The organism is Clostridium guangxiense (assembly GCF_021043395.1).
Taxonomy (GTDB): Bacteria; Bacillota; Clostridia; order Clostridiales; family Clostridiaceae; genus Clostridium_S; species Clostridium_S guangxiense.
In genome coordinates this window covers 1-99377 of sequence record NZ_JAJNKE010000010.1, presented here as the reverse complement: position 1 = coordinate 99377, position 99377 = coordinate 1, and the positions used below count along the sequence as shown (strand labels likewise).

Annotated in this window: 100 protein-coding genes, 3 pseudogenes, 2 riboswitches and 1 other annotated feature; of the genes and pseudogenes, 27 read left to right on the top strand and 76 right to left on the bottom strand. The window is 29.4% G+C overall.

Annotated features, from left to right (window positions below):
* Nucleotides 1-455: 455 nt before the first annotated feature.
* Nucleotides 456-668: a 50S ribosomal protein L31 gene (gene rpmE, locus LQK79_RS08545; protein WP_053241846.1), complete on the top strand. Its 213-nt coding sequence runs from the start codon at nucleotides 456-458 to the stop codon at nucleotides 666-668.
* A 308-nt stretch (nucleotides 669-976) separates the two neighbouring features.
* Here rpmE and rho read toward each other — a convergent pair whose 3' ends face one another.
* From rho to LQK79_RS08500, 9 genes and pseudogenes are all read right to left on the bottom strand, one after another.
* Nucleotides 977-2428, bottom strand: a complete 1452-nt coding sequence (gene rho / locus LQK79_RS08540; protein ID WP_231016212.1) for a transcription termination factor Rho — start codon at nucleotides 2426-2428, stop codon at nucleotides 977-979.
* A gap of 274 nt (nucleotides 2429-2702) precedes the next feature.
* On the bottom strand, nucleotides 2703-3047 hold the full coding sequence (locus LQK79_RS08535; RefSeq protein ID WP_053241847.1) for a hypothetical protein: 345 nt from the start codon (nucleotides 3045-3047) through the stop codon (nucleotides 2703-2705).
* 161 nt (nucleotides 3048-3208) lie between these two features.
* Nucleotides 3209-4816, bottom strand: coding sequence for a CTP synthase (locus tag LQK79_RS08530; RefSeq protein ID WP_231016211.1), 1608 nt, complete (start codon nucleotides 4814-4816; stop codon nucleotides 3209-3211).
* Nucleotides 4817-5017: 201 nt separating this feature from the next.
* On the bottom strand, nucleotides 5018-5302 hold the full coding sequence (locus LQK79_RS08525; RefSeq protein ID WP_053241848.1) for a hypothetical protein: 285 nt from the start codon (nucleotides 5300-5302) through the stop codon (nucleotides 5018-5020).
* Nucleotides 5303-5565: 263 nt separating this feature from the next.
* Nucleotides 5566-5982 carry a DUF1934 domain-containing protein gene (locus tag LQK79_RS08520; protein WP_053241849.1) on the bottom strand — a complete coding sequence of 139 codons (417 nt, stop codon included), beginning with the start codon at nucleotides 5980-5982 and terminating at the stop codon, nucleotides 5566-5568.
* A gap of 14 nt (nucleotides 5983-5996) precedes the next feature.
* Entirely contained in the window at nucleotides 5997-7028 is a 1032-nt protein-coding gene (locus LQK79_RS08515) for a D-alanine--D-alanine ligase family protein (protein WP_231016210.1), read from the bottom strand.
* A 107-nt stretch (nucleotides 7029-7135) separates the two neighbouring features.
* Nucleotides 7136-8137 (bottom strand): hypothetical protein, encoded by a 1002-nt coding sequence (locus tag LQK79_RS08510; RefSeq protein WP_231016209.1) that lies wholly within the window; start codon nucleotides 8135-8137, stop codon nucleotides 7136-7138.
* 121 nt (nucleotides 8138-8258) lie between these two features.
* Nucleotides 8259-9440, bottom strand: coding sequence for a GNAT family N-acetyltransferase (locus tag LQK79_RS08505; protein WP_231016208.1), 1182 nt, complete (start codon nucleotides 9438-9440; stop codon nucleotides 8259-8261).
* Between the two features lie 123 nt (nucleotides 9441-9563).
* A pseudogene (locus LQK79_RS08500) lies at nucleotides 9564-9854 on the bottom strand (GNAT family N-acetyltransferase); the annotation flags it as partial.
* Between the two features lie 456 nt (nucleotides 9855-10310).
* Here LQK79_RS08500 and LQK79_RS08495 point away from each other — a divergent pair.
* Together LQK79_RS08495 and LQK79_RS08490 are read left to right on the top strand one after the other, a co-directional pair.
* Nucleotides 10311-10523, top strand: a complete 213-nt coding sequence (locus LQK79_RS08495) for a helix-turn-helix transcriptional regulator (protein ID WP_053241852.1) — start codon at nucleotides 10311-10313, stop codon at nucleotides 10521-10523.
* Entirely contained in the window at nucleotides 10513-10908 is a 396-nt protein-coding gene (locus LQK79_RS08490) for a DUF2178 domain-containing protein (protein ID WP_053241853.1), read from the top strand. The genes LQK79_RS08495 and LQK79_RS08490 overlap by 11 nt, the downstream gene beginning before the upstream one ends.
* A gap of 395 nt (nucleotides 10909-11303) precedes the next feature.
* On the opposite strand, the gene ypeB is transcribed toward LQK79_RS08490, so the two are convergent.
* Complete coding sequence (gene ypeB, locus LQK79_RS08485; protein ID WP_053241854.1) at nucleotides 11304-12668, bottom strand: germination protein YpeB; 1365 nt, start codon at nucleotides 12666-12668, stop codon at nucleotides 11304-11306.
* 274 nt (nucleotides 12669-12942) lie between these two features.
* Here ypeB and LQK79_RS08480 point away from each other — a divergent pair, with 274 nt between their 5' ends.
* Nucleotides 12943-14103, top strand: coding sequence for an MGDG synthase family glycosyltransferase (locus LQK79_RS08480; RefSeq protein WP_231016207.1), 1161 nt, complete (start codon nucleotides 12943-12945; stop codon nucleotides 14101-14103).
* Here LQK79_RS08480 and spoIIR read toward each other — a convergent pair.
* Entirely contained in the window at nucleotides 14096-14776 is a 681-nt protein-coding gene (spoIIR, locus tag LQK79_RS08475) for a stage II sporulation protein R (RefSeq protein WP_053241856.1), read from the bottom strand. The genes LQK79_RS08480 and spoIIR overlap by 8 nt on opposite strands.
* Before the next feature lie 127 nt (nucleotides 14777-14903).
* Between spoIIR and LQK79_RS08470 the strand changes: the two genes are divergently transcribed.
* On the top strand, nucleotides 14904-15413 hold the full coding sequence (locus LQK79_RS08470; protein ID WP_053241857.1) for a hypothetical protein: 510 nt from the start codon (nucleotides 14904-14906) through the stop codon (nucleotides 15411-15413).
* Here LQK79_RS08470 and LQK79_RS08465 read toward each other — a convergent pair.
* From LQK79_RS08465 to LQK79_RS08445, 5 genes are all read right to left on the bottom strand, one after another.
* Nucleotides 15376-16410, bottom strand: a complete 1035-nt coding sequence (locus LQK79_RS08465) for an SPL family radical SAM protein (RefSeq protein ID WP_231016206.1) — start codon at nucleotides 16408-16410, stop codon at nucleotides 15376-15378. The two genes, LQK79_RS08470 and LQK79_RS08465, sit on opposite strands and share 38 nt — an antisense overlap.
* On the bottom strand, nucleotides 16358-17170 hold the full coding sequence (locus LQK79_RS08460) for a 5'-methylthioadenosine/S-adenosylhomocysteine nucleosidase family protein (RefSeq protein ID WP_053241858.1): 813 nt from the start codon (nucleotides 17168-17170) through the stop codon (nucleotides 16358-16360). Before LQK79_RS08460 ends, LQK79_RS08465 begins: the two co-directional genes overlap by 53 nt.
* A gap of 1 nt (nucleotide 17171) precedes the next feature.
* Nucleotides 17172-18014, bottom strand: coding sequence for a 4-(cytidine 5'-diphospho)-2-C-methyl-D-erythritol kinase (gene ispE / locus LQK79_RS08455; RefSeq protein ID WP_231016205.1), 843 nt, complete (start codon nucleotides 18012-18014; stop codon nucleotides 17172-17174).
* A gap of 320 nt (nucleotides 18015-18334) precedes the next feature.
* Nucleotides 18335-19897 (bottom strand): DUF3794 and LysM peptidoglycan-binding domain-containing protein, encoded by a 1563-nt coding sequence (locus tag LQK79_RS08450; protein ID WP_053241859.1) that lies wholly within the window; start codon nucleotides 19895-19897, stop codon nucleotides 18335-18337.
* Nucleotides 19898-20266: 369 nt separating this feature from the next.
* Nucleotides 20267-20503, bottom strand: coding sequence for a Veg family protein (locus tag LQK79_RS08445; protein WP_053241860.1), 237 nt, complete (start codon nucleotides 20501-20503; stop codon nucleotides 20267-20269).
* A 353-nt stretch (nucleotides 20504-20856) separates the two neighbouring features.
* On the opposite strand from LQK79_RS08445, the gene LQK79_RS08440 reads away from it, so the two are divergent.
* Nucleotides 20857-21309 carry a GNAT family N-acetyltransferase gene (locus LQK79_RS08440; RefSeq protein ID WP_231016204.1) on the top strand — a complete coding sequence of 151 codons (453 nt, stop codon included), beginning with the start codon at nucleotides 20857-20859 and terminating at the stop codon, nucleotides 21307-21309.
* Between the two features lie 140 nt (nucleotides 21310-21449).
* Here the strand turns inward: LQK79_RS08440 and brnQ are convergent, their stop codons facing one another.
* From brnQ to LQK79_RS08425, 3 genes are all read right to left on the bottom strand, one after another.
* Complete coding sequence (gene brnQ / locus LQK79_RS08435; protein WP_053241861.1) at nucleotides 21450-22781, bottom strand: branched-chain amino acid transport system II carrier protein; 1332 nt, start codon at nucleotides 22779-22781, stop codon at nucleotides 21450-21452.
* A gap of 118 nt (nucleotides 22782-22899) precedes the next feature.
* Nucleotides 22900-23182: a binding site (T-box leader), on the bottom strand.
* 60 nt (nucleotides 23183-23242) lie between these two features.
* The gene (mscL, locus tag LQK79_RS08430; RefSeq protein ID WP_053241862.1) at nucleotides 23243-23647 is read right to left on the bottom strand and encodes a large-conductance mechanosensitive channel protein MscL; all 405 of its coding nucleotides are present in this window, start codon (nucleotides 23645-23647) and stop codon (nucleotides 23243-23245) included.
* A gap of 90 nt (nucleotides 23648-23737) precedes the next feature.
* Nucleotides 23738-24529: an HAD family hydrolase gene (locus tag LQK79_RS08425; RefSeq protein WP_231016203.1), complete on the bottom strand. Its 792-nt coding sequence runs from the start codon at nucleotides 24527-24529 to the stop codon at nucleotides 23738-23740.
* 198 nt (nucleotides 24530-24727) lie between these two features.
* Here LQK79_RS08425 and LQK79_RS08420 point away from each other — a divergent pair, with 198 nt between their 5' ends.
* Both LQK79_RS08420 and LQK79_RS08415 read left to right on the top strand, forming a co-directional pair.
* Nucleotides 24728-25822 carry an ArsR/SmtB family transcription factor gene (locus LQK79_RS08420; protein WP_231016202.1) on the top strand — a complete coding sequence of 365 codons (1095 nt, stop codon included), beginning with the start codon at nucleotides 24728-24730 and terminating at the stop codon, nucleotides 25820-25822.
* 274 nt (nucleotides 25823-26096) lie between these two features.
* The gene (locus tag LQK79_RS08415; RefSeq protein ID WP_231016201.1) at nucleotides 26097-27386 is read left to right on the top strand and encodes an MFS transporter; all 1290 of its coding nucleotides are present in this window, start codon (nucleotides 26097-26099) and stop codon (nucleotides 27384-27386) included.
* A gap of 89 nt (nucleotides 27387-27475) precedes the next feature.
* On the opposite strand, the gene bioA is transcribed toward LQK79_RS08415, so the two are convergent.
* The 4 genes and pseudogenes from bioA to LQK79_RS08395 all read right to left on the bottom strand — a co-directional run.
* Complete coding sequence (bioA, locus tag LQK79_RS08410) at nucleotides 27476-28816, bottom strand: adenosylmethionine--8-amino-7-oxononanoate transaminase (protein WP_053243299.1); 1341 nt, start codon at nucleotides 28814-28816, stop codon at nucleotides 27476-27478.
* A 19-nt stretch (nucleotides 28817-28835) separates the two neighbouring features.
* Complete coding sequence (bioD, locus tag LQK79_RS08405) at nucleotides 28836-29516, bottom strand: dethiobiotin synthase (RefSeq protein ID WP_053241867.1); 681 nt, start codon at nucleotides 29514-29516, stop codon at nucleotides 28836-28838.
* 68 nt (nucleotides 29517-29584) lie between these two features.
* Nucleotides 29585-30163 carry a biotin transporter BioY gene (locus LQK79_RS08400; RefSeq protein ID WP_053241868.1) on the bottom strand — a complete coding sequence of 193 codons (579 nt, stop codon included), beginning with the start codon at nucleotides 30161-30163 and terminating at the stop codon, nucleotides 29585-29587.
* A gap of 657 nt (nucleotides 30164-30820) precedes the next feature.
* Nucleotides 30821-31033 (bottom strand): annotated as a pseudogene (locus tag LQK79_RS08395) (sporulation peptidase YabG); the annotation flags it as partial.
* Here LQK79_RS08395 and LQK79_RS08390 point away from each other — a divergent pair.
* On the top strand, nucleotides 31015-31488 hold the full coding sequence (locus LQK79_RS08390; RefSeq protein ID WP_231016200.1) for a helix-turn-helix transcriptional regulator: 474 nt from the start codon (nucleotides 31015-31017) through the stop codon (nucleotides 31486-31488). The pseudogene LQK79_RS08395 and the gene LQK79_RS08390 overlap by 19 nt on opposite strands.
* Before the next feature lie 406 nt (nucleotides 31489-31894).
* Here the strand turns inward: LQK79_RS08390 and LQK79_RS08385 are convergent, their stop codons facing one another.
* The 12 genes from LQK79_RS08385 to LQK79_RS08330 all read right to left on the bottom strand — a co-directional run bounded on the left by LQK79_RS08385 (nucleotide 31895) and on the right by LQK79_RS08330 (nucleotide 43044).
* Nucleotides 31895-32638 carry an ABC transporter permease gene (locus LQK79_RS08385; RefSeq protein WP_231016199.1) on the bottom strand — a complete coding sequence of 248 codons (744 nt, stop codon included), beginning with the start codon at nucleotides 32636-32638 and terminating at the stop codon, nucleotides 31895-31897.
* Nucleotides 32639-33541 carry an ABC transporter ATP-binding protein gene (locus LQK79_RS08380; RefSeq protein WP_053241870.1) on the bottom strand — a complete coding sequence of 301 codons (903 nt, stop codon included), beginning with the start codon at nucleotides 33539-33541 and terminating at the stop codon, nucleotides 32639-32641. It abuts the gene before it with no gap.
* Nucleotides 33542-33568: 27 nt separating this feature from the next.
* Complete coding sequence (locus LQK79_RS08375) at nucleotides 33569-34804, bottom strand: hypothetical protein (RefSeq protein WP_231016198.1); 1236 nt, start codon at nucleotides 34802-34804, stop codon at nucleotides 33569-33571.
* Between the two features lie 14 nt (nucleotides 34805-34818).
* Nucleotides 34819-36045: a B12-binding domain-containing radical SAM protein gene (locus LQK79_RS08370; protein ID WP_053241873.1), complete on the bottom strand. Its 1227-nt coding sequence runs from the start codon at nucleotides 36043-36045 to the stop codon at nucleotides 34819-34821.
* 12 nt (nucleotides 36046-36057) lie between these two features.
* Nucleotides 36058-36996, bottom strand: coding sequence for a SagB family peptide dehydrogenase (locus LQK79_RS08365; RefSeq protein ID WP_231016197.1), 939 nt, complete (start codon nucleotides 36994-36996; stop codon nucleotides 36058-36060).
* Between the two features lie 71 nt (nucleotides 36997-37067).
* Complete coding sequence (locus LQK79_RS08360) at nucleotides 37068-38402, bottom strand: YcaO-like family protein (RefSeq protein WP_053241876.1); 1335 nt, start codon at nucleotides 38400-38402, stop codon at nucleotides 37068-37070.
* 15 nt (nucleotides 38403-38417) lie between these two features.
* Nucleotides 38418-39545: a TOMM precursor leader peptide-binding protein gene (locus LQK79_RS08355; protein WP_231016196.1), complete on the bottom strand. Its 1128-nt coding sequence runs from the start codon at nucleotides 39543-39545 to the stop codon at nucleotides 38418-38420.
* A gap of 12 nt (nucleotides 39546-39557) precedes the next feature.
* The gene (locus LQK79_RS08350) at nucleotides 39558-39950 is read right to left on the bottom strand and encodes a hypothetical protein (protein ID WP_053241878.1); all 393 of its coding nucleotides are present in this window, start codon (nucleotides 39948-39950) and stop codon (nucleotides 39558-39560) included.
* A 15-nt stretch (nucleotides 39951-39965) separates the two neighbouring features.
* Nucleotides 39966-40412, bottom strand: coding sequence for a pyridoxamine 5'-phosphate oxidase family protein (locus LQK79_RS08345; RefSeq protein ID WP_053241879.1), 447 nt, complete (start codon nucleotides 40410-40412; stop codon nucleotides 39966-39968).
* Nucleotides 40413-40496: 84 nt separating this feature from the next.
* A complete protein-coding gene (locus tag LQK79_RS08340) occupies nucleotides 40497-40637 on the bottom strand; it encodes a hypothetical protein (protein ID WP_231016195.1) in 141 nt (46 codons plus the stop codon).
* Between the two features lie 395 nt (nucleotides 40638-41032).
* Nucleotides 41033-41935 carry a sporulation peptidase YabG gene (gene yabG, locus LQK79_RS08335; protein ID WP_053241937.1) on the bottom strand — a complete coding sequence of 301 codons (903 nt, stop codon included), beginning with the start codon at nucleotides 41933-41935 and terminating at the stop codon, nucleotides 41033-41035.
* Nucleotides 41936-42042: 107 nt separating this feature from the next.
* Entirely contained in the window at nucleotides 42043-43044 is a 1002-nt protein-coding gene (locus LQK79_RS08330; RefSeq protein ID WP_053241938.1) for a CotS family spore coat protein, read from the bottom strand.
* A gap of 133 nt (nucleotides 43045-43177) precedes the next feature.
* Here LQK79_RS08330 and LQK79_RS08325 point away from each other — a divergent pair, with 133 nt between their 5' ends.
* Complete coding sequence (locus LQK79_RS08325) at nucleotides 43178-44302, top strand: glycosyltransferase family 4 protein (RefSeq protein WP_053241939.1); 1125 nt, start codon at nucleotides 43178-43180, stop codon at nucleotides 44300-44302.
* 43 nt (nucleotides 44303-44345) lie between these two features.
* Here LQK79_RS08325 and LQK79_RS08320 read toward each other — a convergent pair whose 3' ends face one another.
* The 3 genes from LQK79_RS08320 to LQK79_RS08310 are packed head-to-tail and all read right to left on the bottom strand — an operon-like array spanning nucleotide 44346 to nucleotide 47176.
* On the bottom strand, nucleotides 44346-45368 hold the full coding sequence (locus tag LQK79_RS08320; RefSeq protein WP_231016194.1) for a CotS family spore coat protein: 1023 nt from the start codon (nucleotides 45366-45368) through the stop codon (nucleotides 44346-44348).
* A gap of 11 nt (nucleotides 45369-45379) precedes the next feature.
* A complete protein-coding gene (locus LQK79_RS08315; protein WP_053241940.1) occupies nucleotides 45380-46120 on the bottom strand; it encodes a hypothetical protein in 741 nt (246 codons plus the stop codon).
* Nucleotides 46121-46165: 45 nt separating this feature from the next.
* Entirely contained in the window at nucleotides 46166-47176 is a 1011-nt protein-coding gene (locus LQK79_RS08310) for a CotS family spore coat protein (protein ID WP_231016213.1), read from the bottom strand.
* 157 nt (nucleotides 47177-47333) lie between these two features.
* On the opposite strand from LQK79_RS08310, the gene LQK79_RS08305 reads away from it, so the two are divergent.
* Complete coding sequence (locus tag LQK79_RS08305; RefSeq protein WP_231016193.1) at nucleotides 47334-48467, top strand: glycosyltransferase family 4 protein; 1134 nt, start codon at nucleotides 47334-47336, stop codon at nucleotides 48465-48467.
* A gap of 173 nt (nucleotides 48468-48640) precedes the next feature.
* Here LQK79_RS08305 and LQK79_RS08300 read toward each other — a convergent pair whose 3' ends face one another.
* The 15 genes and pseudogenes from LQK79_RS08300 to thiS all read right to left on the bottom strand — a co-directional run bounded on the left by LQK79_RS08300 (nucleotide 48641) and on the right by thiS (nucleotide 61418).
* Nucleotides 48641-49945: a sugar ABC transporter substrate-binding protein gene (locus tag LQK79_RS08300; RefSeq protein ID WP_231016192.1), complete on the bottom strand. Its 1305-nt coding sequence runs from the start codon at nucleotides 49943-49945 to the stop codon at nucleotides 48641-48643.
* Between the two features lie 91 nt (nucleotides 49946-50036).
* Entirely contained in the window at nucleotides 50037-50879 is an 843-nt protein-coding gene (panC, locus tag LQK79_RS08295; RefSeq protein ID WP_053241941.1) for a pantoate--beta-alanine ligase, read from the bottom strand.
* A gap of 34 nt (nucleotides 50880-50913) precedes the next feature.
* Nucleotides 50914-51132 (bottom strand): annotated as a pseudogene (locus tag LQK79_RS08290) (3-methyl-2-oxobutanoate hydroxymethyltransferase); the annotation flags it as partial.
* A 27-nt stretch (nucleotides 51133-51159) separates the two neighbouring features.
* Nucleotides 51160-51744: a DUF2520 domain-containing protein gene (locus LQK79_RS08285; protein ID WP_231016191.1), complete on the bottom strand. Its 585-nt coding sequence runs from the start codon at nucleotides 51742-51744 to the stop codon at nucleotides 51160-51162.
* Nucleotides 51745-52154: 410 nt separating this feature from the next.
* Nucleotides 52155-52787, bottom strand: coding sequence for a thiamine phosphate synthase (gene thiE / locus LQK79_RS08280; RefSeq protein ID WP_053241944.1), 633 nt, complete (start codon nucleotides 52785-52787; stop codon nucleotides 52155-52157).
* Entirely contained in the window at nucleotides 52774-53592 is an 819-nt protein-coding gene (gene thiM, locus LQK79_RS08275) for a hydroxyethylthiazole kinase (protein ID WP_053241945.1), read from the bottom strand. The genes thiE and thiM overlap by 14 nt, the downstream gene beginning before the upstream one ends.
* Nucleotides 53550-54785 (bottom strand): putative hydroxymethylpyrimidine transporter CytX, encoded by a 1236-nt coding sequence (cytX, locus tag LQK79_RS08270; protein ID WP_053241946.1) that lies wholly within the window; start codon nucleotides 54783-54785, stop codon nucleotides 53550-53552. The genes thiM and cytX overlap by 43 nt, the downstream gene beginning before the upstream one ends.
* Complete coding sequence (thiD, locus tag LQK79_RS08265; protein ID WP_053241947.1) at nucleotides 54778-55584, bottom strand: bifunctional hydroxymethylpyrimidine kinase/phosphomethylpyrimidine kinase; 807 nt, start codon at nucleotides 55582-55584, stop codon at nucleotides 54778-54780. Before thiD ends, cytX begins: the two co-directional genes overlap by 8 nt.
* 151 nt (nucleotides 55585-55735) lie before the next feature.
* A riboswitch (TPP riboswitch) is annotated at nucleotides 55736-55834 on the bottom strand.
* Between the two features lie 117 nt (nucleotides 55835-55951).
* Nucleotides 55952-56941, bottom strand: coding sequence for a type I phosphomannose isomerase catalytic subunit (locus tag LQK79_RS08260; RefSeq protein ID WP_053241948.1), 990 nt, complete (start codon nucleotides 56939-56941; stop codon nucleotides 55952-55954).
* Nucleotides 56942-57040: 99 nt separating this feature from the next.
* Nucleotides 57041-57805 (bottom strand): DUF2971 domain-containing protein, encoded by a 765-nt coding sequence (locus LQK79_RS08255; RefSeq protein WP_231016190.1) that lies wholly within the window; start codon nucleotides 57803-57805, stop codon nucleotides 57041-57043.
* A gap of 137 nt (nucleotides 57806-57942) precedes the next feature.
* Nucleotides 57943-58518 (bottom strand): thiamine phosphate synthase, encoded by a 576-nt coding sequence (locus LQK79_RS08250; protein ID WP_231016189.1) that lies wholly within the window; start codon nucleotides 58516-58518, stop codon nucleotides 57943-57945.
* Nucleotides 58515-59621 carry a 2-iminoacetate synthase ThiH gene (gene thiH, locus LQK79_RS08245; protein ID WP_231016188.1) on the bottom strand — a complete coding sequence of 369 codons (1107 nt, stop codon included), beginning with the start codon at nucleotides 59619-59621 and terminating at the stop codon, nucleotides 58515-58517. The genes LQK79_RS08250 and thiH overlap by 4 nt, the downstream gene beginning before the upstream one ends.
* 11 nt (nucleotides 59622-59632) lie before the next feature.
* Entirely contained in the window at nucleotides 59633-60403 is a 771-nt protein-coding gene (locus LQK79_RS08240; protein ID WP_231016187.1) for a thiazole synthase, read from the bottom strand.
* Nucleotides 60404-60422: 19 nt separating this feature from the next.
* A complete protein-coding gene (gene thiF, locus LQK79_RS08235; RefSeq protein WP_231016186.1) occupies nucleotides 60423-61223 on the bottom strand; it encodes a sulfur carrier protein ThiS adenylyltransferase ThiF in 801 nt (266 codons plus the stop codon).
* Entirely contained in the window at nucleotides 61224-61418 is a 195-nt protein-coding gene (thiS, locus tag LQK79_RS08230; protein ID WP_231016185.1) for a sulfur carrier protein ThiS, read from the bottom strand.
* Between the two features lie 112 nt (nucleotides 61419-61530).
* A riboswitch (TPP riboswitch) is annotated at nucleotides 61531-61638 on the bottom strand.
* Between the two features lie 189 nt (nucleotides 61639-61827).
* Here thiS and LQK79_RS08225 point away from each other — a divergent pair.
* Nucleotides 61828-64155, top strand: coding sequence for a PEP/pyruvate-binding domain-containing protein (locus LQK79_RS08225; protein ID WP_231016184.1), 2328 nt, complete (start codon nucleotides 61828-61830; stop codon nucleotides 64153-64155).
* A gap of 256 nt (nucleotides 64156-64411) precedes the next feature.
* Here the strand turns inward: LQK79_RS08225 and LQK79_RS08220 are convergent, their stop codons facing one another.
* Nucleotides 64412-64948 carry an HAD-IIIA family hydrolase gene (locus LQK79_RS08220; RefSeq protein WP_053241954.1) on the bottom strand — a complete coding sequence of 179 codons (537 nt, stop codon included), beginning with the start codon at nucleotides 64946-64948 and terminating at the stop codon, nucleotides 64412-64414.
* 317 nt (nucleotides 64949-65265) lie between these two features.
* Here LQK79_RS08220 and LQK79_RS08215 point away from each other — a divergent pair, with 317 nt between their 5' ends.
* From LQK79_RS08215 to LQK79_RS08200, 4 genes are all read left to right on the top strand, one after another.
* A complete protein-coding gene (locus LQK79_RS08215) occupies nucleotides 65266-65751 on the top strand; it encodes an HD domain-containing protein (protein ID WP_053241955.1) in 486 nt (161 codons plus the stop codon).
* 9 nt (nucleotides 65752-65760) lie between these two features.
* The gene (gene folP, locus LQK79_RS08210) at nucleotides 65761-66567 is read left to right on the top strand and encodes a dihydropteroate synthase (RefSeq protein ID WP_231016183.1); all 807 of its coding nucleotides are present in this window, start codon (nucleotides 65761-65763) and stop codon (nucleotides 66565-66567) included.
* A 4-nt stretch (nucleotides 66568-66571) separates the two neighbouring features.
* A complete protein-coding gene (gene folK / locus LQK79_RS08205; RefSeq protein ID WP_231016182.1) occupies nucleotides 66572-67399 on the top strand; it encodes a 2-amino-4-hydroxy-6-hydroxymethyldihydropteridine diphosphokinase in 828 nt (275 codons plus the stop codon).
* A gap of 65 nt (nucleotides 67400-67464) precedes the next feature.
* The gene (locus LQK79_RS08200) at nucleotides 67465-67551 is read left to right on the top strand and encodes a winged helix-turn-helix transcriptional regulator (protein ID WP_157055814.1); all 87 of its coding nucleotides are present in this window, start codon (nucleotides 67465-67467) and stop codon (nucleotides 67549-67551) included.
* Nucleotides 67552-67664: 113 nt separating this feature from the next.
* Here LQK79_RS08200 and LQK79_RS08195 read toward each other — a convergent pair whose 3' ends face one another.
* Nucleotides 67665-68285, bottom strand: a complete 621-nt coding sequence (locus tag LQK79_RS08195; protein WP_231016181.1) for a glycoside hydrolase family 73 protein — start codon at nucleotides 68283-68285, stop codon at nucleotides 67665-67667.
* 509 nt (nucleotides 68286-68794) lie between these two features.
* Here LQK79_RS08195 and LQK79_RS08190 point away from each other — a divergent pair.
* Nucleotides 68795-68962 carry a hypothetical protein gene (locus LQK79_RS08190; RefSeq protein WP_157055716.1) on the top strand — a complete coding sequence of 56 codons (168 nt, stop codon included), beginning with the start codon at nucleotides 68795-68797 and terminating at the stop codon, nucleotides 68960-68962.
* A gap of 36 nt (nucleotides 68963-68998) precedes the next feature.
* On the opposite strand, the gene LQK79_RS08185 is transcribed toward LQK79_RS08190, so the two are convergent.
* Nucleotides 68999-69469, bottom strand: coding sequence for a GNAT family N-acetyltransferase (locus LQK79_RS08185; protein WP_053241959.1), 471 nt, complete (start codon nucleotides 69467-69469; stop codon nucleotides 68999-69001).
* A 319-nt stretch (nucleotides 69470-69788) separates the two neighbouring features.
* Here LQK79_RS08185 and LQK79_RS08180 point away from each other — a divergent pair, with 319 nt between their 5' ends.
* Genes LQK79_RS08180 through LQK79_RS08170 form a run of 3 tightly spaced genes read left to right on the top strand, consistent with a single transcriptional unit; the run spans nucleotide 69789 to nucleotide 71056 of the window.
* Nucleotides 69789-70358 carry a TetR/AcrR family transcriptional regulator gene (locus LQK79_RS08180; protein ID WP_053241960.1) on the top strand — a complete coding sequence of 190 codons (570 nt, stop codon included), beginning with the start codon at nucleotides 69789-69791 and terminating at the stop codon, nucleotides 70356-70358.
* 13 nt (nucleotides 70359-70371) lie between these two features.
* Nucleotides 70372-70572, top strand: a complete 201-nt coding sequence (locus tag LQK79_RS08175) for a hypothetical protein (protein ID WP_053241961.1) — start codon at nucleotides 70372-70374, stop codon at nucleotides 70570-70572.
* 22 nt (nucleotides 70573-70594) lie between these two features.
* The gene (locus LQK79_RS08170; RefSeq protein ID WP_053241962.1) at nucleotides 70595-71056 is read left to right on the top strand and encodes a flavodoxin family protein; all 462 of its coding nucleotides are present in this window, start codon (nucleotides 70595-70597) and stop codon (nucleotides 71054-71056) included.
* 5 nt (nucleotides 71057-71061) lie between these two features.
* Here LQK79_RS08170 and LQK79_RS08165 read toward each other — a convergent pair whose 3' ends face one another.
* The 4 genes from LQK79_RS08165 to LQK79_RS08150 all read right to left on the bottom strand — a co-directional run bounded on the left by LQK79_RS08165 (nucleotide 71062) and on the right by LQK79_RS08150 (nucleotide 74582).
* Nucleotides 71062-71967, bottom strand: a complete 906-nt coding sequence (locus tag LQK79_RS08165) for a carbon-nitrogen hydrolase family protein (protein WP_053241963.1) — start codon at nucleotides 71965-71967, stop codon at nucleotides 71062-71064.
* Nucleotides 71968-72122: 155 nt separating this feature from the next.
* A complete protein-coding gene (locus LQK79_RS08160; RefSeq protein ID WP_231016180.1) occupies nucleotides 72123-73001 on the bottom strand; it encodes a hypothetical protein in 879 nt (292 codons plus the stop codon).
* 13 nt (nucleotides 73002-73014) lie between these two features.
* The gene (locus LQK79_RS08155; RefSeq protein WP_231016179.1) at nucleotides 73015-73497 is read right to left on the bottom strand and encodes a flavodoxin domain-containing protein; all 483 of its coding nucleotides are present in this window, start codon (nucleotides 73495-73497) and stop codon (nucleotides 73015-73017) included.
* 266 nt (nucleotides 73498-73763) lie between these two features.
* On the bottom strand, nucleotides 73764-74582 hold the full coding sequence (locus tag LQK79_RS08150; RefSeq protein ID WP_053241965.1) for an alpha/beta fold hydrolase: 819 nt from the start codon (nucleotides 74580-74582) through the stop codon (nucleotides 73764-73766).
* 700 nt (nucleotides 74583-75282) lie between these two features.
* Here LQK79_RS08150 and LQK79_RS08145 point away from each other — a divergent pair.
* Both LQK79_RS08145 and LQK79_RS08140 read left to right on the top strand, forming a co-directional pair.
* On the top strand, nucleotides 75283-75906 hold the full coding sequence (locus tag LQK79_RS08145) for a flavodoxin family protein (protein WP_053241966.1): 624 nt from the start codon (nucleotides 75283-75285) through the stop codon (nucleotides 75904-75906).
* Between the two features lie 149 nt (nucleotides 75907-76055).
* Nucleotides 76056-76895: a flagellin N-terminal helical domain-containing protein gene (locus LQK79_RS08140; RefSeq protein ID WP_231016178.1), complete on the top strand. Its 840-nt coding sequence runs from the start codon at nucleotides 76056-76058 to the stop codon at nucleotides 76893-76895.
* A 72-nt stretch (nucleotides 76896-76967) separates the two neighbouring features.
* Here the strand turns inward: LQK79_RS08140 and LQK79_RS21200 are convergent, their stop codons facing one another.
* The 9 genes from LQK79_RS21200 to LQK79_RS08105 form a co-directional block, all read right to left on the bottom strand.
* A complete protein-coding gene (locus LQK79_RS21200; RefSeq protein ID WP_207642171.1) occupies nucleotides 76968-77117 on the bottom strand; it encodes a class I tRNA ligase family protein in 150 nt (49 codons plus the stop codon).
* 8 nt (nucleotides 77118-77125) lie between these two features.
* On the bottom strand, nucleotides 77126-78004 hold the full coding sequence (locus tag LQK79_RS08135; RefSeq protein WP_231016177.1) for a PHP domain-containing protein: 879 nt from the start codon (nucleotides 78002-78004) through the stop codon (nucleotides 77126-77128).
* A gap of 724 nt (nucleotides 78005-78728) precedes the next feature.
* Entirely contained in the window at nucleotides 78729-78851 is a 123-nt protein-coding gene (locus LQK79_RS20860) for a hypothetical protein (protein ID WP_269144091.1), read from the bottom strand.
* A gap of 165 nt (nucleotides 78852-79016) precedes the next feature.
* Nucleotides 79017-80936 carry a serine hydrolase domain-containing protein gene (locus LQK79_RS08130; protein WP_231016176.1) on the bottom strand — a complete coding sequence of 640 codons (1920 nt, stop codon included), beginning with the start codon at nucleotides 80934-80936 and terminating at the stop codon, nucleotides 79017-79019.
* 88 nt (nucleotides 80937-81024) lie between these two features.
* Nucleotides 81025-82128: a sensor histidine kinase gene (locus LQK79_RS08125; RefSeq protein WP_157055626.1), complete on the bottom strand. Its 1104-nt coding sequence runs from the start codon at nucleotides 82126-82128 to the stop codon at nucleotides 81025-81027.
* Nucleotides 82118-82819, bottom strand: coding sequence for a response regulator transcription factor (locus LQK79_RS08120; RefSeq protein WP_053240708.1), 702 nt, complete (start codon nucleotides 82817-82819; stop codon nucleotides 82118-82120). The genes LQK79_RS08125 and LQK79_RS08120 overlap by 11 nt, the downstream gene beginning before the upstream one ends.
* A 148-nt stretch (nucleotides 82820-82967) precedes the next feature.
* The gene (locus LQK79_RS08115; protein ID WP_053240709.1) at nucleotides 82968-84392 is read right to left on the bottom strand and encodes a DUF6179 domain-containing protein; all 1425 of its coding nucleotides are present in this window, start codon (nucleotides 84390-84392) and stop codon (nucleotides 82968-82970) included.
* A 12-nt stretch (nucleotides 84393-84404) separates the two neighbouring features.
* A complete protein-coding gene (locus tag LQK79_RS08110) occupies nucleotides 84405-84842 on the bottom strand; it encodes a DUF6323 family protein (RefSeq protein WP_231016175.1) in 438 nt (145 codons plus the stop codon).
* A 277-nt stretch (nucleotides 84843-85119) separates the two neighbouring features.
* Nucleotides 85120-86496, bottom strand: a complete 1377-nt coding sequence (locus LQK79_RS08105; protein ID WP_231016174.1) for an aminotransferase-like domain-containing protein — start codon at nucleotides 86494-86496, stop codon at nucleotides 85120-85122.
* 118 nt (nucleotides 86497-86614) lie between these two features.
* Here LQK79_RS08105 and LQK79_RS08100 point away from each other — a divergent pair, with 118 nt between their 5' ends.
* The gene (locus LQK79_RS08100) at nucleotides 86615-87538 is read left to right on the top strand and encodes a carbon-nitrogen hydrolase family protein (protein ID WP_053240711.1); all 924 of its coding nucleotides are present in this window, start codon (nucleotides 86615-86617) and stop codon (nucleotides 87536-87538) included.
* A gap of 260 nt (nucleotides 87539-87798) precedes the next feature.
* On the opposite strand, the gene LQK79_RS08095 is transcribed toward LQK79_RS08100, so the two are convergent.
* Nucleotides 87799-89067, bottom strand: coding sequence for a ferredoxin reductase family protein (locus tag LQK79_RS08095; RefSeq protein WP_231016173.1), 1269 nt, complete (start codon nucleotides 89065-89067; stop codon nucleotides 87799-87801).
* Between the two features lie 273 nt (nucleotides 89068-89340).
* Between LQK79_RS08095 and LQK79_RS08090 the strand changes: the two genes are divergently transcribed.
* From LQK79_RS08090 to LQK79_RS08075, 4 genes are all read left to right on the top strand, one after another.
* Entirely contained in the window at nucleotides 89341-89871 is a 531-nt protein-coding gene (locus LQK79_RS08090; protein ID WP_231016172.1) for a PadR family transcriptional regulator, read from the top strand.
* Between the two features lie 107 nt (nucleotides 89872-89978).
* Nucleotides 89979-91646: an MFS transporter gene (locus tag LQK79_RS08085; protein ID WP_231016171.1), complete on the top strand. Its 1668-nt coding sequence runs from the start codon at nucleotides 89979-89981 to the stop codon at nucleotides 91644-91646.
* Nucleotides 91647-91752: 106 nt separating this feature from the next.
* Nucleotides 91753-92868, top strand: coding sequence for a DEAD/DEAH box helicase (locus LQK79_RS08080; RefSeq protein ID WP_053240713.1), 1116 nt, complete (start codon nucleotides 91753-91755; stop codon nucleotides 92866-92868).
* Nucleotides 92869-92870: 2 nt separating this feature from the next.
* The gene (locus tag LQK79_RS08075) at nucleotides 92871-94013 is read left to right on the top strand and encodes a DEAD/DEAH box helicase (protein ID WP_231016170.1); all 1143 of its coding nucleotides are present in this window, start codon (nucleotides 92871-92873) and stop codon (nucleotides 94011-94013) included.
* Between the two features lie 323 nt (nucleotides 94014-94336).
* On the opposite strand, the gene LQK79_RS08070 is transcribed toward LQK79_RS08075, so the two are convergent.
* The 6 genes from LQK79_RS08070 to LQK79_RS08045 all read right to left on the bottom strand — a co-directional run bounded on the left by LQK79_RS08070 (nucleotide 94337) and on the right by LQK79_RS08045 (nucleotide 99154).
* A complete protein-coding gene (locus LQK79_RS08070; RefSeq protein ID WP_231016169.1) occupies nucleotides 94337-95143 on the bottom strand; it encodes an HAD family hydrolase in 807 nt (268 codons plus the stop codon).
* 115 nt (nucleotides 95144-95258) lie between these two features.
* Complete coding sequence (locus tag LQK79_RS08065; protein ID WP_053240714.1) at nucleotides 95259-95906, bottom strand: hypothetical protein; 648 nt, start codon at nucleotides 95904-95906, stop codon at nucleotides 95259-95261.
* Complete coding sequence (locus LQK79_RS08060; RefSeq protein ID WP_157055627.1) at nucleotides 95896-96480, bottom strand: sigma-70 family RNA polymerase sigma factor; 585 nt, start codon at nucleotides 96478-96480, stop codon at nucleotides 95896-95898. The genes LQK79_RS08065 and LQK79_RS08060 overlap by 11 nt, the downstream gene beginning before the upstream one ends.
* A 115-nt stretch (nucleotides 96481-96595) precedes the next feature.
* Nucleotides 96596-97570 (bottom strand): D-2-hydroxyacid dehydrogenase, encoded by a 975-nt coding sequence (locus LQK79_RS08055; RefSeq protein WP_231016168.1) that lies wholly within the window; start codon nucleotides 97568-97570, stop codon nucleotides 96596-96598.
* Nucleotides 97571-97584: 14 nt separating this feature from the next.
* Nucleotides 97585-98496 (bottom strand): sugar phosphate isomerase/epimerase family protein, encoded by a 912-nt coding sequence (locus LQK79_RS08050; RefSeq protein ID WP_053240716.1) that lies wholly within the window; start codon nucleotides 98494-98496, stop codon nucleotides 97585-97587.
* A 121-nt stretch (nucleotides 98497-98617) separates the two neighbouring features.
* Nucleotides 98618-99154 carry a hypothetical protein gene (locus LQK79_RS08045; protein WP_157055628.1) on the bottom strand — a complete coding sequence of 179 codons (537 nt, stop codon included), beginning with the start codon at nucleotides 99152-99154 and terminating at the stop codon, nucleotides 98618-98620.
* Nucleotides 99155-99377: the final 223 nt, after the last annotated feature.

Sequence of the window (99377 nt, the reverse complement as noted above, 5' to 3'; positions counted from 1 at the left end):
TTTGCTATACACTTTTTTATTTTAAAAATATTTCTAACTTTTTTTCTTTAAACTATTGACTATTACTAGCTGGTCTTAGCTTTTTCGCCTTCTTTTTAGGCGAAAAAAATTAGTTATTGCTTCACAATTTTTACAAATTATAACTTAATATATTTGGTGCGACAGCCCTATAAAATAAATTATAAAAATTTATATAGTGGATTGCACGAGTTTACATCTAAAATTCCGTAGGTACGGAGGAATTTTTTCACCTTAGATTTATAGAATTTATTATTGAAAATGCTTTTATCTTATTCTAGAAGGATAATGGACTTACGCCCAAACCCCGCATATGTGTATGAGACAAAACATTATTCCTTCGCTATAAATTTTATAGCTAATTTATTGACTAAAATTGTTTAATTATGATATAATGGCGTAGTTAATACTGTGGATATTTGAGAGAGGTGAATATAATGCAAAAAGAAATACAACCAGAATACCATGAAGATGCTGTTGTAACATGTGCATGCGGAAATACCTTTACTACAGGTTCTACTAAAAAAGAACTTAAAGTAGATATTTGTTCAAAATGCCATCCATTTTATACAGGTCATCAAAAAATTGTTGATGTTGGTGGTAGAGTTGAAAAATTCAGAAAGAAATACAATTTACCAGCAGATAAATAATTTTTTAATTATTAACAATGGAAAGGGCAAGAAGTCCTTTCCTTTTTCGTTTTAAAAAACATCTTTAACTTCCTAAACTTTCATATCCTTTCATAGCTTATCAGCCTTATCAAATTGATATCAGTAGGTTCATCTCTTACTTCTTTATATATGTCATATACTATATTTACAAAAATAATACTTCAATTACTTTTTACAATCGCATAAAAAAGCATACACGAACTTGTTTTATTCAAATTCATATACGCTCTCATACAATTATTTCCAATATTAATTTTATTCTTTAGCTTTATTTTATATCATAGATTTTATTTAGAAAGTTTACCCTTATTAATGAACCCTACAAGTTCCTTATTATTTTTTGTTTCGTTAAGCATATTAATAAGCCTTTCAGTAATTTCCTGAACGTTATTCTCATTATACAATATCTTTCTAACCTTAAATTCAGCTTCTAATTCCTCTGGTGAAAGAAGTTCATTTTCTTTTCTAGTTCCTGACTTATATATGTCTACCGCAGGGAATATTCTTCTCTCTTGAAGTTTTCTATCAAGATGAACCTCCATATTTCCCGTTCCTTTAAATTCCTCAAATATCATGTCATCCATCCTGCTGCCTGTATCAACAAGTGCTGTAGCAAGTATAGTAAGGCTTCCTCCTTCTTCTATATTCCTTGCTGCGCCAAAAAATTTCTTTGGCATTATAAGAGCTCCAGGATCTAATCCTCCTGACAAAGTTCTACCCGTTGGGGTAATTGTAAGATTATACGCTCTCGCAAGTCTTGTTATACTATCCATAAGTATAACAACATCCTGACCTTGTTCTACCATTCTCTTAGCTCTTTCCAAAACCATATATGCAACTTTAGTGTGATGTTCAGGTTCCTCATCAAATGTAGAATATATTACCTCTCCATTTATACTTCTCTGCATATCTGTTACTTCTTCTGGTCTTTCATCTATTAGAACAACTATAAGTTTTATTTCCTTATGATTAGCAGTTAAACTCTGTGCAACCGTTTTTAGCAATGTGGTTTTTCCTGCTTTAGGTGGAGCTACAATAATTCCTCTTTGTCCTTTACCTATAGGGCATATTAAATCCATCAATCTAGTTGATAACTCATTACTGTTTTTTTCGAGTATCAATCTACTATTAGGATAAATTGGTGTCAATTTTTCAAATGGAGTTCTTCCTACGGCTTTTTCCGGATTTTCACCGTTTACTTTTTGAACATACAAAAGTGCTTTAAATTTTTCTCCTTCTTTCGGAATTCTAACCTTTCCCTGAACTTCATCTCCAGTTTTTAAATTAAATCTTCTTATTTGTGATGGAGAAACATATATATCATCTTGGCTAGTTAGATAATTTTTTCCTCTCAAAAATCCAAAGTTGTTATTTTCAACAAGCTCTAAAACTCCCTTTGCAGAATCTGACTCATCAACCATCTCTTTGAATTTCTCATTTTTCTCTTCTCTAGAAACATTATTTTTAGAATTAGCTTTCACTTCATTTTTTTGTAAATTTGATTTCTCATCATTATTTATATTTTCTTCTCTATCTTTTTCCTCAACTACCATATTTTTTTTAGGACTTATTTTCTCTCTTAATATGACACCATCTTTTTGTATGCTTATACTTCTTTTTTCTTTTATTAAATTAATCAGCTCACTCTTTTTGTACTTGTAAGCGTTCTTAATTTCCAGTTTTTTTGCAATTTCTTTTAAAACAACAAGAGTCATACTTTCTAACTCATCATTAATCAAAAAGTCAACACCTCCGCAAATACTAATTTTAATTTTTAACTTGTAAAATGAGAATTTTATGAAGTCAAATCAGATTTTCAACAAAAATAATATTTAAAAGTATTTTAGAATTTTTTAGAAAAGAGATAATCGAAACTACATTTAAAATTCAAAACTACTAAATGTACGTACTTAAAATGTTTTTTAAATAATATTTTAAACCATATTTATATATATTAAACTTAAAATGCTGAAAAATCAAGTATTTTTAAAAATCACCGCATTAAAAGTGGCATTAGAAAATAGCATAAGTTTCCTTAATCACCCTATTATACTGCTTTACCCTATCACTTACTCTGTCATTTTCACCAATAAACAGTACTGGTGTACCAAGCGTCTTACACCCACATACAATTAACTCTTGATTTATCATATCATTAATGCAATAGTTAAAGCTGTGCCATTTTTCGCATAACGGGCACTTTAAACTTACCATTACTGTATTTTTATTTTTTAATTTTATTTTCATAAGTTTAAAAATATTATTAGCTTCTTCAATTTTAAAAAGATTTATATTTCCGATGTTATATCTTCCAAGCTCATCCTTTAAAGCTATACTGAGCGAAGTATCCAATATCATACTTTCACCTCCATACTTTTCTTAAAGTATAAAGTTAATAACTTAATAAAGTAATATTCTATATCCACTCTAAAAATCCTTTAATACTTTTCTATTTTAAATACATTTTTCAAATCACTCAAAAAAATATACAGGGTAGTTGTCCCTGCATATTGAACATATTATTTTTCTTCATAATCACAAGCTGCTTTTATAAAATCTCTAAAAAGAGGATGTGGTCTATTAGGTCTTGATTTAAATTCAGGATGGAATTGAACACCAACAAACCAAGGATGATCTTTCACTTCTACTATTTCAACTAATCTCTCATCTGGACTTGTTCCCGCAAGAATCATTCCCTTTTCAACAATATTCTTTCTATACTCATTATTAAATTCATACCTATGTCTGTGTCTCTCATATATTACTTGCTCATTATAAGCTTTTGAAGCATTAGTTTCATTATAAAGCTTACATGCATATAAACCAAGTCTCATAGTACCGCCCTTATCATCTATATCCTTTTGTTCTGGCATTAAATCAATTACAGGATATTTTGTCTCAGGATTTATTTCCGAACTATGTGCTCCTTCATATCCAAGTACATCTCTAGCAAATTCTATTACCGCACACTGCATTCCAAGACATATTCCAAAGAAAGGAACTTTATTCTCTCTTGCCCATTTTGTAGCTTCTATCTTTCCTTCTATTCCTCTATCTCCAAATCCTCCTGGCACAAGAACTCCATCTACTCCGTCTAATATTTCATTAACGTTTTCTCTTGTAACATCAACCGAATTCACCCATTTTATGTTTATTGAGGCATTATTAGCATATCCACCGTGATTTAAAGCTTCAACAACAGATATATATGCATCGTGAAGTTCAACATATTTTCCAACAAGTGCTATGGTAACTTCTTTTGATAAACTTTTTAAGTTTTCAACCATCTTTATCCACTCAGAATTATCAGCATCCTTGCATTTTAAGCTTAATTTTTCACATACAATGCTATCTAATCCCTCTTCATGCATCATTAATGGCACTTCATATAAATTCTCTGCATCAAGATTTTGTATTACAGAATTTCCGTCTACATTACAGAAAAGCCCTATTTTGTTTCTTAAATCTTTTGAAAGTTCCTTTTCAGAACGACAAACTATAATATCAGGTTGGATTCCTATACTTCTAAGCTCTTTTACTGAATGTTGAGTTGGTTTTGTTTTAAGTTCACCTGCTTTGTGTAAATAAGGAACCAATGTAACGTGGATGTAACATGTATTTTCCGATCCAACTTCACCTTTGATCTGTCTTATAGCTTCAAGAAAAGGAAGTGATTCTATATCTCCTACAGTTCCTCCAATTTCAGTTATAACAACATCAACATCTTTTTCTTTAGCAACTCTATATACTCTATCTTTTAATTCATTAGTTATATGAGGGATTACTTGAACAGTACCTCCAAGAAAATCTCCTCTTCTCTCTTTTGTAAGAACTGACCAATATACTTTTCCAGTAGTTACATTGCTATTCTTGCTTAAGTTTTCATCTATAAATCTTTCATAATGTCCAAGATCCAAATCAGTTTCTGCACCATCATCAGTTACAAATACTTCACCATGTTGATAAGGGCTCATAGTTCCTGGATCCACATTTATATAAGGATCAAACTTTTGGATAGATACCTTAAGTCCTCTATTTTTAAGCAACCTTCCAAGAGAAGCTGCTGTAATTCCTTTTCCAAGAGATGATACAACTCCTCCAGTTACAAATATATACTTTGTTTTCATTAAATTACCTCCCATATAATTTATATTTAAAATTTTCTAAAAATTTAAGTATTTTTTCGTTTTTGTATTGACAATATTGCCTTGAGGGCATATAATAGAAATTACCCTATCATGTATGATAGGTTTCTTATTGCCTTTCAGCACATACATATTATTTTAACACATAAATATACTTTTTTCTACTATTTTATTTTTTATATATTAAATTTTTTCAATCTCATCTTCAAATTCAAAGTACATATCTCTAAATTCCTTGTTTATCAAAAACATCTTTTCAGCTCTTTTGAAGTTGCAATTTATAGTTCTTTTACTAAATGTGGGCATATCCTTTTTTATGAATTCATACCCAACTCCATATTTTCTTAGGAGGAGAAAAAGCATATATTTGCAATTTTTATCTTTTAATAGTTTGCATAGTTCTTTTCTACTTATTCCTTTATATTCACACATTAGTTCTATTATTTTGTCATATCTTCTTTTAATCATTTAAATCACTCCACCACAATAATTGGATATTTTTATTACCAACAAACCATTTATTATGATTATTGACAAAATTTTAGCAATCAAAACAATGGAGTAATGGTATTTTTAAAGTTTAACTACCATTACTCCATTTGAACATAGCATAAGGTACCGAATCAACTATTAAATTATGCATATCTCATAATACCCTAAACATAGCATTTTGAAACATGTATAACTTAAGTTTTCGCACGATAACAATTTATAAACATCAATTACAAAAATTAGATTACTTTAATTTCTATTTGAAGATTAGTTAATTGCTTACTTTGCTTTGATATATTAAGCTCATACTTAACAGAAACTTTACCGCCTTCATCATTTATGTCTATTTGCAATTGTTTTGTGTTTATCTCAAGTTCTAATGTTCCATAAGGAGTATCATATAGCGAAAAAGTTTTCTTATCTTTTTGAAATTCCATTTTAGTTGATGTAGTGCCCATTCTTAAAATAGAAAACTTATCTGGTTTTATTTTAAGCGTAGTTGTAGTACCTTCCATGCCAGATATTTCTGTCTCTTTATAAACAGCATAGTAACAATCATTTCTCTTATAAAATTCTCCTGGAGTTGTTACAGATATGGGCTCGTCATTATTTTCATTTTCTCCACTAAAAACACTTATTATTGCCTTTTTTGCCATATGCTAATATCTCCTTAAGCATTATTTCTTTCAATAGCAAGTTCTATAAGTTCATTTATTAAATCTTTATATCCTTTATTGGTAGCTTCCCATAATTTAGGATACATACTTATACTTGTGAAACCTGGAATAGTATTTATTTCGTTAAGATATATATCTAAAGTATCCTTATCAACAAGAAAATCAACTCTTGCCATTCCTGCACAATCAAGAGCCTTATACACTTCTACCGCAGTTTTTCTAACCTCTTCAAGCTTATCATCACTTAAATTTGCAGGAATTAAAAGTCTGGATGCTGCATTTTGATATTTTGCTTCATAATCATAAAATTCCTTGGCAGGTAATATTTCACCTGGAATAGACGCTTTAGGCTCATCATTTCCAAGAACTGCAACTTCAACTTCTCTTGCATTAATTGCATTTTCTACAAGAACCTTTCTATCATATTTAAGTGCTTCTTCTAATCCTTTTTCTAATTCTTCTCTGTTATGAGCTTTTGTTATACCAACAGATGATCCACTATTAGATGGTTTTATAAACACAGCATAACTTAATTTTTTTTCAATATTTTTTATTATCTCTTCTTTTTGCTTTTTATATTCGCTTAAATTTACAATTACATAATCAGCCTGTTTTATATTAAAATGCTCAAGTACATACTTAGTATAAACCTTGTCCATACCTATTGATGAAGACAATACTCCAGGTCCTACACATGGCACTCCAGCAAGTTTACACAGACCTTGAACAGTTCCATCCTCTCCAAAAAGCCCATGTAATACAGGAAAAACAACATCTACTTCTTTATTAAATAACACATCCTGTGCCTTTGGGCTTTTATAAAACTCATTATTCTCCCACTTACCATTTTCTATATCATCTATACTTCCACTATATTCAAACCATTCGCCTTTTTTAGTTATCCCTATTGGATATACTTCATATTTGGTGGGATCAATATTTCTTAAAACGGATGCTGCTGATACTCTTGAAACTTCATGTTCTGTTGATTGTCCACCAAATAATATAGCTATTTTCTTTTTCATGTTATCGCTCCTTTAAATTTATCTTATACGTTATAGTTTAGTTATTTATTTCAATTTTAGCAACTGTTATTTTAAATAGCAAGAAAGAAACTATCTGAATACAATATTTAGTAGTATCCTTTTTCATTATCAAAGAAAAGAATTGCTTCACATTCTTTGTATTGCTTGTTCATTGACTCCGTTTCCAAATATGTCATAAATATATTTTCAATAGGTACTGTCCTTTTAATCACATACCCATTTTTATATTTATTATTTTTATCTAAATCAGCAAAGGATAGAGCTACCTCTAAACTAAATGTCCATGATGTAAGAGATTTTTCATAGCAATTTATCCATTCACGCTCAGTAGACATTCCCCTATATAATATTACCTCATCAATATTTAACATCTTAAAGTAGGATCGTACATACGCAATACGATTAATTATATATTCTATTATCCTTTTCTCTCCACCCATATTATCAAATATTTTTTCATCTCTTAATATCTTATTTTTATAGTTCACAATTCCTAATTTAGCGAGAATTATCTTTATTCCTTTAAGCCATTCTGAGTTTGGATTTAATACAATTTCACTTGATGTCTTTTCTTCTATGCAATCCATTTCTATTGACTTCATATATCGTTTTATATCTTTGATAAGCTCCTTATTTCCCTCCTCGGAATTTAAATTCATAGCTTGTTCAATTAATAATTTATTTGAATTATCTTTAAACCAATTAAGAATATTTCTTTCAACAATATTTATCTTTTCTTCTACCATTTCTTTTTTTATTATATCTGCTTGTATAACTATTGATTTATTAAAAAAATTAATTTTTTCAGTTATTCTATCTACAGCTTCCATATCTAGCTCTTCAGAATTCTTTAAAATTTGAAATGACTTTATATCTTCAACAGGTAAGTCCCAGTAATTTCCTTTATCCTCAAAATCAATAATTCTCCATCTAAACATTGCTGTATCTTCAAAATAATCCTCTATATATCCTGGAGTTCTTCTTCCATCTAATAATCTACATTGATTTTTTTTCACAATATATTTAACTTCTCCATTTACAAATTCATCATCTGATAAAGAATTTATATTAAATTGATGAATACCCATGTAATCATCTCCCCCTTTATATGATCTGCAATAAACTTATTGCCTATTTAAAACAACATATAAATTCTAATGTTATTCTTTATTTGACCACGAGTCAGTAAGCAAATTGTAATTTTTACTTTTAATTCCATTGTCCTGGGAATCTTAATTTTTGTAGTTGAGGAAACTTTTTATTATAATGTTCCACTTCTTTCTCCGAAAGATTATCAAAAACTTGGGATTCAAAAAATTTTCCTTTTATGTGTTTCATACTACCCTTTGCTAATTCAAATCCCATAAATGCATCAAAGTTTTTACCATCAGCAGTTGTAATATTAAAATTATCACATGTTTTAAATCCTATTCTAGGATAATAATCTGGTTCTCCAAAAATCACAATTCCTTTATACCCTTTATTTACAGCTAACTTCATCGTTTTTCTTAATAACAGTTCACCAACTCCGCATCCCTGCCATTTAGGAGCTACACAAAGAGGTCCAAAGGTTATAATTTTATGTATATCTGTCCCATCAGCAACTTGTGCTTTTGAATACATTATACATCCTATTACCTCTCCATCCTTCACTGCTATTCTGCTTAGCTCTGGAAGATAGTCTTTATCTTGACGTAATTTATGTACAAGGTAATGTTCATCACATCCAAGATGATGCTTATTCCAAAATGCATGCTGTACCATTAACTCTACATTATACCAATCCTCCGTTGTTTCCATTCTAACTTCTATTTCTTCATCATTTAATCTTTTCTTTTTTTCTGGAAACCATCCAAATTCTAACCTTACTTCTTTTCTTTGTAAATCATCATTACTGTAGCAGCAAGTATCCATACCAATTAAGCTAAAGCCTTCATGCTGATAAAAATCTACTGCATTAACGTTACAAGATTGTGTTTCTAGCATAATAGCACGACGACGTTCCCTTCTTGCTTGTTCCTTTGCCATTTTAATTAATGCATGACCTATTCCTTGCTTTTGATATTTTTCTGCCACCCAAAGTTCTGTAATTCTTAAACGATTAGACCATACTTCTTGATCAGTTTCAATTGCAGCAACTAATTCATCATTAACTAAAACTCCCCAAGCATAAGCCTTCTCCCAGTGATCTTCATATAACTTATCTGAAAAATCATATTCTTCTGGTGTATGAGTTACTGGCTCTATAAAGTCTTTCTTTTCTATCTCAATAGTAAATCCTTTATCCATTCTATTTACTATAACATCATAATATTTATCTGTTTTATACTTTATTGGAATTATAGTTCCCTTCCATTTATCTTTTGGTAAATGTATAATTTCATATTCCATAGCTTTTATCCTTTCTTCTTATGGCGCTTATTTTATCAATTGTAAATTTATTATATTCTATTAAATTTTAACCACTTTGTATATAACATTGATATTACAGCAAAATTGAAATTTGCCTATATTCTATAGTATCTTTGAAAAAAGGTATGCTCTTTTTTCAAATCCAATTGATTCATAGAATTTATGAGCACCTTCTCTTTGAAAACCTAAGTCTAATTCAAATCTTTTACAGCCTAATTCTTTGGATATTGGGCAAGCCTTATCAATTAAACTTTTGCCTATTCCTTGTCCTCTATTTTTCTCATCTACAATCATTCCATAATCATATGCAATAATCCCTTCTTGCCAAAAGTTATTTGCGATATAAAATGCTGAAAATTCAATTACTTTTCCATTTTCAACTGCAGATAAGTAATAATCAGTATCTGTAGCTAACCCTCGTTCAAATACTTACAATAACGCTTGTTTATGCAATTCTTTATTTGGCCATAATTGAGTAAATAAATTATAAATTTCATTTCCAATTTATCCTATTATATAAAATTATAACCATTTTGTATATAACTAATATATAACTTCCAGCTTATTCTTTAACCTTAACTGAATTTAATACAATAAAAATAAGCAACTGATATGCTAAAAAAAATTAGTACATCAGCCAGATTTATTTGAATTTTAGAAACTATTATTTTAAATGATAAAAAAAAATGTATTTAATTAACATGTTACCAATATCCTCAAATTTACGGAAAGCTTACTTGACATTATACTTTATATGGACTACTATAAGTGTAAAGTTAGCTTTCCATTTTTATAAATTCTTAAATAAAAAACACTTTATAAATATTAATTCCACTAAGAGGTGAAAATTTGAAAAACAAGCTTAAAGAAATACGAAAACAAAGGAACCTAAGCCAAGAAGATCTTGCAAAGGCACTTGAAGTATCGAGACAAACAATAGGTTCACTTGAAAATGGTAGATACAATCCATCAATTATTCTTGCATTTAAAATCGCAAAATATTTCAACATGAATATTGAAGATATTTTTATTTATGAGGAGGATGATTTAAATGAAAAATAATAAGGAACTCGATTCAATATTTCTAAGTTCGATTATGTTCACTTTATTTTTTTCGGTCATTGGAATTTTTGATTTGTTGACTATGAAAAATGGATATTGGGTATGTTTTATCATAGCTCTTGTATCCTTTTTATTGTTCGCATATTTATTAAAAAAATCTAAAAACAATACAAGTGAAAGATTTAGCGATGAAAGAAAAGAACTTATAAGCTATAAATCTAAAGGTGCAAGTTTTGATATACTTTGGGGACTTATCGCTGTACTAAGTTTTCTAGTTAGTAGTAACAAAGTAAGCCTAAACTCTACTTCTATACTTTTAATTTTATGTGTTTCAGGATTACTAATACAGCTGTGTAATTATTTTATTTATAGATCAAAATATTAAAATGCAGCTAACTATACTGATTTAAGTAACTTCCATGTCTTACAATCATTTTCTATAGTAAAAAAATCATTAACTTCTCCTAATTCTTCTATAATAAATAAGTGACCATTGCACTAAAAAATTAATACAGTGGTCATATTATTTATCATTTCAAAGATTAAGGTTATAACATCATTTAAATGCTTTTTCGTTCAGCCAGCTGAACATCATAGTACATTTTTATATAAATTCAAAATTATATTATAGCGGGGACTAGTTTTGGGTTCTCAAATCACATGGGCTTCGCCCAAACCCCCAGAGCTTAATAAGACTAATTTTTAAGTTTTCACTTTAATATAAAAAGTAATATTTTATTGTTCTCAAATCACATGGGCTTCGCCCAAACCCCCAGATGTTTACATTGTTAATTTTCCATTTGGGGTATTTCTAATTTGGAGAATTCTTGTTTCATAGCCGGTTTGAGCATTTATATATACTATAAAATCATCGCCTTTATAGCTTCCGGAGAATTCGTAACATAGAACCTCTTTATTTGTTTCAGTAGGAACTATTGCTGTCCTTACACTTTTAATGCTTAATCTCTTACCAACTCTTTCTCTAGCCTTTGCTTCGGTTATTTTTGGTGATGGAATAGTTCTATTATAATTTGATTTAAGATATTTATCAGCTTCAAGACCAACTACATTTCCATCATCCATGGATACTTTTAGCTTTATCATATCAGGATATATAAGCATATTGTCAGTGCTGTTTACGTAGCTTATAACGGCTACATTATTATAATTAAGCACATAAGTTGGGAACATATTTTTATATCCTATTTTATTTAGATATTTTCTTCCTATTTGAGAAGCAGTGTTTATATCCATAGTTGCCTTTCCTGCAACCCTATTATCAATAATAGACAGCATTTTTCCACCATTTTGACTAACTTCACAGGTTATCTTTTCCGTACCTTTATTTCTTCCAACCATATACACATCAAACATGTATGTAGGTATTGTTCCATTTCCATCACTTTTTCTTTCTATCCTTTTTATTCGTTTAGCACCAATCGCTTCTTTAATAACAGTTTGAGCCTGGGCTGATGATACCTTTTTTTGTGAAAGTACTCTCGGTTTAACATTCATATTATTATCTGAAAACGGACCATCATAAACCAATGAAGGATATTGCGCTGCCTGTTTTTGTATTCCTTTAAATTCATCAGAGACACTTGGTGTACTAGTAGATGCTAAAACGCCACTAGCTTTTTGTCTAATTTCTCCCCATTTTACCCTTCCAGCATTTATATCATTTTGAACAGACTTAAGTTGATTCTCAAGATTATATGATTGAAGCTTAAGGTTTTCAACTTGAGCCACATCACTATTGCTGAGTTCTCCACCTCTTGAAATTTTATTTCCTAGAACATAAGAAAAATCCCCAAGCTGTGATAGAAATTTACTTGTAGCTCCAAGTTTATCTTGCGATACTGGAAGAGAGTGAAGCTTATCATTCGCGACAGCGGAATATCTAAATATTTCATCAAAAACCACTATATCCTGTTCCCTCGAACCAAGCACAGGTACCTTAGCTAAATTATTCCCCACATTTTCAACAGAATTTATAAGTTGATACATATTTTTATTATATTCTGCTTGAAGATAATTTCTATAATCCATTCTTTCAAGTGTCATTAAGATTGCAAACGTAGTCGAAAAAACAACTATAATTGCTGTAGCTGCAGTGTATAAAATTCTTTTTGTACTATCCTTCATATCAATTCACTCCTATAAATTAATATAGATATACTGCCTAAAATCAGCTATAAATTACACTAATACTAATTTGAATTTCTTAAGCAATACATCTTATAATAGTTATAGTTTTCATTTTTATTGAAATAATATACCTATATAAGTTAAAATAATTAGGAAAAGTGTTTATAATTTATGTCATATTATATATAATTGAAGTACAGCAAAATAAGTATGGATAAACATTAAATATTATTTTTATCCAAAGACTAATATTTAAAGGGTGAATTTTATAATGAAAGTTTTAATTCTTTCTGTTTCAGCTGGTGGTGGTCATAGACACGCTGCATTTGCGTTAAAAAACTATATAATGCAGTATGAACCAGACTCGGAAGTTAACATATTAGATACTATAAAATATATAAATCCATTTTTAGACAAAGTAATTATTGGTGGCTATCTTAAAACCATAAAAGTTTCTCCATCACTTTTCGGTAAGCTTTACAATTACACGGAAAAAGATGATAATTTAGCATCTTTAAGCAATAAATTAAATGAATTTTTAGCATATAAACTTCTTCCAAAAATTGAAGAACTTAATCCAGAGATAATTGTTTGTACGCATCCTTTCCCAATGGAGATGGTTTCTATATTAAAATCTAAAGAAGTACTTGAAATCCCTATGGTATGCATGCTTACAGACTATGCTCCCCACAGTTTCTGGATACGACCTAAAGTTGATTCATATATAGTTTCAAATTCAGATATGGTAGAAGAAATGGTTAAAAGAGGAGTAAAAAGAGAATGTATTCATGATATTGGAATACCTGTTGATCCTGATTTCATGAAAAAATTTGATAGAAGTACTACTCTCAAAGAATTAGGTTTAGATCCAAATAAAAAAACTTTAATGATAATGGGTGGAAGCCTTGGAATGGGAAAAATAAGTGCAATTTATGAACAGCTTTCTGTATCAAATATAAATATACAACTTATAGTGATTGCTGGTAATAATAAAAAACTTTACTCTAAACTAATAGAATTAAAGGAAAATGCAAAGATAGAAACAAGAATACTTGGATATACAAAAGATGTTAATAAATATATGCAAGCTTGCGATTTGCTGCTTACTAAACCAGGCGGTTTAACCATAACAGAAGCACTATTTTGCCATATCCCAATAGCATTGTTTTCTCCTATACCGGGACAAGAAGAAAAGAATGAAAGCTTTTTGCTTAAGCACAATCTTGCCGTACGCCTTGAAGATGGTTCAAACTGTACGGAAATAATAAGAAATATAATATCTTATCCTTCAATACTTGAAGCAATGAAAACCAATTGTGCTAAGTTTTCAAAGCCTTCAAGTGGTAGAGATATATATAACTTACTTTCATTATTAATACACGAAAAAAAAAATAAAGAAAGCGCTTGTAGTGCAGATTTAAAATTTAATTAATATCTGCACTTATTTTCTTAGCTATTGATTTTAATTCTTCAAGTATTTTAAATTTAACTTTTATATTATTATCTTTTTTAGAGTTATTAATGGTATCGAATTCTTTTTTAGTAAGAACCTTTTTCATCTCATTAAGCGTCTTTTCCTCTTCAACCTCGCCTTTTGTAATATCTGTAAAACACAGTGGAGGAAACATAACGCACCACCAATTATGCCCATCTGCTTTGCCAATAAGCACCCTATAAGCTTCATACTTCCCCTCTGGAAGTATAACATCACCATAACTTTTAACCGGGAACTCAACTTGAGCCAATTCCGTCCTAACACCATAATTATAATTATTTTCTTTTATAACCTTTTCTGCAATATTTTTAATGTTGTCATCATTTTCAATAAGAACCTTCCTTGCCTCATCAATGTTTTTGCAATTCTTAAGCTTAGAAGACATATATCCTATAACTTTATCCTTAACTTTAATTTTTAGTTCCTGATCCTTATCAGAATCACTATTAGCAAGAACATGAAATCTTATTAATTTTTTTGCAATATCTCTTTGAACATCACTTGACTTTTGATACGTTCCAGCCGATGCATTAATGCTTGTACCAAAACATTCATTTAAAACACAAAACAATAATACAAAGCTTAAAAACATAAAAAATACTTTTTTCATTTTATTTTCCTCCACACCTTATAGATACTTATACCTTTATTGTTGTCCAATTTGTATCTTTTTATACATTGTAATTATAAAAAGGTTAATTGTGTCAATAATATTAATATTGAACGGAGGTTTTATAATGAAAAAATTTTTGTTATTTAATCTTTTTAATTACGATATACATATAATTAAAACTTACGTATGCAGCATTAAATTCTTAAAACCACTATTTTTAAATAAATCTGAGGATGAAAAAAGCAGCGTTATAGCTTGTATATTTTCAATTACACTTTTTGAAGTATCCGTAATATTTGAAATTATAAAATTAAGAAAACTATTGATACCTTACATCTTATTGTCAATTTCTATGTTACTTTTTCCAACCCTTTTCTATATTTTGATTAAAGTCTATGAAGTTGTGCTTCTTAAAAACCCCGAATTCATATTATATCAAATGAGAGAAGGCGACAATATTCGTATGCTATCAGAGGAGTTTTTTCCGGAATGTACCTGTGAAAAGGTTTGTAAAATTATTATAGCAAAAAATAAATTATCGAAACCGCCTATGACAGGAGACTTAATATTAATTCCTATAAAAAAAGAAAGAAAAGCTATAAAAATACCTTTCTTTCATCAACGTAATTTTTAAAAAGTTTTGCAACATATTTTTCAATTTCATCACAATTTTCATAGGTTGAATAGTCATTTATTTTTACAAACCTGTGAGCAAATATATTAGAATATGGATCAAGTTTTCTCATTCTTTTTAAATGCTCATTTTTAACCCTAAAGGCACCTATATTTATATCTCTTATTTTGTTGCTATCTAAAGCTGTAAAAATATTATCAACAAATTTTCTATATACGTCTTTAAAGTTAGCTATTTTCATTATAGGTTCAATTGAAAGCCTAACTTGAACTCCTTTTTGAGTTGCCAACTTTATGCTGTTAAGCCTTGCATTCAAACTAGGAACTTTCAATTCATATTTTTTTATAACCTCATCAGGTAAAATAGTCCATGCGAATATAACATTATTGGGTATGCACATATCTTTTACAGCTTTAAAATTTGTACTTTTAGTTCTTACTTCTATAAGAAGATTTTTATTTTTCACTGCTGCTTCTATCCACCTTCTAACAAATCCCGTTACATTTTCAAATGCTAACAAATCTGAATCATAGGATATACACAGATAAACTTTTTTATCTTTACTTTCTTCAACGGCTTTATTTATAAAATCATCTATATTTGCAAATATAACTATATTTCCAGACTGATACATTCCTTTAAGATAACAATATTCACAACCATATGCACAATTAAGTATACTTGATGAATAGTAAAAATTTTCTTGTCCAAAGTCCTCACACATATCAGAGCCTTTATATAGAAAATTATTATGCTCAACAGCAAGTATTAAATTTTGAGTTCTTTTTTGAATATTATAATCCTGCCTTGCTCTATTAAATACATCTTTATAATTTTCTATGTACACTATAGTGCTATTTTTAAACTTGTCCAATATATTTCTTGTGACATTAAAATTAACTGCTGATTTTTCAACATATATATGAGAAAATGAATTTAAGCGACTAACTTTCCCACATTGCTGATATGAGTTCATTAAAATATTTTCTTGACTCACTTTTCACCGTCACCCTCACATTTAAAAATTTTTGAAAATCAAATTTATCAAAAGCTCCTCTAAGCTTTAAAGCAATGTAAGCTTTTCTAAATTCTATATTTTGACTTTCAGTGAGCTTTAAATTTTCATCTATACATGACATTACAGCTTTATCTTTTTCACTAAAAAACTGATTTTTAGTCATTGATGCTAAGTAACAATCTATAAAAAGCTTTATATTTCCCAAGTTTTTACTAATAATGTTTTTTATATAATCTCCGCTTATAAGCTTATTATCTGCTGTATCAGATACTATTTTAATAATAGCTATTTGATGATGATACATAAACTTCAATGCACTTTTAAAGAAAGCACTTCCCTCCATATCGCACAAATCACGTATATCTCCATGCTTCACAACCTTAGAGTGTGTTTCAAGATATGCCTCTTTAAATGGATGTTTTATTATTATATCTGGATAATATTCCTCACCACTATCCACATCCTTTATTTTATTTATGAAAAAAGCTTCTCCTTCACTTCTCTCATCGCTCCCGCATATTCCTACATTGATAAATATATCGCTCTTTTCATGGTTATTCTGTGATAAAATACACCCTACTGCACAAGCAGCATTAATCTTACCTGTACCGCTAATTATAAGTTTTATACCATCGCCTTCAAACTCTTGAAAACTAGATATGCTTGAAATTTTTTTAAGATGAAAATAAGAGATTATCCCTTCTGCCTCTTTATATAAACTGCATAAAAAATATACCATTTTAAATTGTCCTTGTAATAAACGTTTCTGGATAATTTTCTTTCATCTTTTCAAAACATCTTTGAGCACTTAAACTATCCTCAAAAAAAGCAAATACAGACGGTCCGCTTCCACTCATCATGGCTCCTAACGCACCAAACTTAAGCATATCTTTCTTTATTCCATCAATAATCCCATATTTATTTATAGTAACCTCTTCAAGTACATTTGCCATTTTTGAACTTACTAATTTAAGATCATCATTCTTTACTGCATTTAATATTTTTTCAGTTTCAGGCTTTTTTACGCTGTTAAGATTGTCATATTCACTGTACACCCATTTAGTCGATACACCAAATTTAGGCTTAACAACTACCAATATTTTATTTTGAAATTTACTCATAGGAGTTATAATCTCTCCAATTCCTTCACATAATGCAGTACCTCCACTTACACAAAATGGAACATCTGCTCCTATTTTAACCCCAAGTTCTTCAAGCTCTTTATTACTTATATCTACATTAAATATTTTTCTCATAGCCTTCAGTACTGCCGCACCATCAGCACTTCCCCCACCAAGTCCAGCAGAAGTTGGTATATTCTTATAAATATTAATACTGACGCCTTCATTTATTCCATATGTTTTCATAAAAAGTTCTGCAGCCTTATATGCTATATTTTTGTTGTTAACAGGTATGTAACTTTTATTGCATTTTATTTTAATGCCTTTTTCTATCTTATTTATGTCTATAACATCGTATAAATCTATACTTTGCATTATCATTTCAAGAAGATGATACCCATTTTCCTTTATTCCTACAATATCAAGCAATATATTTATCTTTGCATAAGCCTTTATTTTCATGTTAATCCTCCTTATATACTGCTGCAATACCTTTTTATAGAGTTTCTAACTTAACTTTGTTTTTCCCTTTAGTACATTATACCATTTTATACATTCACGTAAATAATATTCATCTAAAAATTGCGAAGTAATAATGCTGAAGTAACGATTAAAAAAACTCTAATAAAGCGTGGTGGAAAAATCATAAAATACTAATAACATCCAATTCATTTGAGGGTAGCGAGTTATTGAAAGTAAACATACATGAGGCATGGGCTTACGTCCAAACCCCATGCCTCATGTATGTTTATGTGGCGAAGCATTTTTACTTTGCAATATTTTTACATGACTGCCCTTCCTGGTATTAACAATTTTTCACCTTCTAAAACCTCATCTGTATTTTCCATGCTGTTAGCTTTTATAATATTTTCAACAGTTGTGCAATACCTTTTAGCTATCTTCCAAAGGGAATCCCCTTTTTGAACTACATATATAGTAATACTTGCCTTTTTTTCTGGAGTTACTCCTTCTACTGGAATTACATTTACTATAAAATCTTTATGTTCTGTGTAAAAAACTCTAGATTCTAATGAAATAACTGCTTTAACTAGTATTGTATTTGCCTCAACAGCAGCTTCAATATTTTCAATATACGCTTTTGAATTGCACATCATATCTATTTTAGAACCAGGTATATCAACACTACAGCTAAAAGGTATTTCCTCATTAAGTGCATAAACATATTTATCTGGATCGGACGTCCTATAAACAATAGATGAATTTACAACCCCTTCTAGTGCAACTTTGTCTTCAACCAGTTTTTGATCTGTAATATTAACGCTGCCATTGCACATTACAATTTCTGATGGCATTGGAGAATCCTCTTCAAGCTCTAAATTCTCTTTTACTATAGTTTCAGAAAGGCCACGCCCATAAACCATATTGACATCATAATTTTGTCTTTCCAGCTTTAAATTACTTTGAGGTGAATATGCATCATCTATTATGCTAGCATCTTCTTTTTTAATAAGTTCAACATCACATTTAACAAGTATGTCTGAATTTATTGTTCTTTTTTCTCCTAAATCGTCCTCCTTTAAATTAAATTCCGAAGCTGCAACTTCAAAATCAACATTATAATCCATAGAAGGATCCGCTTCTTCAATATTTTCTTCTCCTGTAACTATTATATCGTCACTTACAAAATTAATTTCTCTTGAGTCCTTATCCCTATATAAAACTCCTATATTTACAAATGCTTCAACTTGAACTTTACCCTCAAGTATTTTTATCTGTCTTTTATGAATATTCGTATCATACTTAAGCACTTCATCTATTTGTGCCTTATCCATCGGTATTGTAATAGCGGATTTACCCACCAAATCCATAGACGATTTGTTTATTAATTTATCTAGTTTACTCTGTTTTCTTAAAAATTGAATTTCTCCTGTACCTAAAACATCATTTACCATTTGTATTTTGCAAGGCTTCTCAATTTCCGCTGATACCTCAACAATACCTTCTACACTTATTTTTCTTTCATTTACAATATTACAATTCATGTGTTCTACGTAAGTATTAGAAAAGCATGTCATATCATGTTCAGAGCCTAGTATATCAACATAATTTGAAAATTTAGATGTATATTCAACTCCACATACTTGACTACTCTCATCTCCGACTCCTAAATAAAGCACATTGAATTTTATATTACCTTCAACATATACTTTATCCTGCATAATATCTGTATTTGTAACACTAGGCTTAGCATCAACCATAAGTATTTTTCTTACATCAGGCTGAGTATCAGGAATTATATATTCTTCTTTAACCACAGTATCTGATGTATTTTGTCCAATAACTTGATTATAATCTATATTTTCCTTCAAAAGTTCAATGCCCATAACTATCCCTCCTCCAAAATACCTAATATATGTATATAGATTGCAATCTAAAATTATGATAATTTTTTGTAATTATTATAGGTACTTGAATTCAACATATTATAATACATTTTTTTCCATTTTTATTTTTATTTTTTTTAAAAATTTGCTATTTTTGTATATAAATCAGATTAATTGACTTGACAATTATCCTAATTTAATATAATATTATAATTGGTTATTGACCATATAACCTCTCATAAATTCTCAATACCCTTTTATACCATAGTTGAAAGATGGACGTTAGCCATCTTTCTTTTTTTGCTGATATTTATTAAATTCTTGTTTATATTACAAAAAAAGCGATACTAATTTATAGTATCGCTTCAATTATGCTCCAAAAACTATTTGCACAGTCTTAGTTAATACATCTGAATAACTATATGTCACTGTCCTCTGGTCATCATTTTCTAATCTTACAACAAAAATGCTAGGGTATGTTTTTTCAATTACTCCACTATTAACGACAACTTTTTTTCTGCCGCCATTTGCTTTAAGCATCACCTTTTCGCCAATATGGTTCTCTATATCAGCTTTTATGGATGCCAAACCATTTCCTTTTAACATAATTAAAACACCCTCTTTCCATGTTAATAATTATAACTCAATATATAAATTTTGTCAACTAAACTTATTATTTTATCAGTGATTATAGAGGTTGTCAACATTAATTTTTTGTGAACATTTGTAAGCATGTATGAATTAATTCAATTACAACTAATAAATTCTTACTTTTATATGTATATATTAGCTTTAAATAACTTTTCTTCAATTTCGTCCTATATACATAAAAATCACTTAAATTATATGCAATTAATGATTAATTCTTTTAAACATAAATGAATTTTTTCAACTTTACCTCATTATATTCAAGGTGGTATAATTATTCATAATTTATATTTAATTTGGAGGTGCTCATAATGGAATATATAATACTCGAAACCAATAGCGACAATGCTGATTTTTCATATCTTACAAATTTGCTAGACAACGACCTGTCTTTAAGATATGGAGAAATGCAAAAAAAGTATGATACATATAACAAGGTAAACTTTATAAACGATGTAGTAATCATCTATAAAGACTCTATTCCAGTTGCTTGCGGTGCTATTAAGGAATATAGCAGTGCTTCAGTGGAACTAAAACGCATATTCGTAAAAAAAGAATATAGAGGCAACGGACTAGCAAAACTATTGATACATAGGTTAGAAGAAATTTCAAAAAAAAGAAACTACAAATACTTAATACTTCAAACAGGTTCAAAACAGTTAGAAGCAGTAAGCTTATATAAAAAATTGAATTATAAAATTACAGACAACTATCCTCCCTACATAGGTGACTCTAATAGTATATGTATGGAAAAATCACTATAATACTTATCCTTTATATTATTCCAAAAAACATTTAAAATAATTCATAATATTTTTATTTAAGAATATTATGAATTATTTTAAATTGTTACTTTATAATATAAATTTTAATCAAAAACCCCTTATGATAATATAATTAAATCTTATGCTTCATTTTGTACCGTCATTTTCTGCCTTGAAAGAGAAACAATGTACCCAACAATCATCCCAAATGCTGCTGGAACTATCCATCCCATACCTTTTGAGTAAAGAGGTATGTAATTAAATGTATTTGTGATAGAAGCTATTTTTAGTACTGCTCCATTAAGCGAATCTATAATACTAAATACTGATGTAAACAACATGCCTAAAGCATAGACATATTTGGACCCGTTAAATAAATTGTTGAGCAAAAACATGATCATAAGTATAATTGCCATAGGATATATTGCATTTAATATTGGAACTGATATTGACAAAATTTTTGTAAGACCTACATTCGAAAAAATAAGGCTCGAAGCTGATAATATAAAAACCCAAGTTTTATATTTAATTTTAGTAGTCAATGTAGCAAAATATTCACTACATGATGTTACAAGACCAACAGCAGTGGTTAAACATGCCAATGAAAATATAATTCCAAGTATCACTGCACCATAATCACCAAATAGAAAATTTGAAACAGCAGTTAAAATTTCTCCTCCATTTTGAGCATTTAATGATATCCCCCTACTTGATGCTCCAACATAAGCAAGCATTGCATAGATAATAATAAGGAAAGCTCCTGCAATTAGTCCAGCTTTACTAGAATATGATATGAGCGATTTTTCATTCTTAATGCCCATTAATTTTAATGTAGAAGCGATAACTATTCCAAAATTTAAAGCTGCAATGGCATCCATTGTCATATATCCTTCTGAAAAACCTTTAAAAAACGGAAATAATGCATAGTCTCCTTTAGGTGCAGCAAAACTACCTATTGGTTTAATTAAACTGCAAACAAATACACCTGCAATCAAAATAAGCAATATAGGTGTTAGCACCTTTCCAAGACGATCTACAAGTTTAGTTGGATTAAGACTAAGCCAAAATGCAATTCCAAAATAAACTAATGTGTATAGGAAAAGCGGTAATGGGCTTACACCAGCCCTCTTAGATAAAAAAGGTGCCAATGCCATTTGATATGCTAAGCTTCCTGTTCTTGGTATACCCAAAAAAGGTCCTATTGAAAGATAAATTAAAATTGTAAAAACAATAGCAAAAACAGGATGCACATGGCTTGCAAGAGCATTTAGCCCTTTTGACTTAGCTACAATTACAACTGCTAAAACTGGAAGTCCAACTGCAGAAATAATAAATCCACTAAATGCTATTACAACATACTTTCCAGACTGCTGCCCTAAAAATGGTGGAAATATTAAATTTCCAGCACCAAAAAACATACAGAACAACATAAGCCCAACGAAAAACAAATTCTTTTTAGATAATTCCTTCATCTTTTTTCCTCCAATTAATAAAAATTTTGAATATTAAAAATATTGCAAATATATTTAATAGTAAATTTGCTCCCAGAGCAGTAAAATTATATATAAATACAAAAAACCCGCCCCCAAATAAAGGGACGAGTTATAATCGCGTTACCACCCTGATTCCATGAATCACTAAACATCTATGATTCATGACAGCTCAATACGTACATCATGATACGTTCTCCTTTTAACGGTAGAGTTCCGTTAAAGCTTACTAAAAACTTCAGCTTTACTTCTCCGGGATGATTTTCAGCTAGAATCTGAACATTAACTTTCACCAAATGTTAACTCTCTTATATTTCCTTGATTTAATAATTAAGGCATTTAGAACAGATATATAACTTACTTTTTTCCTTCATCAAATTTATTTACAATATACATATTTTATATCACAATATTTATTTCATGTCAAATACTTGTACTAATTTTTAATCTCTATTTTTTAGTATGTCCCTGATTTCTTTCATAACTAATACTTCTTCCGATTGAATTTTCACTTCTTTTTCTGAACTTTTATCTTCATTTTGCACCTTAAATCTATTTATTAATTTAACAAACAAAAATATAGAAAAAGATATTATTAAAAAGTTAATTATATTTTGAATAAAACTTCCATAGTTAATTGTAATAGCTGGTACATTTCCATGTTTCTCTTTTATAACAGCTTTTAGATATGTAAAATTTATTCCGCCAGTTAAAACACCCATTAATGGCATTACTATATCATTTACAAGTGAAGTAACTATTTTGCTAAAAGCATTTCCAATAATGACTCCAACAGCTAAATCTATTATATTTCCTTTTACTGCAAACTCTTTAAATTCCTTTATCATATAAATGCACTCTCCATTACCAATAGTTTCACTGTAGTTTTTCCATTATCGCCATTAATAATTCAAAGAAAAGATTACGCATTAATTAAATCAAATAATATTGTAATATGCTAAAGCGTGTTCAATACCATCATTCATTATATCTTTTGTAACAAAAGACACTAAATCAAATAATATAGAAGTACTATTTCCCATAGCAATGCTATTTGGCACATACTCAAGCATTGGCAAATCGTTAGTACTATCCCCAATTGCATAACAATCTTCTAGAGGAATATTGAAATAATCTTGTAAAAATTTAATTCCAGTTGCTTTTGAATATCCTTTAATAACTATTTCTCCAAAATTTCCTCCTCTATCAATATAATCAAAGTCTTTTGTAATAAATGAATAAAAGTCTTCAAAATCACTGTTTTCATTCTTCCAAATAACAAATTTATCGAAAACAATATCAGGCTCATCCCAAGATTTTACTATGTTAGCTCCTCGTTTTTGGAATCTACTTTTTAATCTAGCTAATTCTACAAATATTTCCTTAGTTTCATCAAAAAAAGCGCCGTCTGAGCCCTCTAAAAGTGCCTGAATATTACATTGACGAAGCTTTTTTACAATTTCAACACACTTTTCATGAGAAATAGATTTTTTCAAAAGTTGCTGTCCATTAAGATAGATGCATGTTCCACATCCACAAATATATCCGTCGAATCCAATTTCACGAACTTCTTTTGTAACATTAAATAATGTTCTACCTGTATTTATAAAAACTAAATGCCCATTTTCACGTGCTTTTCTTATAGCCGTTATTGTTGTCTTAGGAATCACATGAGTATCTTCATCAATTATGGTTCCATCAATATCAAAAAAAATCATTTTTCTATTCACTTTAATTTTTCTCCACCCTTCTTTTGTAAAGCCATCTTTTTTCACCAATATAAATTATATAGTGAACCTAGCTCAACTACAACTATATGTCAAATATCAAATACAAAAATAAGCATTGACTATTAAACTTTGTTAAAATAGAATAAGGTTAGATGAATTTCTAATATAAAATTCAAAATATATATTGAGGTGTATCATATGGATAACACAAATAAAAGAATGAGACAAAATACTCGATTTATTATAAATCCGTGTTTAGAATTTGCTTGTGCAATTAGGTGGATTGGTGAAGAACACAAATTGCTTAGTTACGCTAAAGAAATGAATTATAAGATTGAACCTAAAGATGAGCAGTTAATAAATAAAATTAAAGCTAATATGTCTAGATATGTAAAACAAGAGCTGGAATATTTCTATAATATTGCACCAATTTGTACATATCCAGTTGCCTTCATAGCGGATAATCAAGAAATACAAACAGTAGATGAACTACTTAAAAAAATGGAACAGGCAGACTTAACAGTCGTTTTCAAATACTTAGGCGGTATTTTTATTTATGAATATGCTCAAGGTCTTAATGAAGAATGGTCAAAAGTTATCGATAGTCTTGACAAAATGTATAACTATATTGAAAAAACAGTTATTTGTACAAATGAAAAAAAGCAACAACTTTTAGAATGTTTTAGAAATCCTGAAGAAACAAAACTAAGATTATGTTTTATGTTCAAACAATTTTACGAAAAAGCTTATGCTCCTTTTGAAAAAGAAATTTTAGATATGCTAGCAATAGAAAAAGAAAAATATACATCCATATTTAATGCCAATCCAGAAATTTTTTATAAAAATTATATATTAGATTTTTCTAAAAAAACTAAAGGCATATGGAATTTTAAAATTGATATTCATGTAAGCATACTATATCAGATACAATTTTGGGTTTTAAATCTCCATGATTATATAAAAAATCGAGGAATCATAATACTAGGAGCAAGAAATGACAAGTATAATAATAACCTATTAATAAAAGATGAAGTTGAAAAATTTTTAAAAGTTTTAGCAGATAAAAGAAGAGTTGATATTATCAAATTGCTAGCAGAAAAAATTTGCTATGGCTATGAAATTGCAAATATATTAAAGCTTACACCTGCCACAGTAAATTATCATATGACTTTTATTATGGATGCCGGGTTAATTACGTTAGAACGTGAAAATAACAAAGTATTATATAAGCTTGATAAAGAAAAGGTTAAGCTGTTATTTAGGCAAGCTGAAAGAATTATACTTAAAGAGTAAATTTATTGATTCATTGCATAACATCTAAACTGAGCAGATGCTCAAGTTAAAAGGATTTTGAGACCTCCATTTGTAAAAATTGAGGTCTTTTAATTTTCTATTAATATCTCCTTACTAAGAAATATATATTGACTATTAAAAAATATTAAAATATAATGATATTAGATAAAATTCTAACGTATAATATTTTATATAAATATAACGTTAAATGTCATATAATATTCAAATGTTATAGCCTTAATTTTAGTTACCTTTAGAAAGGAGATATCAATTAATGTGTGAGGATAATACCAATGAATTTGCACAAAAACCCAAAAATATTTTTTATAACAAAAATTTTTTACTTTTATTTATAGGAAGAATGGTTTCTGACATGGGCGATGCTATATTTAATGTAGCTGTAGGCTGGTATATTTTAAGTATTACTCAATCTGGTATTCAAATGTCTATATATATGGCAACTGGCACAATCGTTTATATGATAGCAGGACCTTTTGGTGGAGTGATTGCAGATAGATTTAACCGTCAGCACATGATAATTTGGACGGATTTGCTTAGGGCAATATTGCTTACTATAGTTTCAGCATTACTTTTTATGAATATTTCATCAATATTAATTTTCTATTTATCCGCATCTCTTCTCAGTATATTCGGTGCATTTTTTGTACCTGCTTCTAATGCTATTATTCCTAAAATAGTTAGAAAAGATCAACTATCCAAAGCAAATTCCACTACAAGTCTTTCAAGCAGCATTTCAAATTTAATTGGAGTTTCAGCAGCTGGAATGCTTTATGCCATTATTGGAATAAAAGGAATTTCTTTAGTAAATGCTTTATCTTTTTTTATCTGCGCTGTACTTATGATACTTATTAAAACTGTTAAAGAAAGCTTCCCTAAAAATAACATTATAGATAAGAATTTTAGAAAACACATTTTTATTGAAATGAAAGAGGGATTTTTATATCTTAAAAATATCAAGTCAATATTTTTACTAATTTGTTTTTTTGCATTAAATAATTTAATAACTATTCCAATGTTTACAGTCTACATTCCATATATTTTTAATGTAATTTTAAAAGCCAGCGTAAGCAGCTATGCTATGTTTCAAGTTGCTATGACTTTAGGTTCAATGGGAGGAGCATTATTATTTGGAATTCTTCCTCAGCAAAAAAAGTTCTATAGTACATTTAAAATAATTTTCTTTGCCGGAAGTATGCTTTTTCTTTGTGCATCAGCATTCTTTTATTTTTATACAACAGGCTTTATTACAAAATCAATACTAATAGGTACATTTATTTTTCTAGGATTCTTCGGAGGAATAATATTTACAACAATTAACATTCCACTCAATGTTGTTGTGCAAAAATCAATTTCAAATGAATTTTTAGGAAGAGTTAGCTCATTAGTGAGTACAATTTCTATGATAGCAATGCCTATTGGAATGATCATAGGAGGAGGCACAGCTGATTTAATTCCAATGAAATATTTAGTATTTTCCATTGGAATAATATATTTAATCACTGCAATAGTATTTACAAAAATCAAAATTCTTCGTGAAGTATAATGACACTATTCATAATGTATATAAGGATTTGGGATATCCTTCCCTACACTTGCCTCTAGTTTGAAGTCCTCCTATGCCCTTAAATCCTGTTACAATATTATTTCTTCTATAGATTGTTTGCATAATGCAACTGCCTTATTTATTTCCTCCTCGTTAATAGTTAATGGAGGATTAAAATATAAAACATTACAAATTGGCCTTAATATAAGCCCCTTTTTTAAAGCGATTTTATAAACTTCATAACCCATTCTGAGCTTTTGATCATAGCCTTGTTTTGTCTTTTTATCCGTTACAAGCTCCATTGCATTAATAAGCCCAATATTTCTTATTTCACCTATATGTGGATTTTCTAATAGAGCATTCTTTAATTTATCATTTAAATACTTTGCCCTTACCTTTGCTTTTTCTAAAATATTTTGTTCTCTTAAAACTTTTTGAACTGCTAAAGCCGCTGAACATCCAAGTGGATTTCCACTATAGGTATGGCTATGCATAAATGCTTTTCCATTATTATAATCATCATAAAATGCACTATAAATTTCATCTGTTGTAATAGTTATTGACATAGGCATATATCCGCCTGTTAAGCCTTTTGACACACACATTATATCAGGACTTACACCTGCATGTTCAAAAGCAAACATTTTGCCTGTTCTTCCAAAGCCAGTAGCAATTTCATCTGCAATGAGAATAACATTGTATTCATCACATAGTTTTCTTAATTTTTTCAAATATAGTGGAGGATATATTTTCATACCTGCACTTCCTTGAAGTAGTGGCTCAACAATTATTGCACAAAGCTCATCACCATGCTCTTCAAAAGTCTTTTGTGCATGCTCAAAGCATTCTACATTGCAGCAATCTCTAGTTTTTTCATATGGACATCTATAACAATCTGGAGCCTCTACATGAATTGTATCCATAAGCATAGGCTTATATATTTTTGCATATAAATCAATACTTCCAACAGACAATGCACCAATAGTTTCCCCATGATAACCTTCTGTAAGACATGCAAATTTCTGCTTTTTCTTGTTTCCTGTTTGATATTGATACTGGAAACTCATTTTTAAAGCACATTCAACAGATGCAGAACCATTGTCTGCAAAATTAAATTTTTTAAGACCTTTTGGAATAACCTTAATTAACTCCTCACAAAGTTTTATTGCTGGTTCATGTGAAAAATTAGCAAAAATAACATGTTCCAATTTATCAAGCTGCTCCTTAATGCACTGGTTTATTGCTGAGTTACAGTGTCCAAGTAAATTACACCACCAAGAACTTACTATATCTATATATTCTTTGCCATCTTTATCGTATAAATAAACACCCTTGCCATGATCAATTATAATAGGCCTCAATTTTTCATAATCCTTCATCTGTGAGCATGGATGCCATATATATTTTAAATCTTCTTCAACTAAGTTCATATTTAGTACCCTTTCTTTTTTACTCATATACTTTAAGTAATTCATTTATATCAATATTTAATTTCTTATCACCTTTTTTTACTAAGGCTATTATTGGAACTTCAGTAATTTCTTCTATCATCTTTTTATTATCTTCATGCAAAAAATCACCATCACTGTAATGATTTAAAATTATTCCCTTTACCTTTATATTTCTTCTCTTTAAATACTCAACAGTAAGAACTACATTGTTAATTGTTCCAAGACCTGCATCTGCAATAACTAAGGTTGAAAGATCTAATTTCTTTATTATATCTTCAAGCATGATTTTTTTATCATCATATCTGATAGGACATACTATTCCGCCACTTCCTTCCATAGTTACATAATCATATTTTACTGCAGCATTATTAAAAGCTTCTATAACCTTTTCCATTTCAACAGGATGTCCTTCTATTTGAGACGCTAAATGTGGTGACACTGCTTCTTTATAAACATAGGACACAAGGTTATCCATAGTCTCATTAATATTAGCAGTTTTATTTACATAATAGGCATCACCTGGTATAAGTCCATTTTCTGTCACTTCTGCTCCACTTAATGCTGCTTTATAATACCCTGCATTGTAACCTTCATCTCTTAATTTTTTTACTATAAGCGCCGTCACAAAAGTTTTTCCCACATCTGTTCCTGTTGCTGTAATAAAGATATTCTTATTCATTTCAAATCTTCACCTCATATCCTAATTCTTTAAGTGTTTTCATAACTTTCCTTTTGATTTTAAAAATTTTATTCCAAATGTTTAATTACTGGATTAAGACGTTTATAAAGAAACGCACTTATTATACAAAGTGAAATATCTCCTGGAACTGCTAAAACAAAACAATATAAAAATAGTGGCCATAAACCTAGTGGAGTGTTAATTACGAAATTGCAAATTACATAATAATAAATCATACCTAAACTATAAACTATAACTAATCCTACAAAATTAGCTGCTAAAATTGTTTTATATGTTGGGTTATGTACTTTATTTGCAATTTTTCCTGTAACATAGGTTGCAACAAGAAATCCAATTATATAGCCAAAAGTTGGCTTAAATATGTAACCTAGTCCACCTCCATCAGTAAATACAGGTACTCCTATAAATCCAATTAAAATATAAATAAATACACTTAAAGTACCTAGTCTAGGTCCAAGCAAAAGTCCTGCTAACATAGTAAATAAAAACTGAAGAGTAAATGGCAATACAGGTATTGGAATCCTAATAAACGTCCCCGCTATAATAAGTGCTGTAAATATTGAACATAAAATCATTTGCTTTGTTGTTATTTTGCTTTGAATTACACTTGTTTGTTTGCTTTGCATTATTTTTCCTCCCCTTTTTTAATTTAATATATACTTTTCTTTCACTATTGTCAACTTCATTTTATAATTTAGTTTACAATAAATTTTTAAAGCAATACACCTGCAATAGAAAATGTTACAGGCATTCTTTTCCTCTAATCTGGTGCAATAACAGCATCCGTGTTGTCATGATTAAAGTAGTAAATGTAATTATATAACTTACATAATTTGAAGATTGTCAAGTAGCACCAGCTAAACTCAGCATCATAAGCTTAATACTTTACTAATATTCCCAGCAAACATTTTGGTATCATATATCCACGATTACCATATTTCAAACTAAAAAAAGAGCATATAAATCCATTAACTAAGAAGTGGATTTTTTTGCTCTTTTAAAAACTACTTTTTTGATTGTTCTTATATTTATTAGAATGAATTGCTACAAAATCTTTAATGCTTGTCTTATTTTTTATATTTAATTTATGTTTTATAAATAGCAATGAAACCTATAGATGTCACTTCCAAAGCTGTAGCACAAATCATAGCTACAAATACAAATTTTATCACTCATGAGTATCACCTTCTGCTTGTGTCAAGATTGCCTAATGACTTTCTTTTGGTTTTAGAAAAATTACTGAGGTGATACTAATATCTTACATTATTCATAATATAATTATATCATATATAAGACGATTTAGGATATCCCTCTCTGCACTTCCCCCTAGTTTGAAGTCCTCCTATGCCCTTAAATCCCGTTACAGTATTTTTCACAACGTCCTGGATGCTTACCATTTCACTAACATTTGTATATGCCACTTTTTCACAAACAAAAACAGGATCAAGGCAGTGAATTAAGACCCTTCCTGGAGAACTTGCATAGTTTGCACCAGCTCATTGAACCAAATTGCGCTTTTGAAAAGGTATTTTACAAGGAGAAATTTTGCCTACACAAAGAGCTTTACAAGGAACTTCCTGAAAATACTATAGGCGAGAAAATTATAAAACTTAGATTAAGTCATGATATGGATAGAGAAGCTTTAGCTAAAACTTTGCATTTTCATGTTGATACTATTGAAGGATGGGAAATACATAACGTTATGCCTCAGCCTTTGAATATAAAAAAACTTTGCAACTTTTTTAAGGTTAAGCCTAAATATTTTCATGAATATTACCAATTTTATTTTAATAATCCTGAAGGTAAAATTAAAGAGTGGATGGTAAAAAATAAGTTCACCTATGATAAGGTGGCGGAAACTTTGGGGATAAGTCGATCGGGAGTTGGGAGCTTACTGAATGGGAAGTTGAAAGCTTCCTTTTATATGTATGAGAAATTAAAGAATCTATAGAATACCTTTTGATTTTTTCTTAAATCACACATCAAGATTACAATCTCTTGAAATCCTGAAAATAAAAAAAATACTAATTATAATTAAATATTTTAACTTTCCATAAAAAAAATATGTTATACTATAGAATCAAACTTAAATTTACATGGAATACATATACAATATTTATATTGACACCTTTCTTTCCGTTATCTCTATATGGATGGATTCCAGCGCTTATGAGCCACAAGAAAGGATGTTGTAAAATCCGAACTACTCCATTTAAGATAATATATAAAAATTGATACTATTAGATCCAAGTATTAAAAAAAAGCCTTACTATTGAATCAACACTACTCTCTGCTCCTAATATTGCTAAAAAGATTATACCCAAATACATACTATATTAATAAATTTGTATTATATATTATTGCCATTTAAATTTCTTTATCGATATAGTAATACAAATCACAAATATAACAGCTAAGATCAACAAATCTTTTATATAATTATCAATTGCTGTTCCAATCCAAATTCCCTTTAGCACTTTAACTACATATGTTAAAGGTAAAATTTTTGATACCGCATCAATCTTGCTAGGAAAAAGTTCAGCTGGAATTGTTGCACCTGACAAAAATAACATCGGAAAATAAACGGTATTAGAAATAGCATTTGCATTTTTAGTACTTGATGCCAAACTTCCAATTAATAAGCCAATTGAGAATATAACCAATATACAAAATAATAATATTATAGCAAAAGCAAGTATACTTCCTCGAATATGAATATTATATATAACCTTTCCTATAATCAACAAAATTAATATACCAATTATAGTCATAACCAAATTCACAACAAATTCTGCAATTAAAATATTACTTACTCTAACTGGTGTTACCATATACCTTTTCAATACTTTTGTTTCTCTATAATTTACTATAGATAACGGAATACTCATAATTCCTGTCACAGCAATAATCATAGCACAATATGCTGGTGTTGAAATATCTATTGTACCATATCCATTAAATAATTTAGATGGAGCATTACCATAAATTTCTCCAAAAAGAACAAGCATTAGACCTGGAAATACAATGGTAAAAAAAAGATTTACATAATTCCTAAAAAATAGTTTAAACTCTGTAATTATTAACTGAATAGATCCTTTCATTTATACATCCTCCATTCTATATCCAACTAATTTTAGAAACACATCTTCTAAATTTGGTGATTTACATTCAAGATTTTCATACTTAATTTTACTATCTTTTAAATCAGTGAAAATATCTTCTAATGCTGTTTCACCTTTTTTCACCCAAACAGAAACTAATGTTCCTTCTCTTTTTACATTGCTTGCATGAACAAAATTTAATTCTTTATTTTCATTAGTATGAAATGTTATCTTTTGCTCCATTTCATACTTTTCAAAAATCTCATTCAATGTCCCTACTACCTGTAACTTTCCTTCAACTAAAATCGCAATTCTATCACTTAAATACTCCGCTTCATCCATAAAATGAGTTGATAATACAATAGTTTTATTTTGTTTCTTTTGCTTACGAATAATACCCCATATCATCCTCCTTGACTTTGGATCTAGCCCTGTAGTAAGCTCATCCAAGAATATAATCTTTGGATTTGGAATCAAAGCTATAATTATTGATAAGCGTTGTTTTTGTCCTCCTGATAATTCCCTAATGTATGAATTTTTTTTTGACTCCAGATCAAATTCCTTCAGTAAGATACTATAATCAATAGGATTATAATATAGTTTAGAAAACATTTTACACACTTCACTCACTTTTAATCTGTCCGGAAATGATGCCTCTTGTAATTGAACTCCAATTTCATTATACAAGCTTTTGTTTATATCTTTAGCTTCAGTTCCAAGAATAGAAATACTTCCATTATACTTTTTATTTAATCCAACTAAACTTTCAATTGTAGAAGTTTTTCCTGCCCCATTAGGACCTATAATTGTAAATATTTCTCCTTCATTTATATTGAATGAAATATCATTAACTGCTTTTAAATCCTTATATTTTACACTAAGATGATTTACTTTTAAAATCATTTATTTCACCTCTTTCTATAAGCAATCTTAGAACTCTGTCAGTTCTTTCTTGACTAGTATATATTCTTCTTTGTTAAGAAGCTCATATATATTTTTAAACTTTATTTTCAATTTACTATAAGCATCTTGAGATATATCTTCCATAATATTTTCATACTGCTTCATTATAATCTGAGCATATAATTCATTATACTCTCTAACATTAATCTCCTCCATTAAAGATTCTTGCAATATAGTCCAAAATTTTTCAAACCCATTAAATGTGTTAGTAATAACTTCCTTCAAAGTTTTATTTTTTCTTATTCTATTTAATAATCCATCTAAGCCTATCTGATTTATAATCATCTTTACAATATATGGAACAATATTATATGTAACTAAACTATACGTATCGCTATTTTTCTTAATATTGTCCAATTCCTTTAATAGAATATTACATGTATTAATATTTAATACATCAAAAGCAATTGCACATTTTTTCCTCAAACTAATAGTTCCTTCTTCTAAAATAAACTGTTCCGAAATACACTCACATACACCTTCTACTAATTTAATATCTATAAGTGATTTTCCTTTTATCTGATTATTAATAAAGATATGACAGAGTTCATGACAAATCTTTGATTTTTTTATTTTTCCAAACTCCGAAATAATAAATATACAATTATCATTTGCAAAAGCATCTGCCCCTGGTGCCGGAAGCTTATTTAAAATGTCATACATAATGTCATAAGATGATGAAATATATACTTTTATACTTGGAATTTTCCTTTGAAAAATTCCATCTAACCTTTTCTTTACAATCGTATATGTAGGCACTACTCTGCATAGTAATTGTTTATCTGAACATATAAAAAAGTCACCATTTTCTTTTCTTTTTTGTACCCAACTTTCTTCATTTACAATACATTTAGTTTGAATTTGAAATATGGATTTTTCTTTCCTATCCCTACACTTTATTTCAATTGCAAAATCCTCAATCGTATGCTTTTTTAAATTCAATTTAATATTTTCATAATAAGTATTAATATTCTTTAAACAGCATCTTCCTTTATACGAATACTTTAGTACATCTGCATCAACAACTTTATTAAATAAAGTTTTCTTTTTAAATTTATAAACATTAACATTATTTTTCAAGATAAATTCAAGTGAATATGGTGATAAATCATTTTCTAATTTATTACCTGAAATATACACCCCAATAATATATACATGTTCTTTATACAAATTATCTTTTCTAATTTTAATATTAATACCCATATGAATTCATCCACCTAATATCCATAATTATTTATTTTACCAATATTATAATGTATATTATTATATAACCATCTATATCCTTCACTTAATTCATCTACTGACATATTTTTAGGTACATAAACAGCTTTAGTTGCAGTATAATCAGACCAATCAAAAGAAAATATTCTATTTTCATCTATAAGTCTTTTAGCTATCTTAGTTCCAGGATAGGGAGTAAGTATGTTAAATGCCGGAAGCTGAAGTTCTGTATCTTCAACAAATTTTAGAGTCTTCTCAAAAATATCTGGTGTATCATTATCTAATCCCAATATAAAAGAACCTAAAATCTTAATTCCCTTACTCTGAATTTTCTTAATAGCTTCCTTATATTTATAAACATGGTTTGTCTTCTTATTGATATCAATTAAATTATCTTCATTTATACTTTCAATTCCAATCAAAAGTCCTGAACATCCACTTTTTGCACATAAATCTAAAAGTTCATCATCATCAGCAAGTATAATACTTCCCTGACCGCTCCATCGTATATTAACTTCACTAAGTCTCTTAAATAATTCTTTTGCAAATAAAACATTGCCATAAATATTATCATCTACAAAACAAACCTCTTCTTCTAAATTTAGAGACATTATTTCATCCATCAAATCATCAATATCCCTTAATCTAAATGAATTTCCAAAAAACTTAGTAACACTGCAAAAATCACAATTAAATGGACATCCCCTCGTAGCTTGCACAGAATTAACTGTTCCATGTTTAGGTCTGATCTTATTATCAAAAATTGAACGATCTGGTCTTGTAATGCATTTTAAATCACTAAAAGAGTCTGCTTTATAAAATTTCTTTAAACCTCCTCTCTCAAAATCCTCTAACATCACTTTCCATGTATATTCTCCTTCACCAATCATAACTGCATCTGCATGTTTTGTAGCTTCCAAAGGTAATGCACTAGCATGTACTCCTCCTATAACTACTTTGACATTTTTACTTCTATATATATCTGCAATTTGATATCCTCTATTTATTTGCGCAGTCATTCCGCTAATTGCAACAAGATCGACTTGTTCATTAAAATCATTTTTTTCAAAAACCTCGTCAGTAAAACTTATCTCATAGTTTTCAGGTGTTAATGCTGACAGCATTGGTATCGTAAGTGAAGGAAACCAATATCGAAACATAAGTGACTTAAATTCCCTGCTATTCATATTTTTAAAACCTGGCAATATGAACTTTATCTTCATAAAAATATCTCCCTATTCTCTCTTTTTTAAATTACTCTTAATTAATGGACTAGCATCTCTATCTGTATGAGTGCCAATATTAGCAACTAGCATTGCAGTTTCATTAAATCCATCTATACCAATAAACTTATTTACTTCATCATCATAGAATCCTCCTATTGCAGCACATCCTAATTCGCATGAAGTAGCTGCCAAATACATATTCTCCATAGCATGTCCTAAATCTATATTGACAAATCTATATCCTCTTTCCAAATACTTAAATCTTGTTCTATCAATCATAGCTGTTATTATTACGTGAACACTAGCCTTTTTCTGCCATTCCTCATTAAATGTAAACTCACTATATTCATCTTCTAAATCACCTTTTCTTAGTATTTCTAATGCATGCAGACGAACATTATAATGATAAAGCCCCTGCTCAATTCCTTCTACATTCTTAATAACTATATAAAACTCTAAAGGATATAGTGCACCACCTGATGCTGGAGCTCTAAATGACTGATATCCATCATAGTCATTTGCAAGATCTATTGCCTTTGGTCCAATCTCATATTCTGGAGCATGAAAAAATCCCCCATGCTGTCCAAACGCTTTAAAGGACATAGTAATTCCATATGTTAAATAGAGAATTTTGCTTAACTGATTTTTTGATATAGGATCACCAGAATATATTCTTGTTGTTCTCCTATTTATTACAACATCTTCAAAAGATAATTTTGATTTTTCAAATTCCTTATCAAGAAATATAGCCTCATTATTGGGATATTCTTTATATGTTTTTGACATAGCTTTACATAGTTCTATATTACTTCTTATACCTTGAAAACGTCTTCCCCAAATTTGACCATCTACTCTTCTCATTTTAGAATTTTCATGATAAATATCAGATATTAATTCATCTTTTCTTTCATAAGTTACTCTAGCATTAAGACCACTAAAACTTTCCATCTTCATACCTCCCTATATAATTGAATTCACAAAATTATTTACATATATTACTTTAAAATTATTTTTACATATCAAGGAAATGGATGTGGTTGTTTATTATAAGAATTAGGTTCCTTATATTTATTATCATATCCTAATATATCTGGTACTCCTTTTAATCTTTTACCTCCAAGAAACGGAAAATTATGATTACCATTAAGCTGGTGTAAACCTGGAACCAAAACTTTGCATACATGATATCCTATTTGTTTTATGTCATCAGTTGTAATATCACAAGCAATTACATCATACCCCTTAGAAACAAGCATTGATACACAAGTATTTAAATCTTTCTTTTTATTATCACAACTATAATTTTTAATATTGCTGATATCCTTATTAGTCTTATCATGATAAACGAATTCTAATTGATCATTCATTTCTGGAAGACTATACAAATGAATATGATCTTGAAAATCCGTTATATCAGAAAAATCATCACTATAACCCCAGAACCAATCTTGAACTTGAAGATACTGAATCCATTTAGCACCCTGAGCAGCTTCAATCATTGCCTTTAATGCCGCTTCTTCTGGATCAAGACGGCAAGCCGCACCACATGCTGCTGACTTCCCTTTTGCAGAATTAAAATTCTTTATAGAAAAAATCACTGGTATCTCTAAATCTGTGGTTATATCTACCAATTTATAATCTGCATTATCACATGCAAATTTATCGACAATTATATCTTTTAAAAATCTTGACTTTCCATAAGGGTTAATTGAAGGCATAGAAAGTTTATTCAACCACATTATAGATATAGAATCTCTCTCTACAACTTCATATAATCCACCAAGTGCTGCACTTTCAAAACTCATTCCACAAGAAAGACCAGTTGATATGCATGGTGATATCAGCTTTTCGTATTCATCTGAAATGTAAGGTAAATATACAAATGTTGCAGGAATATATATATCTTTTCCTGTAACTAACGATTTACCTTTAACCCAATTTATTTTTGTATCCTTTGTGAACCTTTTATATATGAAATTTTCATTATTATATTGATTTTCTCCAAATAATGCCCATTGTTCTGGATCAACTGCATCTTTATTTAATTCATTATAAGATGCAAAAACAAACTCTTCTGGATTATAAATAGAACTGCAATAGCGTTCTACAGATTCTCCTATTGCTGATGCCATAGCTTTAATTCTCGTTAATCCTGCTCCACCATTATTAACATGACATTTATTAAAATTCTTATACTTTGAAGTATCTGCCATCTTTGTTGTATAAAAATATAATTTAGGATCAAAATTTTCATTCATTATTTCAATACACTCTTTAATAATACCTGTCTTTTTACTAATCAAACTTTTTCCTAGCTCTATTGACAATTCCGCTTCATTGTTGATACATTTCATAATATTTATTCCTCCTTATGGCAAATATACTGCATATGGTTCCACAAAAGGCTTTTTCTCAATATTGCTACATACTGGACATCGAGGCATTTTTAAAATTGAATCAATTGATGTCTCTAATGTTAATATATCAAATGTAATAACTCTTGATAAAGTAACTGGTGTAAAAATCTTAGTTATCTGTTTGATTACTTCCCATACAAGATAATTAGCGGCCATCGAATAAAATAAATCAGAGCCACATGTCTCCATTTGATTCCAATTATCTTCTTTATATTTTTCAAACTGCATTTCTTCTTCATAAAAGCTCAAGTTTCCATTATACCTATTTTGGAAACACTCATAACATGCTGTTTGATTTGGAACAACCATTGGCCCAATTTGAAATTTTAATTCTCCAACACGCAGACTTATCCAAGGTTTATCTGCATCAATGCACAACTTATTTACCTTTAATAAATCTGATTGTAGTGCAATATCCTCTGCAAATATTATAAGATCTACCTTACCAATTACTTTTTTCAAAGAATCGTTTTTATCAGAATAAAATACATTACATTTTTCATTAATACCTTTAAGTTCTTTAATTATATCTTCATATGAATACTTAGTCTCCACTAAATTGTATTCTTGTAATGTTTTATCATATAAATAAATAGTACCAAGTCCATTTTGAACGAGCTTTTTAGCTATCATTCTGCCACAACGCTTTAATCCAATCACCAGACAACTTGATTTCTTTAAGCTATCAAATAGCTTATACTTATCAATCACAGATGCATTAGGCAAAACACGTTCTGAAAATAATGAAAAAAACTGAAGCTGATTTTTAAATTTCTCTATTTCCTCTTGTTCTAATTTACTTTCATATTTACATTCTGCATCCTCAAGAAGATAGTGACTTTTCAATAATAAAATTGCCTCATTAACAACCTCCTGTGTACAATAAGATAATTTACTATATATATCATTCATAGTATTTGAACCATCCAATAATGGAAGTAAATCTGGCAAAATATTAGTTACTGCTGATCCTTTTAATAAAATAATATTTTCCTGGCTTCTTAGTTGTATAAGTTCATCATTTACTGGTACAACATTTAGATATGCTTTTAATAATGGTTTTCTAGGTAATTTATCCATAAAAATTCCTCCTTAAACTTTTTTATTAATTTTATAATTATAAAAATATTTAATACTCACTATAATTGGCCAACAAGCAACCCCTATTGTTGGATATACAGCCCATAAAGTCGATTTATCTGTCATAATATTACACACCCAAAGAACGATAGTAATTATAAGCCATGTATAAATACTTATTTTTATATTAAGTTTTTGTATGGTTTTAGAATCCTTAATATTCTTAATACAGAATGAATAAATAAACTCATAAATAGGCCAAATTGTAAAACATCCAATAATTAAGATAAACATCTTCCATTCTATATATCCCATAACTACAACTATAACTAAAATTATACTAACTAATAATTCGTAGAATAAAGCTTCTATCAATCTACTAAATCTGCTTTTTAATTCTTTCATTTTAGTTACATCTCCTTATAAATTAAGTTCATATACATTTCCAAAATATTGTCCTTTACTTCTTTTAGCGGGTCCTTTAGAATACTTAATAGTAATTGGTTTAATCTTAAAAAATAATACATCATCTGCATATATCCAATACTTTGCATAAGGGAATATCTCTTTTAAAACATCTATTGCTTTTATTCTTTCATCTTTTTCTTCTAATAAGACTACTTCTCCAAATAACTGAATAAATTCATCAATATTATTCTCATCAACAGTACCTGCAATAAAATTATTTCTTAACATATACTTGGCTTTATTTGTATCTTTAAATGTTGCAAAGTACAAATCAAAATTTTCTGATACATATTTTACCTTTGAAGCATATGGTTTATTATTATAACAAACTGCTATTGAAATATAGTTATGAGATTTCAGATACTCTTTAATCCCATTTTTAATATCTATGCTATTCAATTCTATCCCCCTTTTTCAATTACATATGTGTGAGGTATACAAATTCTACTTGTCCTATTTTATTGGTAATAACAATTTAATAAATTAGCAAGTTGTACTAGTTGATGTAGATCCACAACTAGTTGATGTACTACACGAACCTGAAAAAGTAGCTCCTGCAGTAATATTTATTTCATCATTTAATTCAACTATTTCTAATTCCAAGTTATCAATTTTCTTCTCCATTAATATCCCCTCCTTATATACTTTACTCATATAATTTTCTATACCTCACGTTTTTTATTATACACTTTTAAACTTTTTTTGCAAATATTGTTTTTGTTTTATTTTCCATATTAATATCATGAATTCCAAAAATGTATATAATATACTTATATTTTTAATCTTATCTACAATCATATTCATTATTTTGTAGATTCATCTGTACTTGTTGTTTACTGTAATCATCCATGACTCTTGGCACAACTATAACAAATACACTAACTGCGATCATGTTTTATGCTGTGCTATGTTTTAAATAAGTGTTGATTTTTACACTTATTTAAAACATAGCCAAATCTAAATAAAAAAATAAGCCAGCCACCCCCCAAAGGCATAAGCAACTTATTTTTTTGATGTACTTATATATATGCGGACTTAGGATACCCTTCTCTACACTTACCTCTAGTTTGTAGTCCACCTATACCCTTAAACCCTGTCACAGTGTTCTTAACAACCTCCTGAATATTTACTATTTCACTGACATTTGTATATGCCACCTTCTCACAAATAAAAACAGGATCAAGGCAGTGAATTAAAACTCTACCAGGTGAACTTGCGTAGTTGGCGCCAGCATCAAGCATTGCTTCATAACAAGATTGACAGGCTCCTGCAAAAATCACAAGATCATCATAACTTGGTTCGTAGTCTCTAAGTTTTGCAACAGATTGAACAAAATACTTTGAATTCCTGTAGCTTTCTATGTCCATGTAATCTCTTGAATTTTTAATCATGCCATCGTGACCGGTTATTACAACAATATCTGGTTTTACTTCCTTTACTAAAGAAACAATAAGATCCGGCTGATCCTTTTCAGAAATAACCTTGCCTACAGTATCTATCTTAAGCTGTTTATAAACCTTCAAGCATACATCAAGATACTCGCTATCACCGTCAACATGAAGGACTTTGCCTGGTCTTGCAAAGGTCATATTTTTAATATTTTTATCATCTTTGTCATTCTTTATCACTCTGTGGTTATACCTTTTTCTGTTTTTTTTTATACTCTCTTCTTTATTTAATCCCCTGTCCATTATTATCTTTTCAATAGATTTGTTTATGTTCTCATTAAATACAGTTTCTATTTCACCCATATTATTTGAATCAACTTCCATAAGGTCATCCACTGGTGAATCTGCAATTATTCTTAAATTAACACCATTTAAGATGCAATAAGTACCATTGGGACCCTCCTTTATGTCTATTATCTTAAATGTAATATCACAATCATGTGATTTTCTAGCAACAAAATCACCAATAACCAAAAATCTCACCCCACAGTAAATCTCAGATAAAGATACAACACTTTTTTATAAAATTTAAGTGTAGTATCCATATATACTATGAAGGCGAGACAAAACCTGTTCTTATATTATTTTTGGTCATAAGTTTTTTTGAATTCTTCAATAAACGCAGTATATTTTTCTCTCTCATCTATAAGTTCCTTTATCTTATTGTTAAAGGTATTTTGTCCCCAATTTACTTCATTATAATAATACCTATTTGCAAGTCTCCACAACCTTTGTGGGAAAACCAAAAATGCATAGAGAACTCTATATTCCTCCTCATGAAGCTTTGAAACCTCATCGTATGCTTTGAGTATGATATTGGCATACTCTATGTTCCAATCACATCTTTTAAGAACCTTTATCATAAAATTGGAGATATCATAAACTCTTACTTCCCTTTTACAGTAATCAAAATCAATTACATTTACCTTTTCATCTTTGTCAATTATAATATTATGATAAGTAAAATCATGGTGGCAAAAACTCTTTTCCTCCTCAGTTTTAGCACATATCTCAGGGTACTTTGAATCTTTCAATATTTCCATTGATTTTTTCCCCTGCTCTTTAAAAAAGTCAATACTTTTTAAATAATTAACATCAAATTCCGTTTTGTTATTTTTCTTTCTAGCCATGTCCCTCATTTTTTCAAAGGATCTAACTCTTTTTTCCATAAGATGAGGCCATCTACCAAGGTCGCTTTTCAATTTGCTGTTTTCTGGAGGTTCATATCCCTTTGAGCATTCATGCATTCGCGCTAATATCTTAGCAGCCTTAACAAGATCATCCTTGTCAGTAAAACTGCATTCTCTTCCATCTATCCATTGTGACAGAGTATATATATCCTCATTTACCAATGCATAGGGATTTCCTTCCACATTAAGGCAATATTTATCTACAAAATTAAAATCATGCTTTATAAGATGTTCCTTAGCACCATATACAAATAACAATTTTTGAACACCATAATTTATTTTTTTTAGACATTTGCTACCTTCATTTGTTTTTAAAAAATACACACCCTTATTTGGTTTCATAGATTCAATTTTAACATCAAATTGTCTTTCTATTTCAAATTCCCTCATCATGTTTTAATCACCTCCCATATATTCTAATTTATATGTAAGTGGAAAGAACTTTAGAAGAAAAAAATATATATCTTTAACACTTTATACTTCATTTTAATATAATGGATTGTAATGATTTTGGGAGAGATAACTTATGAAAATAGGTATTGATGGAAGAGCAGCGAAATGGTATAGAGGAACAGGCATAGGTACTTATACTTATGAGCTTATAAACAATATAAACAAGCTAGATTTTTCAAATGACTATTTTATTTTTTTACCGGATACAACTTCCTTTGACATAAATCTTAATAATAATTTTAAACTTAGAAATATAAATGTTAATATAAAAAATAACTTTTGGGATGAGGTAAACATACCAAACATACTTAAGGATAATGAGGTAGAACTCTATCATGTCCCTCAAAATGGTGTTGGTCTTCCTATGGATAAAAAATGCAAATTTATAATAACTCTTCATGATATTATTCCATACAAAATGCCAGAAACAGTAAGCAGTAGATATCTTAAAATTTTTAATGAAGAACTTCCTAAAATAATTTCCTTATGTGATGGAATAATAACGGTCTCCAATTTTTCTAAAAATGACATAGCTAAAGCTTTTAATTTTCCTAAAGATAAAATTTTTGTAACTTACTTATCAGCAGAGGAGATCTACAAACCACTTGATAAAATTAAAAGCAAAAAAATAATAGAAAAAAAATATGGAATAAGTGAAGATTTTATATTATATGTTGGTGGCTTTAGTCCAAGGAAAAATATAGCTGGAATAATAAAAGCTTTTGCCCAAATTAGGAGTCGCATAGACGAAAATTTAAAGCTCGTAATTGCAGGAAAAAAAGGTATATCATATTCAATTTACAATTCTCTAACAGAGAAACTAAACTTAACTTCAAAAGTTATCTTTCCTGGCTTTATAAGTCTTTGCGACATGCCATATCTATATAACAGTGCCAAACTTCTCGTTTATCCTTCCTTCTATGAAGGCTTCGGACTTCCTCCTTTGGAGGCAATGGCATGTGGAACGCCTGTTATAGTTTCAAATTCAACTTCACTTCCAGAAATATTTGGTAAAAGCTCAATTATGGTTAATCCACATAACACTGACGCTTTAGGTGAATCAATTTACGAGTGTCTTGAAAATAATATATTAAGAAGGCAGCTTACTTCAAGAGGTTTTAGTCTTTGTAAAAATCTAACCTGGCAAAACACAGCACTTTCAACCATTAATTCATATAAATCAGTTTTAAAAGCATAAAAAAATAGAGTTCTAATACTCTATTTTTTTATGCTTTTATAATTTATAGGAAATTATTTTTAAATTCATCCAAAAATTCCACCCGACTTTCTTCGACTGAAATTTTATTATTAAGTCTATTAAAAAATGTCTTTTCTCCCCAGTCCTTTCTTCTGCTGTAATAATCCCTTGTTATGGTATAAAAGTCGTTTGGAAAACTTAAGAGAGCATACAAAACCTCAAGCTCGTTTTTCTTCAAACTAGTTTCCTTACAATAATTGTCTAATATCAATACAGCTTTACTTATATCGTAATCAAAATTTTTTACTGCCTTAGATATAAAATTGCACAAATCATGCACTCTTAAATCTACAATTGAATAGTCAAAATCTATAAAGTATGCTTCTTCATTATTTATAATAATATTGTGATGTGCTAAATCATGATGACAAAGCACAATTTTATCCTCTTCACTGCAAAGTTTATAATACTGACTTAACTTTAATCGTTCTAGACTTTCATCAATTTTATTAATATAGTAATCCGCGTTTTTAATAAATATGTTATCAAATTCAGTCTTTACTTCATATAAGTTAGAAATTTTTTTAAAAAACAACATTTCATCTTTTTTTCTCATAAAACTTTCTATAAAGGTTCCACAATTATTTTTTGTAGGAAGTTCTGTTCTAAATCCCTCTGAAGCCTTGTGAAGTTTACTAAGTCCCTGTGATGCTATAGAAACATCTACTGGGTTGCTAAACTCACATTCTCTTCCATCTATCATATCCATTATGCAGTACAGTTCTCCGTTTTTTATATAATATTCTTTATTGTCTTTAGTTTTTGCGAAATCAACAATCCTATCAAAGTTCTTCTTTATATAATTTATAGCAGAAATTATATAGTTAAATTCTCCTATAGTATAGTTCACCTTCTTTAATACCTTATCTCCTTTATCCGTTGAAAGGAGATATGCTTTTCTAACAGGAACTATATTGTAAACTTTGAGTTGAAATTCCTCAAACATCTCAGCATTTAAATCATATTCAAGCAATTCTCTATCTCTTCCAGCGCTTAAATCAAGCATACTACTACCTCCTAAATAATGCTTTTTCCATCCTTCTTAGCTGCTTTTTTTATTTTTTTCAAATAATAGTCTTTAGGAAATTTTTCTTCATCTTTAACATATCTCCTAAACCATTTCATAACTTCCGATGGGTATGAAATAAGTGCCTTCATAAATTCTTCACTGCAAGCATTAAGTTTCTCAATACAAGCATACTCATGTATTAATTTCTCCCAATCAAACTCGTCCTTTATTACCTTTATCCTATCTATTAAATTTATGCCATCAATTTCTATCATATCAAAGCATATAGAACTTGCATCCCTTATAAATAAATGTTCATTTTCATATACATTATCAAAATAGCAATCTTCAAGGCATATCTCTCCGCTTTTCATGCTTCTTTTTATCAAATCAACATAATTCCTTGATGCTTGTAGTACGCATTCTTCACTTCTTTCGATATACTTTAAAAGCATATCATTAAAATCATCTGAGATGTTATTTCCCTTGGTGCTTCTAATGTATCTTTTACCAAGCCTTATCTCCATCTTATATTTTTCAACTAACCTTCCAGTTTTATTATCTATATTTTTAATATCATATCCTCTATAATCCCTTAAAATCTTATGAAATTTATTAATTACATGAAATTGCTCAACAATAAGCTCTTCAGTTATTTCGCCTTTTTTTACTGTATGCGTACTTTCAGAAAAATTAATACCACTAATCTCAATATATTGTTTCAGAGATATATTCTTTAAATTATTCACTTCATCACCTTCAATAATTCATACTAAGTGAAACCTCTATGAAATTTAATTTTTATATTTGAAAGTCATAAGTTCCTCTAAAAATTCTTGTCTATTTTCTTTATCTTCATTTATTTTTTTTAGTTTACTTATAAAAAACTCCTCTGTCCACGGTTGTTTTTCCCAATAATACTGTATACCAATCTGCCAATACGCTTGAGGAAATTCCATAAAAGCAGCCATCAGTGGTACATCTGTATCTTCAATATTATAAACTGAGTTGTATACATCAAGTATAAAAATAGCTGTTGCCATATCCCATTTCCCATTTTTCATTTTTCTTATCATAATACTTGATAAATCATGAAGATGAGTATCTAAAATACAATAATCAAAGTCTATTATATTAATTTCTTTTTGAGAATTAACGAGTAAGTTGTGGTGTGCATAATCATGATGACAAAAACCTTTGTAATTAATTTCTTTCTCCATTTTGTAAAAGTAATCACAGTTTTCTATATCATCTATAGATTTCTTTGCTCTTATAATTTCTTCTTCCATCATATTCATGTATAAAGTATCAAATTCAGTTTTTTTCTCTTTGGCCTCTATTCTTTTTTTAAAATCCAGCATCTCATCAATCCTTGTTTCAAACTGCTTTATCCATTTTAGCCATCCTATCCTTGGATTCATTTCCTTTGTAAGTTCAAATCCCCAACTCTTTATATGAAGCTTTGCAAGAGCTGACACAGCTTTAACAAGTTCTACTGTATTATCATAATCACATAATTTTGAATCTATCCACTTAGTAAGATATGCATATCCTTCTTTAATTTTTATATAATTTCTTTTATCTTTTGTCCTTATAATATCTGGAATACATTCAAATTCATTTTTAATAAGATGCTCAATAGCTGATACTATAAACAAAAAATGGCCATAGTCATAATGTATTTCTTTAAGACAATATTGTGACGAATTAGCAGTTATTTTATATACGTTCTTTATTTTTTTTATTTCTTTAGTATCAATTTCATAATTACTACTTAACTTTTCCTTAATTTCACTTAAATCAATCATAAAATTTCACCGCTGAAATATTATTAAAATATGAATAACATATTCTATACACTATTATATGAGCATAAACTTTTCTGTGTGATTTAGATTTAAAGCACATTTCATTATAAACATTAATATTATTATATATAGGAAGTTTTTAGGAGAGATTTATATGAATATCGGAATAGATGCTAGACCAATAAATTTATATAGGGGAAGCGGAATTGGAACATATACTGAAAATGTTACTAGAGAACTTTTAAACCTTGATAGCAAAAATTCTTATACCTTATATTGGTATGGAACAGACTATGAAACCTTTAAACATAATAATTGCAAAATAAATATAATTTCAAGAGGACATCATAATTTTTTTGAAAACTGCTATTTACCATATAATACTATAAAAAACAATATTGATATATATCACATACCTCAAAACGGCATTGGTTTAAGTGAAGATTTGTCATGTATAAAAGTTGTTACAATACATGATTTAATACCTTACGTAATGCCTGAAACTGTTGGCAAGGGTTATCTTCTTAAATTTCTAAAAAGCATACCACTTGTAGTTGAAAAATGTGATGCAATAATAACTGTATCTGAATACTCAAAAAAGGATTTACTTAAATTTTTTCCTATAAATCCAGATAAAATATATGTAACACCTCTTGCAGCAAATAGTAACTACAAAATTATGGATAAAGCTTACTGTAGTGGTTATCTTTTAAATAATTACGGCATAAAAAACAAGTTTATTCTTTATATTGGCGGCTTTAGTCCAAGAAAAAATGTAAAAGCTTTAATATATGCCTTTAGTAAAATAAAAAAAAGCCTCACACAACCAGTAAGTCTTGTTATAGTTGGCTCAAACAAAGATGATTTAAATAATCTAAAACTTCTATGTGATAAACTTAGAATTTCAAAAGAAGTTATATTTACGGGCTATGTAAAAGAATCTGAGCTTCCAATTTTTTATAACACCTGTGAAGTTTTTGCATATCCTTCACTTTATGAAGGCTTCGGACTTCCACCACTTGAAGCGATGAGCTGTGGAGCTCCTGTAATAACTTCAAATATAACTTCAATTCCAGAAGTAGTAAAAGACAGCGGAATTCTTATAGATCCTTTTAAAAGTTCAGAAATAGAAAATGCTTTATGGAAGGTTTTAAATGATGAGTCTCTTAGAAATGATTTAAAGGTTAGAGGAATTAAAAATTCAGCAACTTTCTCTTGGAAGAAAACTGCTGAAAAAACACTTGATATTTATAACGCTGTTTATAAAAAAGCAATGGGAGAAGTATAATAGACAGCCCTACAATCCTTACTATTTTGGTTCAAATTTTTCAAGTACATTTTTAAGGTTTTCTGTCTGCACTTTTATGAAGTTCTTTTAGCTCATCTTCGCTAAGTAGAACTTCTATTTTGTTTTGAATTCCTTCATGAGATGGAATACTTAAAGCTGCATTTTTTGTTGGATTATTTATATTTAGGTTCTATAGATTTTTGAAGATCATTCATAATATCCTCTATTTTTTTATTGCTTTTTATGTTATCATTTAAACTTCTTAAAACTTCGTCTCTTACTTCATTATAATTTTCATTATATATAATATTAGAAAATAATTTAGCTGAATTAATATACCATTTATACATATCTATATCTCCAACATATTTATTTTTCTTATGTATTTTTTCATAGGTATATGCAGCTGTATTACTTGAGCAAAGTCCATATATATTAAATTGGTTGTATACGGCATCAACATCTCCAGTTACAAATTTGACAAATTTAACAGCATAATCTTTATTTTTAGAAGAACCTGAAATCATAAAATTTGTACCATCAACATAAGCCGTGTCATTTCCACCATTTTCAAAAGCTGGAAGCCTAGTTATTTCTATTTTACCACTTAAATTAGAATGGCTTTTCTCAAGATACAAAACAGTTTCTGGTGTGGCAATAAGAGAAACTATACTTCCTTTTTCAAATAATTGAAGATAATCGCTGTTACTCACATCAATATTTATTTGATTTTTCAGGATATTGTATATGAATTTATTTGCTACCATAACCTTCTTACCATTAACATCAATTTTACCTTGTTCATCAAAAAAATCGGTACCAAGCTGATTTAGCTGAACATTATATATTTCACTCAAATTAGGAATCGAAGTTAGCTTTCTACCAGAACTTTTTAAGTTATTACCCACGCTTACATAATCATCCCATGTTTTTATATCCTCTGCATCTATACCCGCTGACCGCAATATATCTGACCTATAAAGCATAAAAACAGGTTTTACATACCAAGGATAACCATAAACGCTATTTTTTCTTGATAAATTATTTATTCTATTATTTAAAAACATTCCTTTTTTTATATCTTGATCTGATGCTACATTTAAAAGCTTATCTGAAAAACCGTTAATAAGCGTTGCCGTACTATCATCTGTAACTTCAATTATATCTGGAAGTTTTTTGCCATTTGTGCAGCTATCTATGTATTTATCCGAAATATCCTTTGAAGTCATAGCAACAACCTTTACACTTATATAAGGATATTTTTTCTTAAATAGGTTAATTTGATCATTTATAACATTTTCATCTTTACTGCATACCCATACAGTTATTTCTCCAGGAGTTTTTGTAGCTTTCTTATTTACACTAGTTTGCTTTTTTACAGTAGAACTAGAACTACTGCTTTGACATCCACCCAAAAAGCTTATCATAAATAACGCAATTATGAACATGATAAAAAATTTTTTAGATTTATTTTTCATAACCAATTACCCCACTTTTAACACTGTGTAGTACATATGCACATACATAAATAGTATATCATATAATTTTATTTTTTCATAATTTAAAAATCTACCTCCAAGTAAAATTATCTATAAGACGCGTTTTTCCTACATATACTGCTATTGCAATAAGAACACTTTTATTTATTACTGAAACCTTCTTAAGATTCTCACTATCTACAATCTCAACATAATCTATTTTACTGAGAGGCTCTTTTTCAATTTCACATTTTATTATTTCTATTAATTTATCTGCATTTCTTTCACCATTTTCAAGAGCTACTCTAGCCTTTTTCAAACTCAAACTCAAAACAACAGCTGCACTTCTTTCTTCATCTGTAAGATAAGTATTTCTGGAACTCTTAGCAAGTCCATCTGCTTCTCTTACAATTGGACATCCTACTATTTCTATATCAAAATTTAAATCTCTTACCATTCTCTTTATTACTGCAAGCTGCTGTGCATCCTTTTCACCAAAATACGCTCTATCAGGTTTAACAATATTAAATAACTTTGAAACTACAGTACATACCCCTCTAAAATGTCCAGGTCTTCTCGCTCCACATAATACCTCTGTTATTTTATCAACATTTACATAAGTTTCTGCGTCTTTGAAATACATCTCAGAAGGCTCTGGATTAAATAGAAGAGAAGTTCCACCAGCTACACATACTGCCTCATCTCTTTTTAAGTCTTTTGGATAAACTGCTAAATCTTCCTTCGGTCCAAATTGAATTGGATTTACAAAATCACTTACAACAACCCTATCATTCTCTTTTGCTGCCCTTTCTATAAGACTTTTATGCCCCTCATGCAAATATCCCATTGTAGGAACAAGCCCTATGGTTAAACCTTGCTTTTTCCATTCTTTTATATTTTCTCTAACTTCTTTTATAGTATAAACAGTTTTCATTTACTTTTCCACTCCTTTTTATTACTCTCTGCTATTAATAAAGTTTTTCAATAACGCTTTCATCTATTTTAAAAGTATGTTCCTCTGCTGGAAAGGCACCTACCTTCACATCTTCTATATAATCCTTAAAAGCATTCTTCATAATTTCTGCAAGCTTAGCTGGTACACATTCAAGTACTATAGCAAAAGCCCCTGCTGCTTCAATTTTTTTTGCATCCTCTATGAGTTCTTTAGCTCTGGCTTCACTTTTTCCTTAGTTTCCTTTGATTTTCTAAAAGTATCAACTGTATTTTTCATCATTTCTGCCTCCTAAAAAATTAATGACCCTTCCATAATCTTTTTCTTTGTTCTTTTCCAAAGCTAAATACAATAACTGTCTTGAAAGTTCCTTATAAAGCTCGCAATGCTTCTTTGGTATAACTTCAAGATGATACAATGATTTTTTATCTGCATCTATTATAAATGCAGTATTTGCCAATTTTTCAATAAAAGTTTTTAAAGTCTGTAGGTACTCTTTATCTCCTTCAATTGAAAAATAAGCACTATTTAACTGTCTATAGGTATTGTATTTATCTGAAAATGGAAACATAGGATGGATTGAATATCCGAAGGCACCTTTATTTTTTATATCAGAAAAGATATTAGATGATAAACTTCCACTGGTATGAATAATAAGTTTATCATTTATTTTTACATTTTTTATACTTTGCCAAATCTTTTTAATTTCATCGTCAGGAGTAGTTATAAATAATGCGTCACTCTCAATTACAATATTTTGCAATTTATCATACGCCTTTGAGTTTGTAAACTCTGCTGCATGTTCTGCAGAATTGTAACTTTTGCTATAACATCTACTTAATTTCACATTATTTACATAAAAATACTTTTCCTATCTCATTTAAAAGATCCAAGAAAAATATAAAATACAATTAAAAAAATTCTAAGGTGAAGTTCCGTTTGGATACTTCCCATCCTAAAAATAACATAACACAAATTCTTCATATATACAATAATATCTATTACTTTTATATACTTTACATACAAAATATGTTATAATTATTTAAACTGAACATTCGGTACTAAATCTAAGGAGATGATAAAAAATTAATGAATAAACCAAATGCACGTGAAAGAATTTTACAAGCAGCAGTTAAAATATTTGCAGAAAAAAGCTGAGAATTTACCAAGTCGCATGAAAAACGTTTATTACGAGTTTGGCGAAAAAAATGCAGACTTAGTAAGAGTAATTTTTATAGATTCTCTAAAAAGAACAAGTTACTTCGTAATATTTCTAACAGCTGCTTTTAAATTCTCTGCTGCTTTTCTAATATCCTTTTTCCCTAGTATTGCTGAAACAACAGAAATCCCAGCAATTCCTGTATCTGAAAGTTTATCTACATTTTCTTCACTTACACCACCAATTGCAACAACCGGGATATCAACTTTTTGTACTATTTCCTTTAAGGTTTCTATACTTACGTCTTCCGCATCATTTTTAGTTCCTGTTGGGAAAATTGCCCCTACTCCAAGATAATCAGCACCATCCTTTTGTGCCTTTAAAGCTTCTTCTACATTATGAGCTGAAACCCCAAGTATTTTATCCGTACCAATTATCTTTCTTGCAATATCACAAGGCATATCACTTTGTCCTACATGAATACCAGCTGCATCAACTGCTAATGCTATATCTAATCTATCATCAATTATAAGTGGTACATTGTATTTATCCGTAACTTTTTTAACATTTATTGCAGTATTGTAAAAATCCATAGTCGAAAGATTTTTTTCCCTTAATTGCACAAGTGTAGAACCACCAAGTATGGCCTGCTCCACAGCCTTTTCTAACTCAATATTGCAAAGCAGACTTCTCTCTGTTACAAGATATAGACTATAATCAATTTTCTTCATTAACCTTGCCCCTTTTCACAAAATCTTCACCCGAAATATTAAAAACTTCATCTATAAGTTTTACTCTGAAGCTTCCGCTGCCTTCATTCTTTGTAAGTTTTTCATGTGCCTTCTCTCCAGACATACTCATAGTTAAAATTCCTGCAGCAGCTGCCAACAGATAATTTTTAGTTACGCCACAGTATGTACCAACAAGCGATGTAGTCATGCATCCTGTTCCGGTAACAGTTGTAAGCATCTTAGTTCCATTTTTAAGAACTATAACTTTATTTCCATCAGACACATAATCATCTACTCCAGTAATTGCAGCAACTGTGCTTAGACGTTTAGCGCAGGTTTTTGCTATTTCCTTTGCATCATCTGTAAGAGTTTCTTCTGAATCAACACCCTTTGAAACTGCCTTCATACCGCATAATATTTTGATTTCTGCTAAATTGCCTCTAATTACAGCAAACTTAATTTCCTTTATAAGTCTTAAAGCAGTTTCCTTTCTATATGGTGTTGCTCCTACTCCAACAGGATCTAATACCACTGGAATTCCAATTTTATTTGCTCTTTTACCGGCCTTTATCATAGCTTCTATGGTTCTACTATTTAATGTACCAATATTAATCACAAGACTTGAAGCTATAGAAACCATATCCTCTACTTCATTTTCATCGTCTGCCATTACTGGTGAACCGCCGACAGCTAAAACTATATTTGCACAGTCATTTACTGTAACATAGTTAGTTATATGATGTACAAGAGGTTTCTTCTCCTTTACGCTGCATAAAAGTTCTTTGAGTTTTTCATTAATTTCCATTTGTTTATATACCTCCAACTAATAAAATATAGTATTCCTGTTATCACCATGCTTGGAAGTGTTGCACCAAATATAAAATCTAACTTAATAAATAAGTAATAAGTTGCTACTCCAATTACCCATACTATAGCTGAACCTATGTTTAATAGCAGTTTATCCTCTATTTTCGTCTGCTTTTTTATTATGAAATAATCTGTTAAAAGCACTGCAAATAATGGAGCAAAAACTGAACCTATTGCATAAAGAAAGCTCGTATAATTGTCCATGTTAACTAATAATGATGCTGCTGTTCCTATTATTGTTATAACTATAGCCGCAGCCTTTTCATTAAACCTTGGCATTATATTTAAAAATGTAACTCCAGCTGAATATGCATCCATAAATGTGGTTGTTACTGTTGAAAGCACAACAATTCCAAAAGCCGATATTCCAAGATTTGCAGCAAGCATCATAGCCGAAGGATCAGGATTTTTTGAAACAATTGCTGCTCCAAGACCTATAATGAACATCCACGAACTTCCAACAAAATATCCTAAAAGGCTGCCAAAAGCACCGTCTTTTTCATTTTCTGCAAATCTTGTATAATCTGCAACCATAGGAAGCCATGAAACAGGCATTGCTATTACAAGTTCAAGAGCACTTCCAAAAGACATATTGGTACCTACTGGTTTTGAAAAAAGCTTGCCACTTCTAAAAACAACCCATCCAAGTACAAGTGTAAGTGCAAACAAAAGCACTACTGCTAAAGTGTTAATCTTTTTAAATCCAGTCATTCCAAAAGCTATGACCAATATAATAAGCACTGCTGTAAATACACTCCACAGAGGAATATTATTTATGGACCACATTGTTTTACTTATTAAATTTAAAGACTGAGCACATGAATTTATCATAACTGCTGTCCATCCAAGAAGCTGAAGCACATTTAATATTGAAAACAAATATGTACCATACAAGCCAAACGATATTCTTGTAGAAGTAATTGCAGGAACCTTTTCACGAGTACCGATTATACCTGCAAATATAAATATTGCTGTACCAATAAGGTGTCCAAGTATTATTGCAATTAACCCTTTTTTAAAACCTAAAGCTGCTATTGATCCCCCCGTTAAAATTTCAGCTATAGAAATAGCAGCACCACACCATAAAAGTGCAAAGTCCCAAAAATACATTTTCTCTTTAGTTTTACTCATAGTTCAATCCAGCCTTTTTATATAATTCATAAAAATGATTAGTTGGTCCTGAGCCATGTCCTATAGCAAGTGAATGTTCTATGGCAGTTGTTATGTACTTTTTAGCATTTTTTACAGCTTCCTTTATGTTCATTCCAAGTGCTAAATTTGATGCTATAGAAGAAGAAAGCGTACAACCTGTTCCATGAGTATTTTTTGTGTTAATCCTTTGATTTTCTAAATAAACAAATTCTTTTCCATCATATAAAACATCTGTAGCATCCCCTGTTAAATGTCCCCCTTTTACAAGTACATTCTTAGGTCCCATGTTATACATTATTTTTGCTGCTTTCTCCATATCCCCCATAGTTTTAATTTTAATACTAGCTATTATTTCTGCCTCTGGTATATTAGGAGTTACAACTGATACAATTGGTATAAGTTCTTTTATAAGCGTCTCAACAGAATTTGGGTTCATAAGTGAATATCCTGATTTTGATACCATAACAGGGTCCAAAACAACATTTTGTGGTTTATACTTTCTTAGTCTCTCAGAAACCACCTTTATACCCTCAATTTCAGATATCATGCCTATTTTTATTGCATCAACTTCAATATCATCAAAAATAGCATCAATTTGCTTTCCTATAATATCTGGACTTATATTCTGGACATCAATAACTTCCTTGGTATTTTGAGCTGTGACTGCGGCTATTACACTCATTCCAAAAACTCCATGAGCAGAAAAGGTTTTTAAATCTGCTTGAATGCCTGCACCGCCGCTAGAATCAGATCCTGCAATTGTTAATACTTTTTTCATAGGTAAACTCCTCCTATATTCTTCTTGTATCTCGGAGGGAAATGAAATTAGAAATGACATTGAATACATTTCAATTTAGATACATTCTTAATGAAATTATCCAAATAAAAAATGCTTACTTTTTAGGTAAGCATTTATTTCAAATAAAAATACATAAATTCACTTTGCTCCCTACGGTAGTTTTAACTACTTCAAGTTCAAAGGGTCAGGTTTTAACCTTCTCAACCAAATGGTTCCCCCGCAATACAATAATTTATTAAATTTTAAAATACGACTTAATTATATACACAAATATATAAAATTGTAAAGCTTTATTCAAAATTTCACATTAAAATTTAAATACAATCTGATAACACTTCTGAATTTTTTAATATCTTATCTCTCTGAGTATTTCTTTTTGAACCTTTTCAACATCAGGAACATAGCTCTTTAAAAGTTTCATGCTTCCTTTAAATGTGTAACTTCCTGTAGCTGCGGGTATTAAAATACTATCTCCATATTTTATATTTTCACTTTCGTTGTTATTTTCTCCATATAAAAGTTGTCCTTTCCCATCAACACATGTGAATATATAAAATCTCTCTTCATCACTTTTTTCTGTAAGTTCATCTTTAAAATCATATAATTCAAGTGAAAAATCTCTTCCAAGACAAAGATAAGTTTTTTCATATCCATCTTTTTTAACTTTTATTCCTTCACTTTTTTTACCACGAAGGCTTAAATCTATTACATCAAGAGCTTTTTTAACATGTATTTCTCTACCCCTATTATAATCAGAAACCCTATAAGTAGTATCACTATTCTGCTGAATTTCTGCTATTATAACTCCCTCACCTATAGCATGAATCATACCACTTCTTACAAGGTATACATCTCCCTTTTTAACCGGAATTTTATTCATGTATTCATCTAGTTCATCTTTTTCAAGAGCCTCTTTAAGTTGTTCTTTAGTACAGTTTCCCTTTGTTCCAACGACTAAATTAGCACCTTCAAAAGCCTCAACAACATACCAAACCTCAGTTTTTCCCATGTCGCCCTCAACTCTTTTGGCATACTCGTCATTAGGATGAACTTGAACAGAAAGCTTATCTTTAGCATTTATTAATTTTATAAGAAGCGGAAACCAATCTGGACTTATCTTTGTTCCTATAAGCCTGCTTCCTTCTTCCTTTATCAAAACATCAAGCCTTTTACCTTTAAATTCACCATTCGCTACAATACTCGTTCCATTTTTATGGCAAGCAACATCCCAACTTTCGCCTATATTGCCATCTGGGAGATTATCTCTAAATTGTTCTAAGTCCCTTCCGCCCCATATTTTCTCATAGTATAAATTTTCGAATTTTAATGGATACACAACAAAATCCTCCTTATAATATGCCTGTTATTTTAAATTTTTAATAAAATTATTTAAAGTATATTTGCTTATATAAACCATATTATAAGTTGTATACATTTATTTATCAATACATATGCTTTTAAAATTAAATAATTTAGTATTTGTTTTCTCTAACTTATATATAGGACAATTTATAGAATTATGAGCTAATTTCTTTATGAGCTCTACATTTTTACTGCTGCAATTTAGTCCCAAATATAGTGCACTTGGTTTTATTGGAAATTTAACATTTTTACGTATTTGCTTATCTTTGAGTATTATTCTCCATTCTTTTTCATAATTCCAGCTTATATGTTTTATTTGCATCATAAAGAAAAGCATATATGCTGCATCTTCTGTTTTATCATTAATGAGGTCTTTTAAAATATTAGTTATATCATATCTTTCAGTTTGATACACTATAGGAAATAAATATTTTGAAAATCTATTCGTATAACTAACTTTGGAAAAATCATATTCTGCACACATTCCCTCATGATTTCCAGCATAATGTGTCCACATAGGCATACTATTAATCTCCTCAGAAAAACAACAAATCTTAACGTCCTTTTTAAACGAATTAATTAGTTTTGAAACATCAGTGTCCTTTAAATATTTTTTAATTTCCCCTTCATCAAAGCATATTCCACATGAATCAAATGGATCATTAAAGTCATCTGGATTTGAAAACCAAAGTTCACTATTTATAAGCATGTTTATTTTTTCCCTATTTATAACTTCATATTTATATAATTTTTTAGGAAAGTTATTATATTTTAGCTCATATGCCTCATCTTTTTTTCCTGCGAAAAATAACTTTTTATATTCTTCTATCCATTCCAAAATATTTTACTCCTTAATATAAATTAATATTTAGTTTTTCCATAATCAACTTATATTATTAATTTGAGCTATATTTCAAAACAAAAAAGCGGAAATGATAATCATCTCCACTTTTTTTAATTAAAACATAGCCTTAATTAAATTTCTCTTAAAAGCTTTTCCACAACTAAAGGTTCCTTCATCGCAGAGGACATTATAGCCACACCTTTAGCACCCGCTTCAATTACATCTCTTACATTTTTTTCACTAATGCCCCCAATGGCAATTACAGGCACAGCTACTTTAGCCACAATTTTCCTAATATAATCTAATCCTTTTCCTTTTAGTCCCGGTTTACAGACTGTTTCATATACATTCCCGCAAAGCAAATATGCTGCACCATTTTTTTCAGCTTTAATTGCTTCTTCCAAGCTATGAACTGATACTCCTATTTTTATATCGACTTTTTCTTGTCTCATAAAATTCTCAAAGCCCATATGATAGGCATAGGCCTTAATTTCTTCAGCCACCCTTAAATTTCCATTAACAATTAGCCTTGCATCGTATTTATCCGCAGCAACTTTTATTTTGCAAGCTAGTTCATAAAGTTCATCGTATTTAAGATCTTTCTCCCTCAAAATTATATTTTTAGCACCATATTCAAGTGCTTTTTCAAGCCTATCACATAAATTTCCGTTCACCACTAATTTTCTATTTGTAACAACATATATCATAGCGCATTTTCAAAATCCTTAAACACTGGATTATATCCTAATTTTTTTATAGAACTATAAACTTCCGTAACACTTCTTTTATCATTGGTGTCAAACTGTCCTTCTCCTTTATCCTTACAAGAATGTCCTCCAACTTCTGTTGATACTCCCGCAGACATTTTTGTCACCCCTATAGGTATAAGACTATCTCTAAATTTTGCTGGTTCCCTTGTAGTTATATTTGTACCTGCTCGTGGCAAAAACAACTTATATGCTAAAATAACTTGTACAATATTTTTATCGTTTACCTCATATATGTCATTAAAGCTTCCTGCATGAGGTCTTATTCTTGGTGCAGACATTGACATTTCAACACTTGGAAACTTATCTTGTATATATGCTGCATGAAGTCCTGTAAAAAATGCTTCACTTCTCCATTTGTATAGTCCTAAAAGTGCTCCTGTTCCTATAGAGTGAATTCCTGCCTTACACACTCTTTCAGGTGCATCAAGTCTAAATTTAAAATTCTTTTTAGGTCCACTTAAATGAACTTTATCGTATTTTTCTTCATTATAAGTTTCCTGATAAATTGTAAGACTGTCTGCTCCTGCATCAACAAGTTCCCTGTATTCCTCAACTTCTAGAGGATATATTTCTATACATATAGAGCTGAAGTATTTCTTTAATATTTTTATAGCATCTCTTATATATGATACTGGTGTATGAACCTTTGATTCTCCTGTTAAAACTATTATATTTCTCATGCCAGATTCGTGTATAGCTTTAGCTTCTTTCTCAATTTCTTCAAAGGTAAGCTGTTTTCTCGCTATTTTATTTCTTACATTATAACCACAGTATGCACATCCATTTACACAATAGTTTGCAATATACATTGGTGTGTACAGTACAACTGTCTTCCCAAAATTTCTTAAGGACAATTTTCTGGCCTTTTGTGCTAAAGGCTCTAGATACCTTTCTGCTGCTGGAGATAAAAGCCTTAAAAAATCCATTTCATCTAAGTTATCCTTACATAAAATATTTTCTATATCATTGTCCTTTACTCTAGAAAAAAAATCTTCAAAGTTAAAATTCTTATATTGTTGTAATTTTTCATAAAAACTCATTTTCTCACCTTCTATCTTAAAAATCCTGTAAGTGGTGATGAAGCTTCAGCATATTCTCTTTCAGCACCAAGTTTCGCTGTGTATGCTTTTCTTCCTGCTTCAACTGCAAGCGAAAATGCTTCTGCCATTAAAACAGGATTATCAGCTGTTGCTATAGCCGTGTTTACGAGAACAGCATCAGCTCCCATTTCCATAGCAAGTGCTGCATCTGATGGTTTACCAATTCCTGCATCAACAACTATAGGCACTTCATTTATTTCTTCTATTAAAATTTTTATCATTTCCTTAGTTCTAAGTCCCCTATTGGTGCCAATAGGTGCTCCTAGTGGCATTACAGCAGCTGCACCTATATTCACAAGTCTTCTAGCATCCATTAAATCAGGATTTATATATGGAAGTACTACAAATCCCTCCTTTACAAGTGCTTCTGTTGCCTTTATAGTTTCATAATTATCTGGAAGTAAGTATTTATTATCTGAGATAACTTCTATTTTAATCCAATTTCCACAGCCTGCTGCCTTTGCAATTCTAGCAAGCCTTATTGCTTCTTCTGCGTTTCTAGCCCCCGATGTATTTGGCAAAAGTATTAAGTTCTTATTTACAAAATTAAGTATATTATCACTTTCTGCCGAAGTTGTATCTACCCTTCTAAGTGCAACGGTTATAACTTCTGCATTTGACTTTTTCATAATTTCCGGAATTATTTCATTTGAACTAAGCTTCCCTGTGCCAATAAAAAGCCTATTTTTAAGCTTAGTTCCACCTATAATAAGTTCATCCATTTATTAAAAACCTCCGTTTTCATTCTTCATTCATTATTATTCTGAGCACTGCATTTGCCTCATGATTTGCTGCAATAGATACTCTTGGTGCCATAAGGCCTACACCTGGTTTAGCTTCATTTTCCATATCACCAACCAAGTAGAAATTTTTATTTACCTTTCTTGTTCGTATTGTATTACTTGAAAAATATCCCGCCATGCCAGAAGCACATATAATTTTCTTATCTCTCATCTTTGTAAGCACCGCATTTGTAAGTACTGCTTTAGAAACTGGATTATCAAAAGCTTCAATAATTATATCCACATTTTTAAAAATATCTACTGCATTATTTTTATTTATAAATGTATCTAACGTATCTACTTCTACAAATGGATTGCACCAAGATATTACTTCCTTTAAGGCCTCTATTTTCTTCATTCCAATATGCTTTATAAAATACTGCTGCCTATTTAAATTGCTCGGTTCAACCACATCAAAATCCACTAATAAAAGTTTTCCTACTCCAACTCTTGCAAGTGACACAGCAGCATTTGAACCAAGTCCTCCAAGTCCTGCAATCCCTATAGAAAGCTTTTTAATTTTATTATGAACCTCCGGGGTGTGTCTTGCCATAAGCTGCGCTTCCATTTCATCTTCACTTGGAATTTCACCTTTTTTTATAAATACTATGCAATCTCCATCTTTAAGCTTAATGTCATTTTTCATTATGAAACCATTATAAACAATAACATCAGCATCTTCTTTTATTTCATTCTTAAGACTAAAAAGCATAGTTTCATAAGGAATGTCCTTCAATTTTTCATTCACGCAAATTTTCACTTAGCCGCCCCCAACAAATCTTATTACTTCTACTTTTGAGGATGTACACAGCATTTTTTTATCATATTCATTTCTATCTACTATTTCCATGTCTACTTCTACAACTACTCTATCTTTGTCAACATTAATTTCATTTAATAATTCTGTAACAGTAATACCTTCTTTAAAATTAATTTCTTTACCATTTACTAACAAAGTACCACCTCACTTATTTTTGGAAATAAAAAAAGAGAAACAAAACTGTTTCCCTCATAATCTACTACTTTCATATTATAAATACACAAACTCTGCGCAGAATTTCATGTTAAATATGAACTACCTACTCTCCCTACGTTGGCATTATCCAAATCAGGTTATGAGGGTCTGGAATCACATTCCACTCTCAGCCTGTCTACAGGCTCCCCAGTTAAAATATTAAATTTTACCTTTTTAATTTATCACATTAAGAAAAAAATTGCAAATATATATAAAGTGAAACACGAAACATTACTACAATATTTTAGAATATTGTATCATAAATTATAATGTGTTAATATTTGTATAACAATTACAATCACACATAATATAAAAATAAAAATCATTCAACATTAAAGGAGGAAATAATATGATTAGTTTTGGTACAAAATCTGAAACACTTGAACATTTATCTAAAGTTATTACTAACGCTAAAATTATTCCTCAAATACGTTTAACAGTAAGTGAATGGATTAACAATAGTCAAAAAATAATTAATTTAGTAAAAGAAAAGAATTGGATTGATATTCCTTTAATAGTAAGAAGCAGTTCCATATCTGAAGATAATTCAATCCATTCATTAGCCGGTTGCTTTCTCTCAGTACCTAACGTCATTGGTGAAAATCAAATATGCACCGCAATTTTGAAAGTTATAAAATCTTATAAATATTTAAATTTAAAAGATCAAGTTTTCATTCAACCTATGCTAAAAAATGTAAAAATAAGTGGTGTTGCTTTTAGTAAAGATCCTAATTCTTGTGGTGACTATATAGTTATAAACTATGATGATTACACATATGCTACAGATTCAGTCACCGCTGGTAAAACTAATAACTTAAAAACATTTTATTATTACAAATATTCAAAAATAGTTCCTAATATAGATAAAAATCTTCTTAAAATTATAAATTTAATTAAAGAACTTGAAACTTTGTTTTCTACAGATTCACTGGATATTGAATTTGCATTCGATGCCACTTATAATTTATACCTTTTTCAAGTAAGACCTCTTATTGTAAGCTTAACTAATCAGAATAATAAAAACAAGAAATTTATTTACGAATTAAGACAAAAAATATCTCAACTGAATTCAAGACATCCTTATTTATACGGAGATAAAACTATTTATGGTGTAATGGCTGATTGGAATCCTGCTGAAATCATAGGTATTAGACCCAAACCATTAGCATTATCTCTTTATAAAAAAATTATTACAGATGAAATTTGGGCATATCAAAGAAATAAATATGGATATAAGAATGTTATAGGTTTTCCATTATTAATGGATTTTTACGGACTACCGTATATAGACTTGCGAATAAGCTTCAACTCATTTTTACCAGCAAATTTGTCAAAAAACTTGTGTGAAAAACTGGTTAACTATTATATAAACTCTCTTATAAAATTTCCTAACTACCATGATAAAATAGAATTTAAAATAGTATTCTCATGCTACACATTTGATACAGAAAAAAAGCTTAATAATCTCTTATGTAAAGGATTTAATGAGAATGAATGTAAGGAATTAAGTGATAGTCTTCAAAAGCTAACCAATAACATTATAAACGGAAGTGATCAACTATGGAAAAATGATATAAAAAAAATTATGGAATTAAAAAAACGTAGAGAATTAATTTACAATAGCAATTTAGACATAATCTCTAAAATATATTGGTTACTTAAAGATTGTAGTATATATGGTGCTCTACCATTTGCAGGATTAGCACGATGTGGATTTATAGCCATGGAATTATTAAATTCTATCGTTAATAATGGAATTTTGTCCCAATATGAATATCAAGGTTTTATGAAATCACTTAATACTGTAGGTTCTAAAATTAGATATGACTTTAATCATATAAGTAAACAAGAATTTTTAAATAAATATGGCCATTTAAGACCAGGAACATATGATATTCTTTCTTCGCGATATGATGAAAATCCTGAATTATATTTTGATTGGAATACTTCAAATAATAGCAAAAATTATAATAATACAAATTTTGAGTTATCTTCAAATCAAGCATCTAAAATAAATAAACTATTAAAAAAGTATAATTTAAATTGCAATTGTATAGAATTATTTGATTTTATTAAAAGTTCTATAGAATTTAGAGAATATTCAAAATTTATATTTACTCATAATTTAAGTGATGCCCTTTCACTATTTAAACAGCTTGGTTCGAAAAATGATTTTACAGTTGAGGACTGTTCATACGCAAATATTAATTGCATAAATGAATTATATTCATCGAATAAAAATATAAAATTAACTCTAGCTAATAGTATAAGCGAAGGTAAAAAAACATATAAAATTACAAAACAAGTTATACTTCCTTCACTTATAGTAAATTGTGATGACATTTTAGCGTTTCATGTTCCAAAATCAGAACCTAATTTTATTACGCAAAAGTCAGTGATATCAAAAATTAAAAATATAGATAATTCTAGAGAAAATCTTAAAAATAGCATACTAATGATTCCTAATGCAGATCCAGGATATGATTGGATATTTTTGCATGACATTGCTGGATTTATCACAATGTATGGTGGAATAAATTCTCATATGGCAATCAGAGCTGGTGAACTCGGCATTCCTGCAATTATAGGTGCTGGTGAAACTCTATATAAGAAATGGTCTACTGCAAATCTCCTAAAAATAGATTGTGCTAATAAACAAGTCACTATAATTAGATGAAGTTTGCAACTTGAAACACGTAAAGTCAAAAACAAATATATCCTGATAAATTTGTTTTTGACTCAGAGTACAAAGTACAGTGAAGGTGGATTTACCTTTCGCTTCTCTTAGGTAAATCTTAGAACTTAATAGTATCAGCTGCGCTGAACACTGTATTTTATGTCATGCGCAAGCATTAAGTTTTAGATTTTTTGAAGCGATAGCGTAGAAAAATCATCCTTCACCGTACTCTGTCATCTGTACTTTGTACTCTGCTCTAAAGGTAGTTTTCTACTACCATCCATTTTACAGCATCCAAAAGATTTTTAGCTAAATAATCAATTTGCATGTTTTCTTCATGCTTTTTGTTTGCTTTTAAAGAATTAATTCCAACACCAGTTCGTACTAATATTTTATGTGAATCTACCTTTTCAGCTGCCTGCATATCACTTAATCTATCGCCAATCACCATACATTCTGAAAAATCCAATTTGTATTCAGTTGATGCTTTTAAAAGTAATCCTGCTTCAGGTTTTCTACAATTACAATGTTCTTTAGGACTATGAGGGCATATATATGCATTATCCAATCCAAAACCTAACAACTCCTCTACAAAGCTCCCCATTGTAGCTTTTCCAAGTGAAATTCCAGGTTGATTAGTAAATGCAAAAATTTTAACTTTATGACGTTTAAGTATTTTAAAAGCCTCTCTTGTAAATGAATATAACTTAAAGTCACCAGGATAAATTACTTCGCTGCCTCCTCCCATAGTTCCATCTCTATCAATAAATACCGCTTTAATTTTATTTCCCATAACCGCAACCTCATTATTAGCATATTTTTAAACTATCTATTTTTACATAGAAAAATGATCAATTATATTTCCATGTATAATTTAACTTGCAAATATATGTTAATTGTAATAATTTCATTTTGTTTACACTTATTATTATATTACAATCCGTCCCTATAATCTATACTTTTAATATTATTATATTAAAAGTATATGTAATTTGATATATTTATTTAGGTTATTTTATTAATTTAAAATTTTACGAAAAGATTCTATATCTACTGAATATAATATTTTTTATGATATAATATTAAAAAACATCTCTATAGGAGTTAACTATGAATACAAATGATAGAATAAATTTAATACTTCATAATGATAAATTTAATGAATATCTCAGTAAAAATAAAAGTTTAGAAAAATATAGAAAATTTTGCCATCACAACCTGAATCATTTTCTAGATGTTGCTAGGATTGCATATATAATATCATTTGAAGAAAAGCTAAATTTGAAAAAAGACATAATCTATGCTGCCGCACTTTTACACGACATTGGCAAATGGCAGCAGTATGAAAGTGGTATTCCACACAATGATGCAAGTGCAAAACTTGCTGTGGAAATTTTAAAAGCTTCTAATTTTGATGAAGCTGAAATAATTTTAATAACTGATGCGATAAAAAATCACAGAAAAAAAACTGAAGTTTCAACTTTAAGTTCACTACTTTATAAAAGCGATAAGCTCTCAAGGAAATGCTTCAACTGTAAAGCGATTAAAGAATGTAATTGGAATGATGATAAAAAAAATTTTAATATAACATATTGAGGTGAAAGCATGCTAATTGGAAATAAAAATTTTATTATAGGAAAAAGAACTTACATAATGGGAATTTTAAATGTAACACCTGACTCCTTCTCTGATGGAGGAAAATTTAACAATATAGAGTCAGCTCTAAAACATGCAAAAGAAATGATTGATGAAGGTGCAGATATAATAGACATTGGAGGAGAATCTACAAGACCAAATCATACTCCTGTTGCCCTAGAAGATGAAATTAAAAGAGTCGTTCCTGTAATTGAAGCTCTATCTAAAGAATTTGATATTCCTATATCCATAGATACTTACAAGGGTAAAACTGCAGAACTTGCAATAAAAGCCGGAGCTCATCTTATAAACGATGTGTGGGGTTTTAAAAAGGATCCTTATATAGCAGAAGTTGCTGCAAAATATGATGTTCCATGCTGCCTCATGCACAATAGAGACAACAGCACCTATAAAAATTTAGTTGATGACGTAATAAATGATCTTGGAAAAAGCATAACCATAGCTTTAAACGCTGGAGTCAGAAAAGAAAACATAATTGTAGATCCTGGTATTGGATTTGCAAAGAATTTTAATGAAAATCTTATTTTAATGAATAATCTTGAAAAGCTTAAAGTTCTTGGTTATCCTATTCTCTTAGGTACATCAAGAAAATCCACCATAGGTAAAATACTTGACTTACCGCCAGAAGAAAGAGTTGAAGGAACGGCAGCCACATCCGTTATAGGTGTAATGAAGGGCTGTGATTTTGTAAGAGTTCACGATGTCCTTGAAAACAAAAGAGAATGCATGGTTGCTGATGCCATAGTAAGGAGATAATAGCTTGGATAAAATAATTATAAAGGATTTAGAAGTATTTGCACATCATGGTGTTTTAAAAGAAGAGAAAAGTTTAGGTCAAAAATTTTTATTATCTTTCGAGCTTCTGCTAGATTTAAAGAAAGCTGGTACTACAGATAACTTAAACGAAACAGTAAATTATGCAAAGCTTTGTACAGAACTTGAAAACGAGTTTAAAAGGAAAAAATATGACCTTATAGAAACTGCTGCTGAAAAAACTGCTGAATTTATTTTGCTTAATTACAATATTATAAAAACTGTAAAAGTAACTTTAAAAAAACCATGGGCTCCAATCTTAAAACCTGTTGACTATGTTGCTGTTCAAATAGAACGCTCCTGGCACACTGTATATATTGCCCTCGGTTCTAATCTGGGTGACAAAAATAAAAATTTAAATGAAGCATTAAATTTAATTGATGAAAATCACTTATGCCACATAAACAGGGCTTCAAATTTTTATGAGACTACACCTGTAGGTTATTTAGATCAAGATGATTTCTTAAATGGAGCTGCTGAAATTAAAACTTTAATGTCACCTCTAGAATTAATGAACTTTCTTCTTGAAGTTGAAAAAAAACTTAAAAGAGAAAGAAAAATACACTGGGGACCAAGAACAATCGATTTAGACATACTTTTATACGATGATATTGTAACAGAGGATGAACACATAATAATTCCTCATCCAAGAATGCATGAAAGACTTTTCGTGTTAGACCCCTTATGCGATATAGCTCCGTACAAGGTTCATCCTTTATTAAATAAGCGAATAATTGACATAAAAAATGAACTAAAAAAAACAATGCGAAAATAAGAGCAATATTAAAAGCTTGGGAAGAATATCATAAACACCAACATTTTTAATTGCTACATCATTTAATGCAGATATTTGTATACAATGAAATACCACCTAAAGTAGAATATTCTCTTACTAACACTAGAAAAAGTCTTGTTTCAATTTTATAAAATCTCTCGGAATGGGCACATGAATATAAATGACAATGCCTGTAATATTTTTTATTAAAAAGAGCAGTCCTTATGAAAAGATTTTACGTACCTATGGTAAAAAATAATTTTAATCACTTCACATTATCATACTTATCTAAGCTATATTTCTTTATTAATGCTATAAGTTTTTTGCCATAATCTGGATCTGTAGCATAACCAGCCGCTTGAATTGCTTCTGCCTGCTCCGTATAATTACTTGCTTTAAACACTCCATGCTGCTCATAGGTACTATTTTGCTTTAAAAAATTTGTATGATCTTCAATACTTTCATCCCAATTATCGTAAAAGCGAAATGTTGACATTACAACCACCTCAGAACCCTTATAATGTTCTTTTGTTGGCATTTTTATAGTTTTGCCTGTCCATTTATAAGCTTTTATACCAAACAAATTATTAGCTTTCCTCGTTAATTTGGAATTACCAGTATTGCTCTCAAGCATTGCTTGTGCTAAAGTAATTGATGCAAATATTTTATGCTTTCTATAAGTTTGCTCAGCATAAGGCGCAATGGTACTAATAAATTGTTTTTTTGAAATTACAGCGTTATCTGGTTTTATATTTAACCTTTTATTATATGAATTATTAACTAAAAGACATAATACTGAAACTAAAATAATAAGTATTATAATTACTCTTATAGTTTTAGTTTTAATTTTTGCTCTCTTATTTAAACCTAACTTAGAATTCATCATAATCTACCATCATCCCCTTAAATATCAATATACTTAACAACACTTTAAAAAATGATATTAATAAAGGTTCTCATATTGCTCATTTTAAAATATATAGTGAAACTAGCTCAACTACAAACTATATCTGCACCATAATGCCCAGAAGACATCATTTTGGTACAGATAAATTTCAAGTTTCAGGATCATTTATCTATAATTGTACCATATGTACTATATACCATTCAATCAAACTAATATCTAATGAATTTCAATTTACTTACTTTTCTAATTATATCACTTGTTAAGGAAAAAATACTTGCGACTATTTTTTTACAAAAATTTATATTATATACGTTTACGTAAGCGATTTCAATAGTTTTTATATAATATTAACGTTTTATTTACAAATTATTAATTATTAATTAATAATATGAAACGATTTCCGTTTTGCATTTTTATTTAATTTGCCATATTATAAATGTGTAAAAAAAATTAATAAGAACATTTAAAATTTGTAGGAGGATGATTATATGAAAAAATTTATTAAAGAATTATTTAGTGTTGAAAACATTAAGATGTCTCTGTTAATGTCTAGTTTATCCAATAATCCAGATCCTTTAGTAATTCGTTACTTAAATGAACACAAAAGCTTAAACAATAGTGTTAATAAAAACTCAAGTGATAAAAAGGCTGCATAAGTTTGTATAAACAAAGCATATGCAGCCTTTTTATATTTATAAATCTTTTATGTACCATACATCACAAGCATAATGTTCGGTTTCAATTAAAGGCTTGTCTAATTGAATAAATCCACTCTTTTTATAAAACTTGTTAGCGGCAGCCATATTTTCAAAGGTTTCAAGATAACATTTTTTATAGTATTGTCTAGCAAATTCTAAGGCTATATCAAGCAACTTCTTTGCAATTCCGCTGCCTCTTACTTCCTTAAAAGAATACATTTTTTGCAATTCACACACATTTTCTGCCCCAACCAGTGGACCAATACCACAGCCAGCTACTACTTTATTATCTTTTTCTACAACCCAATATTTAGACTTTTCATTTTGATATACCTCATAAAAACATCCTAAATTAGGATCAGTCCAAGCACAACCTGGCTTATTTGCATCAAATTCTATTAAACAAGTTCTAATAAGTGACTCAACTTCTTTATTATCTTTTTTTTCTATTTCTCTTATTAACACAATTTTTCCTCCGTTATGCTTTTTATATTGATTATACCTTGTTTTTAATAATTTTTCACTAAGTTTAAGAAAAATTTACAGAATATATTATTAGCAATTATAATCTTTATGTTTTAAACTGATTATACCATTGTACTTTCTATCCATTTATACTTACCATCTTCTTTAATTTTAGACTTTGTTTTAAATAAGTGTTAATTTTTGCACTTTTTCAATCAATATTGTTCTTATCTTGATTTAAATATTGACATAGTTTATATAACATGCTATGCTGAACATGTTCAAACCATATTCAGTTTTATACATAAGGAGGTATACTATGAATTCAAATGATGACAATGCTAAAGATAAAATAATAAAAATAACCATGGATATGTTAAATGAGGTTGACGAGCCAGATAAAATAACAGTACGCCAAATTGCACAGCGTGCAAATGTAGGTATTGGATTAATCAACTATCATTTTCAATCGAAGGAAAACTTACTTTTCAAAGCTGTTTCTGATACTATGAGCACGCTTGCAAAAGAGCTGCAGAAATCAAAAGATGGAAAACCAGAAAATCCAGTTGAAAAGTTAAAATTAATGCTCAAAGAACTTGTAGATTTCGCTATACGCTACAATAAACTCAGTCTAATATTAGTATCACATACCATACAACAAGGAAATATGGAAGTTCCACTTTATTTAGTTCCAATATTAAAAGATATATATGGAAGCGCAAAAGATGAAATAGAAATAAGAATAATTGCTCTAGAAATAGTTTCAACACTTCAAGTTGCTTATATGAATTCTCAAAAATTTCAGTTGTACATTGGCATGGACATTAACAATAAATTGCAAAGAGACAAACTTATTGATACTGTGATAAATAGCATAATAAAAAAATAATGGAGGTTTTTTAATGAAAACTATATCTTTAATAACAGGACTATTAACTATCCTTCTTCTTCTATCAACATTAATCTGTGGCTTATGGATTAAATCTAAAGGACTTACAAACGATGCTGGTTCCCTAGCCTTTCATACAAAAATAGGAGCTACAGCTGTTATATTTGGAACACTTTCTGCTATTCTTCTAATTATACAAGTAATAAAACATTAATTACGTTATAGAAGCATTCATTATGAAAATATTAGTGGTCATAGGAAGTCCGAAAGGAAAAGGAAATACCTACAGCGTAACAAAAAAAGTTGAAGAAGAAATTAAAAATTTTAATAAAAACGTTGAATTTGAATATCTAGTACTTAAAGATACTAATTTTCAAACCTGCCGTGGTTGTTACCAATGCCTAAAAAATGGCGAACAGTATTGCCCCATTAAAGATAATCGGCAGCAAATTGAAAATAAAATGATGGATGCGAATGGTGTAATATTTGCTACACCCGTATATGTTTATAACGTCTCTTGGGTTATGAAAAACTTCTTAGATCGCTTTGCATATATTTGCCACCGTCCGCGCTTTCATGGTAAACATGCTATGGTCATTGCAACTACTGGAGCAGTTGGCTTAAACCTCGTATTGCAACTTCTTTCATTTGAAATAGGAACATGGGGATTTTCAGTAACACAAAAACTTGGAAAATAAGTATTTTATTTTCCAAAGTTAGGATCATCTAAAATATCTTGATACATTTTAATGTATTTATCTGGTCTAAAATCTGTTCCATCAACTGCTTCATTATACTTGTACAAAAATCTCGTTGCTAAACCTAAATCAATGGTTTCTGTATACATTTTTTCCTGATCAGCACCTTTTTCATTGAACGGCAAGCCTGTATAATAATGTACCTGCCAGGTTTCTCTTGCAGGACCCATTATGCTGCTGCCGCCCCAAAAATAATTATCTACATCTAAACCACATAAATTTGCTGAAGCAATAAAAATTCCATTTGTTATACAATTAGCTTCTAAATTCGTTCTTGCAAGGCTTGGTCCATGACAATGTGCATATGCAGTACTGTTTATATATAATCTAGCTCCTTTAGCTGCATAATAACGTGTCATTTCCGGGAAGCAGTATGAATCATAACAAATTGCCAAGCCAATTGGTCCCCATGGAGTATCCAAAAGCATTGGCTTGTCTCCCCTAACTGCCCAATTTGGTTCCGGTGTTGGAAGATGCATTTTTCTGTAAGAACCATATAAACCTTCTGGAGTAAACACGGCAAGTGAATTGTATATCTTACTTGCATCGTCTTTATCTCTTTCTGGCATTCCTAAAACAACATACATTCCAAGCTTCTTTGCTAAAGCTTCAATTTCATCTGTCGATGGTCCCGGAATTGTTTCTGCGAGCTTAGTTTGCATCTTTTCAGCTTTTGGAGTTGATGCTATATCATCATAGCTTGTAAGACTCATTTCTGGAAAAACAATAAAATTAGAGCCTTTCTTTGCAGCAGCTTCTATATACCCCTTAATTCTATTTAGATTTGTTTCTTTGTCTCCCCATACAGCATTAAAATTTACAACTGACAATGTGATTATATCCTTATACATAAAAATCCTCCTAAGTTTTTTATTTTCATTTACTTAATATTACTTTTCACGCATAATTTTATCAAACACCAAAAGTCAGCTTATTTTAATGTTTTTAGCAATTTTATTAATATAATCAGTATTTATTTGCTAATTTGTCAAATTTAATTACGATTTTATCCTTTTTTAATATTTTCAAAAAGTTTTATATTAAAATACAATGCAAATAATGCAAGAATAATAAAACTCAAACCTTTTGTTACAATTTCTCCAATTGATAATTTTATTCCTGCTGACAACTCAAATACAGTTTGAATTGGGATCATCATTCCAACAATCATGCAAAGCATTAATAAGCTTTCCAATAAAACATATCCTAATCCATTTCTATTTTTTAACTGAAATAAACAAATAAACATAAGTGGTGCAAGTATTCCAATATCTAAAACATATGTTATTTCTGTAGTATAAACTTCTATAAGGCTTAAGGAAGATTTTGCAATTAATGAAGTTATAATATCAGGAAGCCATGCAGCAATAAGTGCAGCTCCTGATAAAGCTAAAAATATATAAATTCCTTTGTATGGTAATGATTTAACTATTAATATATCCTTCATATGTATACTTGTAATTGAAACTATTAATCCAAATAAACTAGAAGAAAAAAGAGCAATATACACTAAATCAAGTATATTATAAGTTATACCAAAAGCTATACTTGCAGAGTAGTACATAAATACGGAAATAATTCCTGTTAGAAATAACCTATTTTTTAATGTTTTTTTCTTAGCATCAAGTATTAAAGCTATTATTAACATTGGTATTGCCACGCAAAGAATTGTAAAATCCGTTCCACGTGCTGTTGCTGCTTTAAATAATGAATCTCTTGCGTACAAACCATTTCCATACATTTTAACCGTATTTCCATATTGATTTACAAAATTAAATGCTTTCCCACTCGTTTTATATAAGAGACCTACTGCTGATGTTACAGTGCTTAAAATAATAATAAGGAGGGTAATTATATAAAGACTTTTTTCATTATTCTTAGCCATATCCTAATCTCTCCTAAGCTTTTGTATTCATTTTGGCTGCAAATTCATCAATATTGTGCTCTTTTAAATTTAAGATATCCTTGTTTGTCTTACATATATGTTTAATAATAAATCTCTCAAAAAAATTCATGGATTTAAATATAAAACTTCCCCCAAAATCTCCCTTAGCTGAAGCTCTATCTTTAAGCTTTTGTGGAAAAGATTGTTCTATAAATGAATTAATTTTATCTTCATCACTCATACCACATACAAATAATCCTATTTTTTTCTTACTTAACTCCTGTAGATTTTTTTCACAAAACTCCTTTACTTCCTTCATAATTTGACCCATATAGATTGGACCACCGATAATAACGCTGTCATAGTGCTCCAGTTTTGTATCTTTCTTCTCTCTCAAATTAAGTATATCAAAATTATCATCTAGCTGCTTCGAAAGTCTCATTACACATTTTGCTGTAAAATCATGCTTAGTAACATAAACAATTAATGTACTCATAATATCACTCCATTAATTTATATTAAACACACATTTTTTATTAAACACTGTTTAATATATCATATCAATATATTATATGAATGTCAAAGAAAACATATTAAAGAAATAGTATAAATATAGTTTGTAGGGGAGCTAATTTCACTCTAATTGCTCATAAACATATTTACATAAAAAATGAGCATACATAAATTTACTCTACGTATACTCCTGCTTGATTTCAATTTTAAATAGAAATTATTTTCTTATTATCCTAATCTAAATTTATATTATGCATTTTCAATTCTTATTAGCCATTCATTAACCAAAGCATTAAATAATTCTTCCTGCTCTACATGTAAATTATGGCCTCCCCTATCAAGCACCGTAAAAGTTGCCCTCGAAAAATTATCTAATATGCTCCATGCATCTTTATATCCAACGCAAGAGTCCTGTTTTCCCAAAATTATAAGTACTGGTTTCTCAAACTTCCTGTTCAATTTATCTACATCAAAAGAAAAATTATATCCATTTTGTTTAAATCTCTCTAAAAAATCATGATCTGCTGCCTTTACTCCTAATAATATTTCTTCCTTATATCTATTATAGATTTCTTCAGTTTGAACTACTAAATCGTCACCCAAATCATTAATTTCTTGCTCTGATAAACGTGACATAAAATCATTGTCCTTCACTAAAACAACAGTTTCTGGCACATTACGTTTTTTACTATCTGGTACTATAACAGGACAAATTAATAAAAGCCCATCTACTCTACTTTGCATTTTTTTAATTATTCCTCTTGATAAATATCCCCCATAAGATTGACCAGCAATCAAAAAATTTTCATTTGGAATAATTTTTTCTATAAACTCAATTACTATATCTAACATAATATCAGCGTTTTTAATCCAATCAGCAGTTTCCGATCTTCCCATTCCAGGCAAATCTATATATATTCTCTTATAATTCTTTTTATTTAAAAATGCCTTCTCCATGCAACCAGTCATAAGCCTATGATCTACTGAATAACCATGTATCATAAGAATTGGTTTTCCTTCTCCAATCACTTCATAGTTAAGAGATATATCTTTTATTTTACATTCCATTTTATTCACTCCTCTTATACTGTATGATTCAATTTTCAACTCCAAATTAGATAAATTTACAATTAATTATTGTTTCATAATTTATTATACAATTCCTCTATAGCTTATTTCCATTATTGTTATACAGTAGGTTGTGAAAAAAGGTATTCTATAGGTTTTACTACACCAAGCATAAAGCATTATGCGCGGCCCGTAAAAAAGAATACCTATATTTTTCACATTCTCCTACATACTACCATGATAACATATTATAGTCTCTATATCATATTCTTTAAGTTTCTTCAAGGAATTTATATATAATTTCATATCAAAATTAATTGTCAAAAACATTTAATTATATCTCCCATGTTCCTAATGGAATGGTATTTAAGGCTATTCCACCACAAAAATATGAAAGTATATATTCCTATAAAATAAGTTCATGCTTTATTTTTATGTTATTATATAATATAGAAACAGAGAACAAAGTACAAATGACAGAGTATAGTAAATGTTGATTTTCCTTCATTTCATTATGGAAAATCTAAAGAAACTGGCACCAACATTAAGTTTTAAAATTTTCTGCCACAGCAGAAAATTAACCTTCACTCTACTCTGTACTCTCTAGCCTTTACTCTAAATATTTCTAAATTACTTGTAAAATCTTAAATTTAATGTAATTTCACTATTACATAATAAATATGAAACGCGGGGTGCAAGAATGAAAGTATTACTTATTAATGGAAGTCCTCATGCTAAAGGTTGTACTTATACTGCTTTATGCGAGGTTGCAAAAGAATTAGAAAAAGAAAACATAGAAACAGAAATTTTTCAAGTTGGAAACAAACCTATAAGAGGCTGCATAGGATGTGGTGGATGCTCTAAGACAGATAATAAATGCGTATTCGACGATGATACCGTAAATGCTGCTCTTGAAAAAGCTAAAGACTGTGATGGTTTTATATTTGGTTCCCCTGTACATTATGCTGCTGCTTCTGGTGCTTTAACATCTTTTTTAGATAGACTCTTTTATGCAGGCGATTTTTGGGCATATAAACCTGGCGCTGCTGTTGTAAGCTGCCGTCGTGGCGGTGCTGCTTCAGCTTTTGATCAAATAAATAAATATTTTACCATTGCAAACATGCCTGTTGTGTCTTCTCAATACTGGAACATGATACATGGAAACAATCCAGAAGAAGTAAAACAAGATTTAGAAGGAATGCAAACGATGAGAACATTAGGCAAAAACATGGCTTGGCTTTTGAAATCAATTGAAGCTGGTAAAAAAGCAGGGATTAAGCTTCCTGAAAAAGAAACAACAGTTAGAACTAATTTTATACGCTAACATCTAAAATAAAGCTGCCAAATGAGGCAGTTTTATTTTATAAATTCAAAATTAAACCAATAATAATCAAACCTGTAAGGTTATCAAAAATATTTCCGATAATAATTACATGGTTATCACAATTATCTAACTTTATAGGAGGTATTTTTATGATAATTGGTCATAATTTAAATGCTAGTAAAGCATTATTTTATTTAAATATAAATCAAAAACATATGCAAAATGCAATGCTTAGGTTGAGTTCAGGCAAAAGAATAAATAGTGCAGCTGATGATGCTGCTGGTCTTACAATATCTCAGCATATGCAAGCTCAAATTAATTCTCTAAATATGGCTACTAAAAATTCACAGGATACTATTTCTCTGCTTAATACTGCTGAAGGCGGATTATCTGAAACTCAAGCTATACTCCAAAGAATGAATGAACTTGCTACTCAAGCTGCCAATGATACAAATTCAACCTTAGATAGAAATGCCATAAAGGATGAACTTTCAGAATTAGGAAAGGAAATAGATCATATATCTAAATCAATAAATTTTAATGGTATAAATCTATTAGGTTCTTCTGGAAACTTAACATTCCAAATTGGAGCAACATCAAACGCTTATGACTCTCTTGGTTTAAATTTATCTTCCTTTAATATTGGTTCTTATCTTAGTAGTATAGCAGATAATACTGGTTTAAATGTTGATAGTTCTAATACTGCCCGTGCATCTATGTCCTTAATTCAAAATGCAATTAATTCCGTGTCATCTTCTAGAAGTATAATAGGTGCTTATGAAAATAGACTAAACTATACAATAGACAACTTAAACTCTGAAGCAGAAAATTTAACAGCGGCAGAATCTAGAATTACCGATGCAGATATGGCTAAAGAAATGATGGAATACTCCAAATATAGTATTCTTCAACAAGTTGCTCAAGCCATGATGGCTCAATCTATGCATAATGAACCAGATAGTGTATTAAAATTGCTAGATTCTCTTTAAAATTATAGAATAATATATTGTTCTATAATTTTAATACTGCATTTTTCATTAAGATTGACTCTGATTTTTCCCCTACATTCTTTGAAATCTTGCTATTATTTCAGCCTGAATATAGGAAAATATATGACCTATATGAAGCTTTCCACTTAATGTTGGCGAAGGTGAGACCTCCGTGGCACCACATAAATTTATACATGTATACACACTCAATAGTACGGGCATTACCATTATTAATATATGTTATTAACAGAAAATTTTAGCTTACTTAAAATCTTCGTATAAACCTCATATGGTATAAATAAATTATTATCTTTTCCAGTTCCAAGCCTTATTTCTGGTCTATTTGCCCCGTGATAATCAGTTCCACCAGAAAATATCAAATCATATTTTTCAATCAAATAATCAAGGAATTCGTAGTCAGCTTTATTAAATGAAGGATAGTATCTTTCAACTCCATCTAAGCCTACACTGATTAAATATTTTATCTCTTTTTCTATTTCATCATTATTAAGTTTAGCAAAGCCTATGTATTTATTATAGTGAGCTAAGAAAGATAACCCTCCTGCACTTTTTACAATTCTAATAGCAGTTTCTGCTTCCATTAATTCATCTTCACCATATGGAATTGGATCCAAGTACTTGTCCCAAATTTCCTGAGCTGTACTGCATAGTTTATTTCTAATAAAATATCTATAAATATCATATCTATCTAGATATTTTTCAAAAGCTTTTTCTCTTAACTCTTCTACACTTATATCTATTCCTTTATCTTTTATTGTAGTTAAAATATATTCTACTCCTCTGTCCCTAGCTTTCTTCATTTTGTTATACTCATATAAAAATTCTTCATTTTTAGGATCAATCCCTATTCCTAAAATATGAAGTATTCTTCCCCCCTTATACAAAGAGCTTATCTCTATTCCATTTAAAAACTCTATATTGTTATCTTTCGCCGCTGCAGCAGCCTCTTTTAATCCGCCTATATTATCGTGATCTGTAAGTGCTACTGCTTTAATCTTTTCCAAAGCAGCAGTTTCCATCAATTGTCTCGGAGTGCTGGCTCCATCAGAAACATTAGTATGGGTATGCAAATCTATTTTATAATCCATATAACCACCTCAATTCTTACAATTTATATAAGCAACTTGGAAGATTAAAATTAGCATTATCAAATTCATCCCGACAAACTAGAATTTGTGAAGTAACAATGCTTCGTCGCGTTAAAAAAGATTCTATAAATCTAAGGTTCAAAAATCATAAAATACTAAGATATTTCAATAACTCGCTGAGAAAATGCTCAAACAGATTGAAATATCTAAGCATTTTACAACTTTTGAACCAAGATTTATTAGAATTTTTTTAAATCGTTCCTTCAGCATTGTTACTTCACTCCCACGGTAGTGCAAGGAAAAAATTCCTCCGTACCTACGGAATTTTGGCGTGAATCTTTATAGTTCATTATTTAAACAATTTATCACTATTTTTATTGTAAAATCTCGCTAATAGTGTATTTTTCGTAGAGAAACGGAGAAAAATATTCCTTGCCTTTCGGGCCCAGTGAAGTAATGTTGACTTGTGATGGTTTAAATAAAGCTTTATAAATCTTAGATGATAAATCGTAAAAGTCTTAGAACTTTCAATCTGTTTGAGCCAAAGGCGAGTTATTGAAAGTTCTTAGAATTTTAGGATTTATCATCTTAGATTTATTAGCTTTATTTAATATCCCAAATCAATATTACTTCACTAAATTCCAGTTTACCGAGATTCCTCTATTGCTTCCTTGTACTTTTGAATTTCCAAGTTTCCTATCTATAATTGTACCATTTCTAAAGTTTAAGTAAATATATAAAAAAGAAGGAGAATATCCCCTATTGGATTTTCTCCTTCTTTTTCTACAAATGAAGATCTTCCATTATTAAGTTCTTTAATTTTTTTAGAAACAATACTTATTCCCATATTTAAATCTATAATTAAGTTTAATATTGGGCTATCTGCAGCAGTTATAATAGACTTTGGAATAATATTATATTTGCTATAAAAGCTTAAGAAATGTTCATACGTCTTTGTTTTCTTCTCATTTGCATATAGCTATACTCTTTTCCGTTATATCCCAGATTCTTACTAATATCTAAATCCAATCAAATTCCAGTTACATATAAAAAACACAAAAGCATACATAACTAAAATACTAATAGAATTTAAAATTTTATAAGAAAGCTTAGTTTTTTCTCTCTTAATAACGAGGATAAATGCAATACTGCTACATATAATAAGAACTGTTGAGATTATAAAAATTATTGGTGCGGCTTTTACGTACCAAGGTATACTGTAATACATGTCAAAGGACATCATCCAATATAAAATTCCAAATAAATTGACTATATTTAATACACTTATAATAAAAACCAATACCTTAAATATTCTGCTTGTACTAATTTCATTATCTTTAAAAATACATTTTCCTTTAATTAATTTCTTAAATCCTATGAACACATTCTTAACTATTTGAAACATGAAGAACAACATTGCAACCATAAGTATAGCTAAACTTAACTTATAGTTATCCTTAAAATCAACCCTTTCAAAACTATCATAGGGTCTATCATTAAAAAACACATATTTAATCTTGTTATTATCTTCTCCAAAAGCAACTAACTCGTTATTGTCAGCTCGCCTAAAAAGATTTCCAGAAACCGCTATCAATTTTGTATTTTCCTTTTTCTTCATATGACTTATGCCTTTATAAATTAGTGAATTTTCCTTTTTACTATATTCAATTTGTACATCTTCATTTTCGTCAATAGAACCTAAAAGATTTATGAACTTTAAAATATTGCCCTTTGCATTATCTTGATATAATCTATAAGTACCTATATATTTTGAAGCTTCTTTATCATTTATTGTATTACTGCTATAACTTTTAGTTTTTTTGTCCGAATAATATTTATTAAAAAAAGCATTTTCTATATCAGTTATTGCAGGTGCAGCTGAAGTTAAATTATTTGATACTATATATACTCCTAGATTTTCTTCTGTATCAAGCAGCATATCATCAAAATATCCCACTGAAAGAGCTCCTTCATGAGAAAGAATTCTTTTTCCATTAAAATTTTTCTCCCAAAATCCATAACCAATTCCACATAAATTTTTATCATTGGAAAAATGATGTTCTTGCATTAATTTTACTGTACTTTCCTTTAAAATTTTGTTATTCTTATAAACTCCTTTTTGCAAATGCGCCATCATAAACTTTGCTATGTCTAACGGTGTTGAATTTATGCCTCCTGCTGGGCTATCATTATAGTAAACATAACCGGTTTCTACGAGAGAATCATAATTTTTTGTCATACCATTTAGCGGCAAAGAAACTTTACTATTGTTCATATTGAGCACGTTAAAAATATTTTTTTGTACGTAAGCTTCGTATTTCATTCCTGATACACTTTCTATAATATGTCCCAATAAATCTATTCCTATATTGCTGTACAAACATACTTTTCCAGGTTCAGTTGTAACTACTGGCTGATGTTTTCTCAAAAAACTTGATAAAGATATCATGTCACTTTGAGTTTTTACAGCAGTATACGGAAATGTAGCTTCATCAATTCCAGAAGTATGTGTAAGTAGGTTTTCTACAGTTACTTTTTTTGCAAATTTATTTTGTATTTTAATATCACCTAAATATTTATTAGCATCTTCCTTTAAATCTATTTTTCCCTGCTCATAAAGCTGCATAATTGCAGTTTCTGTAAAAATCTTTGATGTAGAACCTATTCTATAAACAGAACTATTTACATCAGCTTTAATTTTATTTTTAACATCTGCATAACCTAAAGCATTTTCATAAATTATCTTTCCATCCTTAACAACTACCATACATAAACTTGGCAGCCTATATTTTTGAAAATTTTCCTTTGTTATCTTATCTAAATATGAATTTAAAGCTTGCCCTTCTACTACCTTTGCAGATGCAGTAATCGGCTTTAATAAAATCAAAAACATTAAGACTAAAATCAAAAAAAATTTATTAATATGTTTCATAATTTGTTCCTCTCCTCTGTAAACTTAACTTTAAGATAAATTTACAAAAAACATCTTACGAAACATTTAATAAATTCTTACGAAAACCTTACGATTGTGAAATTGGCAGTAATATTTGAAAAACTGTTTCAGTATCGCTGCTCGTAACTTTAATATCACCTTTATGAACCTCTGCAATACTTTTAGCTATAGCAAGTCCCATTCCCTTACCCCCAGTGTTGTTGTTTCTTGATTTTTCACTTCTAAAGAATCTTTCAAATATATAGGGTATATCTTCTTTTGGTATCTTCTTACCGTAATTTTTTATACTCACAGAAGCCATACTTTTAAATTGACTAATTTCAATATCTAGCTTCTTCCCCTGGCCTCCATAAAAAATATTGTTATTTATAATATTTTCAAAAAGCCTTAGTATTAAATGAACATCCCCACTAATGAATATCTTTTCATAAGGTGCTTTTATATTAAATGTCATATTAGATTTTTCAAGCATTGGAATAAAGCCAATCATTATCTGCTCCAATACATCCGTTATGCTTAACTTATCTTTTTTTATATTAATCCCTTTAAAATTAATGCTTGTATACTCAAGTAAGTCATTCACTAGTTTTTTTAGTTCATCACATTTTTTCAATATAATCTCCATGCAGTTATCTGAGGCTTCCTTATCCTTGTAACCTAATTTTTTCATAGCTTCTACATATCCTATAACTGATGTTAACGGAGTTCTTATATCATGTGAAATATTACTTATCATTTCATTTTTCATTCTTTCATTTTCACGATCTTTTTCAATTAACTCCTCAAGCTTTCTTGACATAATATTAATATTATTAGCTATTTGCCCTATCTCATCTTTTGTATTTACTTTAATATTAACCTTAAAATTCCCCTTTGAAATCTCATTGATGTTTTCATTTATATCATTTATGTTATAAATTATTTTTCTTGTAAATATATAAAAAAACGCAGTAGTTATAATAACAAAAATAATAAATGATACAATCATGATATATGCAGTAAGCTTTAAATGATTATTAGCCCATTCGCCACTACTATTATAATTGACATTATATGCTGACTTTAAAAATTTAAATAACATAAAAGTAGTTAATATTGCCGATAAAAAAATACTTAACATAAAAGCTTTTAGTATTTTAAATTGAATTCCTTTAAATAAATTAGCTTTCAATTTTATAGCCAACCCCCCAGACAGTTTTTATGATTTTAGGTTCCCTAGGGTTTTCTTCAAGTTTTTCTCTAATTCTAGCTATATGAACCATAACCGTATTATTGCCCTGGAAATATTTTTCCTTCCATACTCTTTCAAAAATTTCTTCTAGAGGAAAAACTCTGTTAGAATTTTCTGCCATCAAGAGAACAATTTCATATTCTGTTTTGGTCAGATTAATTTCTTTTCCATAAACTTTAACCTCAAAAGTTTCTTTATTGATTTGCAGACCATTAAGGTTTATTACAGTATCTTCTGCTTTTTCATTGCTATTACCGCTTAAATACATATACCTTCTAAGCTGAGCTTTAACTCTTGCAATAAGTTCTACCGTACTAAAGGGTTTTATTACATAATCATCTGCTCCTGTACTTAAGCCAATAACTTTATCTATCTCAGAAGATTTTGCACTCAGTATTATAATTGGAATGTTTTTCGTCATTCTAACTCTTCTGCAAACCTCCATGCCGTCAACCTTAGGCATCATTATATCAAGTATTATTAATTGAATATCTGTGCTTTCTACAAGTTTAAGGGCTTCCTCACCATTGCAAGCTTTTAATATGCTATAGTCTTCATTTTTTAGGTTAAACTCTATTAAACTAAGTATTTCTTTATCGTCATCTACTACAAGAATTTTTTCACTACTCATCCTATGTCCCCCGTAAAAATCTAAAATTTGTTTTTATTATATCATGCTTGCCTACGTTCATAAACATTTCAGAACCATCTGGGACCTTGAAACTTGTAATGTACATTTGTAATATTGTATTTATATAGGTGAATTTAAAATAATACTTTTAGTAAAATTTAATTTCCTCATAGTCTATTTTATCAAGCACTTCTTCAATTTTAGCCATTCTCTCCCTGCATAACCCTTCCATAAATTTAATGAAATGTTCCTGCCATTCAGCCTCAACGTCTCTCTTCTGATATATAATAATTGATAAATCAGCTGTTTCATTCCTAAGTTCCTCATAAAACACTACTTTTACAAAAATGGCAAGTTCAATATCAGAAAGTGAATCAAACACCTTTTCGAATTCTTCTCCAAAAAAACAATCGCAGTTAAAAACATCAATGAAGTCCTGAAGTGAATTGACATTTGAATTTATAATTTCAATCTTATCTTCAATTTTTGATACCTTCATTATTCTTTTTACCATTGAATTAAATTCACCTTCACTCATCCTTTTTCCTTCATCAAAAGCAAAAGTGTATTTTACTTCTTCTTTATTCTCTACCACTATAAAAGTATCTAAGCGGTTATTTTTTAATACGCTTATAAGCCTCTTTTCAAATAACTTCTTGTAATTATTTATATATCCTATAAGAAATTCATTTTTTATCCTTAACTCATCAACTATCCTGAATATAGCATCATTTATAAGTCCATCTACCTGGGTAAGCCTCTTAAGTTTTTCATTCATCTTATTAAATTGATATTTTGTTATATTTAGCTGCCTTGCTTCATTACCGCATAAAACAGAAAATAAAGAATTATTTATTAAAATTTCAAATATATTTATTAACTCTATGTTATGGCTTAACCTGCACATTTTTTCATAACCAACTAAGATTCTATTAATCTCTTTTTCGCTAAACAACCTGCAAAATTCAGTTTCAATTTCTAAATGCTCTAAATAATTTTTAATATATGAAACTCCTCTTACTGTCATATCGTCAAATACCAAGGGATAATCTATGCTACCCATTCCATTATGTGCTCCAAAAACTATATTATATTCTTCAAAAAAACATAAAATTTCTTCTATCGTAGTATTATAAGGTTCAAGCTCAATCCTAAGCTTGTTTCTCTTTATTTTTCCATACAACTTTTTTGTATCAATTATACAATTTCTAATAAGCTCAATACCGTTTTCGTATATTTGTTTTATACTTTTTTCTTTTAGTTCCATAACTGCTGCTTCTGGACTATCCATTTTAAGCATATAAAAATCTATCGCATATAAAATGGAATTAAGCAAACTTTCAGAGGTTTCTACAGTGACAGAAGTGCTTTCCCCTTTTGTATATCTTAAAATTAAATCTTTTAGCAAATTCATTATATCAACTTGAACTCTAATTATTTCATTCTCACTCATTAATCCAATTTTTATTGCTTCTTTAAAAAGCGAAATTATATATTGATTTTTATTTAACTTTTTAACGTTTATCTTTCCCTCGCTATTTACCAACACCTTATTTTTAAGCTTTAAAATCACACCATCATCTCCCTAACATAAATTCTTTCTAAAAGTTCTCGAAAATTCTTCTAATCTACTATTCAATAATTCAAGAGAACCCTCACAGGAATTTTCAAACAAGTTTTTCATTATATTAATTAACTTATCATCACCAATTTGATCTTCTGTTTCATTCTTTAAATAATAAAAAGTTTCCTGGAGACCAATTATAATATCTACATAATTTTCATCATTTATAAAGGTTGATGAACTAAAAATCTTAATTATTTTTTTCACAACATCAAAATTTAAATCGATTCTCCCATAACCTTTAAGTGTTTTTCTTCTTTGTTTTATAATTTGCTTTGCATCCTCTAAAGTCAGCACCAAGCCATATTTTTCAGTTTCTTCATTAGTTTGAAGTAATTCATTAGCATAAAATTCATTTAAACTTGCTTGTTCCAAAGTAAAAATATCAGGTATATTCATAAAAAAGCACCCCTTTTTTCAATTTTACTATTGACTTTTATTTTGAAATGTGGTATAATATAATTTCAGTAGTACAATAATTATACTCGTGTCGTATACTCAAGTCAAGCATAATTCAAATGAATATCATACATTTCAATGTTGACTAAAAACCTATTTGCCTAAAATTTATAAGTATACATATTTCTTCCTATTCTAAAATCAAAAATACTTGTTAAATTAAATATTAATGCGTATTAATAAAATAAAGAGCACAGCCATTTTATTGGTTATGCTCTTATATTTTAGGATAAGAATCAAAACTTTCATTGTCATCAGTTAAATATTTTTGTATAGTATCTATTACTACAGGAATACCTCTCTTAATCTTCTCTTCATTCGTTTTACTTATGCTAATCCTAAAATAATTATCAGTTTTATATTCTCTCAAAAAACAAGTCCTTGTATCTAACAATTGTATATTTTGATTTGATAATGTGCTCATTATTTTGTCATATCTCAATTTATTATCTATATAAATACAAGCAAAATACCCAGACTTAGGGACATTCCATTTTATTTTAGATTGTTTAAGTGACGAAAGAGTATTTTCTAAGCAGCTCATTCTATCAGAATACAATTTGCTCATTTTTTTTCTGTGTTTACTTAGCATGTCGCTTTTCAAATAAATTTCTAAAGCACCTTGAGATAATATTGGACTATTCATATCTAACCATTTTTTATATTCTAGAAAAGTATTTATAAGTAATTTAGGCAATATAACTGCCGCAATTCTTAAACCAGGCATAAGAATTTTAGAATAGCTTTTTAAATAAATTACTTTTGAAGAAGTGTCATAAGCAAATATAGGATCAGATTTCTTATCTGTTTCTAAATCCGCCATAATATCATCTTCAACAATATATACATTATATTTTTCAGCCATTTTTGCAATTGCCTCTTTTTCCTGCCTAGTATATGAATTTCCTGTTGGGTTGTGAAATCTAGGAATAGTATAAAAGAATTTAATGCTGCCGTATTTAAACAGCCTTTCTAATTTTTCAAGATTTATGCCATTAAATCTTCTTTCAATTCCCACGGTAGGAATATTATTTAATTCTAGGGTTCTAATCATTCCATAGTAAGTTGGTTGTTCCACAAGTACCTTAGAATTTCCATTTGGAAATGACATATTTGTTAAGATATTTAATGCTTGCTGAGAACCTGTAGTTATAACAATATTCTCAGGCTTAGTAAATACTTGATATTCCTCTAGATGCTTAGTTAGAACCTGTATTAATGAATTAAGTCCTCTTGGATTAGAATATGTAAACAGATTTTCTTTATAAAGTTCTATAGCATTATTTAAGCAATGTTGAAATTTTTTATAAGGCAAAGTTTTAATATCTGGAGCTCCAGATGAGAAATCAATTAAAGAGTTGTCATATGAATTATTATTAAAAAGATCACTTTCTAGTACATAATAACCACTTTTGGATAAAGAATAAACTATATGCTCCTTTTCAAGTTCAGTATAAGCTTTTAAAACTGTACCAACACTGCAATCAAACAATTCAGATACCCTTCTAAGTGACGGTAATTTTTTCTTTGCCGCCAAACTTCCGCTTGAAATTTCATCTTTGATATATTTAGCAATCAATTGGTACTTTAGCAATTTAAACAGCTCCCTTGATTTTGTACTATAACAGATTGAGATTTTATTAATTGATACTGAAATTATACTATAATATAATCAAAATATAAATCACACAAGTATAAAGGGGGTATTAAGCTTGAAACAATTAGAAAAAAATTGCAAAGTTGCTCTTGTGCAAGCAGCACCTGTTATGTTTAATAAAGATGCAACTATTGATAAAGTTGTTCAGGAAATTCTTGAAGCTGGAAAGCAAGATGTCAATTTAATTGTCTTTCCAGAATCTTTTATTCCTTGCTATCCATATGGAATGACCTTTGGCTTTACTATAGGCAATCGCAACGAGGAAGGCAGAAAAGACTGGAAGGTTTATTACGACAATTCTGTTATTGTACCAAGTACTGATACAGACCGCATTGCCAAAGCAGCTGGTGAAGTACATGCTTATGTTAGTATTGGTATTACAGAAAGAGATATCAACACCTGTACTCTTTATTGTACCAATCTCATTTTCTCACCAGATGGAAAACTTGCCTACAAACATCGTAAATTAAAGCCAACTGGTGCAGAACGTTTTATCTGGGGGGATGGCTATGAAGGTGGATTTCCTATCATCGATACCCCCTTTGGAAACATGGGTAGTTTGATATGCTGGGAAAATTATATGCCTTTAGCACGTGTTGCTCTTTATGAGAAAGGAGTCACACTTTATCTTGCACCTAACACAAACAACAATGAAGAATGGCAAACTACAATACGTCACATAGCACTAGAAGGACACTGCTATGTAATTAATGTAAATCAATATGTCACAAAAGATATGTATCCTGATATCTTCCATTGTCCAGATGAAATAGCAAAATTACCAGACAAAGTTCTTACCGGCGGCAGCTGCATTATCGATCCATTTGGACATTACGTAAAAGACCCTGTATGGGACAAAGAAGAAATTATCTACATAGCCATCGATATGGACAAGGTTCCGCTTAGCCGTATGGAATTTGATGGAACAGGCCACTATTCACGTCCAGATGTTTTAGAACTTGTTATTCACGAACAATAAAATGGTGCGAAGTAACAATGTAGTGCAAGGAAAAAATCCCTCCGTACCTACGGAATTTTAGGCATGAATCTTTGTAACCAATTTACATATGATATGTCTATTAAATTATATTGTTTAACCATGTTTACAGTGCATTTTTCGTAGAGAAACGGAGAAAAATCCACCTTGAATTTCCGGCTTAGCGAAGTAACAGTATTGAAGAGATGATTTAGATTTATAGTTTTCATTTAACATCTCAAAATACTGTTACTTCGCAATTTTTATTTAAATTGAAAGTTTTCATAGTGGAGCTCATTGAGACTCACCTTACTGCTCTCAAACTGCTTTTTTAGAGCTTCTCTCATAGGTTTAGGGCCACAGAAGTAAACATCAAATTTTTCTGTAATCTTAACCTCTTGAAATATTTTATCTACTGTTAAAAAACCTTTTTCCTTAGAATTAACAAGGTGCAATCTAACATTTTTGTTGTTAACTAAAGTTTTTAATTCTTCCACGTAAGCGCCCTCTTCTGAATTATTATACGCATAGAAAAAATCAATAGAATAATTTTGAGGAATGTCCCCTTGAAGAAAACTTCTAAAGGGAGTAACTCCAATTCCACCAGCAATCCATATTTGATCTTTAAGTCCATTTTTATAGTCAAACTTTCCATGAGGTCCTTCCACAGAAAATTCATCCCCAACCTTAAGAGTTTCAAATAAATCCTTTGTATGATCTCCAAGCCCCTTAATTGTAAATTGAATTTCATCTTCTTTTGGGGCTTCACTTATTGTAAATGGATGAGATGTAAAGTTATTTTTTCCACCATTTATTTTCAAAAACGCAAACTGTCCAGGCTTAAAGCTCATACTTTTTCCAAGTGAACTTCCTGTAATCTCTAAAGTTCCATTTGCAACTACATTTAATTTAGAAACCTTAAATCGATATTTAAACGCTGCTCTTTCATATATAAAAACACTATACACAGCTGATAAAATTCCTATTATATTTACAATATTCATCCAAATGCTAAATACGCTAAACGATAATGCAGCATAATCTGAACTTCCGTAATAATGATAAATTCCCATTGCATAAGCAATAATCATAAATTTGTGTATGTTTTTCCATCTTTCATAATTAAGTTTTTTTAACAAAATAGCCGCAAGTATAAGAATTACAAATAAATATAAGCTAAAGCTTCCATACATTGCATATGGATCTCTAGGTATTCTAATTCCTTCACTTCTTTGAACTCTTTTTCCAATACTTATCGTTATATCGTGAATTACAACCAATAAAAGTGCTGAAATACTTAAATATTTATGGTATATATAAGATTTATCTAATCCATCAAATATATCATCTAAAATTTTATTCCTTGTAGAAATAAAATTTATAAAGGCAAAAGCTAAAAGTGCCAAAGAAGCTAAAAGTTCAGAATACTGAGTTACAACTGGAATTGTCCTAGTAGGTTTAGAGCTCCCCCATAAAACTGCCGTTACAAATATACTTAATATTACAATTAAAATCCCAGACTTTTTCTTCATTTTATATTTCCTCCTTTGCTAACTTTATATATACACAAGTTTTTATTCTTAATTTTCTTTAACTATACTCCCCTAAATTTAATATAAGCTTAGAATAACCTTAAAGTTTGCTGAGAAAAAAAGAAGGTGAAGTAACTGTATTTTGAGATGTTAAAGAAAATTAATAAATCTAAGAGGCAAATTGCTAAAAAACTAAAAACTTATTTTTAGCTATTGACATAAATATATTATACTACTATACTTTATAGTAGTATGTAACATAGGGGTGATAATTTGTCTCAGATAGATTTAATAATACTTGGGTATTTACAGCATAATGAAAAAAGTGCTTATGAAATGGTTAAGGAATTTGAAACCTGGCATCTTCATTATTGGTTAAAAATCAGCAGCCCTGCAATATATAAAAACATAGTTAAGTTATACAAAAAGGGCTACCTAGATTCAAGAACTGTTAAAGAAGGGGAAATGCCAGAAAAAACAATTTATTCTATAAACGAAAAAGGTCTTTCTTATTTTAGTGAACTAATGGAATATAGTTCAAATAACATCGGACATATATATTTTGATTTTAATGCCTTCTTAACTAATATAGAAAAAGCCCCTTTGGAAAAAAGAAAAGAACTTTTATTAAACTTTAAAAAAAATATAAATGAAGCCAAGACTCAAATGAACTTTAACTATGATAAGCAACTAAAAATCACAGAAACACCAGATCATGCATTTTTACTTCTTGATCTCTACAAAGATTTATATGACCTTTTAGAAAAATGGTCTTCAAAAGTATTAAAACACTATGATGTATAAATTACATATGCTTTTATAGAAAGTACTCGCTTTCTATATTTTTTAGTATGTTACTATACATTATAGTAGTTTATCATATATTAATATATTTTATTGGAGGTTTTACTATGAACACTAAACACAGAGTAATATCATTTATAGCTATAATATTAGGATTTTTTATGGCTCTCTTGGACACAACTATTGTAAACATTACTTTGCCTAAAATGACGGAATACTTTGGCACAACAATGAATCAAATTTCCTGGGTAGTAAATGCCTATAATCTAGCATTTGCTGCAATGATAATAACTGCTTCAAGGCTCGCTGACCAATTTGGAAGAAAAAAATTATTTATGTGCGGCGTATTTTTATTTACACTAAGTTCTTGTTTATCTGCTGTTTCAACTTCAATTGAAATGCTCATATTATTTAGAGCACTTCAAGGTTTATCTGCCGCTTTTGTAGTTCCTGTTACTGTTCCTTTATCCGTAGAAATATTTCCGCCAGAAAAAAGAGGCCCAATAATGGCACTTTGGGGAGCTTTTGCAGGTCTCGCTGCTGCAAGTGGCCCTTCTCTTGGTGGATTCATAACTGAATTTTTAAACTGGAGATATGTGTTTTTTATAAATATTCCTATTGGAATAATATGTTTACTTTTAACTTTTAAATTTATAAGTGAATCCTATGATTCTACTGCTAACAAGAGTATTGATATTCTTGGAATTTTAACTATATCAACTTCCATGTTTACACTAACCTTTGCTCTAATAAAAGCAAATGAAAAAGGCTGGACATCATCCTTTATACTTTCTCTCTTTGCAGTTTCATTTATTACCTTAATTCTGTTCGTAATTGCAGAAATAAAAGTAAAAAATCCTATGCTTCCTCTAAGTTTATTCAAAATTATTCCTTTTACAAGCGGTGCTATTGCACTATTCTTACTTGGACTTGGAATGATGTCTGGCTCATATTTTTTATCATTTTTTCTTATTCAAGTAAAAGGTTTGAGCCAGCTTAATGCAGGTATTATAATATCCTCAATGGCTTTAAGTTCTATGTTTTTCTCTATGTCATCTGCCATCTTAGTAAAAAAAATTAGTGCAAGATGCCTCAGTGCTTTAGGTTTGTGTTTGCTTTCGCTCTCATGCTTCTTATACAGTTCTCTCACCAAAGATTCAACTAACAGTGAAATAATTCTAAGACTAATTGTAGGTGGTGCAGGCATGGGCTTAAGTATGTCTAATTTAATGAATTCCATGGTAAAAAATGTACCAAAAGACAAAGTAGGTATAACTTCAGGCGTTAATAATATGACAAGAACTCTTGGTACTGTACTCGGCGTTGCTGTCTTTTTAACTATATTTACTTCAAGCATGACCGTACAAATGTCTAATGCTAAAAACTCTGTAGCCAAAATCATAAAAGCTGATACCGTATTTGATGCGAATGCCAAAAAAGAAATGATTGCATCCTTAAAAACTGGCAGCGAAAAAAGCAAAACTCTTTCTGATACACTAAAAGAAATTGATAAAAAAGAAACTTTAACTTTAAAATCCATTCCTCCTATGCTGCAAAGCAAAGTTAAGCTTAGCTTTGATAAGCAAAAAAAAGAGACTGAAAAAATTTTCCCAGTAATTCAAGATTCCTTTAAGACCTATACAGTAAAAGCCTTTAGTTTCACGTTTAAATGCGGTTGCTTATTTTTAACACCTGGTATACTTTTTGCTTTTTTCAGTGACAAACAAAAAAAGCCTCTCCTTGATTATGAAAATAATATTGAAAAAATAATATAAAAAATTGCTAATGCCAATTTCATCTTTTCACGCTCTCTATCTTTATTTACAATGATGTGATATCATTAATTGATTTGTTACGTTTTAAAGAAAGGTTTGATAAAGAATGGATTTTAAAAAATTAGGTATTAACGCAGATATAATTGACGTACTAAAAACATCAGGAATTGATAGACCAACTGAAATTCAAGAAAAAAGTATTAAAGTAATAAAAGCTGGAAGAGATGTGATTGCAGAAGCTCAAACTGGTACTGGAAAGACATTTGCATTTTTGCTTCCTATTTTTGAGAATATATCACCTGAAACAAATTCCGTTCAAGCATTAATTATAACTCCTACTAGAGAGCTTGCCATACAAATAACAGAAGAAGCCAATAAGTTAAAAATTGTTAAGGATATAAATATATTATCAGCCTATGGTGGCAAGGATATAAACTCTCAGCTAAAAAAATTAAAAAGAGGTATTCATTTAATTGTTGCAACTCCTGGCAGACTTTTAGATCATCTTAATAGAAAAACAATTGATCTTAGTAAGTTAAAAACCCTTGTAATAGACGAAGCCGATCAAATGTTACTTATGGGCTTCAAAAAGGACATTGAAGATATTATTAAGCTTTCATCAAAAAAACACCAAACATTATTTTTTTCTGCTACAATAAGCTCAGAAGTTAAGAAATTGGCTTATAGATACATGGTAAGTCCAGAATTCATTACAACTAAAAAAGAAGAAATAACTCTCAGCAATATTAAACAAGAAATAATAGAAACTACATTAAATGATAAACAAAGTGTTTTACGCAGTGTTTTAAATGAAGATAATCCTTTTATGGCTATTATATTTTGCAGAACAAAACGAAGAGTTGATGAACTTGAAGTAATGCTGCATCAGCATGGATATAACTGCATAAAACTTCACAGCGATATAACTCAAAAGAAGCGTGAAAAAATAATGAAAGCTTTTAGAGCTGGAGATATACAGTATTTAATTGCTACAGATGTTGCTGCCAGAGGTCTTGATATAAGTGGTGTTAGTAGCATATACAATTATGATGCTCCCGAAAATCCAGAAGCATATATACACCGCATTGGTAGAACTGGAAGAGCTGGCGAAACAGGTTACACATGCTTATTTGTAACTCCAAAAGATGAAATAACTCTGAAAGAAATAGAGAAAGCTATAAAGATGAATATACCTAAAAGACAATTAAAAGGGAGCATATAAGAATGAATGATTTATTTGAAAAACTTGGGCTAAACCATTCTATTTCAAGTACCTTAGAAAAAATGGGATTTAAAACTCCAACAGCTATACAAGAAAAAGTTATTCCTTTAGCCATAATGAATAAAGACATCATTGGCAAATCAGAAACTGGAACTGGAAAAACTCTTGCATATCTGCTTCCAATCTTTCAAAAAATAGATGCAAATAAAAGAGAAATGCAGGCTTTAATACTTGCTCCAACTCATGAACTGGTTATGCAGGTATATAAAACTATTAATTTATTTTCAGATAACCTAGATGTTAAAATCACCTCAGCAGCAATAATAGGGGACGTAAATATTAAAAGACAAATCGAGAAATTAAAGGAAAAACCACACATTATAGTTGGAACTCCTGGCAGAACTTTTGACTTAATTAAAAAAAGAAAAATCTCAGCTCATACTATAAAAACCATAGTAGTTGATGAAGCTGACGTACTTCTTGATAGTTCTCATATAGATGGAGTAAAAGCAGTAATTAAAACAACTTTAAAGGAAAGACAGCTGCTTTTATTTTCTGCAACTATATCAAATGAAACCATTACAGAAGCAAAAAAACTTATGAAAACACCCGAATTTATAACTATAGAAAATAAAACCGAAGTAAATTCCAATATAACTCACTATTATTTTACATGTGACAAAAGAGATAAGATAGAACTTTTAAGAAAACTTGTTCACGCAATTAATCCAAATAAAGCAATAGTGTTTATAAACAAAAGTGATGATATTGAAATAACTACCTCTAAATTAAAATATCATAAGCTTAAAGCAGAAGGTATCCATGGAAGTAACATAAAAGAGGACAGAAAAAAAGTCCTTGAAGCTTTTAGAAATGGTAAAATCAATATTTTAGTCGCTTCCGACATTGCAGCTCGGGGACTTGATATAAAAGGTGTAACTCATATATTTAATCTCGACCTGCCAATTGACCCTATAAATTATCTGCATAGATCTGGAAGATGCGGAAGAGCTAGCACAGAAGGCACAGCAATAACTATCGCATCTCCTAATGAAGTTAACTTTATTAGAAAATACGAAAAAGCATTCAATATAAATATAGCTCACAAGGACATTTATAACGGCAAAATTGTAGACTTAACTTAATTGCGGATAAATAACCTTAAATGTTAAAATAACTAATAGAAAATTGATCCTGTTAAATTTAAATTAGAGTAGAGAGTAAAGAGTAGAGTGATGGTTGATTTTTCTCCGCTATCGCTGCGAAAAATCTTAAGCTTAATGTTTGCACATAGCGCAAAATATAGTGTTCAGCGCAGCTGACACTAATAAGTTCTAGGATTTACCTAAGTAAAACGAAAGGTAAATCGACCTTCACTCTACTCTGTACTCTCTACTCTTTACTCTGAGATTTTTAAAATTACTTGTAAAACTAAACTATTTTGATTTTAATCTTTCATGTAGTTTTACTATATATTCTCAAACGCCCATTCCACAACATTTTCAATTGCATGCTCATAATTTGGAGCACAAACATTGCTGCACATACTAATTAGCTTTTTATTTCCATTAGAAACACAAAATCCGTAACCTGATTCTTTAATCATTTCATAGTCATTCATCTCATCGCCAACAGAAATTACATTTGACATGTCCATACCTATAATTTTACAAAGTTTCTTCATAGCCGAGCCCTTTGAAGTTTCCTCAGGAAGTATTTCGAGAAAATTTTCTCCGCTCCTAATTAAATTTATTTTTTCAAAAATATTTTCAAAGTTTTCTTCTAAATAATCCATTTGATCTTTCTCTCCAACTATAAGAACTTTTGTCCAATTTTCTTCCCACACTTCTTCTGGAACGTCAAAATACACAACATACTTTCTATTTTTAAATCTATTAGAAAATCTACAAGGGTTATAAATATATGTATTCTCATTGCTATATACTTCAAGCCCTAAAGTGTCATCATATTTTTTAATCTTTTTTATAAGCTCTTTTACTTTCTCTTCAAGCGGTATTTCAAATAAAACCTTCTCTTTGTTAAAATCATATATCTTAGCACCATTATAAAGTATTACAGGCGTATCTACAGGAAGATTGTCTATATATCTTTTTGCCGATTCTACAGTTCTTCCTGTAGCTACACCAAATTTTCCACCATATTGTTGAAATTTTTTTATAGCATTTACGTTGTTCTCGGATATCTTTCTATCATTTCCAATTAAAGTTCCGTCCATATCCGAAATAAGCAAATAGCCTTCAAATCTTTTGTTCAAATTAAGTGCACCCCCTAATATCATAATTATATCAATGTTTAGAGGATATATAAATACTGTGCACCAAAATATCATAATTAATCATTTGACGCAGTCATATGAAAATTTTATATTTTCATAGTAAGTTTGCCACAAGTGCTGCTCCTAAAAACAAAAAGATCGCTATTTCAATTATTAATGCTATATCATTATTTGTAAATTTTTTTCTCTCGTTATAAACCTTCACAGTATCTTTTATATAGTTCAGTGTTTTTATATGCTTATCATTATATATATTCATCTTAATTTCTTTTTCATTAACAGGCTTTATAATAAGAACATTATCTTTCCCTCTATATTTAATATTTTTTATAAACTCAATTTCACCAAATTTATAATTTTTAATTTTAAGAAAACCATAGACATCATTAGCATAAGCAACAAAAACTCTTTTATTTGTTAAAATCACAATTGTTTTTGTCCCCCAATTATTCCAAATCCCAGCTGCAAACGATGATGGACCTGTAAAACCAACTAAAATTTTTGTTTCTCTAACTCCATAGGATTCAGCTGCAAATATGCATTGTACATTTTCATCCTCATAAAATTGTTCTTCCACCTTTGACAAACCATCATCAAAATTTCCCCTTACATAAATACTATTCACCTTATTTTTCATTCTTTTAAGAATATCGTCTTTTACTTTTGTACATTCATACTTTTCAATTTCTTCATCTGTAAAAGTTATATCGTTATATGACATTAAAACAGCTCTATCTTCCATATTTATCCTCCTCAAATTTTATATTTTTTTCTTTTATAATCTTTTTTAATTTTTTTCGTCCTCTACTTAGCCTGTTATAAACAGTTATTGAAGTAAAATTCATCTTTCTCGCAATTTCTCTTATGCTGCTTTCCATAAAATATCGTCTCATAAAAATTTCCCTATCTTCTTCACTTAAATTAGAATTAATAAGAGCTACAGCTTGTTTTTTCTTTTCACTTTGCAGATAGTCTTCTTCAATATCATAAGGGGCTTTAATTTTTGCATTATCTAGTTCTACGTTATCCTTAGATTTTTTAATCTGCTTTTTGCAGGTAAGCGCTTTATTTTTTGCAATGGCAACAATCCACCATTTAAAATTTCCTCGTTCTTTAGAAAAACAGTCCATGTTCTTCCAGAGACACATTAATACGTCATCAACACATTCATCAATACTTTCATTTTCATAATTTTCTTTAAGGATAAAAAAAACAGTATTGTGAATTATACTTCCATACTTATCAATTAATTTGGTCATAGCATATTTATCTTTTTTTAATATTCCATCAATAATTTCCTCATCTTTAATCTCCAAGCTCCTCACCTCCTGTTTTGTCTTACACTATATATACTTCACCAGGTAAATTTTTCTGTCATAGTCTTTTCAAAAAACAAAAATACCGCATAAATTACTGCGGCATGTATATGGTCTACTTATTTACTACATTGATAGGATTTCCTTCAATGTACTTTTTAAAATTATCTTCTGCAATATCCATTAATCTCTGTCTTGCCTCTTTAGCTGCCCAAGCTATGTGTGGAGTTATTATGCAGTTTTTTGCATGTCTTAATGGATTATCCTTATTTATAGGTTCTGTAGATACAACATCAACTGCTGCTGCATATACTTTTCCACTTTCAAGTGCTTCATAAAGATCTTTTTCCACAATTAATCCACCTCTTGCAGTATTTATAATGATAACTCCATCCTTCATTTCTGATATTGAAGCTTTATTTATCATTCCTTTGTTGCCATCAAAAAGTGGACAATGAAGAGATATCACATCGGACTTAGAAAATAGAGTATCCAAATCTGCAAACTTCATATTATCATTTTCAAGCGAATATACTGGATGTGGTGTAAAAACAAGAAGTTTCATGCCTAAAGCTTCCGCTGCTTTAGCCATAGCTTTTCCTATACTGCCGTATCCAACTATACCTATCGTCTTTCCAGCAAGTTCAATAATAGGCTTTTTCCAATAACAAAAGTCTGCGCAATTTTCCCATTCGCCGTCATGCACAGACTTATTGTGAAGTCCAACACCATCACAAATTTCAAGTAAAAGTGCTATTGACATTTGAACAACAGATTGAGTTCCATAAGCTGGAATATTTGTAACTACAATTCCCTTTTCCCTTGCTGCTTTTAAATCAACAACATTATATCCAGTAGCAAGCACTCCTATATATTTTAGTTCAGGAAGCTTATCCATAATTTCTTTTGTAATTGGAGTTTTATTAGTAAAAATTACTTCTGCACCCTTTGCTCTTTCAATTATTTTTTCTTTGTCCTTTCCTGTATAATCAGTCCTATCATATACAGTAAACTCTCCAAACTTTTCTATGCCTTTCCAAGATAAATCTCCTGGATTTAATGTACATCCATCTAAAACAACAATTTTCATATATTTTATCCTCCTTAAACTCTTGCCCAAGCTTCATTAAGCACTTTTTTTGCTCCCTCTATTACAGCCTCTGAACTTTCACCTTTATAAGGTTTAACTTCAAAACTTACAATTGGCGGATTTTCTTTATTTAAAACTCCTATAAACTTTAATATTCTTAAATATTCTGTAAGCTCTTCAACATCACATTCACTATTTGGGAAACCAAATCCAGGATGCTGATCTCCATAACCCTCCATACTTGGATCTTTAACTACACAATTTCCCATGTGAGCATGAAGTATATACTCCTTAACTGGTAATATAGCTTCCTCTATGGTTTCATGAAGAAGAGGAATATGACTCAAATCAACTATAAGCCCAAAATTGTCATATTCTTCTGTTATCTCTTCTGCAAATATCTTTGCAAGCTTTGCTGGTCCTATTAAAGATTTTTTATCTACATCATAATCAAATACCTCAAGAAGTACCTTCATATCTCCCTTTGATTTAGCATATTTACAAAGTTCCTTTGTAGAATCAACTAATGCATCAAAAGCCTCACTTTTTTTATCTAAAGTGTACTTACCACTTAAAAAAGCAAAACCTCTAGCGTTCATTTCATAGGCTTCATCTATTCCTTCTTTAAGTGTTTTTAATGCCTCAAGTCTTTTTTCCCCATTTAAATCATTTATATTAAGCCCTGTAGTTAGTAACCTTGGCTGTGCTCCATATGCCACTGCCATATTTGCTTCTTCAATTATTTTCTTTGCATTTTGCCTTACTTTTTTATCCTTTATCCAAGTAATTTCAACAGCATCAAAGAAATCATCTGCTGCTATTTTCTTAAGAGTTTCCTCTATTGGGCCTTCACCTTTTCCACATTCCGGATATGCCATGAAGTGAATTAATCCAACCTTCATATAATCGTGTATTGACTCATTCATTTGTAACGCCCCCAGTAAATTCTTTTAGTTTAATTATAGTTTATTTTTGTATTGTTATTCAACACTTTAAATATTGCTGATGTAAAACTATCTGACTTTAATAAAAAAACATATTATAAAACTAAATTTTATTATTTATCATAATCTCATAATATTTATAGCATATATCAAATAAAGTATCCTCATCTAATTGATCACTTAAACCCAATACTTTTTTATAAATACTTTCTATTTTTTGTTTTGTACTTTCATTTATATTTTTAGAATCTATGTATGATATACCTTCAAGTATTACACAAAAATCTTTCATATCATTTTTGTTTAGTTTTCTACTCATTAAAGCATCTAGTATATTTTCTAAATCACTATTTTTTTGATTACTACTATTTCCTTCAAATTTTTTAACATACTTATTTAGCTTTATTAAACTACCTTTCAACTTCAAAAAATCAACTTTTTTTCTTTGCAACAATTCTATAATTTCTTCACCTAAAATCTTTTTATTTTTAACTTCACTAATTAACCATTCTATTGATTTATCTAGACTTTCTTCTTTAGTTAATCCTACAATATATTCTTCCAACTCGCTTATACTATTAACCTTTGAAATCTCATTTTCTATTTTTTCCTTATACGAATTATAAGTTATTTTCAGCAAAAACTTAAAATATTCCAGATAATTGTTTTTAATATTTAAATCTAAATTTTTTAAAAGACCCTTGATACTTCCTATATATTTATCATTATAGATAAACAAGCTGAAATGTTTAAATTACCAATACCAAATTTATCCTTACAAACCACAATTTGTCGAGCTGAGTGAAGGGTTTTAATTCGCCCTGCTCATTAAAAAACTAACTTTTTCACTTATGTGAAAAGTG

Excerpts from the sequence above, each read along its gene's own strand:
- LQK79_RS08095 (WP_231016173.1), bottom strand. The coding sequence starts at position 89,067 with ATGAAGAAAAAGTCTGGGATTTTAATTGTAATATTAAGTATATTTGTA.
- LQK79_RS08250 (WP_231016189.1), bottom strand. The coding sequence starts at position 58,518 with ATGATATATGTTGTTACAAATAGAAAATTAGTGGTGAACGGAAATTTA.
- LQK79_RS08150 (WP_053241965.1), bottom strand. The coding sequence starts at position 74,582 with ATGGAATGTAAAATAAAAGATATATCTCTTAACTATGAAGTGATTGGA.
- LQK79_RS08510 (WP_231016209.1), bottom strand. The coding sequence starts at position 8,137 with ATGGGTATTCATCAATTTAATATAAATTCTTTATCAGATGATGAATTT.
- LQK79_RS08525 (WP_053241848.1), bottom strand. The coding sequence starts at position 5,302 with ATGATTAAAAGAAGATATGACAAAATAATAGAACTAATGTGTGAATAT.
- LQK79_RS08215 (WP_053241955.1), top strand. The coding sequence starts at position 65,266 with ATGAATACAAATGATAGAATAAATTTAATACTTCATAATGATAAATTT.
- LQK79_RS08340 (WP_231016195.1), bottom strand. The coding sequence starts at position 40,637 with ATGGAGAAGAAAATTGATAACTTGGAATTAGAAATAGTTGAATTAAAT.
- LQK79_RS08325 (WP_053241939.1), top strand. The coding sequence starts at position 43,178 with ATGAAAATAGGTATTGATGGAAGAGCAGCGAAATGGTATAGAGGAACA.
- LQK79_RS08370 (WP_053241873.1), bottom strand. The coding sequence starts at position 36,045 with ATGAAGATAAAGTTCATATTGCCAGGTTTTAAAAATATGAATAGCAGG.
- LQK79_RS08535 (WP_053241847.1), bottom strand. The coding sequence starts at position 3,047 with ATGATATTGGATACTTCGCTCAGTATAGCTTTAAAGGATGAGCTTGGA.
- LQK79_RS08350 (WP_053241878.1), bottom strand. The coding sequence starts at position 39,950 with ATGAAAGAATTAAAAAGCAGATTTAGTAGATTGATAGAAGCTTTATTC.
- LQK79_RS08130 (WP_231016176.1), bottom strand. The coding sequence starts at position 80,936 with ATGAAACATATTAATAAATTTTTTTTGATTTTAGTCTTAATGTTTTTG.
- LQK79_RS08190 (WP_157055716.1), top strand. The coding sequence starts at position 68,795 with ATGAAAAAATTTATTAAAGAATTATTTAGTGTTGAAAACATTAAGATG.
- LQK79_RS08415 (WP_231016201.1), top strand. The coding sequence starts at position 26,097 with ATGTGTGAGGATAATACCAATGAATTTGCACAAAAACCCAAAAATATT.
- thiH (WP_231016188.1), bottom strand. The coding sequence starts at position 59,621 with ATGAGTTTTTATGAAAAATTACAACAATATAAGAATTTTAACTTTGAA.
- LQK79_RS08180 (WP_053241960.1), top strand. The coding sequence starts at position 69,789 with ATGAATTCAAATGATGACAATGCTAAAGATAAAATAATAAAAATAACC.
- LQK79_RS08145 (WP_053241966.1), top strand. The coding sequence starts at position 75,283 with ATGAAAGTATTACTTATTAATGGAAGTCCTCATGCTAAAGGTTGTACT.
- LQK79_RS08515 (WP_231016210.1), bottom strand. The coding sequence starts at position 7,028 with ATGAAAAAGAAAATAGCTATATTATTTGGTGGACAATCAACAGAACAT.
- LQK79_RS08075 (WP_231016170.1), top strand. The coding sequence starts at position 92,871 with ATGAATGATTTATTTGAAAAACTTGGGCTAAACCATTCTATTTCAAGT.
- LQK79_RS08155 (WP_231016179.1), bottom strand. The coding sequence starts at position 73,497 with ATGAGTACATTAATTGTTTATGTTACTAAGCATGATTTTACAGCAAAA.
- brnQ (WP_053241861.1), bottom strand. The coding sequence starts at position 22,781 with ATGAAGGAATTATCTAAAAAGAATTTGTTTTTCGTTGGGCTTATGTTG.
- LQK79_RS08520 (WP_053241849.1), bottom strand. The coding sequence starts at position 5,982 with ATGGCAAAAAAGGCAATAATAAGTGTTTTTAGTGGAGAAAATGAAAAT.
- LQK79_RS08375 (WP_231016198.1), bottom strand. The coding sequence starts at position 34,804 with ATGGGTATTAATATTAAAATTAGAAAAGATAATTTGTATAAAGAACAT.
- LQK79_RS21200 (WP_207642171.1), bottom strand. The coding sequence starts at position 77,117 with ATGCCCGTACTATTGAGTGTGTATACATGTATAAATTTATGTGGTGCC.
- LQK79_RS08080 (WP_053240713.1), top strand. The coding sequence starts at position 91,753 with ATGGATTTTAAAAAATTAGGTATTAACGCAGATATAATTGACGTACTA.
- LQK79_RS08050 (WP_053240716.1), bottom strand. The coding sequence starts at position 98,496 with ATGAATGAGTCAATACACGATTATATGAAGGTTGGATTAATTCACTTC.
- LQK79_RS08120 (WP_053240708.1), bottom strand. The coding sequence starts at position 82,819 with ATGAGTAGTGAAAAAATTCTTGTAGTAGATGACGATAAAGAAATACTT.
- LQK79_RS08330 (WP_053241938.1), bottom strand. The coding sequence starts at position 43,044 with ATGATGAGGGAATTTGAAATAGAAAGACAATTTGATGTTAAAATTGAA.
- LQK79_RS08490 (WP_053241853.1), top strand. The coding sequence starts at position 10,513 with ATGAAAAATAATAAGGAACTCGATTCAATATTTCTAAGTTCGATTATG.
- thiD (WP_053241947.1), bottom strand. The coding sequence starts at position 55,584 with ATGAAAAAAGTATTAACAATTGCAGGATCTGATTCTAGCGGCGGTGCA.
- LQK79_RS08175 (WP_053241961.1), top strand. The coding sequence starts at position 70,372 with ATGAAAACTATATCTTTAATAACAGGACTATTAACTATCCTTCTTCTT.
- LQK79_RS08055 (WP_231016168.1), bottom strand. The coding sequence starts at position 97,570 with ATGAAAATTGTTGTTTTAGATGGATGTACATTAAATCCAGGAGATTTA.
- LQK79_RS08355 (WP_231016196.1), bottom strand. The coding sequence starts at position 39,545 with ATGGATAAATTACCTAGAAAACCATTATTAAAAGCATATCTAAATGTT.
- cytX (WP_053241946.1), bottom strand. The coding sequence starts at position 54,785 with ATGAGTAAAACTAAAGAGAAAATGTATTTTTGGGACTTTGCACTTTTA.
- LQK79_RS08085 (WP_231016171.1), top strand. The coding sequence starts at position 89,979 with ATGAACACTAAACACAGAGTAATATCATTTATAGCTATAATATTAGGA.
- LQK79_RS08360 (WP_053241876.1), bottom strand. The coding sequence starts at position 38,402 with ATGAAATGTATCAACAATGAAGCGGAATTGTCAATAGAGCTAGGAAAA.
- LQK79_RS08305 (WP_231016193.1), top strand. The coding sequence starts at position 47,334 with ATGAATATCGGAATAGATGCTAGACCAATAAATTTATATAGGGGAAGC.
- spoIIR (WP_053241856.1), bottom strand. The coding sequence starts at position 14,776 with ATGAAAAAAGTATTTTTTATGTTTTTAAGCTTTGTATTATTGTTTTGT.
- LQK79_RS08470 (WP_053241857.1), top strand. The coding sequence starts at position 14,904 with ATGAAAAAATTTTTGTTATTTAATCTTTTTAATTACGATATACATATA.
- LQK79_RS08220 (WP_053241954.1), bottom strand. The coding sequence starts at position 64,948 with ATGGGAAATAAAATTAAAGCGGTATTTATTGATAGAGATGGAACTATG.
- LQK79_RS08135 (WP_231016177.1), bottom strand. The coding sequence starts at position 78,004 with ATGGATTATAAAATAGATTTGCATACCCATACTAATGTTTCTGATGGA.
- LQK79_RS08170 (WP_053241962.1), top strand. The coding sequence starts at position 70,595 with ATGAAAATATTAGTGGTCATAGGAAGTCCGAAAGGAAAAGGAAATACC.
- LQK79_RS08505 (WP_231016208.1), bottom strand. The coding sequence starts at position 9,440 with ATGGAATATGAAATTATACATTTACCAAAAGATAAATGGAAGGGAACT.
- LQK79_RS08385 (WP_231016199.1), bottom strand. The coding sequence starts at position 32,638 with ATGAAAGGATCTATTCAGTTAATAATTACAGAGTTTAAACTATTTTTT.
- LQK79_RS08480 (WP_231016207.1), top strand. The coding sequence starts at position 12,943 with ATGAAAGTTTTAATTCTTTCTGTTTCAGCTGGTGGTGGTCATAGACAC.
- LQK79_RS08140 (WP_231016178.1), top strand. The coding sequence starts at position 76,056 with ATGATAATTGGTCATAATTTAAATGCTAGTAAAGCATTATTTTATTTA.
- bioD (WP_053241867.1), bottom strand. The coding sequence starts at position 29,516 with ATGAATAAGAATATCTTTATTACAGCAACAGGAACAGATGTGGGAAAA.
- LQK79_RS08400 (WP_053241868.1), bottom strand. The coding sequence starts at position 30,163 with ATGCAAAGCAAACAAACAAGTGTAATTCAAAGCAAAATAACAACAAAG.
- panC (WP_053241941.1), bottom strand. The coding sequence starts at position 50,879 with ATGAAAACTGTTTATACTATAAAAGAAGTTAGAGAAAATATAAAAGAA.
- LQK79_RS08320 (WP_231016194.1), bottom strand. The coding sequence starts at position 45,368 with ATGCTTGATTTAAGCGCTGGAAGAGATAGAGAATTGCTTGAATATGAT.
- thiM (WP_053241945.1), bottom strand. The coding sequence starts at position 53,592 with ATGGAAATTAATGAAAAACTCAAAGAACTTTTATGCAGCGTAAAGGAG.
- LQK79_RS08200 (WP_157055814.1), top strand. The coding sequence starts at position 67,465 with ATGCAGATATTTGTATACAATGAAATACCACCTAAAGTAGAATATTCT.
- LQK79_RS08110 (WP_231016175.1), bottom strand. The coding sequence starts at position 84,842 with ATGAATATACCTGATATTTTTACTTTGGAACAAGCAAGTTTAAATGAA.
- LQK79_RS08065 (WP_053240714.1), bottom strand. The coding sequence starts at position 95,906 with ATGGAAGATAGAGCTGTTTTAATGTCATATAACGATATAACTTTTACA.
- bioA (WP_053243299.1), bottom strand. The coding sequence starts at position 28,816 with ATGAACTTAGTTGAAGAAGATTTAAAATATATATGGCATCCATGCTCA.
- LQK79_RS08160 (WP_231016180.1), bottom strand. The coding sequence starts at position 73,001 with ATGGCTAAGAATAATGAAAAAAGTCTTTATATAATTACCCTCCTTATT.
- LQK79_RS20860 (WP_269144091.1), bottom strand. The coding sequence starts at position 78,851 with ATGGGAATAAGTATTGTTTCTAAAAAAATTAAAGAACTTAATAATGGA.
- LQK79_RS08165 (WP_053241963.1), bottom strand. The coding sequence starts at position 71,967 with ATGTATAAGGATATAATCACATTGTCAGTTGTAAATTTTAATGCTGTA.
- LQK79_RS08365 (WP_231016197.1), bottom strand. The coding sequence starts at position 36,996 with ATGGAAAGTTTTAGTGGTCTTAATGCTAGAGTAACTTATGAAAGAAAA.
- thiE (WP_053241944.1), bottom strand. The coding sequence starts at position 52,787 with ATGAAGAAAATTGATTATAGTCTATATCTTGTAACAGAGAGAAGTCTG.
- LQK79_RS08450 (WP_053241859.1), bottom strand. The coding sequence starts at position 19,897 with ATGGGCATTGAACTTTTGAAGGAAAATATAGATTATAATCAAGTTATT.
- LQK79_RS08240 (WP_231016187.1), bottom strand. The coding sequence starts at position 60,403 with ATGGATGAACTTATTATAGGTGGAACTAAGCTTAAAAATAGGCTTTTT.
- folP (WP_231016183.1), top strand. The coding sequence starts at position 65,761 with ATGCTAATTGGAAATAAAAATTTTATTATAGGAAAAAGAACTTACATA.
- LQK79_RS08530 (WP_231016211.1), bottom strand. The coding sequence starts at position 4,816 with ATGAAAACAAAGTATATATTTGTAACTGGAGGAGTTGTATCATCTCTT.
- rpmE (WP_053241846.1), top strand. The coding sequence starts at position 456 with ATGCAAAAAGAAATACAACCAGAATACCATGAAGATGCTGTTGTAACA.
- mscL (WP_053241862.1), bottom strand. The coding sequence starts at position 23,647 with ATGATAAAGGAATTTAAAGAGTTTGCAGTAAAAGGAAATATAATAGAT.
- LQK79_RS08300 (WP_231016192.1), bottom strand. The coding sequence starts at position 49,945 with ATGAAAAATAAATCTAAAAAATTTTTTATCATGTTCATAATTGCGTTA.
- LQK79_RS08460 (WP_053241858.1), bottom strand. The coding sequence starts at position 17,170 with ATGGTATATTTTTTATGCAGTTTATATAAAGAGGCAGAAGGGATAATC.
- LQK79_RS08445 (WP_053241860.1), bottom strand. The coding sequence starts at position 20,503 with ATGTTAAAAGGAAATGGTTTGGCATCCATAAAAGCTGATATAGAGAAC.
- ypeB (WP_053241854.1), bottom strand. The coding sequence starts at position 12,668 with ATGAAGGATAGTACAAAAAGAATTTTATACACTGCAGCTACAGCAATT.
- LQK79_RS08380 (WP_053241870.1), bottom strand. The coding sequence starts at position 33,541 with ATGATTTTAAAAGTAAATCATCTTAGTGTAAAATATAAGGATTTAAAA.
- ispE (WP_231016205.1), bottom strand. The coding sequence starts at position 18,014 with ATGAAAATAAAGGCTTATGCAAAGATAAATATATTGCTTGATATTGTA.
- LQK79_RS08420 (WP_231016202.1), top strand. The coding sequence starts at position 24,728 with ATGGATAACACAAATAAAAGAATGAGACAAAATACTCGATTTATTATA.
- LQK79_RS08225 (WP_231016184.1), top strand. The coding sequence starts at position 61,828 with ATGATTAGTTTTGGTACAAAATCTGAAACACTTGAACATTTATCTAAA.
- LQK79_RS08195 (WP_231016181.1), bottom strand. The coding sequence starts at position 68,285 with ATGATGAATTCTAAGTTAGGTTTAAATAAGAGAGCAAAAATTAAAACT.
- LQK79_RS08440 (WP_231016204.1), top strand. The coding sequence starts at position 20,857 with ATGGAATATATAATACTCGAAACCAATAGCGACAATGCTGATTTTTCA.